Genomic DNA, 112489 nt, shown 5'->3' on the forward strand with positions numbered 1-112489 from the left:
CGTGATGCTGGCCCACATCGACACGTCGCTGGCCGCGAAGACCGAGGCCAACGAGCGGCTGCGCCGGTTCGTCGCGGACGCCTCGCACGAGCTGCGGACGCCGCTGACGTCGATCCGCGGGTACGCCGACCTCTTCCGCTACGCGGCGGCCAACGAGCCGGCGGAGCGCGAGGCGCACCTGGCGAAGATCCGCGAGGAGACCGCGCGGATGACCGTCCTCGTCGACGACCTCCTGCTGCTGGCCCGGCTCGACGCGCGGGCCGCCGAGACGCCGCTGCGGCCCGAGCGCGTCGACCTGGCCGAGCTGGCCGGGGACGCGGCCGACGCGTTCGCCGCCGGCCGGCCGGACCACCCGCTGACGTCGTCTTTTTCGGCCGCTGCGGTGGACGCCGACCCGGTGCGGCTGCGGCAGGTGCTGGACAACCTGCTGGCCAACGCGGCCGTGCACACCCCGCCCGGGACGTCGGTGCACATCTCGGTGGCGGCTTCGGGCGGTCACGCCGTGGTGCAGGTGACCGACACCGGGCCCGGGATCGCCGCGGGGGACCAGGAGCGGATCTTCGACCGGTTCTTCCGCGTCGACGACTCCCGGACCCGCGGCAACGGCGGCACCGGGCTCGGGCTGTCGGTGGTCCAGTCCCTGGTCACGGCGCACGGCGGCACGGTGTCGGTGGCTTCGGTGCCGGGCCGGACGACGTTCAGCGTGCGGTTGCCGCTCGCGCGGTGACGTGCTCCGGGGTGGTCCAGCCGGGGGAGAGGTCTTCGGACGGCTCGGGGGCGCCGAAGGTCGTGCGGACCGGCAGTACCCCGGCCCAGGCGGTGTCGGCTTCGACGTCTTCGGGCTCGTCGTCCGGGCCCTCGGCGCGCATCTTCACCGACGCCTCGGCCAGGTCGAGCGCGAGCACGGACACCGCGGCGAACTCCTTGGCGTTGACCTCGCGCGCGTGCGCCCACGAGCCGGGCGCGAGGTGGTCGGTGAGGACTTCGAGGCCGCGCATCTTCGCCTCGGCGTCGAGGACCGGCTTCGCCTGGCCGAGGATGACGGCGCTGCGGTAGTTCATCGAGTGGTTGTTGACCGAGCGCGAGTAGACGATGCCGTCGAGGAGCGTCACCGTCACGCAGACGTCGAGGCCGTGCGCGGCGGTGCGGAGGCTGGCCGCGCCGGTCGAGCCGTGCAGGTAGAGCGTGTCGCCGTCGCGGCCGTAGCCGGTGGGGAGGACCAGCGGGACGCCGTCGCGGACGATCCCGAGGTGGCAGATGAGCCCCTCGTCGAGGACGGCGTGCAGCGCGGAGCGGTCGGTCACGGCGCGGTGCTTCTTGCGGCCGAGCGTGGTGCGGGGCGTGGTCGACAACATGCGACCAGCGTCTCCCGCGTCAGTGGCCTCGGAGAACGGCCACTTCTCGTACACTTGGGAAGTCCACTTGTCGTCGGGGAGGTCCTGTGTCCGACACCGCGCTCCCGGTGAGCCTCGACCGTTCGGCGGTGACGCCGCTGGCCGTGCAATTGGCGGACGCGCTGCGCGAAGCGGCCGCTTCGGGCCACCTCCGGGGCGGCGACCGGCTGCCGTCGACCCGGGCGCTGGCCGGACGGCTCGGCGTCAGCCGCACGGTGACGTCGGCGGCGTACGAGCAGCTGCACGCGGAGGGCTGGATCGCGGGGCGGCACGGGTCCGGCACCTACGTGACGACGCCGCCTTCCTACTCGGCGGCGGAGGTCCCGGCGCCGGCCTCGCCGGCGGTCGAGGCGTCTCCGACGTCGCTGCTGGACCTCAGCCCGGGCGCGCCGTGGGCGGCGGGCCTGGACCGCGCGGCCTGGCGCCGCGCCTGGCGGGCGGCGGCCGACCCGGAGCCGCTGGTCCGGGCGCACCGGGCGGGCCTGCCGGAGTACCGCGCGGCGGTGTCGGAGCACCTGCTGCGCCACCGCGGCCTGGCGGCGGGCTCGGTCCTGGCGACCGGCGGCACGACGGCGGCGGTGGTCGAGCTGGCGGCGGCGGTGCTGGAGCGCGGCGACGTCGTCGCCGTGGAAGAGCCGGGCTACCAGCGGGCGGTGCAGGCGTTCCGCCGCGCCGGGATGCGGGTGGTCGGGGTGCCGGTGGACGACGAGGGGCTGCGGCCGTCCGCGATTCCGGCGGGCGCGCGGGCGGTGTACTGCTCACCGGCCCACCAGTACCCGATGGGCAGCAGGCTCAGCGCGGCGCGGCGCGTCTCGCTGGTGGAACGGGCGCGTTCGTCGGGCATGCTGGTGATCGAGGACGACTACGACGGGGAGCTGCGCTTCGACGTGGCACCGCTGCCGATGCTGGCTTCGCTGGCCCCGGACGTGGTGGCGCATTTGGGGACGACGTCGAAGATCCTCACGCCGACGCTGGGCGCGGGCTGGATGGTGGCGCCGGAGGCGATCACCTCGACGGTGCTGGCGTACCGCGACCTGACGGGAACGCGCCCGTCACCGGCAGGACAGCGGGTGTTGTACGAGTTCGCGCGAAACGGCGATTTGGGCCGCCACCTGCGAAAACTCCGCCGCGAGATGGCAGAGCGGCGAACATTGCTGGCGGGCGCGTTGTCGGCGGCGGGGATCCGGGTGCGGGGCGACGACGCGGGGGCCCACCTGGTGGTGCCGTGTTCGTCGGCTTCGGCGGAGGCGGCGGTGATTGCTTCGGCCGAGCGGCGGGGGATCCGGTTGGACGGGCTGGCGCGGCATTTCGCCGGGGAGCCGTCGGTGTTCGGGGTGGCGATCGGGTACGCGGGGTGTTCGCGGGAGTCACTGGTGGCGGCTTTGCCGGGGCTGGTGGGGTTGCTGCGGTGAGTGGTTGTCCACAGGGCTGGTGTGATGTGGACGGTTTGGCTTGGGTGGGCGGTTTTCGGGCTTTGGTGTGGGGTGGGGGCGATATTGTCAATTCGGTGGTGGTTCCCCCTGGGAGGGCGGGTGCTGTCCGGGGTTGGGGGCGGGGATGGGCGGTGAGCTCTGGGGGGAAGGGCGCTAGTGAGCTCGGGGTTGGTGGGCCCGGCTCGGTGGGTTCGGCTTGGTGGGCTGGGGTGGCGGGCTTGGCTCCGTGGGCTTGCCGGTGGTGTGGCGGGCCGGGCTCGGTGGGTTCGGCGGGCGTGGCTTGGTGAGGTCGGCATCGCTTGGTGAGTTCGCAGCGGTGTACGGGCTCGGTGAATCCGGTCGGGCGGGTTCGGCCCGGTGAATCCGGCCCGGTGAATCCGGCTCGGCGGATCTGGTGGCGGCTCCGACGCTCGGGTCGGTGAGTTGGCGACAGGCGGCGCCGTGGCCTCGACAGCTCAGGCAGCTCCGCGCGAATCAGCGGCTCGCGCCGAACCCAGCCCACCCCAGCCCACGCCGCCCCTCGGCACACCAGACGCCCACCCCGCTCGCCGGTTGCGTTCACCGCTCCACACCCGCCACCCAGCGCACCGGGCTCGGCTGTTCCGCGAGGTCACCGGGTACGGTGGCTCACCATGAGCGAGAAGATCCGGGTGGCGGTCGTGTTCGGTGGGCGCAGCAGTGAGCACACCATCTCGTGCCTCTCCGCCGGGAGTGTCCTGGGTCACCTCGATCCCGAGCGGTTCGAGGCCGTGCCCGTCGGGATCACCCGGGAAGGGCGGTGGGTGCTCGGGTCCGGGGACTCCGCCCAGCTCGCCATCCGCGGCCGTGAACTGCCGTCCGTCGATGACGGCAAGGGGCTCGTTCTCGCCGGTGATCCCTCCAGCCAGGGCCTCGTCGCCGTCGAGCCCGGGCGGGAAAGCGAACTGCTGTCCCAGGTGGACGTCGTCTTCCCCGTGCTGCACGGGGCCTTTGGCGAGGACGGCACCATCCAGGGCCTGCTCGAACTCGCCGGCATCCCGTACGTCGGCCCCGGGGTGCTCGCCAGCGCCGCCGCCATGGACAAGGAAACCGCCAAGAAACTCCTCGCCGCCGAGGGGCTTCCGGTCGGGACCTACCGGGCGCTGCGCCGCGATCAGTCCACTTTGGACGACCAGGCCCGGGAAACCCTCGGCCTGCCCGTGTTCGTCAAGCCGTCGCGGGCGGGCAGCTCCGTCGGGATCTCGCGCGTCGCGGACTGGGCCGAGCTCGACGCCGCCATCGCACTCGCGCGGGCCACCGATCCGAAGGTGCTCGTGGAGGCCGCCGTCGTCGGGCGGGAGGTCGAATGCGGGGTGCTGGAATTTCCCGACGGCCGCGTCGAAGCCTCGCTGCCGGCCGAGATCCGGGTGCTGTCCGAGGACGAGAACGCCTGGTACGACTTCGAAACCAAGTACCTCGGTGACGACGCCGAGCTCGACATCCCGGCCAAGCTCGACGACGCCCTCACCGAGAAGCTGCGCGCGATGGCCGTCGAAGCCTTCCGGGCGCTGGACTGCCAGGGCCTCGCGCGCGTCGACTTCTTCGTCACCGCGGACCACGAGCTGATCATCAACGAGGTCAACACCATGCCCGGCTTCACGACGAAGTCGGCCTACCCGAAGATGTGGGAGGTCACCGGCATGGACTACGCGACGCTGCTGACCACCCTCGTCGAGACGGCGATCGCCCGCGGAACCGGCCTCCGCTAGGAGAACCGCAGCGGCCGGGACGGCAGCTTCGCGGCCACCGTGTCCGAGATCTGCTGCAGCGGGCCCGTTCCGGCGCTGTCCGGCACGGTCAGCGCCGCGTAGACCTCGCGGTCCACCACGTACCACGTCGACGCGCCCTCGCCCGGCACCTGCAGCCACTGGACGCCGTTCACCTGCCGCAGGGCCGCCGTCGGGGTCAGCTCCGGGGGCCGGTCCAGGCCGCAGCGCAGCACCAGCGGGTCGGTCGTGCCCCAGGCCACCGTGGCCGGCGGCGCCGGGGCGGCCAGGGAACGCACCTTCAGAGAAGCGCCGTTGGACGTCAGCTCCGCCGGCACCGCCCCGAGCAACGTCGTGCACCCCGGTGACCCCGCGAACGGCGCGGGCACCGGGACGAGCGGCAGCGGACCGGAATCCGCCGAGTCCGCGGACGGCTGGGTCAGGGCGAACACGGCGACGGCGACCGCCAGCGCCACGGCGAGCGTCGCTGCCGTGACGAGGACCACCCTCGGCGGGGCTCCGGTGTCGGAATCGGGCACCCGACCACTACACCACTGCTCAGAGGTGGACCACCGGGCAGGTCAGCGTCCGGGTGATGCCCTCCACGTTCTGCACCTTCGCGACGACGAGCTGGCCCAGCTGGTCCACGTTGTCGGCGGCCGCGCGGACGATCACGTCGTACGGTCCGGTGACATCCTCCGAGCTGGTCACACCCGGGATGCTGGAGATCTCGGCAGCCACCGCGGCCGCCTTGCCGACCTCGGTCTGGATGAGGATGTATGCGTGGACCACGGCGCGCCCTTTCGTCGGGATCTTGTCTCTCAAGGTAGGAACGTCATCAGCAACGTATCGCCAGCTCACGGAAAAACATAGGGCATCCGACTATCGGTGATCGATCTTTGTCCCGGTAGAGAAAGCAGAGGTGACCGGTGTCACCGAACGACGGAACGGTCGCCGAGACCGGCGAGTTCGCGCTCATCCGCGCCGTCACCGAAGGACGGCGCCAGCCGCCGGGCACGCTGCTCGGCCCGGGTGACGACGCCGCCGTCGTCGCCGCCCCCGACGGGCGGGTGGTCGCCAGCACCGACGTCCTCGTCCAGGGCGTCCACTTCCGGCTCGACTGGTCGCCGCCCGAGCACGTCGGGCGCAAGGCCGTCGCGGTCAACCTGGCCGACATCGCCGCCATGGGCGCCACCCCGACCACCGTCCTGGTCGGCCTGGCCTGCCCGCCCGAGACGCCCAGCGACGTCGTGAAGTCGCTCACCGACGGTATGTGGGCCGAAGCCGAACGCGCCGGCATCGGCGTCTCGGGCGGCGACATGGTCCGCGCCGACCAGCTCGTGATCAGCGTCACGGCGCTCGGCGACCTCGGCGACCGTGAGCCGGTGACGCGCTCGGGCGCGCGGCCGGGCGACCTGGTCGCGGTCAACGGGCGGCTCGGCTGGGCCGCCGCCGGCCTGGCCGTGCTCGGGCGCGGCTTCCGGTCCCCGGTCGGCGTCGTCAACGCCCAGCGCTGCCCGGAACCGCCCTACGAAGCCGGTCCGCAGGCCGCGCTGGCCGGGGCCACGGCGATGATCGACGTCTCCGACGGCCTGCTGGCCGACCTGGGCCACATCGGCGAGGCCTCCGGTGTCGGCATCGACGTCCGCACCGCCGACCTCGACATCCCCGCGCGGCTCACCGAAGTCGGCGCCGCGCTGGGTGCCGATCCCCTGGACTGGGTGCTCACCGGCGGCGAGGACCACGCGCTGGCGGCCACCTTCCCGCCGTTCACCGAGCTCCCGGACGGCTGGCGCACGATCGGCGTCGTGACCATGGCCGGCTCCGGGATCACCGTCGACGGGAAACCGTTTTCGCGAGACGGCGGCTGGACGCACTGGCGCTGATCTAGGCTCCGGAAGCGTGAGAATCGTTCCGGTCCCCTACGACCATCCCGACGCGGCCCAGCTCATGGCCGCGGTGCAGCAGGTGTACGTCGAGCGCTACGGCGGCGAGGACATCACCTCGATGACCCCCGCCGACTTCGACCCGCCGCAGGGCGTGTTCCTCGTCGGCTACCAGGGTGACGAGCCCGTCGCCTGCGGCGCGTGGCGCGCCCACGACGGCCCCGAGCCCGACTTCCAGCACGGCGACGCCGAGTTCAAGCGGATGTACGTCGCCGATTCCGCCCGCGGGCGCGGGTTCGCGCGGATGATCCTGTCCGAGCTGGAGCGCACGGCGGCGCTGTGCGGCCGCAAGCGGGCGGTCCTGGAGACCGGGACCAAGCAGCCGGAAGCGATCGCGCTGTACACGTCGTCGGGGTACGTCGAGATCCCGAAGTTCGGCGTCTACCGGGACGAGCCGGAAAGCCGTTGCTACGGCAAGGACCTCACCTCGGTGTGAGCTTCAGCAGGGCCGCCGCGTGCGGGCGCAGCGTCGCCGACACGCCGGTTCCGGTGTCCCGGTGGGCCCACAGGTCCCGGACCGCCCAGGTGCCGGGGATGTCCGCCGACACGGTCGCGGTGGTGCTGCCGGTGTTGAGCAGCACCACCGCGAAACCGCCGTCCGACAACGGTTTCCCCCACACCTGGTAGCCCGGGCCGGTGTCGAGGCGCCGCCCCTGGCCACCCGCGAAGTCCTGGTCGACGGCGATCGCTTCGGCGTTGCCGAGCGTCGCGAGGTCGGTGTCGCCCAGCTTCGCCGGGTCGGTGCCGGCGAACAGCGGCGCGTTGAGCACCGCCCAGACGCTGAAGTGCGCGCGGGCCTCGTCGGCGGTGAGGGTGCCGTTGCCGACCTGCAGCATGTCCGGGTCGTTCCAGCCGCCGGGCGAGCCGCTGTGCACCGCGACCGCGGCCTGCCGGTCGATCGTCGCGAGCACCGATTCCCAGGTCGGGACCAGGTCGTAGGTGGTGCGCCACAGGTTCGCCACCGGCCGCGCCCAGGTCCACGGGCTGGAGACGCCGTATTCGGAGATCGCGTAGACGATCGGCCGGGGCAGCGCGGCGAGCTCGTCGCGCATCTTCTCGAACGCGGCCTTCCGGTCGAGGCCGTCGACGGTGTCGGCGTTGCACCAGTCGTACTTGAGGTAGTCGACGCCCCAGCGGTCGAACGTCTCGGCGTCCTGGCGTTCGTGGCCGAGCGAGCCGATGCCGGCCGCCGGGTAGGCGTCGTTCGCCATCGCGCAGGTCCGGCTGCCCGGCACGGCGTAGATGCCGAACAGCAGGCCGCGGGAGTGGACGTAGTCGGCGAGGTCGGCGATGCCGTGCGGGAACCGCTTCGGATCCGGCTGGAGTGAACCGTCGGCGGCGCGGGCCGGGGCCTGCCAGCAGTCGTCGACGACCACGTACTTGTAACCCGCGTCACGCAGGCCGGTGTCGGCGAGCGCGTCGGCGGCCCGGCGCACCACGTCCTCGGTGAGGTCGTAGCAGCGGACCTGGTTCCAGCTGTTCCAGCCCATCGGCGGGGTCCCGGCCAGGCCGTTCGCGAGCGCCGGCGTGGCCACGGGCAGGCTGAGCAGCCACGTCAGCACGACGAGGAGGAGTACGAGCGGGCTGGTCTTCGGCTTCGCGGTGATGCCGTGATCCAATCGCACCGGAAGTGAAACCGCAGTCACCCGGAGGCGGCATGCCGATCTACGCGCTCGGTGATCTCGAACCGACGATCCACCCCGACGCCTACGTCCACCCGGACGCGACGGTGATCGGCGACGTCCGGATCGGCGCGCACGCCTCGGTGTGGCCGCAGACGGTCCTGCGCGGCGACCACGGCTACATCGAGATCGGCGAGCGGTCGAACGTCCAGGACGGCTGCGTCCTGCACTGCACCGAGCGGCACCCGACGATCCTCGGGCCGTCGTCGGCGATCGGGCACGCGGTGCACGTCGAGGGGGCGACGATCGGCACCGGCTGCCTGATCGCGTCCGGCTCGGTGGTGCTGAACGGCTCGGTGATCGAGGACGGCGGCATGGTCGGCGCGGGCGCGGTCCTGTCGTACGGCTCCCACGTCAAGACCGGCGAGATCGCCCTCGGCGTGCCGGGGAAGGTGCGGGAGAACACGTCGTTCAGCGCGGAGAACATCGCGCTCGTCGTCGATTCCTACGTCAAGCGGGCGCAGCGGTTCCGCGCCGAGCTGAGGCGGCTCGACCCGCTCGGGTGACGCCGGCCACGCCCGGTAGGCTTGCGCGCCGTGACCGCACGACCGCTGCAGGACATCGTCGAGGCAGGCTGGGCGAAAGCCCTCGAACCGGTGGCGCCGCAGGTCGCCGCGATGGGGGAGTTCCTCCGCGCGGAGATCGCCGCGGGCCGGACCTACCTGCCGGCGGGTGAACACGTGCTCCGGGCGTTCCAGCAGCCGTTCCACGACGTGCGGGTGCTGATCGTCGGCCAGGACCCGTACCCGACGCCGGGGCACGCGGTCGGCCTGAGCTTCTCGGTGGCGCCGGACGTCCGGCCGATCCCGAAGAGCCTGATCAACATCTACAAGGAGTACACCGAGGACCTCGGCCACCCGTTGCCGGCCAACGGCGACCTGACGCCGTGGGCCGAGCAGGGCGTGCTGCTGCTCAACCGGTCGCTGACCGTGCAGCCCGGGAAGTCGAACTCGCACCAGGGCAAGGGCTGGGAGGCGGTCACCGAGCAGGCGATCAAGGCCCTCGCGGCCCGGTCGGAGCCGATGGTGGCGATCCTGTGGGGCCGCAACGCGCGCAACCTGCGCCCGATGCTGGGTGAGGTGCCGTGCATCGAGTCGGCGCACCCGAGCCCGCTCTCGGCGCACAACGGCTTCTTCGGCTCGCGGCCGTTCAGCCGGGCCAACCAGCTGCTGGAGCAGCAGGGCGCGGCGCCGGTGGACTGGAAACTTCCCTGAGGATCGGTGTCCGGATCGGCGTGACGGCTCCGACCAAGGGGTGAACGAACCCTTTTGCGGAGGAAACCATGAACGTCACTTCGGCCGACGGCACGACCATCTTCTTCGAGCAGCGCGGCGACGGCCCGCCGGTGATCCTGGTCGGCGGCGCCTTCAACGACCGCACGACCACGGTGGGCCTGGCCGAGGTCCTGGCCGGCGACTTCACGGCGGTCAACTACGACCGGCGGGGCCGCGGTGATTCCGGCGACTCGCCCGAGTACGCGGTGGAACGTGAGATCGAGGACCTCGCCGCCTTGATTGCCCAGGTGGGCGGGACGGCGTCGGTGTTCGGCCACTCGTCGGGCGCGATCCTGGCCCTGGAGGCGGCCGCGGCGGGCATCGGCATCGACCGCGTGGTGGCGTACGAGCCGCCGTACGCGACGGACGAGCACCCGCGCGGCGACGTCGTCGACGAGGTGCGGGCGCGGCTGGCCGAGGGGGACCGGGATGGCGCGGTGGCGACGTTCCTGCAGGTCGCGGGCACCCCGGCGGAGATGATCGAGGGGATGAAGCAGGCCCCGGTCTGGGGCTGGTTCACGGCGCTGGCGCACACGCTGCCGTACGACCTGACGATCTGCGGCCCGGACGCCCGCCCGCGCGCCTCGCTGGCCCGCATCGCGATCCCGGCGCTGGTGATCGGCGGCGGCGCGAGCGACGACGCACTGCAGTCAGGCGCCCGCGCGGCAGCCGAGGCAGTGCCGGGCGCGCGTCACGAGACCCTCGAAGGCCAGGACCACGGCGTGCTGCAGTACCCGGAGACGCTCAAGGACCTGCTGACCGATTTCCTGAAGTGAGTTGACCGCTCAGGTGACCCCGCCGGGGGTCCAGGGGGCTTGCCCCCTGGCGGGGGTCTGGGGGTTCGACCCCCAGAGGACACCTGAAGCGAAAAAATGGCGAGTGCTCTCCACGAGCACTCGCCACCCCAAACTTTCGCTTCAGCCGCGAACGACCTTGCCCGCCTTGATGCACGAGGTGCACACGTTCAGGCGCTTGCGCTGGGACACACCCACCTTGGCGTGAACGGTCTGGATGTTCGGGTTCCACCGGCGGTTGGTACGGCGGTGGGAGTGCGAGACCGCCTTGCCGAAGCCCGGTCCCTTGCCACAGACGTCGCACACGGCAGCCACGTCGAACTCCTTTGGATCTGGGTCATAGAAAGAGCCCAGATGCACTGGGCAACTCGACCATAGTAACTACTGCGTTCCGGCCCCCCGGCACCGGGTCGATACGCTGCCCGGGGACCGGGTAGGAGGTTACGGGGTGCGGGTGCTGGACACGGCGGCGGTGTCGGCCTGGGCTGCGGGTTGTGTGCGCAGCCTGGCGAGCCTGCGGCCGGCCATCGACGGCATCAACGTCTACCCCGTCGCCGACTCCGACACCGGCTCCAACATGCTCTTCACGATGACCGGCGCGGCCCGCGAACTCTCGGAAGCGACGCCGGAAACCGCGGCCGAAGCGCTGAAGGTTCTCGCCCGCGGGGCGGTCGCCGCCGCCAAGGGGAACTCCGGCGTCATCCTCTCCCAGGTCATCCGCGGGCTCGCCGACCGCGCCGAGGGGGACCTGGACGGTCCCTGGCTGGCGAGGGCCCTCGGCCACGCCGACGAGGTCGCCACCGGCGCCGTCAGCCGGCCGGTCGCCGGGACCATCCTCACCGTCCTGCACGCCGTCGCCCTCGCCGTCCGCGGGGCCACGAGCCCCCTGCCGGAAGTCGCGCAGAAGGCCGCGAAAGAGGCCGCGCACGCCCTGGAGAAGACGCCGGAGCAGCTGCCCGCACTGGCCAGGGCCGGAGTCGTCGACGCCGGCGCGCGCGGGCTGGTCGCCGTGCTCGACGCGCTGGTCGACGTGCTCACCGGCGCCCCCGCCGAGCACGACCACGCCCTCGAGGTCCACACGGAAAGCGCCGAGGTCTACGCCTGGGAGGTCATGTACCTGCTGGACGGCGTCGACGAGGCGAACCTGCCGACCCTGCGGAAGGAGCTGAGCGGCCTCGGCGACAGCGTCACCGTGGCCGGCGACGGCTCGGGCAGCCACGCCGTGCACGTCCACTGCGCCGACATCGGCGGCGCCATCGAGGCCGGGCTCGCACTGGGGCGTCCGCGCAGGATCCGGGTCGAGCCGCTGCTCACGCCGACGCCGATCGAGCCGGGCGGCGGGATCGACCGCACGGTCGTCGCCGTCGTCCACGGCGGCGCGCTGGCCGAGCTGCTGCGCGCCGAAAGCATCCCGGTGCTGGCCGTGCCCGAGGGCGGGACGCCGAGCGTCGAGGACATGATCAGCCTGCTCAACGAGGCCGCCGGGCGGCACGTCACCGTCCTGCCGGGCAGCGTCGCGCTCACCGCGGCGGCCGATACCGCGGCCGGGCACGCGATGGCCGCCGACCGGGACGTCGTGGTCATCCCGTGCGTCTCCCCGGTGCAGGTGCTGGCCGCCCTCGCCGTGCACGACGCCGGCCGCCGCACCAACGACGACGTCGTCGCGATGGCCGAAGCGGCCGCCGCGACCAGGCGTGGCGAACTGCGGATCGCCCAGGAAGAGTCGCTAACCTGGGTGGGCCGGGCCCAGTCCGGTGACGTGGTCGGCCTGGTCGACGACGAGGTGGTGCTGATCGAGCCCGCGCCGGCGTCCGAGACCAACCTCGTCGCGGCCGCGATGAAGGTGCTCAACCGGATGCTGGCGCTCGGCGGGGAGCTGGTGACGGTGCTGAGCGGGGCCGCCGCCCCGCCCGGGGTCGCCGAAGAGCTCGCCGAACAGCTGCGGGTGGAGCACCCGGAGGTGGAGCTCACGAGCTACGCCAGCGGCCAGGCGGACGCCGTGCTGCTGATGGGAGTCGAATAGCGAGATGGCCGGACTGCGCGACAAGCTGCCGCTGCTGCTGGGGGCCAAGACGGCGAAGGCGCTCGCCACGTCGTTGGACATCGAGACGGTCAGCGACCTGCTGCGCCACTACCCGCGCCGGTACGCCGAGCGCGGTGAGCTCACCGACATCGCCGGGCTCGAGCTCGGCGAGCACGCCACCGTGCTGGCGCGCATCGAAAAGGTGAGCAAGCGGCGGATGAAGGCCCGCAACGGCACCATCCTCGACATGGTCATCACCGACGGAAAACGCCGGCTGACCTGCGCGTTCTTCAACCAGGCGTGGCGCGAGAAGGACCTGGTCCCCGGCAAGCACGGCCTCTTCGCCGGCAAGGTGTCCGCCTTCCGCGACACCCTGCAGCTGACCAACCCCGAGTACGAGCTGTTCGAGGCCGACCGCGCCGAGGAGGCGATGGACGACTTCCTGGCCGCGATCATCCCGGTCTACCCGGCGGCGCAGGGAATGCCGACCTGGTCGATCGCCAAGTGCGTGCGGCAGGTCCTCGACGTCCTCGAAGTCGACGACGACCCGATGCCCGCCGAGCTGCGGCGGCTGCACAAGCTCGCCGACCTCGACAACGCGCTGCGCGGCATCCACCGGCCGGAGAACTGGGCACACCTGGAGGCGTCGAAGAAGCGCCTGAAGTGGGACGAGGCGATGGCCGTCCAGCTGATCTTCGCGCAGCGGCGCCACTCGGCCATCTCGCGCCCGGCGAAGGCGAACCCGCACGTCAGCGGCGGCCTGATGGACGCCTTCGACAAGCGGCTGCCCTTCGACCTGACCGCGGGCCAGCGGGGGATCGGCGACGAGATCGCCGCGGACCTCGCGTCCGAACACCCGATGAACCGGCTGCTCCAGGGCGAGGTCGGCTCGGGCAAGACCGTCGTCGCGCTGCGGGCGATGCTGCAGGTCGTCGACAACGGGCGGCAGGCCGCGATGCTGGCGCCGACCGAGGTCCTGGCCGCGCAGCACGCGCGCTCGCTGCGGGAGATGCTCGGCGACCTCGGCCAGGCCGGTGAGCTGGGCGCGGCGGAGAACGCCACCCGCGTGACGCTGCTCACCGGGTCGATGGGCGCGAAGGAACGCAAGAAGTCGCTGCTGGAGATCGTCAGCGGGGAAGCCGGGATCGTCGTCGGCACGCACGCGCTGATCCAGGACCACGTCGAGTTCGCCGACCTCGGCCTCGCCGTCGTCGACGAGCAGCACCGCTTCGGCGTCGAGCAGCGGGACGCGCTGCGCACCCGCGGTGCCGGCGACACCAGCCCGCACGTGCTCGTCATGACCGCGACCCCGATCCCGCGCACGGTCGCGATGACCGTGTACGGCGACCTGGAGGTGTCCGCGCTGCGGGAGATGCCGGTCGGGCGGTCGCCGATCGCCACCACCGTGGTGCCGGTCGCCGAGAAGCCCGCCTGGTTCGAGCGGATCTGGCAGCGCGTGCGCGAAGAGGTCGGCAAGGGCCACCAGGCGTACGTCGTGTGCCCGCGGATCGGCGACGAGCCGCCGTCGGACAAGAGCGACAAGCGGCCGCCGCTGGCCGTGCTGGAGGTCGCGCCCGAGCTGGAGCACGGGCCGCTGCAGGGCCTGAAGATCGGCGTGCTGCACGGCCGGATGCCGCCCGACGACAAGGACGCCGTGATGCGCGCGTTCTCGGCGGCCAAGCTGGACGTCCTGGTCGCCACCACGGTCATCGAGGTCGGCGTGAACGTGCCGAACGCGACCGCGATGGTGATCATGGACGCCGACCGGTTCGGCGTCAGCCAGCTGCACCAGCTGCGCGGCCGCGTCGGCCGGGGCAGCGTGCCGGGGCTGTGCCTGCTGGTCACCGAGACCCTCGACGGCACGGCGACCCGCGAACGGCTGGCGGCGGTCGAATCCACGACGGACGGCTTCGAGCTGTCGCGGCTGGACCTGGAGCTGCGCCGCGAAGGCGACATCCTCGGCGCCGCGCAGTCGGGCAAGCGGTCCACGCTCAAGCTGCTGTCGCTGCTGCGGGACGAGGACGTCATCGCCGCGTCCCGGCAGAGCGCGCAGGAGATCGTCGAAAAGGACCCCGACCTGAAGAAGTACCGGGGCCTGGCCCAGATGGTCGGCGACGTCGTCGACGTCGACCGCGCGGAGTACCTGGAGAAGAGTTGAGCACGGTCCGCGCCGCCACGGTGGCCGACGCTCCGGCGATCGGTGAGATCCACGTTCGGTCCTGGCAGGCGGCCTACGACGGCCTGATCCCGGCGGACTTCCTCGCGCGCCTCTCGGCTTCCTCGCGCGCCACGGCGTGGGCCCGGCGCATCGGCGACGGCGCCGGGCAGGTGCTGGTCGCCGAGGACGACGGCATCGTCGTGGGCTTCGCCGCCTTCGGGCCTTCCCAGCTGTACGCGCTGTACCTGCTGCCGGAGTTCTGGGGCCGGGGACTCGGCCGGGTGCTGCACGACCGCGTTGTCGAAAACATGACGGGAGACAGCGCCGTCCTGTGGGTGCTCGCGACCAACGAGCGGGCGAAGGCGTTCTACGTCCGGCAGGGCTGGGTGGACGACGACGCCCGCCAGACCGAGACGGTCGACGACGGGCGCGTCACGCTGGAGGAGATGCGCTACCGCCGCCGGCTGCCGTGAACACGCCGGCCTTCGCCGCGGCCGCGGCCGCTTTCGCGGCGACGCCGGCGTCCTCCGGCGTCACGCCTTCCCGGGAGACGAACAGGCGGTAGAAGACCGGCCCGCAGGCCACCCGGACCACCTCGACGGCGTCGGTGCCGGGCGGGACCTCGCCGCGCTCGACCGCGCGGTGCACGGCGGCGGCCGAGCGGGCGTGGCGGTCGACGTAGAACTCCTGCAGGGCGTCGGCGGCGCGCGCGGAGAGGAACGCGGCCGAGATCGACGCCGTCGGGAGCTCGCGCTCGCCCGGCGTCGTGAAGTAGCGGACCAGCTCCAGGTTGATGGCGCGCAGGTCACCTTCCAGGGACCCGGTGTCCGGGGCCGCCCACTCCTGTTCGGTGCCCATCAGCAGGGCCGCCGCGACCAGGCCCTCGGCGGACTCCCAGCGGCGGTACAGCGTCGTCTTGTGCACGCCGGAGCGTTCGGCGACCGCCTCGACGGTCAGCTCCGCGTACCCGCGCTCGCCGAGCAGCTCGAGGGTGGCTTCGAGCGCGGCGAGGCGGGTCCGCTCGGTGCGGCCGCCCGGGCGCTTCGTCCCGGAAATCTCGGTTGCCAACTGCTACTCCTGTTGCGTTAGTGTCTCCAGTATGACAGGAACCGTCGCCGTTGCCGAGATCGCCGAGCTGGTCGGCGACGCCGAAGTCGTCGCGATCGGCGAGAACAACCATCACATCCGCGAGTTCGGTGTGCTGCGTGACCGGCTCCTGCGTCACCTCGTCACCGAGTGCGGGTTCACCGTGCTCGGGTTCGAGGGCGGCTTCCCGGAGGGGCACCTGGTCGACGCGTGGCTGCAGGGCGGCCCGGGCGAGGTCGCCGACATCGCGCGGGACGGCTTCACCTTCGGCCTCGGCGACTCCGCCGAGGTGCACGAGATGCTGACCTGGCTGCGCGGCCGGGGCGTGCGGTTCTCCGGCCTCGACGTGGCGAGCTCGGCGGGTTCGCCGGTGCCGTCGCTGGAAGCGGTGCGCGAAGTACTTGCGCGGGTGGATCCCGCCAATGTGTCCCTTGTGGACACGGCGCTGGCGGCCTGCGGGGCGTACGCGTCGGTGAGCAGTGCGGCGGCGCCCGACCGGTACCGGGAGCTGGGCGTCGCGGCACGGGATGCGGCCACCGTGGCGCTGACTGTCCTCAAGGGACACGTCGAGTCGGTCGCGCCCGAAGCCGCGCACGACGCGGAGGGCGCGTTGCGCGTCGACCTGTACCTGCGGGAGCTGGACGCGCTGATGGCCGGGCAGGCGCCGGAGCCGCAGAGCTCGTCGCGGGACACGTACATGGCGGCCACCGTGCGGCTGCTGCGGCGGCGGTTCCCCGGCGAGAAGATCGTGCTGATGCTCCACAACGGACACTTGCAGCGTGTCCCGTTGTCGCCGGTGCCGGGCATGCGGTCGCCCACCGCGGGCACGCACCTGGCTGCCGAGCTGGGGGATCGGTACTTCGCGCTCGCGTTGACCGCCGTCTCGGGGACGACGACCGGCCTGGCGTCCGATCCGGCCTTCCCGCTGGGGTTCCGGATGTTCGAGCAGGCGCTCGACGAACCCGCGAAAGGCAGCGTCGAGGCGGCGCTGGCCTCGCGGGCGCCGTGCGTGGTCGCGCGTCCCGAGGCGTCGGGCATCCGGCACGCGCACATGGCTGTGCCGGTGGATGTGGCTTCGGCGTTCGACGCGGTGGTCTGCCTGGAGAAGCAGGAAACGATTTTCGGCGGCACCGCCGGGTAGGTGAGCCCGTTCGGCTGATTGCCGCACCGGGGGCGGTGGGCGTTTCCTACCGGTATGGCCGGGCGGAGGCGGGCGCTGATCGTCGCCAACGGCGAGTACGACAACGCGGGACTCCAGCGGCTGGGCTCGCCCGCGGCGGACGCCGACGCCCTGGCCGGGGTGCTCGCCGACCGGGCGATCAGCGACTTCGACGTGCGCGTGGTGCGGAACGAGACCGCGTACGCGGTGCAGGCGGAGATCGAGGACCTCTGCGTGGAGGGCAAGCCCGACGACGTCCTGCTGCTGCACTTCTCCTGCCACGGCCTGAAGGACGACTCGGGGGCGCTGTACTTCGCGGCCCGCAACACGCGTCCCGACCGGCTGCGGTCGACGGCGGTGCCGGCGCAGTTCGTGCAGCAGTGCATCCGGCAGAGCCGCTCGCGCAGCATCGTCCTGCTGCTGGACTGCTGCTACGGCGGCGCGTTCGGCCAGGGCGTGGCGGTCCGGGCGTCGGGCGACGCGAACGTGCTCGACAGCTTCCGCGGCGGCCGCGGCCGGGCGGTGATCACGGCGTCGAACTCGATCGAGTACGCCTTCGAGGGCGCACGCCTGGCCTCGGACGAGCCCGCACAGCCGTCGGTGTTCACGTCGGCGCTGGTGGAGGGCCTGCGCACCGGCGAGGCCGACCGCGACGAGGACGGCTGGATCGCGCTGGGCGAGCTGTACGACTACCTGTTCGACCGCGTCCGCGAGCGCAACCCGAAGCAGACCCCGAGCCGCGACATCGAGATGCAGGGCGAGCTGTACCTGGCGAAGAGCCGCCGTCGCCGCATCAAGCCCTCGCCGGTGCCGGCGGACCTGGCGGCGGCGATCGGGGCGGAGAACCCGTTCACGAGGCTGGGCGCGGTGGCGGAGCTGCGCCGGAGGCTGTCGAGCGACAACCTGCCGGTGGCGATGGGGGCGTTCGAGGCGCTCCGGGCCATGGCCTCGACGGACATCGAGCACATCGCGGCGGCGGCTTCGGACGCGATGGCGTTCGCGGTGGTGCGGGCGGACGCGGGTGTTCTGCGCTTCGAGGGGGACGTGGCCGGCCGGCGGATCCGGTTGCTGGGGCCGCCGGTGGCGCGGGCGTGCCGGTTCGAGGCGTCGGAGGAGTGGATCTCGGTCCGGGAGGTCGGCGGGGGAGCCGAGGTGACGGTGACGCCGGGGGCGGCGGTGCGGCGGGGGAAGGTGGTGGTGACGGGCCCGACGGGCGAGACGACGGTCGAGGTGGAAGCGGCGTCGGCGGAGGTCGAGCCGGTCGAAGCACCGGCGGCTGCGGCCGAGGTGGCGGAGCCGGAGCAGGCTGTGGTGGCTGGGCCGAAGGCGCTCACTGCCGAGTCCACGGAGGAACGACCGGTCGCCGAGGCGCCGAATCCCGTCGCGGCCGGAACCGCCGGGCCGTCGCAACCCGCCGCGCCTCGGGCCGCCGCTCGCCGTGATCCCGCCGCCGTCTTCCTCGGGCTGCTCGCCATCGGCGGTGGCGTCCTCATGGCCGTCAGCCTGGCTTTCGAATACCAGTACAACGTCGGCGACTACAGCCACACGCTCGCCGGCGCGCTTCCCGGGCTCGAGTGGTACGTCTGGCCGCTCGCCCTCGTCGCGATCGTCTCCGGCCTTCTCGAAACCGGCACCACGTCCGGCCGCAGCGCCGGAGTCGCCGTCGCCGCCCTGTGGGGGCTGGTCACGACCTACACCACCGGCCGGGCGCTCACCGCCGAGGAAGGGCACCACCTCGGGGCCGCCTTCGGGTTCCTCTTCGCCGGGCTGCTCGCCGTCTTCGCCGCCGGAGCCGGGGCCCTCTGGCTCGTCCGGCGGCAGGTCGGCTTCCGGCGCCCCGGCCCGTACGGCTGGGCCGCGGTGGCGGTCGGCCTGATCGGCGTGATCGGCCTCGCCGTCCAACGCTCCGCCGACAGCAGCGCCGGCACCTTCGCGCTCACGGCCGTCCTCACCGTCGCCGTTCCGGTGCTGGCCGGCGTCACCGGGGCCGGGCGGTTCGCCGCCGGCTGGTCCGTCGCCGCCCTCGGGATCGCGGTCGCCGTCGGGAAGTCCGAACCCGAGGGGACGAACCTCGCCGGGCTGATCGTCTTCGGGGTCTCGCTCGTGCTCGGGGTGGTCGCCGGCGTCCTGATCGCGCGGAATCAGCCGAACGGGCGACGGCTCTGAGTTGTCGTCCGGGCACCGCCGGGGTACCACGACGATCATGAGGATGCTTCTCGCGGCCGTGGCCGTGCTCGCCGGGCAGGTCTCGAGCGGCGGGGTGCAGCCCGATCCGCCCGGCTGGGGCCTCGACCGGATCGACCAGCGCACCGGCCTCGACCACACCTACCACTACGCGACCGCGGCCGAAGGCGTCACCATCTACGTCATCGACAGCGGCGTCGACGCGAGGCACCCCGACTTCCAGGGCCGTGTCGCACCGGGGCGGGACTTCCTGAACGGCGGCACCGACACCTCCGACACCAACGGCCACGGTACCCGCCTCGCCGGCATCGCCGCCGGCAAGGACTACGGCGTCGCGAAGGGCGCCCAGATCGTGCCCGTGCGCGTGCTCGACTCCGGCGGCGGCGGCGCCACCGACCAGATCATCGCCGGCATCGACTGGGTCGCGCAGAACGCCCAGCAGCCCGCGGTCGCCGTCCTCGGCATCGGCGGGGTGCCCAACGACCAGCTCGACGCCGCCGTGAAACGGCTGGCCGAGGTGGTGCCGATCGCCGTCCCGGCCGGCAGCGAGACCGCCGACGCCGACGGCTTCTCGCCGGGCCGGGTGCCCGAGGCGCTGACCGTCGCCGCCTCGGACGCCCAGGACCGGCCGGACAAGACGTCGAACTCCGGCCAGGACGTCGACCTCTACGCCCCGGGCGCCGACATCCCGTGCCCGGTCGCGGGCGGCACCGGCGCGAGCCCGGAGTCCGGCACGTCGATGGCGGCGGCGTTCGCGGCCGGCGTCGCCGCCCTCTACCGCGCTCAGCACCCCGGCGACACCCCCGCCCAGGTGGACGAAGCCCTGGTCGAAGCGGCGACGCCGGACGTCCTCAAGGGCGTCCCGGGCGGCACCGCCAACCGGCTGCTTTACGCGCCGCCGGGATCCTGAAAAGCTGCCCAGACGACCCGCCCGGCAACCCTGCGCGACGCATGATGTCCATCACCCGGGACTGAGCTCCCGCAGAGCGGGAAGAACCGGGTAACGTGCGTTGACTTACCGATCCAAGAGGGAAGGACCGGGCATGTTCCGCAAGGTTCTGGTGGCCAACCGCGGGGAGATCGCGATCCGGGCGTTCCGCGCCGGCTACGAACTCGGTGCGGGGACGGTCGCCGTGTTTCCGCACGAAGACCGCAACTCGCTGCACCGCCTGAAGGCCGACGAGGCGTACGAGATCGGCGAACCCGGTCACCCCGTGCGCGCCTACCTCTCGGTCGACGAGATCGTCGCCGCGGCGAAGAAGGCGGGGGCCGACGCCGTCTACCCCGGCTACGGCTTCCTCTCGGAGAACCCCGATCTCGCGCGCGCGTGCGAAGAAGCGGGCATCACGTTCGTCGGGCCGAGCGCCGACATCCTCGAACTCACCGGTAACAAGGCCCGCGCGGTCAAGGCCGCGCGCGAGGCCGGCGTCCCGGTGCTGGGGTCCTCCGAACCCTCCAGCGACGTCGACGCGCTGGTCGCGGCGGCCGAAGAGCTCGGCTTCCCCGTCTTCGTGAAGGCCGTCGCCGGCGGTGGTGGCCGCGGGATGCGCCGGGTCGAGGACCCCGCCCTGCTGCGCGAGTCCATCGAGGCCGCCGCGCGCGAGGCCGAGTCCGCCTTCGGCGACCCGACCGTCTTCCTGGAGAAGGCGGTCGTCGAGCCGCGGCACATCGAGGTGCAGATCCTCGCCGACGGCGCGGGCAACATCATCCACCTCTACGAGCGCGACTGCTCGGTGCAGCGGCGCCACCAGAAGGTCGTCGAGCTGGCCCCGGCCCCGAACCTCGACCCCGAGCTGCGGGACCGGATCTGCGCGGACGCGGTCAAGTTCGCGAAGCAGATCGGCTACCGCAACGCCGGCACCGTCGAGTTCCTGCTCGACAAGCAGGGCAAGCACGTCTTCATCGAGATGAACCCGCGCATCCAGGTCGAGCACACGGTCACCGAAGAGGTCACCGACGTCGACCTCGTGCAGTCGCAGCTGCGGATCGCCTCCGGCGAGACCCTCGCCGACCTCGGGCTGTCCCAGGACAAGATCTACCTGCGCGGCGCCGCGCTGCAGTGCCGCATCACCACCGAGGACCCGGCCAACGGCTTCCGCCCGGACACCGGGATGATCTCCGCCTACCGCTCGCCGGGCGGCTCGGGCATCCGCCTCGACGGCGGCACCGCCTTCTCCGGCACCGAGATCAGCGCCCACTTCGACTCGCTGCTGGTGAAGCTCACCTGCCGCGGCCGCGACTTCTCCACGGCCGTCGGCCGCGCGCGCCGCGCCGTTGCCGAGTTCCGGATCCGCGGGGTCGCGACGAACATCCCGTTCCTGCAGGCCGTCCTCGACGACCCGGACTTCCGCGCCGGGCGCGTCACGACGTCGTTCATCGAACAGCGCCCGGAGCTGCTCACCGCGCGGCAGTCCGCCGACCGCGGCACGCGGCTGCTGACCTACCTCGCCGACCAGACGGTCAACAAGCCGCACGGCGACCGGCCGAAGACGCCGGATGCCACGCTGAAGCTGCCGAAGCTCGCGAAGGACGCCGAGCCGGCTCCGGGGTCGAAGCAGAAGCTGGTCGAGCTGGGCCCGGCCGGGTTCGCGGAGTGGCTGCGGAAGTCGCCGCACATCGGCGTCACCGACACGACGTTCCGCGACGCGCACCAGTCGCTGCTCGCCACCCGCGTCCGGTCGAAGGACCTCCTCGCGGTCGCGCCGGTCGTGGCGAACACCCTGCCGCAGCTGCTGTCGCTGGAGTGCTGGGGCGGTGCGACCTACGACGTCGCGCTGCGGTTCCTCGCCGAAGACCCGTGGGAGCGGCTCGCGGCGCTGCGCGAGGCCGTGCCGAACATCTGCCTCCAGATGCTGCTGCGCGGGCGGAACACCGTCGGGTACACGCCGTACCCGACCGAGGTGACCACCGCGTTCGTCCGGGAGGCGACGAAGACCGGCATCGACATCTTCCGGATCTTCGACGCGCTCAACGACGTCGAGCAGATGCGCCCGGCCATCGAAGCCGTGCGCGAGACCGGGACCGCGGTCGCCGAGGTGGCGCTCTGCTACACCTCGGACCTGTCCGACCCGGGCGAGAAGCTCTACACGCTCGACTACTACCTCAAGCTGGCCGAGCAGATCGTCGGCGCCGGGGCGCACGTCCTGGCGATCAAGGACATGGCCGGGCTGCTGCGCGCGCCCGCGGCGACCAAGCTGGTCACCGCGCTGCGCAAGGAGTTCGACCTGCCGGTGCACATCCACACCCACGACACCGCGGGCGGCCAGCTGGCCACCTACCTCGCGGCGATCAACGCGGGGGCGGACGCCGTCGACGGCGCGGTGTCGTCGATGGCGGGCACGACGTCGCAGCCGTCGCTGTCCTCGATCGTGGCGGCCACCGACCACTCGGCCCGGACCACCGGTCTGGACCTGCGGGCGATCGGCGACCTGGAGCCGTACTGGGAGAGCGTGCGCAAGATCTACGCGCCGTTCGAGGCCGGGCTGGCGTCGCCGACCGGGCGCGTCTACGACCACGAGATCCCCGGCGGGCAGCTGTCGAACCTGCGCACGCAGGCCATCGCGCTGGGCCTGGGCGACCGGTTCGAGGACATCGAGGCGATGTACGCCGCCGCGGACAAGATCCTCGGCCACCTGGTGAAGGTGACGCCGTCGTCCAAGGTCGTCGGCGACCTCGCGCTGCACCTGGTCGGCGCCGGTGTCTCACCGGCCGACTTCGAGGCGGAGCCGAACAAGTTCGACATCCCGGACTCGGTGATCGGCTTCCTGCGCGGCGAGCTCGGCGACCCGCCGGGCGGCTGGCCGGAGCCGTTCCGCACCAAGGCCCTGGAGGGCCGGGCGGCCGCGAAGCCGGTCGTCGAACTGTCCGAAGAGGACCGTGCCGCGCTGGCCGAACACCCGCGCCGGACGCTCAACCGGCTGCTGTTCCCCGGCCCGACGAAGGAGTTCGAGGCGCACCGCGAGGCCTACGGCGACACGTCCGTGCTGCCGAGCAAGGACTTCTTCTACGGGCTGCGCCCGGGCGAGGAGTACTCGGTCGACCTCGAGCCGGGCGTGCGGCTGCTCATCGAGCTGGAGGCCATCGGCGAGGCCGACGAGCGCGGCGTGCGCACGGTGATGTCGACGCTGAACGGCCAGCTGCGGCCGATCCAGATCCGCGACAAGTCGATCGCGTCGGACATCCCGGCGACGGAGAAGGCCGAGAAGGGCAACCCGAAGCAGATCGCGGCGCCGTTCGCGGGCGTGGTGACGCTGCAGGTCGCCGAGGGCGACACGGTCGAGGCCGGGGCGACGGTCGCGACGATCGAGGCGATGAAGATGGAGGCGTCGATCACGGCGTCGGCCGGCGGCAAGGTGGCCCGGCGGGCGATCACCGCGGTCCAGCAGGTCGAAGGCGGCGACCTCCTGCTCGTCCTCGAGTGAGCGCTCGTGAGTGGTAAGGCGCGGTTGTAGCCGGCCGGCCACGCACGCGCGCGGGGGGGGCGCGCCCCTGCGCCCCGGTTGCGGGGGTGGGGTGGGGTCGGGCGTTCTCACCCGCCCAAACCCCCCCCCCCCCCCCGGGGCGGCAGCGATACGCTCGGCGGATGCTGATCAACGCGGTACCGCAGCGGCAGGGCGCGGTGGGCCCGCGCGCGGGAGAGCTGCCGGACGGCTGTCTGGCGCTGGCGGAGCTGGCCGGGCACGTGCTCGGCCGGCCCGTCCACCACGTCCCGCAGACGCGTGCGGTGTCCGAAGTGGACGCCGGGGTCGCGTCCCGGGCCGTGCTGACCGGCCCGAACCGCTCGGCCCAGTTGGCGGCCCTGGAGGCGCCGGGCGGGCCGGTCCTGACCATCGGCGGCGACTGCGGTGTCGAGCTGGTCCCGATCGGGGTCGCGCGGTTCCGGTACGGACCCGGGCTGGGTGTCGCGTGGTTCGACGCCCACCCGGACCTGAACACGGCGGAATCGTCGCCGTCGGGGGCGTTCCACGGGATGGTGCTGCGGTCGCTGTTCGGCGAGGGCGACCCGGAGTTCGCCGCGGACCCGGCGTTGACACCCGGCAACGTGGCGCTCGCCGGGACCCGTGTGTTCGACCCGGAGGAGCGGGCGGCGGTTGCGCGGGGACTCGTGGCCGAATCCCCCGGCGCCTTGGCCGGCGTGGAAAAGCTGTACGTCCACGTGGATCTCGACGTCCTCGACCCGGCGGAGTTCCCGGGCCTGAACTACCCGGAGCCGGCCGGCTGGACGATCGACCGCCTGGTGGCGGAGCTGGACGCGCTGGCGCGCTACGACGTGGTGGGCGCGGGGATCACCGAGTGCGTGGGCACCCCGCGCGAGGTCGAGGTCCTGGAGCCCGTCCTGTCCGCGGTGGGTCGCCTGCTCGTGAGTGGGAAACAGGGTTAGAACACTGTTTCCCACTCACGACCAGGCCGCGCGGACGGCGTCGAGGGCGGTGTCGAGGTCGGTGCCCAGGTCACGTGCTTGGGTCGCGAAGTCCGCGGCGGCCGTCCGGAGCAGGGCGCCGGGGTCCGGGCGGCCGGGCGGGATCGTCACCACCGTGCCGCGCGCGCGGGCCGTCGTCACCCAGCCCGCCGCCTCCAGTTCGCGGTAGGCGCGGGCCACCGTGCCCGAGGCCAGGCCCAGGTCACGGGCCAGCTGGCGGATCGGGGGCAGCCGGGTGCCCTCGGGCAGCGCGCCGGTCGTGACCGCCCGGACCACCTGGTCGTGCACCTGCCGCCAGGGGGCCAGCCCGGTCTCGGTGTCGACGACGATCTTCACGCGGCGGCCGGCTGCCGTTTCACCGGGGCCGTGACCGCCAGGAACGCCGCCAAACCGGCCACGACGACCAGGAACGACCCGAAGTCGCCGGCCGGCCAGCCGATCGCCGTGCACGCGCCGATGCCCAGCCCGATCGCCACCCGGGCGCTGCGGGTGCGCAGCGCCAGGTCGGTGCGCGGCTCGCCGACGGCCGGGCGGCGCACCGCGAGCAGCGTGATCGCCGCGCAGACCACCACCGTGCCCGCGGCCACCGCCAGCAGCTTCCCCTGGGCCGTCAGCGCCAGGTGCGCCACCGCGGCCACGGCCGCCAGCCCGCCGAGCACCAGCACCCACACCGGGACGACGTCCCGCAGCGTCCGCGGGGCCAGCACGGCCTCCCGGCGGGGCCCGCGGGCCGGGCGCTGCGCCAGCAGTTCGGCGATCAGGCCGCCCAGCAGCAGCGTCACGACGATCGTGCCCGCTCCGCCGTCGTCGAGCAGCGGCGGGATCGCGAGGAACAGCCACGGGTACCAGAGCCGGCGCCGCTTGAGGTACCGGACGGCCAGCGCGACCTCGGCGGCGCTGGGTTCGGCCACGCCCCAGCGCTCCAGCAAGCGCTTACCGTGCTTCTCGCCCGGCCAGAGCACGATCAGGATCGCCAGCCCGATCAGGCCCGTGAAGAGCCCGACGGCGAGCACGTTGTCCCACGGCATGCGGTACCTCCCGAAGCTTGTATCAACCACATGATACAAGCGGGAGGCGTAACCGCAGCGCGGGGCGCTCGTTACGGCGTTCGCCCGTTCGCACGCACGCAACAGTGCACTCGGCGGGACACTTGTCAGCCGATCGCAGCCAGGCGCCCCGAAATTTGTCACCCCGGTGACAAGAAATCGGTTTTCTTTCACGGACGTGACACGTTTGGCGTTAGTTTTTCGATGTGTCCGTTGTCATCCCCGCAACAGGCGCGGGGTGCCCGGTCGCGGGTGTTCCGCGGCCGGATTCCCGGGGCGGAGCGAAGGAGCTGCGATGACGGTGGAGCGCGGATTCGAACACGCTGCGCCGCCCGCCGCACTACCCCGCAAGCTCGCCGACATCCTGCGCCCGGAACTGGCCAGTCTCGCCGCCGAAATTGTCGAAGAGATCCGCGCGACCATCCCGGCCTACGCGCGCCCGCTCGACGGGCCGTACGGCAAGTCGATCCGGGCCGGCGTCGAATACGCGATCACGCTGTTCGTGGCGCAGATCGCCGACCCGACCGTGTCGAAGGAACAGTCCCACGAGGTGCACCACCGGCTGGGGCAGAACGAAATGCGCGAAGGCCGCAGCCTCGACACGCTGCAGTCGGCCTACCGCGTCGGCGCGCGCGTGTCGTGGCGGCGGATCATGCGCGTCGGGCGGCGGAGCGGGCTTTCCTCGGCGGTGATGTCGCAGCTGGCCGACGCGATGCTGGCGTTCATGGACGAACTGGCCTCGGTCGCGCTCGACGGCTACCTGGAGGCGAAGGCGCGCACGGCGGGAGCGCTGGACACCTGGCGCCGCAAGCTGCTGCACCTGATCCTGGAGACGCCGCCCGCGTCCCCGAAGGCGATTGCCGAGCTGGCGCAGCTGATCGGCTGGCCGGTGCCCTCGGACGCGACCCCGGTGGCGATCTGCCCGTCCGGCGGCGTCGCCCCGGCCCGCCGCCACGCCGGGCTGGACGCCGACGTCCTCGCCGAGCTCGACACCCCGGACCCGAAGCTGGTCGTCCCCGGCGAGCTGAGCGGCGCGCGGCTGGCGGCGCTGCAGGTGGCCCTGCCGGACTGCCGCCTGTCGATCGGCCCGTCCGTCCCGCTCGCCTCGGTCGCCGATTCCCTGCGCTGGGCCCGCAACGCCCTCCAGCTCGCCGAGCGCGGCGTGCTGGCGCCGCGGCCGGTGCTGCGCGCCGAGGAGCACCTGGCGACGCTGCTGGTCAACAGCGACACCGGCCTGGTCGGCACGCTCCGGCACCGGCTGTTCGCCCCGCTGGCGGACATGACGGGCAAGCAGCAGGAGCGGCTGCTGGAGACGCTGCGGGCGTGGCTCGACAGCCAGGGCAACGTGGTGGAGATCGCCGAGCGCCTCGGCGTCCACCCGCAGACGGTCCGCTACCGCATGCGCCAGCTGCAGGCGACGTTCGGCGAGAGCCTGCGCGACCCGTCGGCCCGGTTCGAGATGGAGCTGGCGCTGCGGGCCGGGTCGGCCCCGCTGCCCCTGCGGTACCCGGTCAGCGACCTGCTGCCGTCACCGCGGTCGGGCGGTTCGCGTCCACAGTGGACATCGCAGTAGCCGCGGCCCGCCACGGGTTCCTCGAAGGTCGAACCCTGCGCCCCGGCGGCGACCGCCGCGTCAGGAGATCGCGAGGTCCGGCTGGAACGCGCGGTTCTGCGCCGGGCTGGTCACCTTCACCGTGCAGGTCGAAGACAAGGCGACCCACGTCCCCGTCGGCTTCTTGTGGAACTGCAGGCTTTCGCTGACCTGTGCGCCCAGCGCGAACCCGATCGACCCCGCCGCGCCGGCCGTGAACGTCAGGTCGCCCGCTAACTCGGGGAAGGTCAGCCCGCCGGTCGCCGGGACCGCCTGCTCGGGGAAGCCGCCCGAGATCGACGCGGTGGCCGGGGTTGCGTTCGTCGCGGTGATCGAGGCGCCGAACGACCCCCGGACCGCGTCGTAGCCGGCGGCCGTGAAGAGCGAGCGGACCGCCGGGGACAGGACATGGGTCAGCTGCACGCCGGTGAGGGTGAACGTCCCGCCCGGCGGCACGTGGTCCTCGGCGGCGAACGAGCCGGTGAACGTCGTGCTCTGCGCCGGGATGCCGGGGTAGGTGCACGTGTAGGTCAAGGTGCCGGTCTGCGGTGTCACCGGGGCCGCCGACGCCGTTCCCGTCGTCACGCCGGTGACGAGCAGGGCCGCCGCGGCAGTCGTTCCGAACCTCATCGTTTCCCCTCGGGTCATCGGATCGGCAGGGCCGGGGTGAACGCGGTGTCCTGGCCGTCCTGGGGCCGGCAGATCACCGAGTAGAACGACGTCCCGCCGGTCGGCCGGTGGAGCGACATCAGCAGGATGAGCCGGCCCGCGGTGAACGTGATCGTGCCCGAGGGGCCGGCCGTGTGCGACCCCCGCCCGCCGGTGAACTCGACCGTGGCCGGGCCGGAGCCCCACGTCGTCGGCTGGATCGTCGCGGCGGGAGGGTTGGACGTCGAGCGAGGGGCGTTCACCGCCTCGGTGAAGAGCGCGACCCGCCCGCCCGCGAGGCCGTCGTTGCCCAGGCTGGTGAACCACGCCGCCGCGGCGGGGGACAGCGTGACGCTGCCGGAGACGTCCGAGAGCCCGATGCCGGCCCCGGGGGCGACGGTGTCCGGACCGGTGAACCCGGCCGCCAGGCTCACCGTCTGCGGCGAATTGTCGGGGAACTGGCAGGTGTAGCCGACCGGACCGGCCTGGAAGGCCGTCGCCGCCCGTGCCGGTTCCGTCGCCAGGCCCGTGACGAGCAAGGCCGCCGCCAGAGCTGGTGCGATCCTCATCGTTGTTCCCCCTCGGTTCGGTGCTACCTCGGTTTCGCGACCGCCTTCTTCGCCGCCGCGCCCGGGGAGCCCGGCGCCGGCGGGTTGGAGCCGGGCTCGCAGTCGGCGGGGTCGGGCGTGGTGCAGCCGACCAGGTTGTAGGTGTCGACGTAGGCCTGGTTGCCCGGGCCCGAGCTCATGCCGTCGAGCAGCGGGTTGAGGTCCTGCCCGCCGGAGCTGCAGCCCTTGAAGCCCGGCAGCGTGAACCCGCCGTTCGGTTCGGTGCTCACGTGGCCGACGCCGAACGCTTCGTACGGGCCGTCCAGCACGAGGTGCACCGGGTCCTTCGTCACGCAGTCGGGGCCGAGGTCGAGCGGGACGCCGTTGATCTCGGCGTGGCTCATCCGGGCCATCACCTTCATGTCCGCGTGCAGGGACGGCAGCTGCGTGACCGGGTCGGTGTACAGGTTGCCGGAGAACTCGATCATCCGCTGGGTCTCGTACTCGACCGGCAGGAACTCGACCGTCGCGCTCACCGGCACGAACCCGAAGCCGAGGAACGTCGCGGTGACCGGGCTGAACGCGGACGAGCCGGTGACCCACGAGTCGCCGGTGTCCAGGTTCACGTTGATGAACCCGTCGACCAGGAGCGACGGGTTGGCGACGACCGTCGCGCCGAGCTTCTTGACCGTCGACTTCGTCAGGATGCTGACCAGGCCGAGCGGCTGGGTGTACACGTTGGCGGGTGGCTCGTCCTGGGTCGTCGCCTCGCCGGCCGCGGCGGCCTGCTTCTCCTTCGTGCCCGGGGTCACCTTCGGGAGCACGAGGACCTTGCCCAGCGTCGTCTTCTGGCCGTCGTCGAGGGTGCACGCGACCTTCGGCGGCGCGGTGCCGGCCGCCGGCGCGTCGGCGGCCGGGACGGCTTCGAGCGTGAGGGCCGGCGCGGTGACGTCGAAGGTGACGGCGCCGATCGTGTTGATCGCGATCTCCGGCACGGTGCCGGTGGCGGTCAGGACGACGTCCCCGGTCTCCGGCAGCGGGGTCGGGGCCACCACCAGGGAAACCGGAACCCGGTCCGAGCGGTCGTCCTGCTGCACCGTGAGGTCCAGCTGCAGCGCGCCGCGCAGCGAACCGGTGGTGGCGCCGGCGGGCAGGAACGAGAGCGCGACGTCGCGGGGGAGGGTCAGCTTGACGGAGTAGCCGCCGATCGTCGCCGACGTCCCGGTCTTCGCCTGCGCGGGCAGCGTCGCCGTCGTCTCGACGGTGAGCGCGCGCGGGCCGAGCGGGGCGGCGAACGGGCAGTGCACCGAGACCGACGCCGTCGCCTGGGTGTCCGGCGGGACCGCGGGGCCGGGCGCGGCCGAACCGACCCCGGTCAGCGCGCCGTTCGCCGCGGACAGCAGACCGGCGGCCGCCAGGGCGGTCACCGTGACGGAGCGGGGCCGGACTCGACGTGGCATCGGTTTCCCTGGGTGTGTTCGGGGTGCGGAAGACGGAAAACCCGGTGCGGGCCCCTCTCGCGAGGAGGCCCGCACCGGGAACCGGGTCAGGAGATCGTGATGCTCGGGCTGAACGCCACGTTCTGGGCCGGGTTGGTGACCTTCAGGGTGCAGCTCATCGTCCACGGCGTCCAGGTGTTGGTCGCCTTCTTGTGGAACTGGAGGTTCGCCGTGACCGTGTTGCCCATCGACAGCGTGTCCGTGCCCGGCGTCGCCGGCGCGGTGTAGGTCGGCACCGTCGAGGTGGCGACCTGCGAGATGTTCACCGTGATCGGCCCGCCGGCCGGGTAGATCGTCTGCGGGATGTCGAGGCCGGTGGCCGCCGGCTGCGACAGGGTGCCCGACGCCGCCGTCACCGGCACCGTGGCGGTGCCCTGGATGCCGTCGTAGCCGACCGCGGTGAGCAGCGCGTGGACACCGGCGCTGATCGTCGCGGAGCCGCCCACGTTGACCGGGGTGACCGTGCCGCCGGCCGGGACCGAGTCGTCCGCGTCGAGGTGCGAGGTGACGAGGACCGGCTGCGGCGTGATGCCCGGGAACGAGCAGGTGTAGGTCAGGGGCGTGGTGCCGCCGGCCGTGTAGGTGATCGTGGCGGCGGCCGCCGTGCCCGCGGTCAGGACCGCGATGGCGCCGACGGCGGTAGCGGTGGTCGCGATTCCGGCGGACAGCCTGCTGAGTCGGGACATACCCATCTCCTTTGATTCAGTACAGTCTCGGCTTTTGGCTGATCGATTGCTCGCCGTCGTTGCTCTGCCGATCACGTCCGCCCGCCCCCATTGCCCCGAGCGGCGGGACGTGAATTCACCGACGTGCGAGGTGGAGGTCCATCTGCCGGGAATGAGGCTACTCGCGAGTTCATTACGGAACAAGAGTTTGTGGCATCGGCAGTCCGCCGGGCCGGGGCGGCCGGGGTTTCTTGTGCGGTCGCGCGCAGGCTCGCCGGGGCTTTCATCGGATTTTGACAAAGAAGCACCGGCGGCTCGAACGGTGCCGGGAACGGTCTACCATTCACGATCTTGCCGAAGCAATCGGGGATAACGAATCGGGAGAAAGGAGGCTACCGTGCCACTTGCTTCACGTTGTGAACGGGTATCGCTCCGGGGAGCCGCATTGACGGTCTCGGCGGCGATGGCCCTGTCGCTGTGCGCGTCGCCGGCGTCCGCGGCCACCGTCGGCGGGGTGATCGCCTGGGGGAAGCAGGACTACGGCATCACCGTCCCGCCGCCGAACGTGCTGTCCGGGGTCTCCGCCGTGTCGGCGGGCAGCACGACCGTGCTGGCCCTGCAGAGCGGCGCGGTCTTCGCCTGGGGTGCGAACAACTGGGGCGCCAACGTGGTCCCCGCCGACGCGCAGTCCGGCGTCGGCCAGATCTCGTCCGGCTGGGGCCACGAGCTCGCCCTCAAGAACGGCAAGGTCATCGCCTGGGGCAACAACTGGTACGGCCAGACCACGTTGCCGGCTTCGGTGAGCAGCGGCGTCATCGCGATCTCGACGACCAACATGCACAGCCTGGCCCTGAAACAGGGCGGGCAGGTGGTGAGCTGGGGAACGCGGACCGACGTGCCGGCGTTCGCGCAGACCGGCGTCACCGCGATTTCCGCCGGCGGCGACCACAACCTCGTCCTGAAGAACGGCGGGGTGCTGGCCTGGGGCAACAACACCTACGGACAGGCGACCGTCCCGGCCGGACTGTCCTCGGGGGTCACCGCGATCTCCGCCGGGTTCAGCCACAGCCTGGCGCTCAAGGACGGACGCGTCTACGCGTGGGGCCGGGACAACTACAAGCAGATCGACGTCCCGGACGCGGCGCTGTCCGACGTCGTCGGCATCGACGCCGGGTTCAACCACAACCTGGCCTTCAAGGCCAACGGCGACATCGTCAACTGGGGCTCGGACTTCGTCACGGAGTCGGAGCCGGTGACGTGCGGGCCGGTGTTCGCCGTCTCCGCCGGGGACAACGACAGCTTCGTGCTGAAGGAAAACGTCACCGCGCCCTGCTGATCTTCCCGGGCGGACGGGTGGCGGGCGGGGTCGCCCGCCACCCGGTCGGTCAGCTCTGCGGAGCGGTCAGGTCGAGCGAAATCGTGTTGCCCGGCCCGGAAACCAGGGCGCCGAGCGCCAGGTCGGCGATGAAGCAGTTGTTGAACTCGGGAATCGTGTACGTGGCGCCGATGGTGATGGTCGGCGACGTGATGTCGATGTTCGGCGCGACCAGGTTCAGGTCGACCGGGGTCTTCGTCCGGCAGGCACCGGGCACGGTCGGCAGCGGGATCACCGGTGCCAGCAGCCCGACCCAGATGTCGGAGATCTCCATGTTCGCCTTGGCGTGCGTGGTCAGCGTGCCGTCGGCGATGGTGCCGGTGGCCGGCCCGAGCGGGATCACCTTGACCTTGGCCTTGATCCGGAACAGGCCGGAAACCAGCGAGATGTCGGCCTGCGACGTCGGCAGCGACAGGTTCGCGCTGAGCCCGACCGAGCCGGTCTGGTCGTCGATGATCAGGTTGCCCTGGAGGGTGCCGGGGCCGAGCTTCATGGTGCTGCCGGTCTTCTTCACCGTGGTGGTGCCGTTCACGCTGTACGACACCGGGATTTCGATGACGTCGGCCGAGGCCGGCGTGACGGCGACCCCGGTCAGCACGACGGCCGCCGCCGACGTGAGCACGGCCAGTCTCCTCAGCTGCGTTGCCACGGACATGGTTGTCCTCCTTTTGCGTTTCCCGATCGCTTCCGGGTGCTCCCGGAAACGGTGAAGTGTGCGTTCTTTCAGCGGGGTTCGAGCTCGGTGACGACCCAGCCGCCACCGGTGTGCTCCGCGGTCACGGAAAGCTGCGCTGCGGCGCTGTCAGTCGCATTGTTGTCGGCCCGTACGGCCGATTGGTCGAGAAAGACGAGTAACCGCGCGTGACCATTCTTGAGTTCCTGCACCGCGATGGCCGAAACGCGCGACGTGAGCACGAGTTTCTGTTCCGGGGCCTTCCGCCTGACTTCGGCGAAGAGCTTGTCGTAGGAATCCTTCGCCGACCCGCGCAGGACGGCGGCGGCGGCCTTTTCGGTGACGTCGGTCCGGTCGTAGGAATAGGAGAAGATCCGGTTCATCGCGAGGGTGACGGCGGAGGTGACGTCGGCGGTGGCACCGACATCGGTGAGCGCGAGGTTGGTGGCGGCGGGCGTGGTGGCGGCGGACCGGGCTTCGAGGGTGAACCAGACACCGGCACCGGTGAGGACCAGAGCGGCGGCGAGGAGGAGAACGGGGAGGCGGCGCCAGACGGGACGGGGTTCGGCGGGGGTGGCCTCGGCTTCGCCTTCGGCCGGGTCGGCTTCGGCGGTTGGCTCGCTCGTCACCTCGGCCTCGGCGGTTGGCTCGCTCGTCACCTCGGCCTCGGCGGTGTTCGCGTTAACGACATCGGCCGCCGCCGGGTTCGGCGGCACCTCGGCCGCCTCGGCCGCCTGGGCCGCCTGGGCCTCGGCTGTCTTCGTGCGGCTCATCGGGCACCCACCGGCAGCTGGTCCAGGGCGCTGAGCTTCCACCCGTCCGGCGTCCGGCTCAGTGCCGCCGCGAAGCGGTTCCTCTTCACCGCCGGGGCCGCCCCTTCCTTCGCCATCGTGATCTCCACCGAGGCCAGCAGCTTCGCCGTGCCCGCGTGCTCGTCGAGCTCGCTCAGCGCCGCGTCCACCACGCGGCCCGTGGCCACCGTGGCGTTCGCCGCCAGGGTCTGCTTCGTCGTCTCGTCCGTGCGGGCCAGCTGGTCGTGCAGCGGCCCCGTCGAGGCCGACAGCCAGCGGCCCAGCCCGCCGTTCACGTCGTGGTAGTCCAGGGTGTTCAGCTCCGCCACCAGGGTCCGGCCGGTCGTGAGCGCCTCGTCGCGGGCCACTCCGTACGTCACCGCGGGCGCATGGGCCGCCGCATACCACGAATACCCCGACCAGCCCGCGAACACGGCCGCCGACGCGGCCAGCACCACCGGAACGACCTTCATCGCAGCCACAGCATCTCCTCGAGGCTCGTCGCCGTCGCCTGGGTGCCGAGGCCGAGGGGGCCCGTCAGGCCGCCCGGCGGGAGCGCCGGGGCCGGGACCGGGGCGTGCGGGGCGTTCTGCGCACCGCGCACCGAGGACCGGTCGCCGTACGGCAGGGTGCACGCCGCGCCGGTGTTCAGCGGCAACGGCGAAAGGTCCGTGCTGGGCCGGTGCGGGGTGTCCCCGTAGCCCTGCAGGCACGGGGGCGGGTCGTTGAAATTGAGCACCAGGCCCATCTTCAGCGCGTCGCCGGCGTCGTTCAGGGCCGAGCCCACCGCCGCCACCGCCTTCGGGGTTTCGGCCAGCAGCTGCTCCTCCGCCGCCGTGCGGGTGCCGAACACCCGGGCCGTCGTGAGCAGGTTGGCCAGCAGGATCGGCAGGCCCGGGTCGTTCTCCTTCAACAGCCCGCTCAGCTCGGACGCCGCGGGCGGCGCGCTCGCGATCAGCCGCCGCAGGTCGCCGTCCGAGTTCGCCAGCTGCTGGGCGAACACGCGGGCGTTGCTGCTGAACGAGCGCCACTCCGCCGAGGACCCGACCTGGGTGCGCAGCACCGTCGCGCCGTCGCCGATCAGCTTCGACGTCTGCGGCAGGTGGTCACTCGCCTCCTGCGTGAACGTCGTCGCCGAGTCCATCAGCGTCTGCAGGTCCGGGCCCGCGCCGCGCAGGGCGTCGTCGAGCTCGTCCACCACCGTGCGCAGGTCCTGGGTCGGCACCGACGCGGTGAACGAGTCCAGGTCCGTCAGCAGGCTGTTCACCGGCAGCGGCAGCGTCGTCGACTCGCGCCGGATCACCGAGCTGCCGTCGAGGTAGGGCGCGTCGGACGTGCGCGGCTGCAGGTCGACGTACTGCTCGCCGACCGCCGAGCGGTTCGCCACCACCGCGGCCGAGTCGGCCGGGATCGGCGGGGCACCGTCGTCGATCAGCAGGTCGGCCTCCATGCCGGTGACGGTGAGCCGCAGCTCGCCGACCCGGCCGACGGCGACCCCGCGGTAGGTCACCTCGCCGTTGGTGAACAGCCCGCCCCCCTCGGCGAGCTCCAGCTTCACCGTGTAGCTGCCGGAGCCGAACAGCCGGCCCAGCCCGGCGTAGTTCGCGCCCACGAACGCCGTCGTGGCCAGCGCGATCACGACGAACAGGACGACCTGGACGCGTACTCTGCGGCTCAGCATCAGCTGCCTCCGGAGGAGACCCGGGTCCCGCTGCTCGGCAGCGGGAGCGTCGGCAGGCCGGGCGGGACACCCTGGCCGGGCGGGGGCAGGGGCACCCCGGGCGCCGGGATCATCGAGGCGTAGGCGTTGATGTAGTCGCCCTTCACCGCGCTGAGCACCGAATCCGGGAACGGGAACGTCGGCAGCATCTGCAGCGACTGCGGCAGGTTCTGCCCGGCCGCGGCGAGCTGCTCCAGGATCGGGGCGAGCGCGCGCAGGTCGGCGACCATGTCGTCGCGGCTGCGGTCGACGACGTCGGTCGCCACCGTCGAGAGCCGGTCCAGCGACTGCAGCATCGAGACCAGCTGCGTGCGCTGGTCGCTCAGCGCCTGCAGCCCCGGCGTCAGGTCGGTCAGCGCGCCGGACACCTGCTCGTGGCGGTGCTCGAGCGTCGCCGAAAGCCGGTTGAGGCCGTCGAGCGCTTCGGTGATGTCGGAGCGGTGGGCGTCCAGGTCGGTCATCAGGGTGTCCACCCCGGACAGGAACGACCGGATCTGCCCCTCGTTGCCGTTCATCACCTTCGACAGCTCGCGGTTGATCGTCTGCAGCTGCCCGATGCCGCCGCCGTTGAGCAGCAGCGAAAGGGCGCCGAAGATCTCCTCGAACTCGGGGTTGCGGTTGGTCCGGTCCAGCGTGATCGTGGCGCCGTTCGCCAGCCGCCCGGTCCCCGCGGGTTTGGTGTCGCCGTCCGGCGGGGCCAGCTCGACGAACTTCTCGCCCAGCAGGCTGGACTGCCGCAGCCGCGCGACGGCGTTGGCGGGCAACACGACGTCGCCGTTGACCTCCAGGACCGTTTCGGCCGTCCAGCCGTCGCCGCCCAGCCGGACCTCGCGGACCCGGCCCACCGGCACGTCGCCGACCTTCACCGCGGCCTGCGGCACCAGGTCGAGCACGTCGGCGAACTGCACGGTCACCGAGTACGGGTGGTCGCCGAGATCGGCGCCGCCGGGCAGCGGCAGGTCGTAGACGCCCTTGAACTCACCCGACGAGCAGCCCGCGAGGGTCAGGCACCCGACGGCCACGACGGCGAGGACGCGCTTCATCGCTGCCCTCCGTTCGTGTAGACGTCACCGGTCACCGGCAACGGCAGCGGCTGGAGGTAGTAGTCGAAGTTGCCGCGGCCCCGCAGCAGCCCGGTGGCCGGGTCGACCGCGTTGAGCACGTTCGACACGGCGAGCGGGACGGCGTCCAGCGTGCCCGCCAGCTGCGCGCGCTGCTCGACGAGGGTCCGCGTGGTCGTCACCAGGTTGTCCACATTGGCCTTGAGGGCGCCGCGGTTGTCGCGGATGAACCCCTGGACGTCGGCGAGCGCGCGGCCGAGGCCGTCGAGGGCCCGGGCCAGGTCGCCGCTGTTGGCCGCGAGGGTCCCGGATATCTGCGACAGCTGCTGGTTGACGGCGCTCACCTGGCTGTCGTTGGTGGCCAGCATGGTGGTGAACTGCTGCAGCTGGTCGACGGTCCCGAACAGGTCGTTCGAGTTGCCGGCCAGCGTGCGCGCCAGCTGGGCGAAGTTGCGGACGCTTTCGTTGAACGCGCGGCCGTTGCCCTGCAGGTTCTGCGCGCCCGTCTTGAGCAGGTCGGACAGCGCGCCCTGGGCGTTGGCGCCGTTCGGGCCGAGTGCCTTCGAAATCGTGTCCAGGCTGGCGTAGAGCTGGTCGAGCTCGACCGGGGTGGCCGTGCGCTGGACCGGGATCTGCGCGCCGTCCGGCAGCCGCGGCCCGCCGCGGGCCGGCTTGGCGAACTGCAGGTAGCGGTCGGCGACGACGCTGGGCGCGATCACCAGGACCGTGGTGTCCTCGGCGATCCCGACCGAGCCGTCGACGCTCAGATCGACCTGCACCTGCTCGCCGCGCGGGGTGACCTTGTCCACCTGGCCGATCCGGACGCCGAGCACGCGCACGTCCGAGCCGGGGTAGACGCCGACCGCGCGGGTGAAGTACGCCGTGACGTGGTGCTGGCCGGAGCCGGAGAACACCCACCACAGCGCCGCGCACACGACGAGGGCGAGCAGCAGGGCGGCGGCGACGAACCGGCTCGTCAGGACGCCGGCGCGGGTCGTGGTCAGCGCGCTCACTTCGCCCCTCCGGGGTTCTTCGGCGGGGTGCAGGGGTCGTGGTTCTCGGGCAGCAGCCCGCAGAGGTAGGCGTCGATCCAGCGGCCGTTGCCGGTCGTGTTGGTGAGCACCCGGAAGTACGGCCCGGCCAGCTGCAGGCCCTTGGTGAGGTTGTCGTTCTGCCGCTTGAGCAGGTCGGTCACCTGGTTCAGCGCCTCCAGCGCCGGCTTGAGCTCGGCGCCGTTGTCCTTGACCAGCCCGCTGAGCTGGTCGGCCAGCCGCGCGGAGCCGGTGAGCAGGTCGTGGATCGCGTCCCGGCGCCGGTTGAGCTCGGTGAGCAGCAGGTTGCCGTCGCCGATGAGCTTCTCGAAGTCGTCGTTCGAGTTCGCCAGCGTCGTGGTCAGCTTCCGCGCGTTGGCCAGCAGTTCGGCGATCTGGCTGTCGCGGCTCGACACCGTCTTCGACAGCTGCGACAGCCCGTCGAGCGCGCTGCGGACGTGCTCGGGGGAGTTGCGGAAGGTGTCCGACAGCGTGGTGAAACTGTCCGCGAGCTGCTTGGTGTCGATCGCCCCGACGGTGCCGGCGAGGCCGTTGAAGGCGTCGGTGACGTCGTAGGGCGTGACGGTCCGGGTCCGCGGGATCGCCTGGTCCGGGTTCTGGACACCGTCGCCGGTCGGGTTCAGCGCGAGGAACTTGCGGCCCAGCAACGTCTTGATCTTGATCTCGGCGGACGTGCGGTCGCCGATCCAGGCGTTCTTGACCCGGAACGAGACGAGCACGTGGTCGTCGGCCAGCTGCACCTGCCTGACTTCGCCGACCTTGATGCCGGCGATCCGCACCTCGTCGTCCGGCTGCAGGCCGGCGGCCTCGGAGAACTCGGCCTCGTACGTGGTGCCGCCGCCGACGATCGGCAGGTTGTCGTAGTTGAGCGTGACGGTCAGCACCGCGGCCAGCGCCAGGCTGCCGACCACGCCGAGGACGAGAGGGTTGCGTTCCTTGAAGGACTTCACGATTCGCACCTCTGCGTCGGGACGTACACCCCGCGCGGGGGCGTGGTTTCGAGCGTGGCGCGGCAGAGGAAGAAGTTCATCCAGGAGCCGTAGGAGGCGGTCCGGGCGATCTCGTTGAACTTCACCGGCAGGTTTGTCAGGAAACCGTCCACATCGGACTGGTTCTGGGCCAGCGTCCCCGCGACCTCCTTCAGGCCGGAGATGCTGTCCTTCAGCGGTGGCCGGGCCTGCTCGAACAGCCCGGCGGTGGACTCGGTCAGCGCGCCGATGCCGCTGATGGCGTCGCCGATCGCGGCGCGGTCGCCGGCCAGGCCGGACACCAGCTGCCGCAACGTCGAGACGAGGTTGGCCAGCGCGTCACCCTTGCCGTTGACCGTCTTGAGGACCTCGTTGAGGTTCCCGATCACCTCGCCGATCACCTTGTCGCGCCCGGCGAGGGTGGTGGTCAGCGAACCGGTGTGGGCGAGCAGGCTCTCGACGGTGCCGCCTTCGCCCTGCAGCACCTGGACGATCTCGCCGGAGAGCTCGTTGACGTCGTTCGGCGACAGCGCCTGGAACAGCGGCTTGAAGCCGTTGAAGAGGTCGGTGAGGTCGAGGGCGGGGGTCGTGCGGTCCAGCGGGATCTCGGCGCCCTCGGGCAGCTGCTCCCGGGTGGCGGTGTTCCCGCGCTCCAGGGCGACGTACCGCTGGCCGACCATGTTGCGGTACTTGATGACCGCCCGGACGTCGGCCGGCAGCCGGCGGCCCTGGTCGAGGGAGAACCCGACCACCGCCCGGTTGCGGTCGCCGATGTCGAGGGACTCGACCTGGCCGACCCGGACGCCGGAGATGCGCACGTCGTCGCCGACGTTGAGCGCGGTGGCGTCGAGGAACTTCGCGGAGTAGCGCTGGGCCGCGCCGACGCCGGAGTTCGTGATGGAGATGGCCAGCAACGCCGTGGCGAGCGCGGTGACGGCGATGAAGATCAGGCTCTTGATCAGCGGGGAGGCGATGTTCCTCACTTGAGCGTCACCTCCGTGCCGCGGTAGAGCGCCCCGACGAGCACGCTGCTCCAACCCGGGACCTCGGCCGTCGGCACGCCGATCGACGGGGCGACCAGCGTGGCCAGCAACTGCTGCTCCTGCGGCGAGTTCGCGAGCCCGAGGTCGCCCTGGCCGCCGGTGAGCAGCGGGTGCCCGGTGGTTCCCGGGGCGGCCGCGGCGGTGCCGATCGTCGGGGAGACGCCGGAGGGGTAGCACCGCGGCTCGCCGCCGCCGGTGAAGCGCGGGTCGTCCCGGCCGGGCAGGTACTTGCCGCTGTCGGGGAGGACCGCGACTTCGGCGTGGAAGCCGGGTTCGTCCGTGCCCGCGCCGAGCACCTTGTCCATGGATTTCCTCAGTGCGTTGAGCGAGCCGATCGTGCAGGCGAAGCTGGGGGAGTACTTCGCCGCGATCTCCAGCGGCGCGCGGCTGTCGGCGGCCAGGGAGATGAGGTTGTCGCGGTTGTTGGCCAGGAAGGCGGCGACCTCCTGGGACGACGAGGTGACCTGCTGGTACACCCCGGCCAGGTCGGCCTGCTTCTCCTTGACCGTGTTGAGCGTGACGGCGGAGGCGGTGAGCGCGTCCAGGAGGTCGGGCGCGATGTCGCCGTAGAGGTTCGAGACCGTCGCGAGGTCGTGCAGGTCCGCAGTCAGCTGCGGGAGGTCGGGGTTGAAGTTCTTCAGGTAGTCCGCGGCCGTGCTGATCGTCTTCCCGAGCTGCTCGCCGCGTCCTTCCAGCGCCGTCGAAACCGCGGTCAGCGTCGTCGCCAGTTTCTGCGGCTGAACGGCCTGCAGCACCGGCAGCAGGTTGTCGAAGACCCGTTCCAGCTCGACCGCGTTGGCCGAATGGTCCTGCTCGATGACGTCGCCGGCGGCCAGGTGCGGGGCGCGCACGCCGTCCGGGATGGACAGCTGGACGTACCGCTCGCCGAACAGCGTCTTCGGGACGAGCAACGCGGAGACGTTGCGCGGCAGCATGCCGACCTTGCCCGGTTCCAGAGCAAGCGCTATCTCGGCGCCCTGGGGCGTCGCCCGGACCTCGCGGATTTCGCCGACGAGCACGCCGCGGGCCTTGACCTGGCCGCCCGGGGACAGCTGGTTGCCGATGCGGCTCGCCTTGAGCGTCACCGGGACCGTGGTGACGAAGTCCTTGTCGTACACCTTGATCGAGAGCGTCACCAGCACGCCCATCACCACCAGGAACAGCACCCCCGCGGTGCGGACCCCGGCCTTCCGGCGGGTATCGCGTCTCATCCGGCCACCTGCACGGTCGTCGTCGCGCCCCAGATCGCGAGGGAGAGGAAGAAGTCGAGCACGCTGATCGCGACGATCGCGGTGCGCACCGCGCGGCCCACCGCGACGCCGACGCCGGCCGGGCCGCCGCTCGCGCGGAAGCCGTAGTAGCAGTGGGCCAGCACCACCACGACGCTGAACACCAGGACCTTCCCGAACGACCACAGCACGTCGCCGGGCGGCAGGAACAGCAGGAAGTAGTGGTCGTAGGTGCCGGCGGACTGGCCGAAGAACAACACGGTGACCTCGCGCGAGGCGAGGTAGCTCGAGAGCAGCCCGATCGCGTAGAGCGGGATGACGGCGAGGAAACCGGCGATCACCCGGGTCGTCACCAGGTACGGGACGCTGGGGATGCCCATGACTTCGAGGGCGTCGATCTCCTCGGAGATCCGCATCGCGCCGAGCTGCGCGGTGAAGCCGCAGCCGACGGTGGCGGACAGGGCGAGGCCGCTCACCAGCGGCGCGATCTCGCGCGTGTTGAAGTAGGCGGAGACGAACCCGGCGAACGCCGACGTCCCGACCTGGTTCAGCGCGGAGTAGCCCTGCAGGCCGACGACCGTGCCGGTGGCGACGGTCATCCCGATCATCACGCCGATCGTGCCGCCGATGACCGCCAGCGCGCCGCTGCCGAAGCTGACTTCGGCCAGCAGGCGGACGACCTCGCGCAGGTAGCGGTGCAGGGCGCGCGGGGTCCAGGCGATCGCGCGGAGGAAGAAGAGGATCTGGTCGCCGAGGGTGTCGAGGAAGCCGAACCGGCGGTCGACGGCCTCGCGTACCCGAGCCGTCCTCGGGAGGTCCGTGGTCGTCACTTCAGCTCCCCTTGGGCGGCACGAGTTGCAGGTAGACGGTGGTGAGCACGAGGTTCAGCACGAACAGCAGCAGGAACGTGATGACCACGGACTGGTTGACCGCGTCGCCGACGCCCTTGGGACCGCCCTTGGGGTTCAGGCCGCGGTAGGAGGCGACGACCCCGGCGACGAAGCCGAAGATGACGGCCTTGATCTCGCTGATCCACAGGTCGGGCAGCTGGGCCAGGGCGGAGAAGCTCGCCAGGTAGGCACCCGGCGTGCCGTGCTGCATGATCACGTTGAAGAAGTAGCCGCCGAGCACGCCGACGACGCTGACCATGCCGTTGAGGAAGACGGAGACGCCCATCGCGGCGAGCACCCGCGGCACGATCAGCCGCTGGATCGGCGAGACGCCGAGCACCTCCATCGCGTCGATCTCTTCGCGGATGGTGCGCGAGCCGAGGTCGGCGCACATGGCGCTGCCGCCGGCGCCGGCGATGAGCAGCGCCGTGACGATCGGGCTGGCCTGCTGGATGATCGCGAGCACGCTCGCCGCGCCGGTGAAGGACTGCGCGCCGATCTGCGTGGTCAGCGACCCGATGTGCAGCGCGATCACCGCGCCGAACGGGATGGAGACCAGCGCCGTCGGCAGGATCGACACGCTCGCGATGAACCAGAACTGCTGGATCAGCTCGCGCACCTGGAACGGGCGGCGGAAGGTCAGCCGGACGACGTCGAAGCCGAGCCCGTAGAGCCGTCCGGTCTGCCGCAAAGCGGCCGCCCCCGGGAACGACGCCGTCGTCGTCCGTTCGGCCATTCGTGTGCCTCCAGCGGTTTCGGCGGCACGCCGAATACACCCGAGATGACCAAGGGGAAATGGACCGAACGGGCTAACAATTGTCGGCCATTCACGGTCTCGGGGGCACCGTGCCGTTTCCTACTGGTCGGTACGCTAACGACGGCCTTGCCGGGAGACAAGAACTTGAGCAGGATCACGGGGTCACGGGCTGGTAACCGAGCATTTCTTGTCGAGTACTGACAAACGCACCCGATCTTGTTGTCAGCGGAGGAAAAGAACCTCCGCTCCCGGCCGCGCCTGCCCTTGACGATCCCCGCCCGTTTGTCAATTCCCGCGCACCGGAACGGTCGGTTCGCGTACCCCGGGGGTCGGCTCGCGTACCCGGAGGGTCGGCTCACGAACCGACCGTCCAGGTACGCGAACCGACCGTGCGGGTACGCGAACCGGCCGTGCGGGTACGCGAACCGGCCGGCTGGGTGCGGGTCAGGACTTGAGGCCGGCGAGGAGTTCGTAGGAGCGGATGCGGTCGGCGTGGCCGTGGACCATCGTGGTGACCATCAGCTCGTCCGCGCCGGTGTCGGCCAGGAGCTGTTCCAGTCCCTTTTGGACGGTTTCCGGCGAGCCGACGATGCTGGAGCCGAAGCGCTCGGCCAGGAACGCGCGGTCCATTTCGGTGTACGGGTACTCCGCGGCCTCTTCGGGCGTCGGCAGGGCGATCGGGCGGCCGCGGCGGAGGCTGAGGAACGTCAGCCCGGAAGGCCCGGCCAGGAACCGGGCGCGCTCGTCGGTCTCGGCGGCGACCACGGACACACCCAGCATGACGTGCGGTTCGTCGAGCACGCCGGGCCGGAAGTTCTCGCGGTACAGCTGCACGGCCGGGATGGTGTTCTCGGCGGCGAAGTGGTGCGCGAAGGAGAACGGCAACCCGAGGCGTCCGGCCAGCTGGGCGCTGAAGCCGCTCGAACCGAGCAGCCACACCGGCGGCTGGTTGCCCTCGGCGACCACGGCGTTGACACCGCGGGCCTCCGAATGGGTGAAGTAGCCGATCAGCTCCTGCAGGTGCTCCGGGAAGTTCTCCGCCGACAGCCCGCCCGGGCCGCGCAGGGCGAGCGCCGTCCGCTGGTCGGTGCCGGGCGCGCGGCCGATGCCGAGGTCGATCCGGCCCGGGTGGAACGCCTCCAGGGTGCCGAACTGCTCGGCGACGACCAGCGGCGCGTGGTTGGGCAGCATGATCCCGCCCGAGCCGACGCGGATCCGCTCGGTGGCGTCGGCGACGTGCCCGATCAGCACGACCGTGGCCGAGCTGGCGATGCCGGGCATGTTGTGGTGCTCGGCCAGCCAGTAGCGGTGGTAGCCCAGCCGTTCCGCGGCGCGGGCGAGGTCCAGGGTGTTGCGCAGCGTCTCGCCGACGGTGTTCCCCTCCGAAACGGGGGACAGGTCGAGCACGGACAGCGGCACGTCAGGCAGTGAGCTCACAACCGGGGTCAACGCCCCGGTGCCCCGGTTGCTTCCCGTCCGGCGGTGACGATCTTCACGCCGCTCTCGCCGAACCGCCACGAAACGGCCGGTGACCGGGCTACGGTGGGCGAACCGGAATACGGAGAAAACAGGAGGACGGGTGCCGCGTCCGGAACGACCGCTGGACCCCGGGGACGATCTGCTGACCGAATTCGCCGCCGATCTCCGGCGGTTGCGCGAGAACGCCGGGAATCCGACCTACCGCGAACTCGGGCGGCGCGCGCACTACTCGGCCGGGACGCTGTCGGAAGCCGCCGGCGGGCGGAAACTCCCCAGCCTGGCGGTCACCCTGGCCTACGTCCGGGCCTGCGGCGGGGTGCCGGCGGAATGGGCGGAACGCTGGCACGCCGTCGCCGACGAGTCCCGCCGGGACGGTACCGCTTCACCACCCGAGCCGGAATCCGGGGAAAATCCGCCATACGTCGGGCTGGCCGCTTTCACGCCGGCCGATGCCGGCCGATTCTTCGGGCGGGAGCGGCTGGTCGAAAAGCTCGTCGAACGGCTCGCGAGACAACGTTTTCTCGCGGTTCTGGGCGCGTCCGGCTCGGGGAAGTCGTCCCTGCTGCGGGCCGGGCTGCTGCCCTCGGTGAAGGGGCCCGCCGTACTGCTCACCCCGGGCGCCCGGCCGCTGCAGGAGTGCGCGGTCAAGTTCGCCGCCGCGCTCGGCGTCCCGCCGGGCGCCCTGTCCGACGACTTCGCCGCGCACCCGCGCAACCTCGGGCTCGCCGCCCGCCAGCTGGCCGACGGCGGCGACCCCGACGTCGTCCTAGTCGTCGACCAGTTCGAGGAGGTCTTCACGCTCTGCCAGGACGACCGCGAGCGGGCGCGGTTCCTCGACGCGCTGCTCACTGCGACCACCGAGCCCGGCAGCCGCACCCACGTCGTCCTCGGTATCCGCACCGACTTCTATTCCCACTGCGCGCGGCACGAGCAGCTCGCCGGGGCCATGCAGGACGCCCAGGTCCTGGTCGGCCCGATGACGACCGAGGAGCTCCGGCAGGCCATCTCGCGGCCCGCCGTCGACGCCGGCTACCGCGTCGAAACCGCCCTGGTCTCACGGCTCGTCGCGGACGCCACCGGCCAGCCCGGCGTGCTGCCGCTGCTTTCGCACGCCCTGCTGGAGACGTGGCGCCGCCGCCGCGGAACGACGTTGACGCTGAGCGCGTACGAGTCGGCCGGCGGGGTGGAGCGGGCCATCGCGCAGACGTCCGAAGCCACCTTCGCGAAGCTTTCCCCACGTCAGCAGCAGCTGGCGCGCCAGATCTTCCTCCGCATGACCGCCCTCGGCGAAGGCACCGAGGACACCAAGCGCCGCATCGGCCGCGCCGAGCTGGACACCGACGACGAGGACACCGCTGTCGTCCTCGGCGAGCTGGCCGCGGCGCGGCTGGTCACCCTCGACGACACCGGCATCGAGATCGCCCACGAAGCCCTGATCCGCGGCTGGCCGCGGCTGCGCGAGTGGCTCACCGAGGACCGCGACGGCCTGCGCGTGCACCGGCAGCTCACCGAGGCGACCGACGCCTGGGAGGCCGTCGGCGAGGACCCCGGCTGGCTCCACCGCGGCACCCGGCTGGCCATCGCCCGGGAGTGGGCCGCGCGCCAGGACGCGGCGCTGTCCCGGCGGGAACGGCGGTTCCTCGACGCGAGCCTCGCCGTCGAGCACGCCGAGCAGGAACGCGACCGGCGCCGCACGCGGCGGCTGCGCCAGCTGGTCGCGCTGCTGGCCGTGCTGCTGGTCTTCGCCGTGGCCGCCGGCGTCTACGCCGTGCGCGCCGAGACCACGGCCACCCAGCAGCGCAACGACGCCCTCGCCCAGAAGGTCGCCGGCCAGGCGCTGGCCATGCGCGCCACCAACCCGGCGCTGGCCGCGCAGCTCGCGCTCGCCGCGTACCGCCTGGATCCCGGCGCCGACGAGCGCAGCGGCCTGCTCGGGATGTTCGGGTCGCCGTACTCGACGCGCCTGACCGGGCACACCGGACGCGTCAACACCGCGGCCCTCCGCCCGGACGGGCGGATCCTCGCCACGGCCAGCTGGGACGGCACCGCGCGGCTCTGGGATGTCCACGACCCGCACCACCCGGTGGCGCTCGGCGTGCTCACCGGGCACAGCGGCAACGTCAACAACGTCGCCTTCGCCGCCGACGGCCGGACGGTCGCGACGGCGGGCTTCGACGGCACGGTCCGCGTCTGGGACGTCTCCGACCCGGCCCGGCCGGGCCCCGGCGCGATCGTCGAAAAGCACGAGGGCAAGGCGTACGCGGTCGCGTACAGCCCGGCCGGGCCGCTGCTGGCGACCGCCGACGTCGCGGGCACGATCCGGCTGTACGACACCACCGACCCGGCGCACCCCCGGCCGGCGGGGGAGCTGACCGGGCACATCTCCTACGTCAACAACCTGGCCTTCAGCCAGGACGGCCGGCTGCTCGCCTCCGCTTCGGCCGACAAGACGGCCCGCGTCTGGGACGTCGCTTCACGGCGTCAGCTCGGCGTCGCGGCCGGGCACACCGACGTCGTGCACTCGGTCGCGTTCGCCCCCGGCGGGCACACGCTCGCCACGGCGAGCCAGGACCAGACCGCGCGGCTGTGGGACGTCACCGACCCGGCCCGCCCGGCGCAGCTGGCGTCGCTGACCACGCACAAGGCGATCGTGCGCTCGGTCGCCTTCACCGCCGACGGGCGCACGCTGGCCACCACCGGCTTCGACCGCACGGCCCGGCTGTGGGACGTCGCCGATCCGCGGCAGCCGCGCGAGCTGCCGTCCCTGCCCGGGCACATCGGCGCGGTCGTCTCGGCCGTGTTCTCCCGCGACGGCCGCACGCTGGTCACGGCCAGCGACGACCAGACCGCCCGGCTGTGGGACCTGCCCGGCCCCGGCATCCCGGCGCACACGGCCCAGACGTGCCACGTCGCCTTCGGCCCCGGTGGCCGGCTGATGGCGACCGGCGGCTACGACGAAACCGTGCGGCTGCACGACCTCGCCGACCCGCGCGCACCCCGGACGCTGGCGACGATCGACGGCTTCGGCAACGCGGTCTGCGGGGTCGCCTTCAGCCCGGACGGCCGCACCCTGGCCACCGGCAGCTGGGACCACACGATGGCGCTGCGGGACATCACCGACCCGGCCCGCCCCGGGCCGCCGGTGGTGTTCACCCGGCTCCACGACGACATCGACGCGGTCGCCTTCAGCCCCGACGGCCGGATCCTCGCCACGGCGGGCGACGGCCACACGGCCCGCCTCTGGGACCTCGCCGACCGCGCGCACCCGGTGGAGATCGCGAAGCTCGAAGGCCACGACGACGACGTCCACACGCTCGCCTTCAGCCCCGACGGCCGGACGCTCGCCACCGCGGGCTGGGACCACACCGCCCGGCTCTGGGACGTCTCGGCGCCGCGGGCCCCGCGGTTGCTCGCGAAGCTGACCGGTCACACCGACACGGTGTTCTCGGTCGCCTACAGCCCGGACGGCCGGCACCTCGCCACCGCGAGCGCGGACCGCACGGTGCGGCTCTGGGACGTCACCGACCCGGCCCGCGTGCCGCCCCCGGCGGTGCTGACCGGCCACACGGACATCGTCATGTCGGTGTCGTTCAGCGGCGACGGCCGGACGCTGGCGTCCGGCAGCTACGACCGGACCGTCCGGCTGTGGGACGTGGCGGGCGCGGCGCCGTACGCGGTCCTGCCCGAGCAACGCGACCGCGTCTACGCCGTGCAGTACGCGCCCGACGGCCACACACTGGCCGGAGCGGTCGCGGACGGCACGGTCCGGCTGTGGGAGGCCGACCCCGGCCTGGCGGCCGAACGGATCTGCCGCGCGGTGTCGCCGCGGATCACCGAAGCGGAGTGGACGGCGAGCCTGCCGGGCCTGGACTACGCGCCACCCTGCCCCTGACCGGCGAACCGGGTTGTTCGGCGTTGTTGTTCGGTGCCCGGGCGCGGACACCGAACAACCCGGATCGGCTAGACATGCCCTCGGACGCCGGACGTCCCCACCACGTTCATCCACCGGGGGTCTGAAGGGCTCCTTCGAGGGCACGGGAACCCGCCACCCGCCCCGCGAAGGGGCCCTTCAGCGTTTCCGCGTCAGGCCGCCGGGATCCAGTCGGGGTTCGAGGCCAGCACGATCAGCTGCTGCGTCGCCCGGGTCAGCGCCACGTACAGCACCCGCCGGCCGGTCGTCGACTCCGTGATCAGCTCCACCGGCTCGACGAGCACCACCGCGTCGTACTCCAGGCCCTTGGAATCCAGGCTGCCCACGACCTTCAGCCGCTCGTCCGCCTGCCCGGCCAGCCAGCCCCCGACCTCCGGCACCCGGTCCATCGCCGTGATGACGCCGACCGTGCCCTCGACCGCTTCCAGCAGCTCCTTCACCGCTGCCTGCGTCGCCGACACCAGGCTCGCCGCCTCCACCGGGCGGACCTCCGGCTCGACCCCGGTGCGGCGGACGGCCACCGGCAGCTCGCCGGACTCCGCGTGCCCCGCCACGACCTTCGCCGCCAGGTCGAAGATCTCCGCCGAGTTGCGGTAGTTCGTGCGCAGCGTGAACCGGCGCCGGGCCGTCTTGACACCGAACGCCTGGTCGCGCGCCGAAGCCGCCTCCGCCGGGTCCGGCCAGGAGCTCTGCACCGGGTCGCCGACCACCGTCCAGCTCGCGTACTTGCCGCGCCGGCCCACCATCCGCCACTGCATCGGCGAGAGGTCCTGCGACTCGTCGACGACCACGTGCGAGTACTCGTCGTAGTGCTCCGGCCGGGTCGGTGCGCCGCCCGAACGCTGCGGCTCGACCTCGATCACCTGGCGCCGCTTGCGCTTCGGCTCCGGCCCGACCAGGACGCGCAGCTCGTCCAGCAGCGCCACGTCCGCGATCGACCAGCCCCGCGACCGGTCCGCGAAGTCCGCGGCCAGCATCGAGATCTCCTGGCGGTTCAGGACGCCCTTCGCCGACGCCGCCAGCCGCTTCTCCTCGCCCAGCCACTTGAGGATCTGCGCCGGGTACAGCACCGGCCACCACACGACGAGGAAGCGGTGGAAGTCGATCCGCTCGCCGAGGTCGGTGATCAGCTCGGCCCGGTCGAACGGCCTGCCGTCGTCCTTCGCGTGCTCCTCGGCCTTCGCGGCGAGGGCGTCCAGCAGCAGCTCCGCCGCCCGGATCCGCGACCGGTTGGGCGGCGCGCCCTGGGTGTGGGCCTTGCGGCGGATCTTCTCCAGCTCCCGCGCGCCCAGCTTCAGGACTTCGCCGCGGTAGACGATCCGCATCTCCTCCGGCGCCTCCGGCGGCGTGTCGCGCAGGGCCCGCAGCAGCACCTTCCGCATCCGCAGCGACCCCTTGACCGCGGCGAGCGGCGCCGCGTCCTGCCGCGTCGCCTCCAGTCCGTCGAGGACTTCGCCGAGCGCGCGCAGTTCGACGTTCGTCTCACCCATGGAGGGGAGGACACGCGAGATGTAGCTGGTGAACACGCCCGAGGGCCCGATGACCAGCACGCCGGCCCCGCCGAGCTGGCGCCGGTAGCGGTAGAGCAGATAGGCGGCGCGGTGCAGCGCGACCGCGGTCTTGCCGGTGCCCGGGCCGCCGGTGATCTCGGTGACGCCGCGCCACGGCGCCCGGATGACCTCGTCCTGTTCCTTCTGGATGGTCGCGACGATGTCGCGCATCTTCTCGCCGCGCGAGCGGCCCAGCGCCGCCATCAGCGCGCCTTCGCCGACGATCTGCATGTCCTCGGGCACGGCGTCGGCGATCAGGACGTCGTCGTCGACGTCGAGGACGTTCTGGCCCGAGCAGCGGATCACGCGCCGCCGCACGACGTCCATCGGCTCCTCGGCGGTGGCCTGGTAGAACGCCGCCGCGGCCGGCGCGCGCCAGTCCGTCACGAGGTTGTCGAACTCGGCGTCGCGGATGCCGAGCCGGCCGACGTAGGTGCGCTCGCCCTCGCGGTCGTCGAGCCGGCCGAAGACGAGGCCCTCGTACTCGGCGTCGAGCGTCTGCAGCGTCTGGTTGGCGTGGTAGACCATCATGTCGCGCTCGAACAGCATCGACGCCTGCTCGAAGATCGCCTCGCGCTGTGCCCCCTGGCCGATCTCGTAGCCCTTCGTGCGCATGGCCTCGGCCTGGGCCCGCAGTTCGTCCAGACGGGTGTACACGCGATCGACGTGGGCTTGCTCGATGGCGATCTCGGCCCGTCTGACCCGAGGTTCGGACACGCATGGCTCCTTGACAGCTTTGGGAACGCCTCCGAGGGCGAAGAAGGACTCTACGCGGTGGCCCGGGCGGGGACACCCGTGTCCCGGTCATCCGCGTGGCACGGTGTCCCCCCACAATCGGGGGGTGACCAGGATCGTGGCCGGGACGGCGGGCGGACGGCGGCTGAAGGTGCCGCCGAAGGGCACCCGGCCGACGTCGGAACGCGTGCGGGAAGCCCTGTTCAACGCCCTGGAGACGGCGGGCGAGCTGGACGGCGCCCGCGTCCTCGACCTCTACGCGGGGTCCGGCGCGCTCGGCCTCGAAGCCCTCTCCCGCGGCGCCGCGGACGCGCTGTTCGTGGAGGCCGACCGGCGGGCGGTGGACGTCCTGCGCGGCAACGTCACGGCGCTGGGCCTGGGCGGGACGGTCCGGGCCGGGCCGGTCGAAGCGGTCGTCGCGGCGCCCGCGCCCGCCGCGTTCGACCTCGTGCTCGCCGACCCGCCGTACGCCGTGGACGCGGCCGCGCTCGGGTCCGTCCTGGCGGCGCTGGCGGCCGGCGGCTGGCTGGGGTCCTCGGCCCTGGTCGTGCTCGAACGCGCCGCCCGCGACGGCGAGCCGGACTGGCCACCGGGCTTCGAGCCGACCCGCGCGAAGAAGTACGGCGACACGGCCGTCTTCTGGGCGGAGTACACACCTGTGGCGTGAGCCACGCGGCGGGAACCGGGTCCGGCACGGTAGCGTCCGCGCCATGCGGCGTGCGGTCTGTCCCGGTTCCTACGATCCGGCCACCAACGGGCACCTCGACATCATCGAGCGGGCCAGCCGGCTGTTCGACGAGGTCGTCGTCGCGGTGGGGGTGAACCGGTCGAAGAAGGGGCTCTTCGAGGTCTCCGAACGGCTCGACATCCTCGGCGAGATCACCGCGAAGCTGCCGAACGTGCTGATCGACTCGTGGGAGGGCCTGCTGGTCGACTACTGCCGCGACAACGACATCGTGGCGGTCGTCAAGGGCCTGCGCTCGGTCAGCGACTTCGACTACGAGCTGCAGATGGCGCAGATGAACCGCGAGCTCACCGGCGTCGAGACGCTGCTGATGGCGAACAACCCGGCGTACGGGTTCGTGTCCAGCTCGCTGGTCAAGGAGATCTCGGCGCTCGGCGGCGACATCGAGCGCTTCGTGCCGCCGGTGGTCTTCGAGCGGCTTTCGGAGAAGTTCCCGGAGCTCGGGGGCTGACCCTCCACACCGGACCGCCGTGTCCGGTTCCCGTCGTTCGGCCCCCGCCGTTCGTCGGGACTTCGGCCCGGTGGTGGCGGAGTTCACGTCGACGTCTCCTGACGATCATCCGATCGGGTTACGGTCCGAAAATGACCAACTACCGATCGCGCGTGGCTGCCGTCCTGTTCGCGCTCCTGGCGACGTTGTTCGCCGGGGTCGCCGCGCCTTCCCCCGCTGTCGCGGCGCAGAACGCCTGCGGCAACCTGTCCGGCTACTCGCACACGACGCTCTCGGCGCTCCCGCCCGAGGCGACGACGACGTACAACCTGATCCAGACGAACGGGCCGTTCCCGTACCCGAAGAACGACGGCGTCGTCTTCGACAACCGCGAAGGCGTCCTCCCGGCCTGCGCGTCGGGCTACTACCACGAGTACACCGTGCCGACGCCGGGTTCGAGCACCCGCGGCACGCGCCGCATCGTGACCGGCAGCGCGGGCGAGTACTTCTACACCGGCGACCACTACGCGACGTTCAAGGTCATCGACATCACCGGCGGCGGCACGACCCACGCGTGCGGCGACCTCTCGGGCCTGGCGAAGATCGGCTACTCGCAGCTGTCGTCGGCGGCGAAGACGGTGGTGAACAACGTCCGCGGCGGCACGGCCACCGGGACGACGTACGAGAACCGCGAAGGCGTGCTGCCGGCCTGCGCGTCGGGCTACTACAAGCTGTTCACGGTCGGCACCGACGACCGCGTCATCTCCGGCAAGGCGGGCGAGCTGGCCTACACGCCCGACCACTACGCGACCTTCAAGCGGATCGACCTGAACTCCTGATCTTCGCGCCGGTCACCGGGCGTGGCCGCAGGGGGACACGCCCGGCGCCGGTGGCGTTCACCGCTTCGGCGTCCGATGCGGGCAGACTGGGCACAGCGACAGGGGATTGGAGTTGCCGTGTACCGGGTTTTCGAGGCGCTCGACGAGCTCGTGACGATCGTCGAGGAGGCGCGCGGCGTCCCGATGACATCCAGTTGCGTGGTGCCCCGGGGGGACGTGCTCGAGCTCCTCGACGACGTCCGCGACGCACTGCCGGCGGAGGTCGACGACGCCCAGGACGTCCTCGACAAGCGCGACGACCTGATCCACGCGGCCCGCAAGGAGGCCGGCGAGACGGTGGCGGGCGCGAACGCGGAGGCCGAGCGCACGATCGCCGACGCGACCGACGAGGCGGAGCGCATCCTCGCCGACGCCCGCGTCCGGGCGGAGCAGATGCTCGCCGACGCGCACGACCAGGCCGACCGCACGGTGGCGGCGGGCCAGGCGGAGTACCAGAACCTGACCGACCGGTCCCGCGCGGAGTCCGAGCGCATGATCCAGGCAGGCCGCGACGCGTACGACCGCGCGATCGAGGACGGCCGCGCGGAGCAGGCCCGGCTGGTGGCCCAGACCGAGGTGGTCCAGGCGGCCCACGCGGAGTCGGCACGGATCGTGGACGAGGCCCACGCAGAGGCCGACCGCCAGCGAGCGGACTGCGACGCGTACGTGGACGGCAAGCTGGCGGAGTTCTCGGAGCTGCTGGCGACGACGCTGCGGACGGTGGATTCGGGGCGGAACCACTTGAGGTCCCCGGCGAACCTGCCGAGCTCGGGCGGGCGGCCGACGCTGTACGACTACCAGGTGTGACGAGTTTCTCAGTGTGCTGCGCCTGACTGCCGGCGGTTGTCCACAGGCCGGGTGAGTTGTGGACGGCCGGGGCGTCAACAGCGGCTTCGGGGCCCCTTTCGTCAGCCGTGCTCGATAGGCTGAACCGGGGGCTTGCCCCCAGGGAGGGCGGGCGCGCGCGACCGCCGGGTGCCTGCTCAACGACGCCCAGCTCCGCTCCGCGGCTCCAGCCCGGCTCCGCCCCGTTCCGCGGCCCGGCCCGCCCCACGGGCCCGCCGGCCCCGCTTCGCCGCTCCGCGGACGCCCCGCCCACTGCCCGCCCCGCCCACGGCCGGGCCGCCGCTCTCGCTCCGCGGCCCAGCCTGCCCCGCTCACGGCCTGGCCCACCCCGCCTCGCTCCGCGGGCGGGCCGCCCCGCCTCGCTCCGCGGCCGGGTCCGCCCCCGCTCCGCGGCCCGGGCCTTCCCGCCCCGCCCCGCCCCGCCCCGCTCCGCGCCCCGGCTCCCCTCCGCGGCCTCACCCCACCCCCACCCGCCGTCCCTGCTCAAAAGGGGTGGCGGGCACTGCGTACCCTGGACGGGATGTCCGAGAACAAGACCCCCCAGCTCGACGACCGCAGCCCGTGGGTGATCGACACCCGTGAGCTCGGCCGTCACGCCGGTCTCAGCCGCGCCCTCAAGCGCAGCGTGCCGGTGGAGACGCCGCTCGGCGTCCCCGATGTCATCACCATCGAGGCCGGCTCCGAGCTGGAACTCGACCTGCTGCTCGAGTCCGTCGTCGAAGGCGTCCTCGTCAGCGGGACCGCCACGGCGACCGCGAAGGGCACCTGCGCGCGCTGCCTCGACCCCCTCGCCGAGGAGGTCGAGGTCGAGGTGCAGGAGCTGTTCGCCTACCCCGGTTCGGCCACCGAGGAGACCACCGACGAGGACGAGATCCCCCGGCTGGTCGACGACCGGATCGACCTCGAACCCATCGTCCGGGACGCCGTCGTGCTGGCGCTTCCGCTCGCTCCTCTGTGCACCGAGGACTGCGCCGGCCTCTGCACGGACTGCGGCGTCAAGTGGGCCGATCTCGAGCCCGGACACGGGCATGAGAAGATAGACCCTCGGTGGGCCGCCCTCGTCGAGCGCTTCGACGAGAACGCGGGCGAAAAGCCCGGGCCCAGCTGAGCAAGCCTGACGAGCGCCCCAGCTCGTTCCGGAGGAAAGTTCGCTCGCACGACCGCGAGCAGACCGTCATAAGGAGATCTACTCGTGGCCGTCCCGAAGCGGAAGATGTCGCGATCCAACACGCGCTCCCGCCGCAGCCAGTGGAAGGCGGCTCCGGTGCAGCTGGTGCCCTGCTCCAACCGCGCCTGCAAGCAGCCGAAGCTCCAGCACATCGCTTGCCCGTCGTGCGGCCAGCACAACGGCCGCCAGGTCGTCGAGCCCGCCTGATCGGGTAGCCGACATGGGGGGCAAGACGCCCGGGGGACCGGTAGCCGATCGGGCACTGCTGCTCGAAGCGCTCGGGGTCACCTTGGACCCCGAGCTGCTCCGGCTTTCGCTGACCCACCGTTCGTACGCGTACGAAAACGGAGGTCTGCCGCCGAACGAGCGGCTGGAGTTCCTCGGTGACGCCGTGCTCAGCCTGGTCGTCACCGATCACCTCTACACCACACACCCCGACCTGCCCGAAGGTCAGCTCGCGAAGCTCCGCGCCAGCGTGGTCAACATGCACGCACTGGCGCGGGTGGCCCGCGGGCTCGGCGAGGGCGGGCTCGGGGCGCACCTGCTGCTCGGCAAGGGCGAAGAGCTCACCGGCGGCCGGGACAAGGCGAGCATCCTCGCCGACGGGCTGGAAGCCGTCATCGGCGCCGCCTACCTCGAGCACGGCATCGAGATCGCCCGCAAGCTCGTGCACCACCTCTTCGACCCCTTGCTCGCCGAAGCGCCGCTGCGCGGGGCCGGGCTCGACTGGAAGACGAGCCTGCAGGAGCTGACCGCGTCGGCCGGGCTCGGCGTGCCCGAGTACAAGGTCGAGGACACCGGGCCGGACCACCGCAAGGAGTTCACGGCCACCGTGCTGATCGCCGGCCGTCCCCTCGGGCACGGCACCGGGTCGACGAAGAAGGAAGCCGAGCAGAAGGCCGCCGAGACGGCCTGGCGTTCGCTGTCCGCCGAACTCGAGGCGCAGAAGCAGGCCGAACCGGAGTCCTGATCAGCGGGAACCTCCGTTGACGATTTCCCGAACCGCTCAGTAGCGTGTGGCGATCCGCCGCGCTCGTACCCGACTGAGAGGTTGGCGGAATGCGCCTGTTCTTCGTTCCCTTGATCACCGCGGCGCTCGTCGTCGTGCCCGGCCCGGCCGCGTCGGCCGCGCAGACCCGCGTCACGTCGCTGTCGTCGCTGCAGTCCGCCATGGACAAGGCGAACCCCGGTGACACGATCGTGCTCGCCGACGGAAGCTACTCCGCGGGCTCGACGCTGTCGATCAAGCGGTCCGGCTCGAGCTCGGCGCCGGTGACGATCGCCGCCGAGCACACCGGCAAGGCGACGATCACCGGCTCGAAGACGTTCTCCTTCGCCGGCGGCGTCCACAACGTCGTGCTGCAGGGTTTCCGGTTCCGGGGAAGCGCTTCCCTGAGCGTCCCGGCCGGGGCGTCGCACAACCGCCTGTCCCGCAACGACTTCCAGCTGACCGGTGACGGCAACTGGGTCTCGGTCAACGGCGACGACACCGAGGTCGACCACAACGTCTTCCAGAACCGCACCAGCCAGGGCGTGTTCCTGCAGATCCTCGGGCCGTCGGACGCCATGGCGCAGAACGTCCACGTGCACCACAACTACTTCTACAACCACCAGTTCTCCGGCGCGAACGGCGGCGAGTCGATCCGGCTCGGGCTGAGCAACCACCAGTCCTACTCCGCGCACGCGGTCGTCGAGAACAACCTCTTCGAGAAAGCCGACGGCGACATCGAGGCGATCTCGGTGAAGTCGTCGGACAACGTCATCCGCTACAACACCATCCGCGACAGCAAGGGCTACATCGTGCTGCGCCACGGCAACCGCAGCACCGTCGAGGGGAACCTGCTCTTCGACTCGGGCATCCGGTTCCACGGGAACGACCACAAGATCGTCGCCAACTACGTCGCCAACTCCGGCGGCCGGGCGATCGTGTTCGGCTCCGGCGACGAAGCCGACAGCGGGCCGACGAGCAAGCTGCACGACCGTCCGGACCGCGACACCGTCGCCTACAACACGGTGATCGGGTCGAGCAGCGTCATCGACGGCGACGGCGGCACCTTCAAACCGAAGGACTGCGTGGTCGCGGACAACATCGTCAAGGGAACCTCGGGCACGCTCGTGACGCTGCCGAGCGGGTCGACCGTCAAGTACGAGGGCAACATCACCTTCGGCGCCACCGCGGGGGTGCCGTCGCGGAACGTCGACCCGAAGCTGGTCAAGGACGCCGCCGGGCTCTACCGGCTGGCTTCCGGCAGCCCGGCGATCGACGCCGGGGTGGGTTCGTACCCGTACGCGGCGAAGGACTTCGACCTGCAGGCCCGCACGGGCACCTTCGACGTCGGCGCCGACGAGTACTTCGCCTCCGGCACGACCCGGGTTCCGCTGACGAAGGCCGACGTCGGACCGGCCGCTTCCTGAAACTGTCGTACCCGCCGGGCACAATGGCCGTATGCCCGAACTACCCGAGGTCGAAGTCGTCCGCGTGGGCCTGCAGGCGCACGTCGCGGGGCGGACCATCCGCGAGGCGGAGGTCTTGCACCCGCGCGCCATCCGCCGGCACGCCCTGGGCGCGGAGGACTTCGCGCAGCGGATCGCCGGCACCCGGGTCGAGGCGGCGCGGCGCCGGGGCAAGTACCTGTGGCTGGAGCTGTCCGATAAGGAGGCGCTGCTGGCCCACCTCGGCATGAGCGGGCAGATGCTGGTCCAGCCGGAGGGCGCGCCGGACGAGAAGCATCTGCGGGTTCGGCTGCGCTTCGACGACGACGGGCCGGAGCTGCGCTTCGTCGACCAGCGGACGTTCGGCGGCCTGGCGCTCGACGACCTCGGCGACGTCGGGGACGACGTGCTGCTGCCGGACACGATCGCGCACATCGCGCGTGACCCGATGGACCCGCGGTTCGACCTCGACGGTGCGGTCCGCGCGCTGCGGTCGCGGCGCACGGAGGTCAAACGGGCGCTGCTGGACCAGACGCTGGTGTCGGGCATCGGCAACATCTACGCGGACGAAGCCCTGTGGCGCGCCCGCCTGCACTGGTCGCGGCCGACCGCGAAGCTGACCATGGCGAAGGGGCGCGAGCTGCTTTCGGCGGCGTCGGACGTGATGAACGCGGCGCTGGGCGCGGGCGGCACGTCGTTCGACGCGCTGTACGTGAACGTCAACGGCCAGTCGGGGTACTTCGACCGGTCGCTGGACGCGTACGGCCAGGAGGGCCTGCCGTGCCACCGGTGCGGCACGGCGATCCGGCGGGAGCCGTTCATGAACCGTTCGTCGTTCTCCTGCCCGCGCTGCCAGCCGCGGCCGAGGGCGAACTCGGGTTGATAAAAGGGGGTTGCCTTTCAGCTAGGATGAATGTGCCTGGTAGCTGAGGGAGTGCATCGTGGTCAAGGAGCCCGGAAAGTCGACGCTGGCCGACAAGATCGACCGGCTGTTCCACGTGGTGCGCCGGCCCGACCGGGAGCCGTACAGCAACGAAGAGGTCGCCAAGGCCTGTCGCGAGGCCACCGGCGAAAGCTTTTCGACGACGTACTTGTGGCAGCTGCGCACGGGCCGCCGCGACAACCCGACCAAACGCCACCTCGAGGCACTGGCGCAGTTCTTCGGCGTGCCCCCGGCCTACTTCTTCGACGACGAGCAGAGCACGAAGATCGCGGAGGAGCTGGCGCTGCTGGGTGCGCTGCGCGACGCGGGGGTCCGTGACCTGGCCCTGCGCGCGGTGACGTTGTCCTCGGACGGCCTGGACACGATCAGCGACATGATCGACGCGATCGCCCGCCGGGAGGCGGGCCGCGGCGCTCCGAAAAAGGAGAGCTGACGCCGGCGCGGACCTCGAGCCGCCCGTGCGGAACCATGGGCGGCGTCCGTGCGTCGGATTTTCCCCGGCCGCGCAACCACGGGACCCCTGCCGCGTTGATCCGGCTGGAACCGTTCGGCCGGGTGTGGTGAGGGAGGCCTGAGGAGTGGCGCGACCACCGTGGCGGCGGCGACCCGCCCGCTCGCTCTGGCGGCGGGCACGCGAAGTCGCCGATGCCGTCAGCCTGCCCGAACCGTTCGACGCCGGGGCCTTCGTCGCGGCGCTGGCCGCCGAGCGCGGCCGCCCGATCGAGCTGATGCCCGTCAGCGCTCCCGAAGGCGCGCCGTGCGGGTTGCTGATGAGCACCGAGCGCGCCGACTACATCCTCTACCCGACCAACACGACCGCGCTGCACCGGCGGCACATCCTGCTGCACGAGGTCGGGCACCTGCTGTGCGGCCACGTCGGCTCCGACGGCGGGGCCGACGGCGTGGCCATCGACGCCGCGGCGGGGCGGCAGCTGATGCCGAACCTCTCGCCCGAGCTCGTCCGGCGGGTGCTCGGGCGCACCACCTACACCGAGGTCCAGGAGCGCGAAGCCGAACTCGTCGCGAGCCTGCTCGCGCAGCGCGTCGTCCGGCCCGCCGAGCCGCGCGAACCGGCGCCCGGCGTCCCGGAGGGCGTGCGGCGCTTCGATTCCGTGTTCGGCCGCCGCGCGCCGTGACCGAGTCGCTCGCCTACTACCTCTGCCTCGCGGGCTTCGCCGGGTTCGGGTACAAGCTGATCGAGGCGCGCGGCAGCCAGCCGCCGCGCACGATGTGGTTCCTCGCCGGCTTCGGCATCTGCATCGCCACCGGCATCGTCGTGCTGACGCCGGCGATGTCGGCGCTGGCCGGCCCGGGCCCGGTGGCCGAGTGGGTGCTGAGCCTGGCCGGCGACGAGCTGAAGCTCGGCGCGATCGGGTTCGCGGTCGCGTTCACGCAGTCGGTGTGGCGCGGCGAAGGTGCCCGGCTCACGCCGCACGCGTTGTTCACCGCCGCGACGATGGTGCTGCTGGCGGTGTGTTTCGCCCTTTCCGAACCGCGGCGTGTGGGCGACGACACGGTGTTCTCCGGCGCCGGGCTGCCGTTCGCCCTGGCCGACAAGGCGTTGTTCCTGCTCTACAGCCTGATCAGCCTGGGGCTGCTGTTCGCGGTGTTCGCCCGCAGCGCGTGGCACGCGGAACCGGGGCCGCTGCGCGCCGGGCTGTGGCTGCTGGTGGTCGGCGTGGGCTCGGCTTTCGCGTGGACGTTCTGGGACGTCGACGACGTCCGCCACCTCGCGCAGGCGGCGCGGATCGGCGCCCGCGAAGACGTGCTGTCGTCGATCCTGGCGGCGGTGACGGTCGTCTCCGTGGCGGCCGGGGCGACGCTCAGCGCGTGGTCGCCGGCGGTGTCGTCGGTGCTCGGCCGGGTCCACGCGTACCGCGCCTACCGCCGCATCGAGCCGCTGTGGACGGCGTTGCGCACGGCGGTCCCGGGCATCGCCCTGGACCCGGGCCGCGAACTGGCGGGCGGCGCGGAGTTCGCGCTGTACCGCCGGGTCATCGAAATCCGCGACGGCCACCTGGCGCTGCGAGCCCACTTCGACCCGGACCTCCCGGCCCGGGCGGAGGCGGCGGCCCGCCGGGCGGGCGTCCGCGAGGCGGAAGTGGCGGCCACGGTGGAAGCGGTGACGCTGGCGGCGGCGATCGAGGCGGGCCGGGCGGGGCGCCGCTACGACCGCGAACCGGACCACGAGCCGGAACCGGACGCCGCCGCGGACGTCGCGGCCGAGGCGGCGTGGCTGGTCCGGGTGAGCCGGGCCTGGCAACGCCGCGACGCCCTGGCCGAGCGGGTCGAGACCGGCTAACGCGGGTACCGGGCCCCGTTCACCGTCACCCGCAGCGTGTACAACGAGCTCGAAGCGGTGATGAACAGCTCGTTCCCCCTCGCCCCGCCGAACGTGAAGTTCGAGCAGACCTCGGGCACCCGCAGCTTGCCGATCCGGGTCCCGTCCGCCGCGAAGCAGTGCAGACCGTCGTGGGCCGCCGCCCACACCTGGCCTTCGCCGTCCACGCGCACCCCGTCGAAGCCGCCGCCGTCGCTCGTCGCGAACACCTCGCCGCCGGTCAGCTTCCCGTTCTCGCCGACGTCGAACACCCGGAGGTGGCTCGGGTCCTGACGGGTGTCGGCGATGTACAGGCGCGATTCGTCCGCCGAGAACGCCAGGCCGTTCGGCCGCGAGAAGTCGTCGGCGACGATGGTCACCGTTCCGTCCGGCGCCGCCCGGTACACGTGGCAGGCGCCGATCTCGCTTTCCGCGCGGTAGCCCTCGTAGTCGCTGTCGATGCCGTAACTCGGGTCGGTGAACCAGATCGACCCGTCCGAGTGCTCGACGACGTCGTTCGGGCTGTTCAGCCGCTTCCCGTCGTACTTCGACGCGAGGACCGTGATCGAGCCGTCGTGCTCGGTGCGCGTCACCCGGCGCGTGCCCTGCTCGCAGCTGACCAGGCGACCGCGGCGGTCGACCGTGTGGCCGTTCGCGTAGTTCGACGGCTGCCGGAACACGCCGACCCGGCCCGTCGTCTCGTCCCAGCGCAGGGTGCGGTCGTTCGGGATGTCGCTGAACACCAGGTACCGGCCGGCCGGGAAGTACGCCGGGCCCTCGGTCCAGCGGCAGCCGGTGTGCAGGCGCTGCATCCACTCGTCGCCGTTGACCCGCTTGAACCGCTCGTCGAGGACCTCGAACTCGGTCTTGATCAGATCCATCCGCTCACCCCTAAATGAGATTCTGTCGAAAGCATGGTGCACCGAACTTGATATGGTCAAGGTATGGATGACGTGGATCGTATGCTGCTCGCGGAACTGCAGCGGGACGCGACGCAGGCGTACGCCGCGCTCGGCAAGGCCGTCGGGCTCTCCGCGGGGGCCGCCCACGAGCGGGTGCGCAAGCTCCGGGAGCAGGAGGTGATCCGCCGGACCACCGTGGAGGTCGACCCGTCCGCGGTCGGCCGCGGGGTCGCGGCGTTCGTCCTCGTCGAGGCGAACGCCTGGATGGGCGACTCGCCGGTGCGCGACGCCCTCGAGGCGCTGCCCGAAGTGGTCGAGGCGCACATCATCGCCGGTCCGGCCTCGCTACTGGTCAAGGTGCGCACGGCGACGACCGAAGATCTCCAGGCGTCCCTGCGCCGCCTGTTCGCGATCGACGGCGTCACCGGCACGCAGACCATCGTGGTCCTCGAATCCTTCTTCGAACGCCCGGTGGACACCGGGGCCTGAGCCGCGCCGGCGCGCGGGTGCCCTCCGCCGTGCACACTACTGTGCAATGCGTGGTACCTTCCCATGCGTAAGACTGGAGGGTGCAGTGGAGATCAGTCAGCTGCTCAAAGGGGTGCTCGATCTCGCCGTTCTCGCGGTGCTCCGCGAGGAGGACGGCTACGGGTACGACGTCCTGCGAAGACTCCGGGCCGCCGGCCTGGACGAGGTGGGGGACGCGTCGGTGTACGGGACGTTGCGCAGGCTCTACAAGGCCGGCCTGCTGACCTCGTACGTGGTGCCCAGCGAAGAGGGGCCCCACCGCAAGTACTACAGCCTGAACGAGCCGGGCCGGGCCCGGCTGGCGGAGTCGGGCAAGACCTGGCAGAGCTTCGCTTCGACGATGAACGTGCTTTTGGGAGAGGCAGCATGAGCGACAAGCCGACCGCCGTGCGGGTGTATCTGGCGCGGGTCCGGACCGCGCTCGCCGACCTGCCCGCGGGCGAGATCGAAGAGATCCTCGAAGACGTCCGCCCGCACCTGGCGGAACTCGAGGCCGAGCTGGGGGAGGGCGCCCGCGTCGAGGCGCTGATCGAACGGCTCGGCACGCCGGAGAGCTACGCCGCCGAGCTGCGCGCGTCCGGCGGCTACCCGGCGCCGGGCGAGGGCGCCACGCAGGTGCTCGCGACGGCCGCGCCCAGCCTGGTGAAACCGCGGATCGCGCTGTGGGGCCTGGTGTTCTGCGCGCTGGGGCTCGCCCTGCTCGCCTTCGGCGCCACCGTCTCCCTCAGCCCCGACGCGTTCGTCGGCATCCTGCTGTTCGCGCCGGTGTTCCTCGTCAGCCTGGTGCTGCTGCTGCGCGGCGGGGTCGAGCCGGTGCTGGCCCTGCCGGAGGTCGCCTGGCTGCGCGCCACCATGGCCAAGGGACGCGAACAGGAGGACGCCGGCAAGTTCCTGCGCTACGCCGGTTCGCTCAAGCCGGCGTGGTGGGTCCTGTGCGCCGTCGCGCTGATCTGCTTCGGCCTGCTGTTCGTGCTGCGGCACCGCAGTGCCGTGCTGCTGCTGCCGTTCCTGGTCCTCGCGGCCGTCGCCGCGCTGTGGGCGGGCCCGCGGGTGCGCACCGACCGGCGGCTGCTGTGGGTGGCCGTGCCGATCTCGGCGTTCGTCATCGGAGGCGCGCTGGGCGGCTTCGGCGCCGCGATCGACCTCTTCGGCCGCGGCAGTTCGTACTCCCCGCCGCAGTACTACTCGTCTTCGGCCGACAGCTACGGCAACGACCAGCTGACCTACGGCGGCCGCGAGGTCGACAACGTCTACGCCTTCGACGCCGAGGGCAAGCCGCTGACCGAGGTCTACCTCTACGACGAAGAGGGCAGGCCGCTCACGGTGACCCGCTACGGCTGCGAGCGTTCGAGCGGCAGCAGACAGAAGATCGGCCAGGACAACCGCTTCCCGCGGCCGAAGATCGAGCAGGGCGTCACCGACGACCAGGGCAACTACAACGGCTACAACGGCTACCGCGGCGCCTGCCGCGAGAACGCGCAGGTGCCGTTCAGCGCGGCGATCCCGAAGGTGACGGTGCCGCCCGCGACCACCACGCCGCCAGCGTCACCGACGCCGACGTCACCGACTCCGACGAGGTAGGGGGGCGGGGCCGCTCCCGGCGTTCACCCGACCGTCGAGCCGGACACGCGGTCGGCCTTCCTGCGGACCCTGCGTTCGGTCGTGGATCCGGAGCGGTTCCCGGAGGTCCTGCGAGTTCCGGCGGAGACGCCGCCGTCGGAGTACGACCGGGCGCGATGGGGGGACTGCGGCGCGGAGGAACAGGCCGCGGTCGCCGATGTGCCGGTGGTGTCCTCGGGTACCTGAGCAGCCCCCGTTTTCCACGCTACCGGCGGGCACCGACGGTTCCGGGCCACCTGCGGGGCCGGTGTGGATGATCGGGGTGTGAGCGGGGATTGTGGACAAGTCGGGTCCGACCGGCCGCGGAACCCCGGAACTGTCGGACCTCCCCGGTAGCGTGGAAAACGGGGGCTGCTCGGACACGGCGAAGGCCGCCTCCCTCGGGAGGCGGCCTTCGATTCGTTCCGGTGGGTCAGTGGCCGAAGGCGCTGCGTGCCGCGAGGTCGGCCAGCAGGGCGCGGCCCTTCTCGGCGTTGCGTGGCTGCGACAGGACGTCGTAGCGGCGGGCCACCAGCTGGCTCTGCGAGACGAACCCGCGCTTGTTCCGGTTCACCGCGTAGCCCAGCGCGCCGAAGAGCAGGTTGAACCCGAGCCCGGCGACCAGGCCGATGACGATCGGGACGAGGCCGGCGCCCGGGTTGAGCAGGCTGAGCATCAGGCCGAGGAAGACACCGAACAGCGCACCGGACGTCGCCGCGCTGCCGAGGACCTTGCCCCACGACATCCGGCCCGCGATCCGCTCGACGAGCATCGGCTCCACGCCGACGATCGTGACGTCGGTGACGGGGAAGTCCGTGCCCGCGAGGTGGTCGACCGCGCGCTGTGCCTGCTCGTAGGACTCGTACGAACCGATCGGCCAGCCGGTGGGCAGGGTCGGCAGCTGGGGCCGGGCCTGCTGCTGTCCGATCGTGCTCTGCTGCGTGAATGCTGTGGTCATCGATCTCACCTCTCTTGCCCTGTCCAACGTCCGGGGGCCCGGGTTTCCTCCCGGCCGGGTGAATTCACAGACTCTTCTCAGCCGGGCAACCCGGACAATCCGGCCGCCGCCTCAATGGTTCAAAAAGATACCTTTTTTCGGGTTGACCGGGCTGGTGTCACCGGGTAGGAAGGACCGGCAAAGGATTCATACCAAACCTTTGGGGCGACGATGGCACGCAGGCGAGGCATGCTCACGCTCGACGAACTCCGGGCGCGCGTGGACGCGGGCACGATCGACACGGTGCTCGTCGCGCTCACCGACATGCAGGGCAGGCTGCAGGGCAAGCGCTGCTCGGCCGAGTACTTCCTCGACGAGGTCGTCGGCCACGCCACCGAGGCGTGCAACTACCTGCTCGCCGTCGACGTCGACATGAACACCGTCGACGGCTACGCGCTTTCCTCCTGGGACAGCGGCTACGGCGACTTCGTGCTGCGCCCCGACCTGGAGACGCTGCGGGAGATCCCGTGGCACGAAGGCACCGCGCTGGTCCTCGCCGACATCGAGCGCGTCGAAGGCGGCCCCGTCCCGATGTCGCCGCGCCAGATCCTGCGCCGCCAGCTCGACCGGCTCGCCGAACGCGGGCTCGCCGCCTACGTCGGCACCGAGCTCGAGTTCATCGTCTTCGACGACACCTACGAGGCCGCCTGGGACAAGCGCTACCACGGCCTCAAGCCCGCCAACCAGTACAACGTCGACTACTCGATGCTCGGCACCGCGCGGCTGGAGCCGCTGCTGCGCCGCATCCGCAACGACATGGCCGGCGCCGGGCTCTACCCGGAGTCCGCCAAGGGCGAGTGCAACCCCGGCCAGCAGGAGATCGCCTTCCGCTACACCGACGCCCTGAGCACGTGCGACAACCACAGCGTCTACAAGAACGGCGCCAAGGAGATCGCCGCGCAGGAGGGCAGGAGCCTCACCTTCATGGCGAAGTACAACGAGCGCGAGGGCAACTCCTGCCACATCCACATCAGCCTGCGCTCCACCGAAGGCCGGGCCGTCCTGGCCGGTGACGGCGAACACGGCTTCTCGAAGCTGATGGAGCACTTCCTCGCCGGTCAGCTCGCCGGGCTGCACGAGCTGACGTACTTCTTCGCGCCGAACGTCAACTCCTACAAGCGGTTCGTGCCCGGCAGCTTCGCGCCGACCGCGATCGCGTGGGGCACCGACAACCGCACGTGCGCGCTGCGGGTCGTCGGGCACGGCGAATCCCTGCGCGTGGAAAACCGCGTGCCGGGCGGGGACGTCAACCCGTACCTGGCCGTCGCCGCGCTCGTCGCCGCCGGCCTGCACGGCATCGAGAACGAGCTGGAGCTCGAAGCGCCCTTCACCGGCAACGCCTACCACTCCGATCGTGCCACCGTGCCGACGACGCTGCCCGAGGCCGCCGCGGCCCTCACGGGGAGCGGCCTGGCGCGGGAGGCCTTCGGCGACGACGTCGTCGACCACTACCTGAACGCGGCGAAGATCGAGATCGACGCCTACAACGCCGCCGTCACCGACTGGGAGCTGATCCGTGGCTTCGAGCGACTTTGAGCCGGTCATCGGCCTCACCAGCTACCTCGAACCCGCGAAGTTCGGCGTCTGGGAGACCGAAGCCGCGCTGCTGCACCGCGTCTACGTCGACTGCGTCGTCGCGGCGGGCGGCATCCCGGTGCTGCTGCCCCCGGTGCCGGCCGGGTACGAGCGCCTGATGTCCACTGTGGACGCCCTGGTGCTCACCGGCGGCGCCGACGTCGAGCCCGCCCGCTACGGCCACGAGCCGCACCCGGCCACCTACGTCCGGCCGCAGCGGGACGCCTTCGAGTTCGGCCTGTTCGACGCCGCGCGCAAGGCAGGCAAGCCCGTGCTCGGCGTGTGCCGCGGCCTGCAGGTGATCAGCGTCGCCCTCGGCGGCACCCTGACCCAGCACCTGCCCGAGACCGCGGGGACCACCGAGCACCAGCCCGCCCCGGCGACGTTCGGCCGGGGGACCGTCACGCTGGCCGAAGGCAGCCGGGCGGCGGCGATCCTCGGACCCGAAACCAAGACCTTGTGCTACCACCACCAGGCGATCGACCGGCTCGGCACCGGCCTGGTGGCCGTCGGCTGGGCCGCCGACGGCACGATCGAGGCCGCCGAACTACCCGGTGAGTTCACCCTCGGCGTCCAGTGGCACCCCGAGCAGGACACCGACGACGTCCGGCTGTTCCAGGCTCTCGTCGAAGCGAGCAAGGAGAACCGATGACCACGAGTTTCGACGTCCTGAACCCCGCCACCGAGGAGGTGGTGCGGAGCGTCCCGCTGACGAGCGCGGAGGAGACCGACGCGGCGATCGCCCGCGCGCACGCGGCCTTCCCGGCGTGGCGCGACGTCACCCCCGGCGACCGCGCACGGCTGCTGCGCCGCTTCGCCGACGCCGTCGAGGCCGACATCGAGCACCTCGCGCGGCTGGAGGTCGAGAACTCCGGGCACACCATCGGCAACGCCCGCTGGGAGGCGGGCAACGTCCGGGACGTGCTCAACTACTACTCCGCGGCGCCGGAACGCCTGATCGGCAGGCAGATCCCGGTCCCGGGCGGGATCAACGTCACCTTCCAGGAACCCCTGGGCGTGGTCGGCGTGATCGTCCCGTGGAACTTCCCGATGCCGATCGCCGGCTGGGGGTTCGCGCCCGCGCTCGCCGCCGGGAACACCGTCGTCCTCAAACCGGCCGAGCTGACGCCGCTGACCGCCATCCGGCTGGCCGAGCTGGCGCGCGAGGCGGGCATCCCGGAGGACGTCTTCCAGGTGCTGCCCGGCAAGGGATCCGTGGTCGGGCAGCGGTTCGTGGACCACCCGGGCGTGCGCAAGGTCGTCTTCACCGGCTCGACCGAGGTCGGCAAGCAGATCATGGCCGGCTGCGCGGCCCAGGTGAAGCGCGTGACGCTGGAGCTGGGCGGCAAGAACGCGAACATCGTCTTCGCCGACTCCGACCTGGAGAAGGCCGCGGCGACCGCGCCCTACGGCGTCTTCGACAACGCGGGCCAGGACTGCTGCGCGCGGTCGCTGATCCTCGTGCAGGCGAGCGCGTACGACCGGTTCATGGAGCTGCTCGAGCCCGCGGTGCACGGCGTCGTCGTCGGCGACCCCGGCGACGAGAAGACCGAGATGGGCCCGCTGATCTCGGCCGCGCACCGGGAGAAGGTCGCCTCCTACGTCCCGGCCGACGCGCCCGTGGCGTTCCGCGGCTCCGCTCCCGAAGGCCGCGGCTTCTGGTTCCCGCCGACCGTCGTCACCCCGCCCGACCTGCGCCACCCGCTCGCCGCGGAGGAGGTCTTCGGCCCGGTCGTCGCCGTCGTGCCGTTCGCGGACGAGGCCGAGGCGGTCCGGATGGCCAACGCGACCGAATACGGCCTGTCCGGGTCGATCTGGACCCGCGACGCCGGCCGCGCGTTCCGGGTTGCGCGCGGCGTCGAATCCGGCAACCTCTCGGTGAACTCGCACTCGTCGGTGCGCTACTGGACGCCGTTCGGCGGCTTCAAGCAGTCCGGCCTCGGCCGCGAGCTCGGCCCGGACGCCGCCGCGGCGTTCACCGAAACCAAGAACGTCTTTCTGAGCACGGAGGAGTAATGGTCCAGCGTTTCGAAGGCCGCGTCGCGGTCATCACCGGCGGCGCGAGCGGCATCGGGCTCGCCTCGGCCCGCCGTCTGGCGAGCGAGGGTGCGAAGGTCGTCATCGCGGACCTCTCGCCGGTCGAGGGCAAGGCGGCCGCCGACGACATCGGCGGCGCGTTCATCCAGACCGACGTCACCGACGCCGAGCAGGTCGAGAACCTGTTCCACAGCACGGTCGAGCAGTTCGGCTCGGTCGACGTCGCCTTCAACAACGCGGGGATTTCGCCGCCCGAGGACGACTCGATCCTGACCACCGGCATCGAGGCGTGGGACCGGGTCCAGCGCGTCAACCTGACCTCGGTGTACCACTGCTGCAAGGCGGTCCTGCCGCACATGCAGCGCCAGGGCCGCGGTTCGATCATCAACACGGCGTCGTTCGTGGCCGTGATGGGCGCGGCGACGTCGCAGATTTCGTACACGGCGTCCAAGGGCGGGGTGCTCGCGATGAGCCGCGAGCTCGGGGTGCAGTTCGCGCGGGAGAACATCCGCGTCAACGCGCTGTGCCCGGGCCCGGTGAACACGCCGCTGCTGAAGGAGCTGTTCGCCAAGGACCCGGAACGCGCGGCCCGCCGCCTGATCCACGTCCCGGTCGGCCGGTTCGCGGAGCCGGAGGAGATCGCGGGCGCGGTGGCCTTCCTGGCCAGCGACGACGCGAGTTTCATCACGGCGTCCCAGTTCCTGGTCGACGGCGGCATCTCGGGCGCGTACGTCACCCCGCTCTAACGGCGGGTCTTGACGCCGTAGACCTCCTTAAGGAACTTCCAGGCGGCGTTGAGGCGCTTGCGTTCTTCGGAGATGGCTTTCTCCCGGCGCCGCAGGATCCGGGTGGCGACCTCGGAGGCGAGGAACGCGCCGGCGGCGAAGGTCAGGACGCCGACGATCAGGGTGAGGGCGATGACGGTGGTGGTCATGGTGACCAGCGTCGGCCGCGCCCGGGCGATTCGTCCCTGCGCAAAGCTAGCGGGTTTCGTTAGCTTTGTGAGGTGACGCACTGGCGCGCCGACGAGTGGGCGGAAGCGGTCCGGGCCGGCCTGCGCTCCCGCGGGCTCTCCCTCGACGAGGCCGCGCGGCGCGTCGGCGTTCCCACCTCCACCCTGCGCAGCTGGATCGAGCACCGGCACGCGCCGAAGGTCACCGTCTTCGACCACTGGGCCCAGCTCGCCGACGTCACCGGCCTCAGCGAGGCCGAGCTCCTGCGCGTCGCCGGTGTGCTGCCCGACTCCCTCGCCGGCCCCGTGCACGTCGCCCAGGCGGCGAAGGCGCTCAGGGAGGGCATCGACCGGGCCGGGCAGTTCCTCCGGCAGGCCACCGCGCTCGTCTACTCCTCGCCCGGCACGCAGGTGGCCAACGCCATCGCCGCGTCGCCCGTCGACTGGGAGATGCGGATCCGGTCGGCCACCCGCGGCGACGAGGTCCGCGTCACCTACCACCACTACGTCGGGATCGTGCCGCCGCGGGACTTCCCGCACGACGACGCCGAGGTGCGCCGGATCATCGAGCACGACGTCCTCGGCGAGCTGTGGCGGCCGCTCGGGCTGTACTGGCGGGTCGCGGAGGTGCACGACTGGCACGAACCGCCGCGGCTGGTGATCCAGGTGCCCGAGCAGGAGGCGACGCGGCCGCCCGCGCCGTCGCCCGTGGTCGCCGCGCCGCCGGTCGTCGTGCTGTCGCCGATCTGGGGGTACGGCGAGCTGCTCGCCTCGCTGGTCGCCGACGGGCTCGGCTTCGGCAACGTCGACTTCCGCTACTTCGGCCTGCCCGAAACGATGGCCGACCGGGTCCGGATCACCGCCCGTGAGCTGGCCGAACCCGCGCCGCGGCTGGTGCACTCGGTGCCGCCGATCATGCTGCTGCACGGCCTCGCCGTGCCGGACCTGACCGGCCGCCTCCCGATCGTCGTCCGGTACGGGCCGCGGATGCGCGCCCGCGCGGCCCGCATCTACCGCGAGCCGCTGCTGGAGGCCGGGTTCACCGACCCCGAGGAGGGCGCGAAAGCGATCGAAGACGCCGTCACGGTCCCGCCCGGCTGCCCGCACTTCGAGGTGACGCTGGCCGACGAGGACGTCTTCGACGGCGACCGGCCGTCCCTGGACCGGCTCAACGACTCGGTGGCCTGGTTCGCCGAGCAGATCGTCGAGCAGGTGCTGCTGGGCGCCGGCCGGCCGCCGGTGCCGGTCGGCGGGCCGTTGAAACGCCTGGTCCTGCCGTCGGGGCGGGTCCGGCGGCCGCCGGTGCTGGCCGGGCGGGTCGTGCGTCGAGCCGCGGTCGAAGACTGATGTGGTGTTGCCCGGGTGAAGTAGACGGACCTCGAACCCGCCGGGTACCGTAGCCGCCACAACTGCAGATCGGGCCGTAGAGCCGAGGCGGGAGAGCCCTCACGAAGTCGGTGGGGCACCGAAGGAGCAAACTCCCCGGAATCTCTCAGGTACCTGCTACCGCTTCGCGCGAGGCCACTCTGGAAAGCAGGCGCACCCGCGCCTCACCCAAGGTGAAAGCCGTGTCGCTCACGGTGAAACTCTCAGGTGCCATGACAGAGGGGGAGTTCCCAGCGCACCGCTGTGTGCCCGGCCTTAGGAGCTCCCGATCACTTCCACGCAGTTCGACGCCCGCCACATCGGCCCGTCCGAGGCCGAACGCGCGAAGATGCTCGCCGAGTGCGGCTACGGCAGCCTGGACGCCCTCGTCGGCGCCGCCGTCCCGAGCGCCATCCGCGCCACCCGTGACCTGCGGCTCCCGCCCGCCGCGTCCGAAGAGGACGCCACCGCGGAACTGCGCGCCCTCGCCGCGCGCAACCGGCCGATGACGCAGATGATCGGCCTGGGCTACTCCGACACCGTCACGCCGGGCGTCATCCGCCGGAACGTGCTCGAGAACCCGGCCTGGTACACCGCGTACACGCCCTACCAGCCGGAAATCTCCCAGGGCCGCCTCGAAGCCCTCCTCAACTTCCAGACCATGGTCGCCGACCTGACCGGCCTGGCCACCGCGAACGCCTCGCTGCTGGACGAGTCGACCGCCGTCGCCGAGGCCGTCACGCTGATGCGCCGCGCGTCCAAGTCCAAGTCGAACAAGGTCGTCCTGGACGCCGAGTGCCTGCCGCAGACCATCGCCGTCGTGCGCACCCGCGTCGAGGCCCTCGGCATCGAGGTCGAGGTGCGCGACCTGCTGACCGGCCTGCCGGACGACTTCTTCGGCGTCGTCGTCCAGTACCCGGGCGCGTCCGGTGTGCTGCGCGGCCGCGGTTTCTACCACGCGGTTTCCGAGTCGGCAAAGGCCGCGGGCGCCCTGTTCACCGTCGCCGCCGACCTCCTCGCGCTCACCCTGATCACCTCGCCCGGCGAGTTCGGTGCCGACGTCGCCGCCGGTTCGACGCAGCGCTTCGGCGTCCCGCTCGGCTACGGCGGCCCGCACGCCGGGTACATGTCCGTCCGCGCCGGCCTCGAGCGCTCGCTGCCCGGGCGGCTGGTCGGCGTCTCGGTCGACGCCGACGGCAACTCCGCCTACCGCCTCGCGCTGCAGACGCGGGAGCAGCACATCCGCCGCGAGAAGGCGACGTCGAACATCTGCACCGCGCAGGTCCTGCCGGCCGTGCTCGCCGCGATGTACGCGGTCTACCACGGCCCGGACGGCCTGAAGAAGATCGCCCGGCGCGTCCACGGCCTGGCCGCGGGCTTCGCCGAGGCACTGCGCAAGACCGGTGTCGAGGTCGTGCACGAGTCGTTCTTCGACACCGTCCTCGCGCGGGTCCCGGGCGGGGCCGCCGAGGTCCACGCGGCCGCCCGCGCGGCCGGCGTCAACCTCGGCCACGTCGACGCCGACCACGTCCGCGTCGCCTTCGACGAGGTCAGCACCCCGGCGATCACCGCGAAGGTGCTGCGCGCGTTCGGCGTCGAAGAAGACGTCGAGGACGGCGTCGCATTGCCGAACGGCTTGGCCCGCGAGAGCGGCTTCATGGGGCACGAGGTCTTCGGCACCCACCGCTCCGAGACGGCGATGCTGCGCTACCTGCGCAGGCTGTCCGACCAGGACTACGCCCTCGACCGCGGCATGATCCCGCTCGGTTCCTGCACGATGAAGCTCAACGCCACCACGGAGATGGAGCCGATCAGCTGGCGCGAGTTCGCGGGCATCCACCCGTTCGCCCCGGCCGAAGACGCCGAGGGCTACCACACGCTCGTGGCACAGCTGGCGGACTGGCTGGCCGAGGTCACCGGCTACGACCAGGTGTCGCTGCAGCCGAACGCGGGCAGCCAGGGCGAGCTCGCCGGGCTGCTGGCGATCCGCGCGTACCACCGCGCGAACGGCGACGAGGCCCGGGACGTCTGCCTGATCCCGTCGTCCGCGCACGGCACCAACGCCGCCTCCGCGGTGCTCGCCGGGATGCGCGTGGTCGTCGTCAAGTGCACCGACGAGGGCAACGTCGACCTGGCCGACCTGCGCGCCAAGGTGGCCGCCCACCAGGACACCCTCGCCGCGATCATGGTCACCTACCCGTCCACGCACGGCGTGTACGAGCACGACATCGACGAGCTGGCCAAGATCGTCCACGACGGCGGCGGCCAGGTGTACGTCGACGGCGCGAACCTCAACGCCCTGCTCGGCCTGGCCAAGCCGGGCGAGTTCGGCGGCGACGTCTCGCACCTGAACCTGCACAAGACCTTCTGCATCCCGCACGGCGGTGGCGGTCCGGGCGTCGGCCCGGTCGCGGTGCGCGCACACCTGGCGCCCTACCTGCCGAACCACCCGCTGCTCGACGCCGCCGGTCCGGAAACCGGCGTCGGCCCGATCAGCGGCGCGCCCTACGGCTCGGCGTCGATCCTGCCGATCTCGTGGGCCTACGTGCGGATGATGGGTGCACCCGGCCTGACCGCCGCGACGAAGGTCGCCGTGCTCGCCGCGAACTACGTCGCCTCGCGCCTGGCGCCGCACTACCCGGTGCTCTACACGGGCCAGGACGGTCTGGTCGCGCACGAGTGCATCCTCGACCTGCGCCAGATCACCAAGGAGACCGGCGTGACGGTCGACGACGTCGCCAAGCGGCTCATCGACTACGGCTTCCACGCGCCGACCATGTCGTTCCCGGTCGCGGGCACGCTGATGGTCGAGCCGACCGAGTCCGAGGACCTCGGCGAGATCGACCGGTTCTGCGACGCGATGATCGCCATCCGCGCCGAGATCGACGAGGTGGCCAACGGCAAGTGGACCGCGGAGGAGTCGCCGCTGCGGGGCGCCCCGCACACCGCGGAGACGCTGGTCGGGGAGTGGGACAAGCCCTACAGCCGCGAGCTGGCCGTGTTCCCGGCGGGTGTTTCGCGCAAGAACAAGTACTGGCCCCCGGTGCGTCGCATCGACGGCGCCCGCGGCGACCGTAACCTCGTGTGCTCCTGCCCGCCCCTCAGCGAGTACGGCTCGTGAGTGGTTAGGCGGGTTCTAACCCTCCTTACCACTCACGACCACCTACGGAAGGCGACCATTTCCCCCATGTCTCGCGAAACCTCCCTGCACGGAGTCCACAAGGGACTCGGTGCGCTGTTCACCGACTTCGCCGGCTGGTCCATGCCGGTCCGCTACGCCAGCGAGCTGGCCGAGCACAAGGCCGTCCGCGAGGCGGCCGGGCTGTTCGACCTCTCGCACATGGCCGAAATCCACGTCACCGGCAAGCAGGCGGCCGACGTCCTGGACTTCGCGCTGGTCGGCAACCTCACCGGGGTCAAGCCGGGCCGGGCGCGGTACACGATGATCTGCAACCCCGAGGGCGGGGTGCTCGACGACCTGGTCGTCTACCGCCTGGCCGACGAGCACTACCTGGTCGTCGCGAACGCGGGCAACGCGAAGGTCGTCGCCGACGCCCTCGCCGAGCGGGTCGCGGGCTTCGACGCCGTGGTCGACGACCGGTCCGAGACGACCGCGCTGATCGCCGTCCAGGGCCCGAAGGCCGTCGAGATCCTCGGCGCAGTCACCGACGCCGACCTGGACGCGCTCAAGTACTACGCCAGCGTCCCGGCGTCGGTGAAGGGCCACGACGTCCTGCTCGCCCGCACCGGCTACACCGGCGAGGACGGCTTCGAGCTGTTCGTCGACGCCGACGAGGCCCCGGCGTTGTGGCGGCTGCTCCTGGAGACCGGCGAGCCGCACGGCCTGGTCCCGGCCGGTCTCGCCTGCCGCGACACGCTGCGGCTGGAAGCCGGGATGCCGTTGTACGGCAACGAACTCACCGTGGACCAGAGCCCGTTCGAGGCCGGGCTCGGCCGCGTGGTCAAGTTCGAGAAGCCGGGCGACTTCGTCGGCCGCGCGGCGCTGGAAGAGCGGTCCAAGCAGGACGTTCCGCGCGTGCGGGTCGGCCTGAAGGGCGCCGGTCGCCGGGCCCCGCGGCACGGTTACCAGCTGCTCGCCGACGGCGTGGACAGCGCGGTGATCGGCGAGGTCACCAGCGGCGCGCTGTCGCCCACGCTGGGTTACCCGATCGCCATGGCGTACGTCGATCGGGCGTACGCCGAGCCCGGCACCAAGCTCTCCGTCGACATCCGGGGCAGGATCGAGCCCGTCGAGGTCGTCGCCCTGCCCTTCTACTCCCGCGCGTAAGGACTGTTGAACCGTGAGCATCCCCGAGAACCTGCAGTACACCAAGGAACACGAGTGGCTGAAGGTCGAGGACGGCGTCGCCACCGTCGGCATCACCGCCTTCGCCGCCGAATCGCTCGGTGACATCGTGTTCGTCCAGCTCCCCGACGCGGGCTCGGCCATCACCGCCGGCGAGGTGTTCGGCGAGGTCGAGTCGACCAAGTCGGTCAGCGAGCTGTACGCGCCGGTCTCCGGCGAGGTCGTCGAGGTGAACGGCACCACATCGGACACCCCCGAGGTCATCAACTCCGACCCGTACACCGAAGGATGGCTCCTGAAGGTGCGCCTGACCGGGGACGTGCCGGAACTGCTCGACGCCGCCGCCTACGCCGCGCTCACCCAGGAGAACTGATGACGACTTTCGACGCTCACCTCGCCGACGTCGACCCCGAGGTCGCGGCGGCCGTCGCCGACGAGCTGACCCGTCAGCAGTCCACCCTGGAAATGATCGCCTCCGAGAACTTCGCCCCGGTGGGCGTGCTCGAGGCGCAGGGTTCGGTGCTGACCAACAAGTACGCCGAGGGCTACCCCGGACGTCGTTATTACGGCGGCTGCGAGCACGTCGACGTCGTCGAGCAGCTCGCCATCGACCGCGCGAAGGCCCTCTTCGGCGCCGAGCACGCCAACGTCCAGCCGCACTCCGGCGCGCAGGCCAACGCGGCCGCGATGTTCGCCGTGCTCAAGCCGGGCGACACGATCCTCGGGCTCGACCTGGCGCACGGCGGTCACCTGACGCACGGGATGAAGATCAACTTCTCGGGCAAGCTCTACAACGTCGTCGCCTACCACGTCGACAAGGAGACCGGGATCGTCGACCTGGCCGAGATCGAGCGCCTGGCCGTCGAGCACAAGCCGAAGCTGATCATCGCCGGCTGGTCGGCCTACCCGCGTCAGCTGGACTTCGCCGAGTTCCGCCGCATCGCGGACCTCGTCGACGCACGCCTGATGGTGGACATGGCGCACTTCGCCGGGCTGGTCGCGGCCGGGCTGCACCCGTCGCCGGTGCCGCACGCCGACATCGTCACCACGACCACGCACAAGACTCTCGGCGGCCCGCGCGGCGGCCTCATCCTGTGCCGCGAGGAACTGGCGAAGAAGATCAACTCGTCGGTGTTCCCGGGGCAGCAGGGCGGGCCGCTGGAGCACGTCATCGCGGCCAAGGCCGTCGCGCTGAAGATCGCCGCGAGCGACGAGTTCCGCGAGCGTCAGGAGCGGACCCTCGAAGGCTCGCGGATCCTGGCCGCGCGGCTGTCGCGGGAAGACTGCGCGTCGGCAGGCGTGCGGGTGCTGACCGGCGGCACCGACGTCCACCTGGTGCTCGTCGACCTGGTCCAGTCCACTCTGGACGGTCAGCAGGCCGAGGACCGGCTGCACGAGGTCGGCATCACGGTCAACCGCAACGCCGTCCCGTTCGACCCGCGGCCGCCGATGATCACGTCGGGCCTGCGGATCGGCACGCCGGCGCTGGCCACCCGCGGCTTCCAGGCGGCCGACTTCACCGAGGTCGCCGACATCATCGCCGAGGCGCTCAAACCGGACTTCGACGACGCCGTGCGGTCGAAGCTGCGCGACCGCGTCGAGACGCTGGCCAAGAAGCACCCGCTGTACGCGGACCTTTCGCGATGAGCGCCCAGCCCGAGGGCCGGAAGCTGCTGCGTCTGGAAGTTCGCAACAGTGAGACGCCGATCGAGAAGAAGCCGTCGTGGATCAAGACGCGGGTGCGGATGGGGCCGGAGTTCACCGAGCTCAAGGGTCTGGTGCGCCGCGAGGGTCTCCACACCGTCTGCGAAGAGGCTGGTTGTCCCAACATCTACGAGTGCTGGGAGGACCGGGAGGCGACGTTCCTGATCGGTGGGGATCAGTGCACGCGTCGGTGTGACTTCTGTCAGATCGACACGGGTAAGCCCGCTGAGCTGGACCGGACTGAGCCGCGGAAGGTCGCGGAGTCGGTGCAGGCGATGGGGTTGCGGTATTCGACGGTCACCGGCGTGGCCCGTGATGACCTTGAGGATGGCGGCGCTTGGCTCTACGCCGAGACCGTTCGGCAGATTCACGCTCTGAACCCCGGCACGGGTGTGGAGTTGTTGATCCCGGACTTCAATGCGGATCCGGCGCAGCTGGCCGAGGTGTTCGGGTCGCGTCCGGAGGTTTTGGCGCACAATGTGGAGACGGTGCCGCGGATTTTCAAGCGGATCCGTCCCGGTTTCCGGTACGCGCGGTCGCTGGAGGTCATCACGGCGGCGCGTGAGGCTGGTTTGGTGACGAAGTCGAACCTGATCCTGGGGATGGGCGAGACCCCCGACGAGGTGGCTCCGGCGATGCAGGATCTGGTGGATGCCGGGTGCGAGATTTTGACGATCACGCAGTATCTGCGTCCCTCCCCGCGGCATCACCCGGTGGACCGGTGGGTCAAGCCGGAGGAGTTCGTCGAGCACTCGAAGGCGGCCGAAGCGATGGGCTTCGCGGGCGTGATGGCCGGGCCGCTCGTGCGGTCGTCGTACCGCGCGGGACGGCTCTACGCCCAGACCAAGCGTTACCGTGGAGAAGAGCTGCCGGAGAACCTGGCCCACCTCGCCGACCAGGGCCCGGCTTCGCAAGAGGCCAGCTCGCTGCTGGCCCGATAGGAAGGGGCGGATCAATGGCGATCAGCGTCTTCGACCTGTTTTCCATCGGCATCGGCCCGTCGAGCTCCCACACCGTCGGGCCGATGCGGGCGGCACTGACCTTTGTGGACGGACTCGGCGCGGACCTGCCGTCGGTGTCCCGCGTCCAGGCCGAGCTGTTCGGCTCGCTCGGCGCCACCGGTTTCGGCCACGGCAGCGACAAAGCCGTCCTGCTCGGGCTGTCCGGTGATCGCCCGGAAGAGATCGACACGGACACCGTGCCGGGCCGCATTTCGGCGATCCGCGAATCCGGCCGGCTGGTGCTGGCCGGCACGCACGAGATCGCGTTCGACGAGGACAACGACCTCACCATGCACCGGCGCAGGTCGCTGCCGGCGCACCCGAACGGCATGGTGTTCCGCGCGTTCGACGCCTCGGGCGCGCTGCTGCGGGAACGCACGTACTACTCGGTCGGCGGCGGCTTCGTCCGCGACGAGTCGTACGAGACGGACACGGTGTTCGTCGAGGACTCGACCCCGGTGCCGTACCCGTTCCGCACCGGCGCGGACCTCCTCGGACACTGCGCGTCGACGGGTAAGCCGATCAGCGAGATCATGCTGGCGAACGAGCTGTCCTGGCGTTCGGCCGACGAGGTGCGTTCCGGGCTGCTGGACATCTGGGCGGTCATGGCGGAGTGCGTCCGCAACGGCTGCACGCACGAGGGTGTCCTGCCGGGCGGCCTGAAGGTCCCGCGGCGCGCGCGGGCGTTGCACGAAAAGCTCCTCGCCGAGGACGGCGCGGACGACCCGCTGTACGCGATGGACTGGGTGAGCCTGTACGCCCTGGCGGTCAACGAGGAGAACGCGGCGGGCGGCCGCGTGGTCACCGCGCCCACCAACGGCGCGGCCGGGATCATCCCCGCGGTGTTGCACTACTACCAGCGCTTCATCCGGCACTCGTCGGACGACGGGATCGTGACGTTCCTGCTCACGGCGGGCGCGATCGGCTCGATCCTGAAGCAGACCGGCTCGATCTCGGGCGCCGAGGTGGGCTGCCAGGGCGAGGTCGGCTCGGCCTCGGCGATGGCGGCGGCGGGCCTGACCGAGGTGCTGGGCGGAAGCCCGGCCCAGGTCGAGAACGCGGCGGAGATCGGGGTGGAGCACCACCTGGGCCTGACGTGCGACCCGGTGGGCGGCCTGGTCCAGATCCCGTGCATCGAGCGCAACGCGGTGGGCGCGTCCAAGGCGATCCACGCGGCCCGGATGGCCATGCGCGGCGACGGAAGCCACGTGGTGACGCTGGACAAGGCGATCAAGACCATGCGCGAGACGGGCGCGGACATGAGCGTGAAGTACAAGGAAACGGCCCGCGGTGGCCTGGCGGTGAACGTCATCGAGTGCTGAAGCCGGTCACCTGACGCGGAGCTTCCGGAGGGAGTGCCGCGTCAGTTCCGGTTCTCCTCCGGTTCGACGGCCAGCTTCAGGCCGACTTCGACCAGGCGCCAGCCCAGTTGCTGCTTCCGCGTTCCCGGGTGGCGCTTGGGCGTCGCCCGGCCCGGTGGGCGGTTGCGCACGCCGTGGCGCAGCTCGTTCTCCCGCTCGTGGACCAGGTCCTCGGCCATCAAGAAGTGCACCGGATCGCCCCCTGCGTCGATGTTCGGTGTCGGTCACTCCATCGTTGCCGACCGTGGCCGTCGGGTTCCACCGATTTTTCCGTGAGCGCAAAACACAGTGTCACCGGCAGCGGCCGGGGCCGGCCACTCCGAGGATGCGGAAAGTACCCTGGTGACCACTGACCGTCGCGGTGTCCGGGCGCGGAGTGGACCCGGATCGCGGCCTAGACTCGCGGGATGGAGTCGACCTCGGTGGTGAATGCCGGCGAAGCGCTGTTCCGGCCGGTTCGCGCCGGCAACGCCTTCGAGGAGACCGTCGAACGGCTGCTGCAGGCCATCCGGCTGGGTGTCGTCGGCGCCGGGGACCGGCTGCCGTCCGAACGTGAACTCGCCGAACGGCTGGGCGTCAGCCGCGTCACGCTGCGCGAGGCCATCCGGGCGCTCTCCGATGCCGGTTACGTCGAGTCACGCCGGGGCCGGTACGGCGGCACGTTCGTGAACGAGAGCCTGCCCGGGCCCCCCGAACCCGACGGCAAGGTCGACGCCGTCGCCCTGGAGGACGCGCTGAGCCTGCGGTACGTCCTCGAAACCGGCGCCGCGGAGATGGCCGCCGCCCGGTCGCTGAGCCCCGCCGACCGGCAGCACCTCACCGGCACGCTCGCCGAGGCCGCAGCCGCCGAGCTCGACGACTACCGCCGCAAGGATTCGCGGCTGCACCTGGCCATCGCCGAGGTGACCGCGTCCGGCTCGCTGACCACGGCGATGGCCGACGCCCGCACCCGCGTCAACCAGCTGCTCGACCGGATCCCGCTGCTGCCGCCCAACCTCGAGCATTCGAACGCTCAGCACGAAGCCATCGTCGACGCGATACTGGCGGGTGACGCGGCCGCCGCGCGGCAGGCGATGGCCGAGCACATCGAGGGTACGGCGTCGCTGCTGCGCGCCTTCCTGTCCTGAAAATTTCGACGGAATCGATCCTGCCGACAACCCTGACCGGATCCTGACAACTTCCGTTGCTTCCTCACCGAACCTCGTCACCCGTCCGGTCGTCATCCATTCGTGACCTTGGCGACGGACGAACCAGACGCGAAACCCCGGAAGTGGCGCCGCGCCCGGCGGATCACCGCCTGGACGCTCGGCGTGGTCGTCGGCGGCCCGCTGATCGCGTTCTGGATCTCCTACCTCGTGCTCGACGTCCGCAGCCCCCAGGAGGTCCTGGCCGGGCTGGACAAGACCGTCGTCCTGCAGTACTCCGACGGGTCCGAGCTGCTCAAGGTGGTCCCGGCCGGCGGCGACCGGACGTTCGTGCCCTACGACCGGGTGCCCGCGAAGCTGCGGGACGCGATCATCGCCACCGAAGACCCCACCTTCTGGGACAACCAGGGCTTCGACCCGACCGGCATCGGCCGCGCGTTCCTCACCGGGGTCGGCGGCGGCTCCGGGATCACCCAGCAGTACATCAAGAAGTCCACCGGCGACGAAGACGCCACCCTCGGGCGCAAGTTCGCCGAGCTCGTGCTGGCCACGAAGATCACCCAGGAGCAGAGCAAGGAACAGATCTTCGAAAGCTACGTCAACATCATCTCCTTCGGCCGCGGCACGTTCGGGCCCGCCGCGGCGATGAACGCCTACTTCGGCAAGAAGCTCGACGACTCGATCACCTGGAGCGAGGCCGCCTTCCTCGCCGGGATGATCCAGTCGCCGTCGGTGCACGACCCCGCCGCCTCCGGCGACATCCACGCCTCGCGGCGCTGGGCGTACGTGCGCGACAAGCTCGTGAGCCGCGGGTACGTCAAGGACGGCGAACCGATGGCCTACCCCGGCGCCGAGATCCAGCCGCCGTCCGAAACCCGCGCGGGCCGCCTCACCTACGACGAGTTCCACGTCAAGCAGCAGGTCCTCGCCGAACTGGAACAGGACGGCTTCCCGCTCAGCCGGCTCCAGCAGGGCAACCTGACGGTCGAGACGACGCTCGACCGCGGCCTGCAGGACGCCGCGAAGAAGGCGTTGCGGGACAGGCTGGCCGACGAGCCGAAGGAGTTCCGGGGCGCGCTCGTCGCCCTCGACCCGAAGACCGGGGCCGTCCGCGCCTACCAGGGCGGTGACCAGGGCGTCCGCGACTACGCGAGCACCCCGCACGCGCTCGGCTCGGCGTTCCAGCCGTTCACCTTCACCGCGGCCCTGCGCCGCGGTTACGGCCCGGACCAGCCCGTTCCCGCGCCGACGAAGCTCGACTTCCTCGGCGAGACCTTCCAGTACCCGGACGTCTGCGGCCCGAGGTGCACCCTCCGGACGGCGTTGACGAAGCACGCCGAAGGCGCCTTCGCCGGGCTGGCGAAGAAGCTCGGCCCGGACGCGCTGAGCGACGCCGCACGGCAGGCCGGCATTCCGGACACCGTCGACGGCGCCCCGACCCTGCGCGAGAAGGACGGCTACCTCATCGGCGCGGGCATCGCGATCGGCCGGTACCCGCTGCGCCCGCTCGACGTCGCGGGCGCGTACGGGACCTTCGCCGCCGAAGGCCGGCGGGCCACCCCGCACCTGGTGGCGAAGGTGCGCGACGAAAGCGGCGCGGTCGTCTGGGCGCACCCGGACGCCTCGAGCCCGGCGTTCGGCGACGACGAGGTGAGCCGCCACATCGCCGGCGAGGTCACCGCGACCCTGCGCGCCGAAAGCGGCCCCGCGGCCCTGCACACCGGCGAGGCCGAGCACGGGAACAGCCCCGACTACCAGGACGCCTGGGCCGTCGGCTACACCCCGCAGCTGGCGACGGCGGTCTGGATCGGCTCCGACGACGACCGGCGGCTCAAGGACGCGGCCGGCCGGAAGCTGACCGGTGACGTCGTGCCGGCCGACGTCTGGCACGCGTTCGCGGCGGCCGCGCGGCCGCCGCGCTGACTCACCGGACCAGGGCCAGCACGAACCCGTCGTGCCCCTTGCCGCCGACGGTCTGCACCGCCGTGGCGTCGATGCGGTCCTCGGTGGCCAGCAGGTCGAACAGCTCCCGCGCGCCCCGGACGTTCGGGTCGTCGTCGCCCGGGTCCGCCACCCGGCCCTGCCGGACGACGTTGTCGACGACGATCGTGGTGCCCGGCCGCGAGAGCTCCAGCGTGGCGCGCAGGTAGTTCGCGAGGTTGACCTTGTCGGCGTCGACGAAGACGAAGTCGAACGGCCCGGCCAGCGTCGGCAGCGTGTCGAGCGCGGCGCCGACCCGGATGTCGACCACGTCTTCGCCGAACCCGGCGCGCGCCAGGTTGGCCTTCGCGACTTCGGCGTGCTTCGGCTCGTACTCGCAGGTCACGAGCTTGCCGCCGGCCGGCAGAGCGCGGGCGAGCCAGATCGTGCTGTACCCGCCGAGCGTGCCGATCTCCAGGATCGTGCGCGCGCCGGACATGCGGGCCAGCAGGTGCAGCAGCTTGCCCTGGTTGGGCGCGACGGCGATGTGCGGCAGCCCGGCGGAGCTCGCGTCGGCGAGGGCGGCGTCGAGCACGGGGTCGGGGGCGAGCAACGCGCCGGCGAGGTAGTCGTCGACTTCGGTCCAGAGTTGGTCGGTCATGGCACCTCCGGAGTCAATCTAGCCCGGATGGGATCATGCTCGCCGAGAGCGTTCCCGGCGGAAGTGAAGGCAGACATGGACGACTACCGCGTCGTCGCGGACGCCATCGCCGCCGACATCGAAGCCGGCCGGCTGCGGCCCGGCGACCGGCTGCCGCCCCAGCGCCGGTTCGCGCGGCAGCGCGGGATCGCCGGCTCGACCGCCGCGCGCGTCTACGGCGAGCTCGTCCGGCGCGGCCTGGCCGTCGGCGAGGTCGGCCGCGGCACGTTCGTCCGCGCGGCGAAGCCGCCGCCCGAACCCGCGCTCGCCGAGCCCGGCGGCGCCCGCGTCGACCTCGAGCTCAACTTCGCCGTCCTGCCGGGGGAATCCGCGCGGCTGGCGAAGGCGCTGGAACCGTTGCTGCGCGAGGACGTCCTGACCGCGGCCCTGCACCCGATCGGCGCCGCGGGCACCCAACCGGCCCGGGAGGCGGCCGCCGCCCTGCTGGCCCGCGGCGACTGGCGGCCGGACCCGGCGACCGTGCTGTGCACCGGCAACGGCAGGCAGGCCCTCGCGGCGGCGATCGCCGCGTTCGTGCCGGTGGGGGAGCGGCTCGCGGTGGAGTCCCTGACCTACCCGGTGGTCAAGGCCCTCGCCGCCCGGCTCGGCGTGGAGCTCGTGCCGATCGACACCGACGACGACGGCCTCGTCCCGGCGGCGCTGGCCGCGGCCGGGCCGGTGCGCGCGCTCTACGTCCAGCCGACCCTGCACAACCCGCTCGGCACGACGATGTCCGTGCGGCGCCGGGAGGAGCTGGCCGCGGTCGTGGCCCGGCTCGACCTGCCGGTGATCGAAGACGGCATCTACACGTTCCTGCGCGACGACGTCCGGCCGTTCGCCGCCTTCGCCCCGGACCGGACGGTGTTCGTCGACAGCCTGTCCAAGCGGGTCGCCCCCGGGCTGACCGCGGGTTTCCTGGTGACGCCGCCGCCGTGGACCGCGCGGCTGGCGTCGTCGGTGCGCTCGGGCGGCTGGGCGGCGTCCCGCTTCGCCGTCGAGGCGGCGACGCGGTGGATCGTGACGGGCACCCTCGCCGAGGTCGAGGCGGCCAAACGCCGGGACGCCGCCGCGCGGGCGGTGGTGGTGGCGGAGAAACTGCCGGGCCTGCGCGGCGACCCGGCGTCCTACCACCGCTGGTGGGAGCTGCCGGAGCGGTGGCGCGCGGAGCTGTTCGTCGCGGCCGCGGCGCGCCGCGGGATCGCGCTGTCCCCGGCGGCGGCGTTCGCGGTGCTGCCGGGGCACGCGCCGAACGCGGTGCGCCTCGCGGTCTCGGCCCCGCCGCTGGAGACCCTGGCTTCGGCCCTCGACGTCCTGGCCGGGCTGGCGAGCGGAAGCCCGGACGACCTGCTGGCCGACTGACAGGGCCTGCCAGGGGCGTGCCAGCCGGGTGTGCGGTCCGCACCAGTGATCGTCGCCAGGCTTCGGGTGTCGCACCGATCCCCGAAGGAGCACTCATGCACGTCACGATCATCGGCGCCGGCCTCGGCGGCCTGACCCTGGCCCGCGTCCTGCACGTCCACGGCATCGCGGCCGACGTCTACGAAGCGGAAGCCTCGCCGATGGCGCGGATGCAGGGCGGGATGCTCGACATCCACGACTACAACGGCCAGCTCGCCGTCGAGGCGGCCGGGCTGGTGGACGAGTTCCGCGGCCTGGTCCTGGAAGGCCGCCAGGCCATGCGGATCCTCGACCGCAACGGCACCCTGCTGTTCGAGAAGACCGACGACGGCACCGGCGGCCGCCCGGAGGTCCTGCGGGCCGACCTGCGGCGGATCCTGCTCGACGGGCTGCCGGCCGGCACCGTCCACTGGGGACACAAGGCCACCGGAGCCCGGACCCTCGCCGACGGCCGCCACGAAGTCACCTTCGCCGAGGGCCGCACCGTCGTCACGGACCTGCTGGTCGGCGCCGACGGTGCCTGGTCGAAGGTCCGGCCGCTGCTCACCGACGCCGTGCCCGAGTACGTCGGTGACGCGTTCGTCGAGACCTACCTCCACGACGCCGACACCCGGCACCCGGCCACCGCGGCCGCGGTCGGCGGCGGCTCCATGGCCGCCAACGGCGGAACGCCGGACGAGTCGATCAGCGCACACCGGGAAAGCGGCGACACCCTGCACGCCTACGTGGCGCTCACCCGCCCGCTCGACTGGTTCGCCGCCATCGACTGGACCGACCCCGCCGCGGCCGCCGCGCGGATCGCGGCGGAGTTCGACGGCTGGGCCCCGGAGCTCACCGCACTGATCACCGACGCCGACACCGCACCGGTCCTGCGGCCGCACCACACGCTCCCGGTCGGCCTGCGCTGGGACCGCGTGCCGGGCGCGACCCTCGTCGGCGACGCCGCCCACCTCACCGCGCCGAACGGCGAAGGCGCGAACCTGGCCATGCTCGACGGCGCCGAGCTCGGCCAGGCACTCGCCGCGCACCCCGGCGACGTCGAAGCCGCGCTCGCCGGGTACGAGGCGGCCATGTTCACCCGCAGCGCGAACCCGGTCGACGAGGCCGTCCTCCTGGAGAGCCTGTTCGGCGACGGCGAGGTCCCGCGGGAGCTGTTCGACCTGGTGCAGGGCCGCGAGCAGGCGTCCTGAGGTCAGGGCGCGTACTTGCCCACGAAGCTGCCGCAGGTCACGACGCGGCCGGTCAGCCGGGCCTGCAGCGCCGTCTCCAGGCCGAGGTAGGTGAACACCGGCGTGTCGGCCGGCACCTGGTCCGGCACCGGGCCGCCCGTGGCCAGCAGGCGGCTCGGCACCGTCTGGAACAGCACGAGGTAGCCGCCTTCGCGGTTGAGCGCGTCCGTCGTCGCCAGCATCCGCTGGGGCGCGTCGCCGACGATCTCCAGCGGTAGCGGCCACTCCAGCGGGAACGGGTTGCGCAGGCCGAAGGCCGGGTAGGCGAACGCGTTGTCCGGCAGGATCGCCGTGCGCGGGGCCGGGAAGCGGTCGAGGCAGTCGCGGATCTGGCTGACGTACCGGAACGTCGAGGGGTTCGTGCGGATGCCGGCCATCGCCGGGCTGACGGCGCCGAGGTCCTCGGTCAGCCGGTCGTGCCCGAGGTCGAGGTAGGCGGCCTGGTCGTGCCGCGCGACGACGACCCAGCCGCAGACCGCCACCGCGGTCAGCCCGGCCGTCGCGGTCACCCAGCGCCGGGCGAGCCGGGGCCGCGGCGGGACGAGGTGGCTCAGCAGCAGCAACGACGTCAGGGCCAGGGTGCCGGTGAGCAGGGTCGGGGTGTCGTTGCCCCAGGACAGGCTGGTCATGAACCCGGTGGCGAGCACGAGCAGCCCGGCCCACGGCACCCTCCGCCGGACGGCCGCGTTCACCGGCACGCTGACCGCGACGATCCACCACAGGACGTCGGCCCAGCGCGAGGAGCCGGTGAACCGGCCGTCGACGACGGTCCAGACCACCGCGGCGGCGCCGGCGAGCACGAGCACCCAGGACGCCACCCGCCCGGCCACCCCGAGCCGGTCGCCGGGCAGCCGGACGGCCAGCAGCACGACGGCGATCGCGGCGAAGAAGCTCAGCTCCCGCACCGGGGCCTTGGTCAGCATCTCCGGGTCGTCGAGCCACAGCCCGAGCAGCCGCTCGCCGTACGCGGGCACGCCGCCGGTGAGCTGCTCGACCATCTCGGTGAACCCGCCGCCGAGGCTCACCCAGGCCACGTACGCCAGCCCGGGCGCACCGAGCGCGAGGAGGTCGAGGACGAGCCGGAGCGCGCGGCGCGCGCCGGTCCGGGTGGCCGGGTGCAGCACCAGCCACAGCACGCCGATCACCGCGGCCAGCGCGAAGCTCTGCTTGACGAACACCGCGCAGCCGAGCAGCACCAGCCCGCCGCGGCGGGCGAGCGCGCGGCCGCTGCGCAGGCCCGCGTCCAGGGCCCACGCGCCGCACGCGGTCAGCGCGATGCCGTCCACGGTGTGCCAGGCCATCAGCGGGAAGGCGTTGAGGTTGATCAGCGACGCGGCCGCCACCATCGCCGTCATCCCCGGGCCCCAGTCGAGCACCCGGCGCCGCGTGACCAGGGTGGCGAAGGCGATCGTCGCCACGATGATCTCGATCATGGACAGGAAGCTGGAGCCGAAGAACAGCGGCATCGGCAGGGCGTAGTCGGCGACGTGCAGCACCGCGGACCCGAGCGGGCGGGCGGAGATGATGTCGGCGTGCGGGACTTCGCCGTGCAGCACGCGCCACGCCTGGGCGAGGATGAAACCCTGGTCGGAGGGGTGGAAACCGAAGCGGCCGACGCGGAGTTCGGTGGCCAGCGCGAGCAGCAGCACCCAGCCGGCGTGGATGCTCCAGCGCAGCTTCGGGCGCGTGGTCTTCGGGGGTTCCGGCGTCGTGGCGGCGCGTACCGGACTCGCCACGTCCACGCCTCACCCACCTTCCGCTCCCGACCGCACCCGGGAAGCGATGGTAGCGGCCGGGGTGACCCCCGCCTCGGACCGCACCACCGGGGTGCGGCGGGAGCCGCCCGGGAGGCCGGAGCCGGGCACACCGCCCGGCTCCGGCGGACGTCACCCGAGCGTGCGCCGGGCCGTGCCGATCGCGGCCGTCTGGTCGCTCACGGCGGGTCGTTCCCCAGTGCTGATTACCGGCATTCCGTACTCCCCAGTCGAAGCCCGCCCGGATCGGCGGGACTCGCGCGAGGGTAGAAGTACCGTCCCGCGCGTGCCACCGTTTCGGCGGAATTCGCGGAAATCAGGCACGACGGCGCCAGATCAGGCGGGTCACCGCCCCGGCGACCGACGCCGGCGCGGACCGGCGGGGCAGGCCGCGCGCTTCGGGCGCGGACTCCGGCATCGCCCGGTAGGCCAGGTGCGCGGCGAACCGGGCCAGCCGCGGCGCGGCGAGCGTCGCCAGCTCGGCCGCGCGGCCCTCGGGCAGGCTGAGGATCTCCGGCCGTTCTTCCAGGGCTTTCACCACCAGCGCCGCCGCGCGTTCCGGGCTGCTGGACGGGATGCCGCGGTAGCCGGTCGGCGCGATCATCGGCGTCCGCACCAGCGGCATCCGCACCGACGTGAACGTGACGCCGTCGGAGAGCGTCTCGCGCCCGGCCGTCAGCCCGAACTCCTCCAGGGCCGCCTTCGACGCCAGGTACGCCGAGAAGCGCGGGGTGTCGGTCTGCAGGCCCTGGGTGGTGACGTTGACGACGTGCCCGAACCGGCGCTCGGCCATCGACGGCAGGAAGCCGAGGATCAGCCGCACCGGGCCGAAGTAGTTGATGGCCATCGTGCGCTCGAAGTCGTGGAACCGCTGCGTGGACAGCGAAACCGAGCGCCGGATCGACCGGCCGGCGTTGTTCACCAGCATGTCGACCGCGCCGTGGTCGCCGAGCACCTCCTTGACCAGCGCGTCGACGGCGTCGCCGTCGGTGAGGTCGCACGGGTGCGCCGCCGCGGTGCCGCCGGCGGCGAGGATCTCCTCGCGCACCTCTTCCAGCTCGGACGCGCGGCGGGCCACGAGGATCACCTTCGCGCCCTTGGCCGCCACGGCCAGCGCCGACGCCCGGCCGATCCCGGACGAGGCGCCGGTGATCAGCACCGTCCGCCCGGCCAGCCCGTGCCCGCGGCGCGCGCGGTCGGGGTCGAGGTGGGCCTGCCAGTAGCGGTACAGCGGGGCCGCGTAGTCGCGCAGCTCGGGCAGTTCGACGCCGCTGCCGAACAACGCCGTCGTGGTGCGCGCGGTGTCGAAGACGACGTCCATGGTCAGGTGCGGCAACACGGCCAGCGGCACGCCCAGCTCTTCGAGGACGGCCGCGCGGGCGCCCCGGCCGCCGGGCAGGCGGTCGACCCCGGCCGCCGCCGCGTGCGCCAGGCGGCGGCCCACCCGCCGGACGGCGCCGGACGGCGTTTCCGGCAGCACGGCCCGGATCACCGGCCCGCCCGCGGCGCGCGCGAAGGCGTTGTAGACGGAGTTGAGCGGCTGCGGGCGCGCGGCGGCGAGGTGGTAGGTCGTCCCGGCCGGCGCGTCCCGGTGCATCAGGTGGTCCATCGCGTCGACGACGTAGTCGACCGGCACCAGGTTCGTCGCGCCCAGGCCGGGTGCGGCCAGCGGGAGGGGCCGGGGCAGCGCCGCCAGCCGGGAGATGGCCGGGAGGAAGTAGTAGGGCCCGTCGACCTTGTCCATCTCGCCGGTGCGCGAGTCGCCGACCACCGCGGAGGGCCGGTAGACGCGGTAGGGCAGGTGCTGCTCGCGGACGAGCTTTTCGGCCTGGAACTTCGTCGCGTGGTACGGCGAGGCGAAGCGCTGGCCGAGGTCGAAGTCGGCTTCGGTGAACCGCCCGGCGTGGTCGCCGGCGACGGCGATCGACGACACGTGGTGCACCAGCCCCGCCCGGGCCTCGGCGGCGAAGGCGAGCAGGTGCCGGGTGCCCTCGACGTTGGCGCGCCGGTTGGCCTCCTCGTCGGCGGTCAGGTCGTAGATCGCGCCGAGGTGGACGACGTGGTCGAGGTGGGGGAGACCGGCGGGGTCGGTGCCGAGCCGGGGTTCGGCGAGGTCGCCGGCCACCGGGTGCAGCCTGTCCGCGTTCGGCCACTCGCGCGCGAGGGTGGCCAGGCGCTCGCGGGAGGTTTCCCGCACCAGCGCGTACACCGCGGACGTCTCCTGCCGCTTCAGCAGCCGCGCGACCAGGCGCTTCCCGATGAAACCCGTCGCGCCCGTCACGAAGTAGGTCGTCATGGCCGGTCCCTTCTCGTCGGGCCCGACTCTAACCTACTGGAAAGTAGGAACGGTAGTTGTCAGCTTCCTTCTTCGTCCGCCGTCGCGACGACGGCGTCCCGGAGGGCGGCGCGCAGCCGTCCGACGTCGAGCGGCCCGAGCACCGCCGCCTCACCCGGCGGCGCGACCAGCACCACCTTGTCGTTGCTGACGAACACCGTCACGTCCCTGCGCCTGCCGGCCAGATCGCGGCAGCCGATCGACCACTCGCCCCGACTCATGGTCGCCACCCTCCGATTCCCTCGTCGTGGTCGTCCCTGTCCTGTCGTGCGAGGGTGGGAGCGGGGCCCGGCGGCGCTATGACGCGGGTTCACCCGATTTGCCTACTCGCGGGTTTTGTCTTGCGCTTCGCGGGTTTTCGGCGTAGTCCCCGGTCGTGGGACGGCCTCTTCGGGAGTAGCGTCGGCGGCGGAGTAGCCGTCTCTGGGAGGTATGGATGTCGGAACCGCGGAAGATCGTCATCGTCGGTGCGGGGCTCGGCGGGGCGTCCGCCGCGGCCGCGCTGCGCGAGCGCGGCTACCCCGGGGAAGTCCTGCTGGTGGGCGCGGATCCGCACCGCCCGTACGAGCTGCCGCCGCTGTCGAAGGGCGTGCTGCTCGGCAACGCCGACGAACCCGACTGGGTGCACGAAGAGAAGTTCTACGCCGAGAAGGACATCCGGTTCGGCGCCGGCGTCACGGCGACCCGGATCGAGCTGGGCGCCCGGCTGGTCCTGGACGACGCGGGCGGTGAGCACCGCTACGACCGCCTGGTGCTGGCGACCGGATCGCGGCCGCGGCAGCTGCCGGTCCCGGGCGGGGACCTGCCGGGCCTGTACACGCTGCGCACCCTCGACGACGCCCTCAAGCTGCGGTCGGCCTTCGCGGCGGCCGAGCGCGTGGTGATCGTCGGCGCGGGCTGGATCGGCTCGGAGGCGGCCGCGGCGGCCCGCACGCACAACGCGGACGTGACGGTGGTGGACCCGGTGCCGGTGCCCCTGGCGAACGTGGTCGGCGAGACGGTCGGCGGGGTGTTCCGCGACCTCCACGAAGCGAACGGCGTGCACTACCGCCTGGGCGAGCAGGTCGCGGAGATCACGGGCGGCCCGGACGGCGTCCGCGGCGTCCGGCTCGGCGGCGGCGAGGAGATCACGGCGGACGTGGTCCTGATCGCGGTGGGCGCGGCCCCGCGGGTCGAGCTGGCCCACGCGGCGGGCCTGGAACTGGCGGACGACGGCGGCGTGAGCGTGGACGCGGGCCTGCGCACGGCGGCCCCGGACGTGTACGCGGTGGGCGACATCGCGTCCCACTTCCACCCGCGCTTCGGCCGCCGGGTCCGTGTGGAGCACTGGGCGAACGCGAAGGACCAGGGCGCGCACGTGGCGCAGAACCTGCTGGGGGAGAACGAGCCGTTCCTGGCCTCGCCGTACTTCTTCACCGACCAGTACGACCTGGGGTGCGAGTACCGGGGCCTGGCGGACCCGGCGTCGGACGAGCTGGTGGTCCGCGGCGACCTGGCCGCGCGCGAGTTCACCGCGTTCTGGCTCCGCGACGGCGAAGTGGCGGCGGCGATGAACGTGAACATGTGGGACGACGGGGACGCGCTGGGAGCGCTGGTCGACGGCCGCGCGAAGGTGACGGCGGACCAGCTCAAGACGGCGGACCTGGCTTCGCTGGCGTAAGGGTTTCGCGGATCAACGCGTCGAGCCGCCGCCACGCGGGGGACGACGCGTTGACCGCGCCCTGCACCAACGCCGGGATCGCCGAACCTTGTTCGTACGCGGGCAAATCCGGGCCGTAGCGCGCTCGGGTGGCCGAAACGAGCGCGGATGCCAAGGCGTCGACGCGCGGGTCGTGCGGGTCGAGGTCGTGCACGCCGTCGTACTCGAGGACCAGGGCGAGCAACGCCGGATCGGCCAGCATCGCCGACTGGTCGCGGAAGTTCGCGCGGGCCGTCTCGGGGTGGGTGGCGAACACCAGCAGCCACAGGTCGTTCTGCAGCGCCACCCACCGCTCGCTGAACCCCATGCCGGGCAGCCGGCCGAGGTAGGACACCACCTCGTCCGGCAGGGGCGAGAGGTCGCCCGCGGCCAGCCGGCGGAGGCGGGAGCGGGTCGCCTCCAGGCCGGCGATCCGGGAGGTGAGGTCGTCGTCGATCCGCTGGAGGGCCGACCGGAGGCCGTCGCCCGCGCGGAGCTCGCGGATGCGGGCCAGCGGGACGCCGGCCTCGGCGAGCGTGCGGATCCTGATCAGCTCGACCGCGTCGGCCGCGCGGTAGCGGCGGTACCCGGACGCGTCGCGGTCCGGCTCGGGGAGCAGGCCCTTCGCGTGGTAGACGCGGATCGTCCGGGTCGTCACCCCGACGTACCCGGCGAGCTGTCCGATGGTGAGCACCCGGCCATCCTCGCACTTGACCTTGACCCTGGGGCAACGGTGCATGCTGGACCCATGACCGACCACGAGACCCTGCGCGCCCTCGCCGACGAGGGCAACGAAACGGCCCTGGACCGCCTGGCCGACCTCGCCGACACCCGCGGCGACGTCGAAGAGCTCAGCGAGCTGCTGGACGAAGGCAGCGACCACGCCGGCGAGCTGCTCACCCGCCGCGCGGTCGCCGCGAAGGACCTCCTGGAGCTGCAGCGGATCGCCGACGCCGGCCACGAACCGGCCGCCGACGAGCTCGAACGCCTCCTCGCACCACCCTCGTGAGTGAGAAACCGTGTTCTAACCCTGTTTCTCACTCACGACCGGGCGGGCCAGCGCAAGGAAGGCGACCAGCGCCAGCACCGCGAAGCCCGCCATGGTCGCCGCCATCGGTACCGCCGTCCCCGGGCCGCCGAGGCCGACCAGGGGCGTCGCCACCGCGCCCACCACGAACTGCAGCACCCCCAGCAACGCCGAAGCCGCCCCGGCCGAGCGGGCGTGTGAGGCCAGGGCCAGCGAACTCGCGTTCGGCATCACCAGGCCGATGCTCGACACCAGCAGGAACAGCGACACCAGCAGCACCGGCAGCGGCAGCCGCGCCCAAGCCGAAAGCAGCACCAGGGCCCCGCCCGTCACGCCGAGCAGCAGCCCGGACCGCAGCAACGCCCGCTCCCGGACCCGGCCGACCAGCCGGCCGTTGAGCTGGCCCGCCAGCACGATGCCGACGCCGTTCAGGCCGAACACCACGCTGTACGCCTGCGGGCTGAGCCCGTACACACCCTGCAGCGCGAACGACGAGCCCGAGATGTAGGCGAACATCGACGCGAACAGCAGGCCCGACGCCAGCGCGTACCCCGCGAACGACCGGTCCAGCGCCAGCCGCCCGTAGGTCCGCATCACCTGGCCGAGCCGCAGCGGTGACCGCGAAGGCGACGGCTCCGGCAGGAAGAACACGACCACCGCCAGCAGCAGCACGCCGAACGCCGTCAGGACCACGAACACCCCGCGCCACGACGTCCAGGTGAGCAGCTGGCCGCCGACGAGCGGGGCCAGGATCGGGGCCAGGCCGCTGACCAGCATCAACGTCGAGAAGAACTTCGTCATCGCGGTGCCCGAGAACAGGTCGCGGACGGTCGCCCGCGCGATCACGATCCCCGCCGCGGCGCCGAGCGACTGCACGAACCGCGCGGCGACCAGCAGCCACGCGTCCGGGCTCACCGCGCACAGCACCGAGCCCACGACGTACAGCGCGAGCCCGGCCAGCAGCGGCCGGCGGCGGCCGAGCGCGTCCGACAGCGGCCCGAGCACCAGCTGGCCCAGGGCCAGCCCCACGATGAACGCGCTCAGCGTCAGCTGGACCGTGCTGTCCGCCGCGTGCAGGTCGGCCGCCATCCGCGGCAGCGCGGGCAGGTACATGTCGATCGACAGGGGCCCGAACGCCGTCAGGCCGCCGAGGACGAGGACGAACTTCAGCTGCGCCCGCCGGCTCGGCGCGGTACGTTCCGCCGTGGTGGTCATGCCCGTCCTTTCGCTCCTTGATGGACCAGCGGCCGGGACGCCGGTGCTATTCCGGCTGTGATCGGTGACACCGCGTGGTCGCGCGGAGAGTGAACCGATACTGATCCGATCAATTTTGCGACCGATTCGGCGATGGCTCTGGATCGACGGTCACGACTGCGATATACATCGGATGTCTGGTCAGTGGGTGAAGGGAATATCCGTGCAGCTTGTGCGCCTCGGGGAGCCGGGAAGTGAACGTCCGTTCGTGCGTGCCGACGACGGCGCGACCTACGAGCTGGGCGGGCTGACCGCCGACGTCGACGGCGGCTTCCTCGCCGCGGACGGCATCGCGCGGGCGGCCGCCGCGCTCGCCGCCGGGCAGCTGCCGCCGGCCGACGCCGGGAACCTGCGCGTCGGCTCGCCGATCGCCCGGCCCGGCAAGGTCGTCTGCATCGGCATGAACTACCGCCGCCACGCCGAGGAGACCGGCGCGACCCCGCCCACCGAGCCGGTCGTGTTCCTGAAGGCGCCGGACGTCGTGGTCGGCCCGGCCGACGACGTCCTCATCCCGCGCGGGTCGGCCGCCACCGACTGGGAGGTCGAGCTCGGCGTCGTCATCGGCAAGACCGCCCGCTACCTCGAGAGCGTCGAGGAGGCCCTGGCGCACGTCGCCGGCTACGTCGTCTCGAACGACGTCTCCGAGCGCGACCTGCAGTTCCGCACCGGCCAGTGGGACAAGGGCAAGTCCTGCGAGAACTTCAACCCGCTCGGCCCGGGGCTGGTCCCGGCGAGCGAGGTGCCCGACCCGCAGGACCTGGGCCTGCGGCTGTGGGTCAACGGCGAGAAGAAGCAGGACTCGTCGACCAAGGACATGATCTTCGGTGTCGCCGAAATCGTCCACCACCTCAGCCAGGTGATGGTCCTGCGGCCGGGCGACCTGATCAACACCGGCACCCCGGAGGGGGTCGCGCTCGGGCAGCCCGACCCCAAGCCCTACCTGCGCGACGGCGACGTCATCGAGCTCGAGATCGACGGGCTCGGCCGGCAGCGCCAGACCGCGAGGCAGGCCTGACCATGGCGAAGATCATCGGCATGGAGGTCCTCGACGTCCGGTTCCCGACGTCGAAGGAGCTCGACGGCTCGGACGCGATGAACCCCGACCCGGACTACTCCGCCGCCTACGTCGTGCTGCACGCCGACGAGGGCCCGGACGGCTACGGGCTCGCGTTCACCATCGGCCGCGGCAACGACGTCCAGGCCGCCGCGATCCGCGCGCTGGCCCCGCACGTCGTCGGCCGGGAGGTCCCGGCGGACGCGGTCGCGCTCGGCGACCTGTCCCGCACGCTCGTCGGCGACTCGCAGTTCCGCTGGCTCGGCCCGGAAAAGGGCGTCGCGCACATGGCCGTCGGCGCGGTGGTCAACGCCGCGTGGGACCTCGCCGCGCGCCGCGCCGGCCTGCCGGTCTGGCAGTTCGCGGCCCGGATGACCCCCGAGGAGCTCGTGTCGCTCGTCGACTTCCGCTACCTCACCGACGCGCTGACCGAGGCCGAGGCCCTGGAGATCCTGCGGCGCGCGGAACCCGGCCGGGCCGGACGGGAGGAGCAGCTGAAGGCGAACGGCTACCGCGCCTACAGCACGTCCCCCGGCTGGCTCGGGTACGCGGACGCGAAGCTCGTGCGGCTGGCCGAACAGGCCGTGGCGGACGGCTTCGGGATGATCAAGCTCAAGGTCGGCGGCAACCTCGAGGACGACGTCCGGCGCATGAAACTGGCGCGCGAAACCGTCGGCCCGGACGTCCGGATCGCCGTGGACGCCAACCAGCGCTGGGACGTCCGGGCCGCCGTCGACTGGATGACCGAACTCGCGCCGTACGACCCGTACTGGATCGAGGAGCCGACGTCCCCGGACGACGTCCTCGGGCACGCGGCCATCGCGAAAGCGCTTGCGCCGATCCGGGTCGCGACCGGCGAGCACGTCCAGAACCGCGTGGTCTTCAAGCAGCTGCTGCAGGCGGACGCGATTTCGGTGCTGCAGCTGGACGCCGCCCGCGTCGGCGGGTTCAACGAGAACCTGGCCATCCTGCTGCTGGCGGCCAAGTTCGGCGTCCCGGTGTGCCCGCACGCCGGCGGGGTCGGGCTCTGCGAGCTCGTCCGGCACCTGTCGATGTTCGACTTCGTGGCGGTGTCCGGCACCGACGCGGACCGCTCGATCGAGTGGGTCGACCACCTGCACGAGCACTTCACCGACCCGGCCGTCGTCGAGCGCGGCCGCTACCTGGCCCCGACCGCCCCCGGGTTCTCCGCGCGCATGCACGACGCCACGCTGCGCCGGTTCCGGTTCCCGGACGGTCCCGAGTGGACGGAGACCGCAAGTGAGTGAATTCGAGGGCCTGGTGGCCGCCGTCACCGGAGGCGCCTCGGGCATCGGCAAGGCGGTGGCGGACCTGCTGACCGAGCGCGGCGCGCAGGTGGCGGTGCTGGACCTGAAACCGGACGAAGGCGGCTTCCGCTGCGACGTCTCCTCCGACCGGGAAGTCCGCGAGGCGATCGACGCCGTCGTGGACCGCTTCGGGCGGCTCGACATCCTGGTCAACAACGCCGGGATCGGCGCGCAGGGCGACGTCACGGCCAACGACGACGACGAGTGGCACCGCGTGTTCGACGTCAACGTCGTCGGCATGGTCCGGCTCGCGCGCACCGCGCTGCCGCACCTGAAGAACTCGCCGTCCGCGGCGATCGTCAACACCTGCTCCATCGCGGCCTGGGCCGGCCTGCCCAGCCGCGCGCTCTACTCGGCCAGCAAGGGCGCGGTGCTCTCGCTGACCCTGGCCATGGCGACCGACCACCTGCCCGACGGGATCCGCGTCAACTGCGTGTGCCCGGGCACCGCGGACACCCCGTGGGTGGGCCGGCTGCTCGACGCCGCCGACGACCCGGCGGCCGAACGCGCGGCGCTGGCCGCCCGCCAGCCGATGGGCCGGCTGGTCACCGCGGACGAGGTCGCGAACGCCGTCGTCTACCTCGCTTCGCCGCTTTCCGCGTCCACCACCGGCACCGCGCTCGCGGTCGACGGCGGCATGTACGGCCTGCGTCCTCGCGGCCCCGTTCACCACGACTAGAAGACTTGATTCCCCGCCGTCATCAAGGAGGATGCTGTGCGCACGAAGGTGATCAAGGTGGCCGCCGTCGCCGCCTGCGGCCTGGTACTGGCCGCCTGTGGGTCCACCAAGGACAATGCTTCGGCACCCGCGGCGGGTGGCGGCGCGGGCGGCAAGGTCGGCGCGACGCTGCCCCTGCTGACCTCGCCGTTCTGGCAGGCCTACAACAACTACGTGCCGAAGATGGCCAAGGAAGAGGGCGTCGACGTCCTCCCGACGGTCAACGCCGACAGCGACCCCGCGAAGCTGATCACCGACATCGGCACCTTCCTCAACCAGGGCGTCAAGGGCCTGGTCGTGACGCCGCTGGACTCCGCGGCCATCGTCGCCGGGCTCAAGCAGGCCGAGAACAAGGGCGTCCCGGTCGTCGCGGTCGACGTCGCCCCCGAGAGCGGCAAGGTCGCCATGGTGGTGCGGGCCGACAACAAGGCCTACGGCACCAAGGCGTGCGACGCGATCGGGGAGAAGGTCAAGTCCGGCAAGGTCGTGCAGATCATGGGCGACCTCGCCTCGGTCAACGGCCGCGACCGCTCGGAGGCCTTCCGCGACTGCATGAAGCAGAAGTACCCGGGCATCCAGGTGCTGGAGATCCCGGCCGAGTGGAAGGCCGACAAGGCGTCCTCCGGCCTGGACAGCATGCTGACCGCGAACCCGGACATCAAGGGCGTCTACATGCAGGCCGGCGGCGTCTACCTGGCCCCGACCGAGCAGGCCCTCAAGCGCAAGAACCTGTTCTTCCCGGTCGGCGACCCGAAGCACATCGTGCTCGTGTCCAACGACGGCATCCCGCAGGAGCTGGCCGCGATCCGCGCCGGCGAGCTGGACGCGACCGTGTCCCAGCCGGCCGACGCGTACGCGAAGTACGGCCTGTACTGGCTGAAGAAGGCTATGGCGGGCGAGACGTTCAAGGCCGGGCCGACCGACCACGGCAGCACGATCGTGGAGATCAGCCCCGGCATCCTCGAAGACCAGCTGCCCGCGCCCGTCATCACCAAGGACAACGTGGACGACAAGGCCCTGTGGGGGAACAACCTGTGACCGCGCTGCCCGCCGGCGAATCCGCCGTCCCGGTGGTCAGCGCCGTAGGAGTCGGAAAGCGTTACGGCCCGACCGTGGCGCTCCACGACGTCAGCCTCACCGTGCACCCCGGCGAGTCGCACGCGCTCGTCGGGCGCAACGGGGCCGGCAAGTCGACGCTCGTCTCCATCCTCACCGGCCTGTCCGCCACGGACACCGGGCACGTCGAGTTCGGCGGCGAGCCGGCCCCGCCACTGTCCAAACAGGACGACTGGAAGGCGCGCGTCGCCTGCGTGTACCAGCATGCGATGGTCGTCCCGCAGCTCACCGTGGCCGAGAACCTGTTCCTCAACCGGCAGGCCGGCGGCGGGTTCTCGATCGGCTGGAAGTCGTTGCGGCGCAAGGCCCGCGAGCTGCTCGACTCGTGGGACGTGCACGTCGACGTCGACACCCCGGCCGGGGAGCTCTCGGTCGAGGACCGGCAGTTCGTGGAGATCGCCCGGGCGCTGTCCTACGGCGCCCGGTTCATCGTCCTCGACGAACCGACCGCGCAGCTGGACAGCCAGGCCATCGAGCGGCTCTTCGAGCGGATGCGCCAGATGCAGGCGGGCGGGGTGACGTTCCTGTTCATCTCGCACCACCTGCACGAGGTGTACGAGGTCTGCCAGGCCGTCACGGTGCTGCGCGACGCGAAGCACGTGCTCACCGCGCCGGTGGCCGAGGTCGGCAAGGCACAGCTGGTCGACGCGATGACCGGCGAACCCGGTGGTCTGTCCGTTCGTGACGCGGCCTCCCGGGAGTCGCTGGAAGCCGACGCCGCGGAGATCCTTTCGGTGGACGGGCTGTCCGGCGACGGCTTCCGGGACGTCTCGTTCCGGCTGCGCCGGGGTGAGGTCGTCGGGCTCGCTGGCAGCAACGCCAGCGGGAAGCACCAGGTCGCGGAGACGGTCTACGGCCTGCGGACGCCGTCGGCGGGCACGATCCGCGTCGACGGTTCGCCGCTGCGCCCGGGCGACATCCCGGCGGCGCTGCGCGCGGGCATCGGCTGCGTGCCCCGGGACCGGCACCACGAGGGCCTGGTGCTGGAGCACTCGATCGCCGACAACGCGACGATGTCCGTTTTGGACCGGATGGGCCGCGGCGGGATCGCCTCGCCCACCGCCCGGCGCGCGAAGGCGTCGCAGGCCTTGAAGGACTACGACATCGTGGCCGCGAGCGCCGACCAGCCGGTGTCGGACCTGTCCGGGGGCAACCAGCAGAAAGTCGTGCTGGCGCGGGCCCTGATCGGCGATCCGCGGGTGGTCGTGCTGATCAACCCGACCGCGGGCGTGGACGTGAAGTCGAAGGAGGCGCTGCTCGCGGTCGTCGACCGGGTGCGCGCCGAGGGCAAGGCGGTGCTGATCGTCAGCGACGAGCTCGACGACCTGCGCCTGAGCGACCGGGTCCTGGTGCTGCGCGCCGGGGCCGTGGTCGCCGAACACCAGGCCGGGTGGTCCGACGGCGACCTCGTGGCCGACATCGAAGGAGTCGAGCTTTCGTGACCGACGTGATGACCTCCCCGCAGACGCAGCTGCCCGCGCCCCCACGGCGTCGCAAAGCCGGCTGGCTGCGTGAACTCGCGCTCCTGCCCGCCCTGGTCGTGGTGTTCGTCATCGGCGGCCTGGTCGACGACACGTTCGTCGGCTGGAGCAACATCGTCAGCATCCTGACCGCGTCGGCGGCGCTGTCGCTGGTCGTGCTGGGCGAGTCGCTGGTGCTGATCACCGGGAAGTTCGACCTGTCGCTGGAATCCACGATGGGCCTGGCGCCGGCGCTGGGCGCGATGGTCGTGATCCCGGCGGCTTCGGCGGGCTTCGGCGTCGAGCTGCCCGCCGCGATCGGGCTGCTGGTGATCCCGCTGTGCGGGGCACTGGTCGGGTTCGTCAACGGCTTCCTGATCGTGAAGCTGAAGCTGAACGCCTTCATCGTGACGCTGGCGATGCTCACCGTGCTGCGCGGGGTGCAGGTCGGCTCGACCAAGGGCAAGACGCTGTTCAACCTGCCCGACTCGTTCACCAACCTCGCGACGACGACGTTCGCCGGGCTGCCGATGTCGGTGTGGCTGGCGGCGTTGCTGTTCGCCGTCGCCGGCTGGGTGCTGCGCTACCACCGCGTCGGCCGCGCGCTGTACGCCATCGGCGGCAACCGCGAAGCCGCGCGGGCCGCGGGTGTGCGCGTCGACCGGATCGCGTGGGCGGTGTTCGTCGTCGCCGGGATCCTGGCGGCCATCGGTGGTTTGGCCTACACCGGATACGTCGGGGCCTTGGGCGCGAACCAGGGATCCGGCATGATCCTCCAGGTGTTCGCGGCGGCGGTGATCGGCGGCGTCTCGCTCGACGGCGGCAAGGGCACGCTGGTCGGCGCGCTGACCGGCGTCCTGCTGCTGTCGTCGGTTTCGAGCCTGCTCAACTACGCGCACGTCACGGCGGAGTGGCAGGGCGCGATCTACGGCGCCATCATCCTGGTCGCCCTGATCATCGCCCGGTACGCGGGTGGAAAGCCCCAGACCTGACCCCCGCCCCGTGAAGATCCGACGTTCCGAGTCTGCCGCGGCTCGTCGTGAGTGGTAAGGCGGGTTAGAACCCGCCTTACCACTTACGACCGCGGGAAGGGGGAGTGTGGTGCTACGAGGCTTCGGCGGCGGGTTCGTCAGGGGCCGTCGGGTCGTCCGCGGTGCCCAGTGCGTTGCGCAGCCACTGCTCCACGCCCGCGACGTGCACGGTCGCCCACGAGCGGGCCAGTTCCGGCTCGCGCGCGGCGATGGCCTCGTAGATCGCCGTGTGCTGTTCGCGGGTCTTCGCGACCGCGCCCTCCTGCGTGAGGCCGCGCCAGATCCGGGCGCGGGCGGTCGGCCCGGAGAGGCTGTCGAGCAGCGAGCAGAGCACGGGGTTGCCGGAGCCGTCGGCGATCTTGCGGTGGAACTGCAGGTCGTTGGCGACCAGTGCCTCGACGGTCGGGGAGTCCTCCAGCTCGCTGAGCAGCGTGCCCAGCTCGGCGATGTCGGCGTCGCTCATGTGCAGCGCGGCCAGCGCGGTCGCGGCGGGCTCCAGGATCCGGCGCACGGCCAGGAAGTCCAGCACGGTGTCGTCGCGGTGGAAGTCGACCACGAACGTCATGGCGTCGAGCAGCAGGTTGGGCTCGAGGCTGGTGACGTAGGTGCCGTCGCCCTGCCGGACGTCCAGCACCCGGATCAGGCACAACGCCTTCACGGCCTCCCGCAGGGAACTGCGCGAAAGCCCGAGCCGCTGGGCCAGCTCGGCCTCCTTGGGCAGCCGGTCGCCCGGGGCGAGCTCCCCGGAGATGATCATGTCCTTGATCTTGTCGATCGCGACATCGGTGACGGGCACGGTGTCCGCCCTTCCCTGCAACAGACCTCGGATGTTTCCCTGTTCCTCCCCAGCGTGCCATGACCCGGCCAAGGAGTGGTGATGACCCACCAACGCGAACCGCACAGTGTCTCCAAAAGAGTGGCTCTGCACACCCGGCTCAAACCCGGCAAGGAGGCCGAGTACGAGTCCGTCCACGCGGTCATCCCGCCCGAGCTCGACACCGCGTTGCGCGAAGCCGGCGTCCGCACCTGGCGGATCTGGCGTAACGGTCTCGACCTCTTCCACGTCGTCGAAGTCGACGACTACGCGGCGATGCGGGCGGCGCTGCGGGACCACCCCGCGAACGTCCCGTGGCAGGCCAGGATGGCCGAGCTGCTGGCCGTCGAGGACGACTACTCCGGCAACGACAGCGGCATCGGGCTGGTCTGGGAACTGCCGGAAAAGGAGTGACGGCGTTGGAACTCTCCCTGTCCCCGCTCGGTCTCGGCTGCGCGCAGCTGGGCAACCTCTACCACGCGATCAGCGACGAGACGGCGCACGCGACCGTGCGGCGCGCGTGGGACGAGGGCATCCGCTACTTCGACACCGCGCCGCACTACGGCCTCGGCCTGTCCGAGATCCGGCTCGGTGCGGCGCTGCGCTCGTTCCCGCGCGAGGAGTACGTGCTGTCGACGAAGGTCGGGCGCGTGCTCGAGCCGAACCCGGACGGCGCCGTCGAGCAGGACGACGAGGGTTTCGCCGTCCCGGCCGCCTACAGGCGCCGGTGGGACTTCAGCCGCGACGGCGTCCTGCGGTCGCTGGAGGAGAGCCTGACCCGCCTGGGTCTGGACCGCGTCGACGTCGTGTACGTCCACGACCCCGACGACCACTTCGACGAAGCACTGCGCGGCGCCTTCCCGGCGCTGCGGGACCTGCGGGACCAGGGCGTGATCGGCGCGTTCGGCGCCGGGATGAACCAGACGCGGCTGCCCGCCGAGTTCGTCCGCCGCACCGACCTCGACATCCTGCTCGTGGCCGGCCGGTACACGCTGCTCGACCAGCCGGCCCTGGACGAGCTGTTCCCGCTGTGCACCGACCGCGGCGTCACGGTGGTCGTCGGCGGCGCGTTCAACGGCGGCATCCTGGCGACCGCCGAACCGGGGCGCGTCTACGACTACGCCGAGGCGCCGGCGGAGCTGGTCGAGCGGGCGCGGCGGATCGCGGAGATCTGCGCGCGGCACGGCGTCGAGCTGCCGGAAGCCGCGCTGGCGTTGCCGATGGCGCATCCCGCGGTGGCGTCGGTGGTCGTCGGCGCGCACGATCCGGACCAGGTCGGCGTCAACGCGCGGCGGGCGCGGGCCGTCGTGCCGCCGCAGCTGTGGGCCGAGCTGGTCGGCGCCGGGCTGCTGCGCGCCGACGCCGTCATCGCCGAGGGAGTTTCATGATCGACGCGCACCACCACCTGTGGGACCCGGCGCGGCGCGCGTACCCCTGGATGGCGGGGGACGCGCTCGACCCGATCCGCCGCCCGTACACCGTCGAAGACCTGCGTGCGGTGACGGAAGCGGCCGGGGTGCACGCGACGGTCCTGGTCCAGACGGTGTCGTCGGCCGAGGAGACCGAGGAGTTCCTCGGCCTCGCGGCGGCGGAGCCGGTGATCGCGGGCGTGGTCGGCTGGGTGGACCTGGCGGCCCCGGACGTCGCCGACCGGCTGGCCGCCCTCGACGGGCCGCTGGCCGGCATCCGGCACCAGGTGGAGACCGAGCCGGACGACGGCTGGCTGCTGCGTCCGCCGGTGCTGACCGGACTGCGGGCGGTGGCGGACGCGGGCCTGGCGTACGACCTGCTCGTGCGCGTCGGCCAGCTGCCCGCGGCGGCTTCCCTGGCGGAGCGGCTGCCGGAGCTGCGGCTGGTGCTGGACCACGCGGCGAAGCCCCCGATCGCGGCGGGGGAGTGGGAGCCGTGGGCGTCCGGGGTGGCCGCGCTGGCGGCGCACGAGAACGTCGTGTGCAAGCTGTCCGGGCTGGTCACCGAGGCGGACTGGACGGGCTGGGAGGTCGGGCACCTGCGCCGGTACGTCGACCACGTGCTGGACGTGTTCGGCCCGGGCCGGCTGCTGTTCGGCTCGGACTGGCCGGTCTGCGAACTGGCGGCGTCCTACGAGGTGGTCGTGGACGCGGCGATCGCGCTGACCGGCTCGCTGTCGGACGCGGAGCGGCTGGCCGTGTTCGAGCACAACGCCCGTGCGGTGTACGGACTGGATGCGAGCGGGGACACCCCCTCCAGGGGGTAAAAGGGTGTCCCCGCCCGCCGCTCGGGTGGTCTGATCAGAACTCTTCGTCGCGGATCATGCCGCGCAGCCGGGTCAGGGCCCGGTGCTGCGTCACGCGGACGTTGCCCGGGGAGATCCCGAGCGCTTCGGCAGTCTCGGTCGCCGAGAAGCCGACGGCGATGCGCAGGGTCAGGATCTCCTGCTGCACCCGCGGCAGGGACGCGAGCAACTTGCCGAGCCGGGCACCGAGGTCCAGGTGCAGGGCGTGGCTTTCGGGCTCGTTACCGGTCAGGAGCGGGCGCTCCGGGAGCTCGGGGACGGGCTCGGAGCGGTCGCGGGCGACGGCGCGGTAGGCGTCGGCGACCTTGTTGGCGGCGATCGCGTGGACGAGGTAGAGGAAGGAGCCGCCGCGGTCCTGGTAGTCGGGCAGCGCCTTGAGGACGGCGAGGCAGACTTCCTGGGCGACGTCGTCGGCCGACAGGTAGGAGAGGTCGCGGCCGCCCATGCGGGCCCGGCAGTAGCGGACCACCACCGGCTCGATCATCTGGAGCAGCGAGTGGATGGCGGCCGGGTTCCCGCTGCCGGCGTCCTTCACGAGCGGGTCGAGGTCCTCCTTGGTGAGCCGCCCGCCCGGACGCGGCAGATGCTCGGGAGTCCGATAATCGCGAAGCTCGGAAGCGGGTTCTTCGGTGGTCCTCGGCGGTGCTGTCATGGTCGTCTCCCCGGCCGACCCTCGACCGTCGCTGCCGGGGGTTCAACACTCCGTAACTGTTCCATCGCAGATACTCCGGGAGATCCGGGCCGATCTGCGCTCCGTGCGACGCAGGGTAATCGTAAGCACCTCCACCCGGGTCAGTCCAGATTTCAACGACCAATACCCCGTTAGCAGGAGCGACCGTGATGTTCCCGCGACCAGGCGCCGCACATTGCGATTAATCTGTTTCAGGATGTGCCGACTTCACCCGTCAGTGGAGGATGACCACGGAGGCAGCAGTCGCGGTCACGGCCAGCGACGCGATCGCGGGCAGTGCCGGGCTCTGCGGACCGGGCTCGGGGTGGCGCAGGGCGCGTTCCCGTCCCGCGCCGATGGCCGCTAGCAGGGCAGATGTAACGGCGGCGAGCAGAACGGGGATCAAAGAGAGGCCCCAGTGGTGCTGCGCGGCCGCGTGCAGGAGCAGCACGGTGCAGGCGGCGGAGGCCAGTGCGGTCCGCCGCCAGGCGAGCCCGGTGCGTTCGGCCTGGGCGCCGGCGGGGGCGGTCAAGGTCGGATCCCCAGGTTCGTGACGGCACTTATGACGTCGCGATAATCGCGAACGAGCGGTATTCGCGGCTGACGTTCCGGCGCGGCGGTGGCCGCGGGACCGTCTTGCCGGGTGTCCCGGGCGGCGGCGCCCGGGTCCGAGGTCGTCACCGTCCGCTGCGGTCGGTTGTCCCTCACGAGACCACCAGCAACACGGCCGCGGCGACGATGAGGGTGAGCAGGCCCCCGGTCAGCACCAGGATCATCCGGCTCGGCGGCAGTGGTTCCCCGGCCCGCATGGCGACCTGCACCCGCCGCCACCGCGGATAGGCGGTCGCGGCGAGAACGGCGGCGAGCGCGACGCAAAGCCCCGCGAGCACGGCCCCGGCGGCCGAGGTGACGAGCTGGTGCACGGCGACGCCGCCGGCGAGCAGCCCGAGCGCGGTGCGGAGCCAGGCGAGGAAGGTGCGTTCGTTGGCCAGGGTGAACCGGTAGTCCGGTTCGGCGCCGCCCCCGTGGGGCTTGATGTCATCGGCCACGGCTGCAGACGCTAGCCGGTGGCGGCGGCCGTGGCCGGGTTCGGTGGCCGAGGCGCGGTGTCAGCCGGTGTGCGCGGCCGCGGCCGGTTCCGTCTGGTGCGCGAAGACCCACCAGCGCAGCACCGCGAACCGCACGAACCCGCCGACCAGGCTGGCCAGCAGCAGCGTGCCGGTCTCCTCCCACGACGTCGGCCGGTCCACGACGGCGTCGAGGATGGCCAGCACCGCCGAGCCGTAGCCCGCGTAGAAGGCGAACGTCAGCAGGTCCTGCAGGTGCCGCTTGCCCGCGTTGCTGCGCCGTCCGGCGAAGGTGACGCGGCGGTGGAACTCGGTGTTGCCGACCGTCGTGAGCGCGATCGCGACCAGGTTCGCGATCTGGGAGCCGAGCTCGTCGCGCAGCAGGAGGAACAGTGCGGCCTGGAGGCCGGTGGTGACCACGCCGGCCACCACGTACCACGCGGCGTGCGTGCCGAGCTCGTGGTGGCGGTCCGGGTCGGTGGCGAGCAGCCGGCGATCCGGTGCGCACCTGGTGGTGGCCATGATCCCAACCTACCCTGCATTCACAAACTTGTGAATGTGTTAAACCCGTTGAAGAAATGTGATCCCCGCGACACGGCAGGGTTTCGCCGCCCCGACCAGCGGGGTAGGTCACCGGAGACGACATTTCCGACGCCAGGAGACACCTGTGAGTGACCGTGACTCGGCCGAACCGCAAGGCCTGAGCCCCAGCGAGGCGCTGGACGAGGACGAGCTGCGCGTGGACCCGCTCGAAGAAGGCGTCGAGCCGCCCGAGCACTGGAGCGCCGCGAACCGCTTCGGCACCACGCCCCGGGAGATCCGCGAAGGCGAGCCCATGGCGCAACGGCTGTCCGAAGAGGTCCCGGACACCGAGCCGGAGCCGGTCCCGGAGCGTCCGCTGGCGGCGACCCCGGCGGCGGAGCTCGACGAGACGATCGAGGACGCCCCGGCCGACTTCGAGCCGGTTGTGCCGGAGGACACGGTGCCGCAGCGGCACACCGGCCCGGACCGGGGCGAACAGGCGATCTACGCGGGCGAGTCGGTGGCCGACGCCATCCGCGCGTCCCGGCAGGGCTGATCCGCTCAGCCTGCACACCCGTTCGGACGCCCCTAGCGTGGGGCTGCATCGGACCGCGACGAAGGGAAGGCCGAAGATGCTGACCGTCACCGAAGCCGCCGCCGAGGCGATCACCGCACTGACGAGCCAGGGAGAGGGCGACGCCGGGCTGCGCCTGGCGGTCCAGAACGCCGACGGGGAGAGCGCCCAGCTGGCCCTGTCGGTCGCCCCCGAACCGGCCGAAGGCGACAGCGTGCTGGGAGCGGAGGAGGGCCCGAAGGTCTTCCTCGAACCCCAGGCGGCGGCCCTGCTCGACGACAAGGTGCTGGACGTCCAGGAGGACGAAGCGGGCGGAGTGGCCTTCGCCGTGCTGCCCCAGCACACGAGCTGACCGCGGCGGACGGGCCTTTCGCTCCTCGGGTGCGCAAGGCCCGTCCGCTCGCGCGCCACGGCGAACCGGCGCATCCGTGAGTGCTCGTCCCACGGGGGCGGCCCCCTGGCCTCAGAGCGAATCCTGTGCCGCCGTCACCCCTCTCGCCACGCGCGCACCAGCTCCGCCGCGCGGGCCCGCAGCAGTTCCCCCGCGTGCGCCCGCGCGTAGTCCAGCGAAGGCGCGTGGTCGATCAACGCGCTGCTCCCCACCACCCCCAGCCGCGCCAACCCGGCGGCGTCGAGCTCGATCCGCCCCGCCAGCACCATCAGCGGGATCCCCCGGGCCCGCTCGGCGATCCCCGCCGGCGCCTTGCCGTTGAGGCTCTGCTCGTCCAGCGAACCCTCGCCGGTGATCACGAGGTCCGCACCCGCCAGGGCCCGGTCGACCCCCGTCAACCCCGCGATGAGGTCGAACCCGGAGTCCACCCGGGCCCCGAGCGCGATCGCCCCGGCCGCGACCCCGCCGCCCGCTCCGGCTCCCGGCACCCGCGCCACGTCCGGTGCTCCGCCCACCTGCAACGCGTGCGCCCAGCGTCCCAAGGCTTCGTCGAGCGTCGCCACCTCCGCCGGGCCCGCGCCCTTCTGCGGTCCGAACACCGCCGCCGCGCCTTCCGGGCCCAGGAGCGGGTTCGTCACGTCGGTCGCCACCGCCACGCGCACACCGTCCAGCCGCTCCCGCACCGGTGTGAGCTCGGCCGACGCCACTCGCCCCAGCGTCCCGCCGCCCAGGCCGACCGGTGCGCCGAACGCGTCCAGCACCCCCGCGCCCAGCGCGCCGAGCATCCCGGCCCCGCCGTCCGTGCTGGCCGTGCCGCCCACCGTGAGCACCAGCGCCTTCGCGCCATGGATCAGCGCGTCCGCCAGGAGCTCGCCCACGCCCCAGGTGTGCGCGGCCAGCGCCGTCGCCGGCGAAGGGTCGACGAATTCGATGCCGCACGCCCGCGCCGATTCGACGTAGGCCGTGCCGTCGAGCACGGCGTAGCGCGCGTGGACCGGTTCTTCGAGCGGCCCCCGGACCGTCAGCCGCACGATCCGCGCGCCCGCGGCTTCCAGGACGTCCAGGGTGCCTTCGCCCCCGTCGGCGACCGGGCAGGTGACGATGTCCGCGTCCGGCAGGGCGTCCCGCACCCCGAGCGCGATCGCCGCCGCGGCCTCGACCGCGGTGAGGCTGCCCTTGAACTTGTCCGGCGCGATGACGACCCGGGTCACGGCTTCACCTCCGTCAGCGGCGGACGCCCGGCGAGCACCGCCACGACGTTGCGCGCGGCCAGCACGGCCATTTCCGTCCGGGTCTCGACCGTCGCCGATCCCAGGTGCGGGCTCAGCACGACGTCGTCCCGGTCGAGCAGCCGCGGCTCGACCTCCGGCTCCTTCTCGAACACGTCGAGCGCCGCGCCGGCGATCTCCCCGGCCTCCAGCGCATCGGCCAGCGCGGCTTCGTCGACCACCGGGCCGCGGGTCGTGTTCACCAGGTACGCGCCCGGTTTCATGGCGCGCAACGCGGCGGCGTCGACGAGGTGCCGCGTCTCGGGCGTCAGCGGGCAGTGCAGCGAGACGACGTCCGAGCGCGCCAAGAGTTCCCCGAACGACACGTGTTCGGCCTCGGTGTCCTGTTTGGACCGTCCGGAGTAGACGACGGACATCCCGAACGCCGCTGCCCGGCGCGCCATCGCCCGCCCGATCTGCCCGAAGCCGACGATGCCCAGCGTCTTGCCCTGCAGCCCGGAGCCGAGCAGGAAGCCGAGGTGGAACGACCACGGCGTGCGCGAGCGCAGCAGCCGTTCGCCCTCGCCGATCCGCCGTGTGAGGGCGAGCAGCAGCCCGAAGGCGAGGTCCGCGGTGGCGTCGGTGAGCACGCCCGGGGTGTTCGTGACGACGATCCCGCGCGAAGCCAGCGCCGGGACATCGACGTTGTCGTACCCCACGGCGACGTTCGCGACCACCTTCAACCCCGGTCCGGCGGCGTCGGCCAGCGCGCCGTCGAGCCGGTCGTGCAGCATGCCGACGACCGCCGACGCCCCGGCGACGAACTCGTGCAGTTCGGCAGGCGTCAGCGGACGATCGGCGGGGGAGACCTCCACTTCGCCTGCTTCGGCGAGGAGCTTCACCGCGTCGTCGGGAATCCATCGGGTCACCGCGATCTTGGCCACTTCGACAGCCTAAGGCACCCCACCGACAATTCAGCCCACGCGCGTCAGCCGCACCACCGCGCTCGCGTACCCGCTGCCCGGAAGATCGACATCCAACCCGTGGCTCAGCAACACCGCCCCGTGGTGCACGACGCCGTCCTGATCGCGGTACCGCCCGGCCGGCTCCAGCCCGGCGAGCCGCGGCGGGGTGAACGGCCGCGCGAACTCCGTGGGCCGCCGCCAGAAGAACACGACCACGGAATCGCCGAGCACGTACTGCACCGCCGTCAGCGCCGAGACCGCCGGATCCGCCAGCCGATAGAGCACACCGTGCTGCACCACGGGCCGGATCTCCTTGTACAGCGCCACGAGCGAAGCCGCTTCGGCCAGTTCCGCCGGGCTCCACCGCGGCAGGTCGCCGCCCAGGCCGAGCACACCCGCCATCGCGACGTGGAACCGGAAGCTCAGCGGGGCCTCCCGGTGCGTGGCCGGGTTCGGGCTGTCGGTGACCCAGGCCGACATCGTGCCGGCCGGGTAGATCTGGCCGTAGCCGTGCTGGATGGTGATCCGGTCGGCGGCGTCGGTGTTGTCCGACGCCCAGATCTCGTCGGTGCGCGCGAGGATGCCCAGGTCGGTGCGGCCGCCGCCGCCCGCGCAGCCCTGGATCCGCAGGTTCGGGTGGTCCGCGCGCAGGCGGTCCAGGATCGCGTACACCGCCCGCACGTGGCCGACCCAGAGGCGCGCCGCGTCGGGCCCCGCGTCCGGCCAGCCGGCCTCGGTGAACGCGCGGTTCATGTCCCACTTGAGGTAGTCGATGCCGTGCTCGCCGACCAGCCGGTCGAGCCACTTGTGCGCCCAGTCCGCGACGTCCGGCCGCGCGAAGTTCAGCACGAGCTGGTTGCGCAACGTCGTGCGCGAGCGGTTCGCCATGTGCAGCACCCAGTCCGGGTGCGTGCGGTAGAGGTCGCTGTCCGGGTTGACCATCTCCGGCTCGACCCACAGCCCGAACTGCATGCCGTGCGCGTGCACGGCGTCGGCCAGCGGCTGCAACCCGGCCGGGAAGCGCTGTTCGTTGGCGATCCAGTCGCCGAGCCCGGCGGTGTCGCCACTGCGGGCACCGAACCAGCCGTCGTCCATGACGAACAGCTCGGCGCCCACCTCGGCCGCCGCGGCCGCCAGTTCGGTCTCCGTCTTCTCGTCGACGTCCCAGCCGGTCGCCTCCCAGGAGTTGTAGACGATCGGCCGCAGCTCGCCCGGGTGCGGCTGGACGAACTCGCGGACGTACGCGTGCCACCGCCGGCTGGTCCCGCCGAAGCCGTCGGCCGCGTAGAGCCCGGCGAACACCGGCGTCTCCCACGTTTCGCCCGGCTGCAGCCGCCAGGTGACGTGCTCGTGCCCGAACCCGCCGGTCCACGTGACGCGGCCGGTGTGCGTGCGCTCGACGGTGATCCGCCAGCTCCCGCTCCACGCCAGCGCGCTGCTCCACACTTCGCCCGCCGTCTCCGTCGCGTCGCCCGCGTCGAGCATCACCCACGGGTCGACCTGGTGGCTGGAGGCACCGCGACGGCTGGTGAGCGTGGTTTCGCCGACCGGCAGCGGTTCGCGCAGCACGCCGTACTCGGCGCTCCATGCACCCGACGTCCGGGTCAGCCGGGGAGCGTCCCGCCGGGGGAGCGTCCAGGACGCGGAATCCGTGCGCAGCAACGCGATCGGCTCGCCGGAACCGGTGTGCCGCAGCGACGTCCGGCGCTCGACGACGTCGCCGCGGACGCGGTAGTGCAGGGACAGCTCGAGGGGGTAGTGCCGGTCGGCGAGCCGTACGACGAGCGTGTCGTCTTCGAGCGCGAAGCCTTCGTAACGCCATTCGAGCGCCGACGTCCCGTCCGCGTACCGCACGGCCAGCGCCGAGACGCCGAAGAAGGCACCGCCCTCGGCCGGGAGTTCCTGCCGCTCGTCGCCGGGCTCGTCGAAGCTGCTGTCGGCCGGGTTGCGGCGCGCGGCGACCTGCGTGGCCTGCTCCAGGGTCAGCGGCGGGCCCCAGTGGACGTGCCGCGGGCGGTCGTCGGCGTCGAGCCGGAAGGCGTACGAGCTCTCGGGGGAGCGCAGCAGCCAGAGCCGGTGCGCGGGGTCGTGTTCGACGAGCGGCATGCCCGACAGCGTAGAGCCGACCAGCGGAAAAATAAATTCTTGACGAAGTTAATTAAATCTCCCTACTCTTCCGGCCATGCCTCGCAGTGCACCGGCAAGGGCGCCGATCACCAGTCCCGCGGCCGCGACCGTGTTCACCACGGTCCTGACCGAAGGGCCGGTTTCCCGTGTCGACGTCGCCCGCCGCACCGGGCTCTCCTCCGCCGCGGTCACCAAGGCCGCGCGGCCGTTCATCGAAGCCGGCTACCTCGAAGAACTCGCCTCGGAAGGCCGCACCGCCCCGGGCGCCGGCCGCCCGGCGAACCCCCTGGCCATCCGCCCGGACCGCGAGTACTTCGTCGGCGTCAAGATCACCGGCGACGACCTGATCGGCGTGGTCACCGACCTGCGCGCCGACGTCCGGGCCAGCGCCCACCACGCCCTGACGAGCCACGACGTCGAGCACGTCGTCCGCGCGCTGGCCGACCTCGTCGGGGAGCTGCTGTCCGGCGACCTCCGCGAGCGGGCCTACTGCCTGGGTGTCGCGGTGTCCGGCGACGTCGACCGGGCGTCCGGCGTCGTCCGTTACTCGCCGTTCCTCGGCTGGCGGGACGTGCCCCTGGCTTCCCTTCTCGAAGACGCGACGGGCTTGACCGTGACCCTCGAAAACGACGTCAAGGCCCTCGCCGTCGCCGAGCAGTGGTTCGGCGAAGGGGTCGGGGCGTCGTCGTTCGCGCTGGTCACGGTGGGCACGGGGATCGGCAGCGCGCTGGTCGTCGGCGGTGACCTGGTCCGTGGCGCGCACGGCGTCGCCGGGGAGATCGGGCACGTCCCGGTCGCCGACGGCGGGCCGCCGTGCCACTGCGGCGGCCGGGGCTGCGTCGAGGCGATCGCGTCCACCGAGGCGATCCTGACCCACGCTCGCGCCGTCTCCGGGGAACCCGCCCTGACCATGGAAGACGCCGTGGCGCGCGCTCGCGGCGGTGACGAACCGCTGCGCGGGGTGTTCGCCGGCGCCGGGCACGCGATCGGGCTCGGGCTGGCCGCGCTGGTCAACCTGTTCGGCCCGGAACGCGTGGTCGTCTCGGGCGAGGGCGTCGCCGCCTACGACCTGTTCGAGGAGCAGATCCGCCGGACCTTCGCGGTCCAGGCGTTCGGCAGCGCCGCCCGGTGCGGCCTGGTGATCCGGCCGCTGCCGTTCGAGGAGTGGGCGCGGGGCGCGGCCGCCGTCGCCATCCAAAGCCTTTTCGTCGCCGAGAGCGTCTAAGGAGTCCCTGTGAGCCCCATGAATCGCCGAAGCTTCCTGGTTGGTTCCGTCCTCTTCGCCGGGGGAGCGGCCCTCGCCGGCTGCACTTCGGACCCGTTGAACAAGAACGCCTCCGCTTCGGGCGCGAAGGTCACGCTGCAGCAGTGGTACCACGCGTACGGCGAATCCGGGACGCAGCAGGCGGTCCAGCGGTACGCGCAGGAGTTCACCAAGGCCAACCCGGACATCGCGATCAACGTCAGCTGGATCGCCGGCGACTACGAGACCAAGCTGAACTCGGCGATGCTCACCGCGCAGGCGCCGGACCTGTTCGAGCTCGGCGACTTCCGCTACCAGAACGTCAAGAACGGCCTGCTCGCGCCGCTTGACGACGTTGTCGGCCCGGTCAAGGGCGACTTCAGCCCGGCCGCGCTGGACACGGTGACCGTCGACGGCAAGGTCTACGGCGTCAAGATGATCGACGACGTCATGATGCTGTACTACCGCAAGAGCGCGCTGCAGGCCGCGGGTGTCCAGCCGCCGCGGACGTTCGCCGACCTCCTGGAAGCGACGCGGAGGCTGACCAGCGGCAAGCAGAAGGGCCTGTACGTCGGCACCGACGGCGTCGGCGAAGCGGCGACGCTGCTGCTCTGGTCCTCCGGCGGGGACTTCTTCGACGCGAGCGGTAGGAAGGTCGCCTTCGCCTCGCCCGAGGCGATCGCCGCGATCGGCGGGCTCAAGCAGCTGCACGACACCGGCGGCCTGCTCCAGGGCTATCCGACGGACTGGTCCGACCCCGGCGCCATCGCCAACGGCGCCACCGCCATGCAGTGGGGCGGCCTGTGGTCCCTGCCGGACGTCAAGAAGGCCCTCGGGGACGACTTCGGCGTCGTCGCGTGGCCGAAGTTCGGGGACGGCGGCAAGCAGGTCGCCCGCGTCGGCGGCTGGTACCAGCTGGCCAACGCGAAATCGCGGAACCTCGACGCCGTCAAGAAGTTCATCGACTGGCTGTGGATCAAGAACGCCGGCCTGCAGAAGGACTGGTGCGTCAAGTACGGCTTCCACATCCCGGCCCGCAAGGAGGTCGCCGCGCAGACCACCGAGTTCGCGAGCGGGCCCGCCAAGGACGCCGTGACGATCTCGCAGCAGTTCGGCAAGTCCTACTCGGGCCTCTGGAACAAGGCATCGGCGACGCTGTTCCTGCAGGCCGCGACGAAGATCGCGAACGGGCAGGCCGACCCGGCCGCCGAGCTCGCCGACGCGGCGAAGAAGGCGCAGGCCGAAGTCGACAAGCAGCTGGCATGAAGCGTCGCGACTGGCGGGCGATCGGCGCGTTCGCCGTCCTCACCGGCCCGGTCGTCATCGGGCTCGGGCTGTTCAAGTACGTCGCCATCGCGTGGAGCTTCCTGCTCAGCTTCAACGACGCCCGCGGCACCATCACGCTCGGGAACTGGATCGGCCTCGACAACTACGCGTTCCTGCTGGGTGACGACGCCTTCCTGACGTCGCTGACGACGATCGCGGTCTTCACGGTCTTCATCGTGCCGATCACCTTCGTCGCTTCGCTCGGGCTCGCGGTGCTGATCAACAGCATCAAGCGCGGCAAGGCGTTCTTCCGGACGGTGTTCCTCGTCCCGGCCGCGGTGTCGTACGTCGTCGCCGCGCTCGTGTGGAAGATGGCCCTGTTCGACGGGCTGCCGTCGGGGGTCGCGAACGTCGTCGGCGGGCTGTTCGGCGCCGACCCCGTGCCGTGGCTGTCGACGACGAGCCCGCCGGTGTACTGGGTCGCCGTGGTGACGCTGCGGCTGTGGCTGCAGGTCGGGCTGTACATGATCCTGTTCCTGGCCGGGCTGCAGGCGATCCCGCCTTCCCTGTATGAGGCGGGCGAGCTGGACGGCACGACCAAGT

108 protein-coding genes and 1 riboswitch (2 of these 109 cut by a window edge) are annotated in these 112489 nt (G+C 72.0%); of the genes, 65 read left to right on the forward strand and 43 right to left on the reverse strand.

What is annotated here, in order from left to right:
* On the forward strand, positions 1-727 hold the 3' portion of the coding sequence (locus tag ABZW17_RS01035; RefSeq protein ID WP_354808308.1) for a HAMP domain-containing sensor histidine kinase. It extends 683 nt beyond the left edge of the window; 727 of the gene's 1410 nt are visible here — the last part of the coding sequence; its start codon lies off the left edge, out of view; the stop codon is at positions 725-727.
* On the opposite strand, the gene ABZW17_RS01040 is transcribed toward ABZW17_RS01035, so the two are convergent.
* Positions 699-1355, reverse strand: a complete 657-nt coding sequence (locus tag ABZW17_RS01040; RefSeq protein WP_354808310.1) for a pyridoxamine 5'-phosphate oxidase family protein — start codon at positions 1353-1355, stop codon at positions 699-701. The genes ABZW17_RS01035 and ABZW17_RS01040 overlap by 29 nt on opposite strands.
* 86 nt (positions 1356-1441) lie before the next feature.
* Here ABZW17_RS01040 and ABZW17_RS01045 point away from each other — a divergent pair, with 86 nt between their 5' ends.
* The gene (locus ABZW17_RS01045) at positions 1442-2806 is read left to right on the forward strand and encodes a PLP-dependent aminotransferase family protein (RefSeq protein ID WP_354808312.1); all 1365 of its coding nucleotides are present in this window, start codon (positions 1442-1444) and stop codon (positions 2804-2806) included.
* A 653-nt stretch (positions 2807-3459) separates the two neighbouring features.
* On the forward strand, positions 3460-4554 hold the full coding sequence (locus tag ABZW17_RS01050; RefSeq protein WP_354808314.1) for a D-alanine--D-alanine ligase family protein: 1095 nt from the start codon (positions 3460-3462) through the stop codon (positions 4552-4554).
* Here the strand turns inward: ABZW17_RS01050 and ABZW17_RS01055 are convergent.
* Together ABZW17_RS01055 and ABZW17_RS01060 are read right to left on the reverse strand one after the other, a co-directional pair.
* The gene (locus tag ABZW17_RS01055; protein ID WP_354808316.1) at positions 4551-5090 is read right to left on the reverse strand and encodes a DUF3515 domain-containing protein; all 540 of its coding nucleotides are present in this window, start codon (positions 5088-5090) and stop codon (positions 4551-4553) included. The two genes, ABZW17_RS01050 and ABZW17_RS01055, sit on opposite strands and share 4 nt — an antisense overlap.
* Before the next feature lie 19 nt (positions 5091-5109).
* On the reverse strand, positions 5110-5343 hold the full coding sequence (locus ABZW17_RS01060) for an Lrp/AsnC ligand binding domain-containing protein (protein WP_003091994.1): 234 nt from the start codon (positions 5341-5343) through the stop codon (positions 5110-5112).
* 137 nt (positions 5344-5480) lie between these two features.
* Between ABZW17_RS01060 and ABZW17_RS01065 the strand changes: the two genes are divergently transcribed.
* Entirely contained in the window at positions 5481-6437 is a 957-nt protein-coding gene (locus tag ABZW17_RS01065; protein WP_354808318.1) for a thiamine-phosphate kinase, read from the forward strand.
* Positions 6438-6453: 16 nt separating this feature from the next.
* Positions 6454-6933, forward strand: coding sequence for a GNAT family N-acetyltransferase (locus ABZW17_RS01070; protein WP_354808320.1), 480 nt, complete (start codon positions 6454-6456; stop codon positions 6931-6933).
* Here ABZW17_RS01070 and ABZW17_RS01075 read toward each other — a convergent pair.
* A complete protein-coding gene (locus ABZW17_RS01075; protein WP_354808322.1) occupies positions 6920-8122 on the reverse strand; it encodes a glycoside hydrolase family 27 protein in 1203 nt (400 codons plus the stop codon). The genes ABZW17_RS01070 and ABZW17_RS01075 overlap by 14 nt on opposite strands.
* A gap of 32 nt (positions 8123-8154) precedes the next feature.
* Here ABZW17_RS01075 and ABZW17_RS01080 point away from each other — a divergent pair, with 32 nt between their 5' ends.
* From ABZW17_RS01080 to ABZW17_RS01090, 3 genes are all read left to right on the forward strand, one after another.
* Positions 8155-8685: a gamma carbonic anhydrase family protein gene (locus tag ABZW17_RS01080; RefSeq protein WP_354808324.1), complete on the forward strand. Its 531-nt coding sequence runs from the start codon at positions 8155-8157 to the stop codon at positions 8683-8685.
* 30 nt (positions 8686-8715) lie between these two features.
* A complete protein-coding gene (locus ABZW17_RS01085; protein ID WP_354808326.1) occupies positions 8716-9393 on the forward strand; it encodes a uracil-DNA glycosylase in 678 nt (225 codons plus the stop codon).
* A gap of 68 nt (positions 9394-9461) precedes the next feature.
* On the forward strand, positions 9462-10229 hold the full coding sequence (locus ABZW17_RS01090; protein WP_354808328.1) for an alpha/beta hydrolase: 768 nt from the start codon (positions 9462-9464) through the stop codon (positions 10227-10229).
* 141 nt (positions 10230-10370) lie between these two features.
* Here ABZW17_RS01090 and rpmB read toward each other — a convergent pair whose 3' ends face one another.
* Positions 10371-10562 carry a 50S ribosomal protein L28 gene (gene rpmB / locus ABZW17_RS01095; RefSeq protein WP_176172341.1) on the reverse strand — a complete coding sequence of 64 codons (192 nt, stop codon included), beginning with the start codon at positions 10560-10562 and terminating at the stop codon, positions 10371-10373.
* A gap of 133 nt (positions 10563-10695) precedes the next feature.
* Here rpmB and ABZW17_RS01100 point away from each other — a divergent pair, with 133 nt between their 5' ends.
* From ABZW17_RS01100 to ABZW17_RS01110, 3 genes are read left to right on the forward strand one after another with little or no spacing between them, the layout of a single operon-like run.
* The gene (locus ABZW17_RS01100; RefSeq protein ID WP_354808331.1) at positions 10696-12270 is read left to right on the forward strand and encodes a DAK2 domain-containing protein; all 1575 of its coding nucleotides are present in this window, start codon (positions 10696-10698) and stop codon (positions 12268-12270) included.
* Between the two features lie 4 nt (positions 12271-12274).
* Complete coding sequence (recG, locus tag ABZW17_RS01105) at positions 12275-14428, forward strand: ATP-dependent DNA helicase RecG (protein WP_354808333.1); 2154 nt, start codon at positions 12275-12277, stop codon at positions 14426-14428.
* Positions 14425-14901, forward strand: coding sequence for a GNAT family N-acetyltransferase (locus ABZW17_RS01110; RefSeq protein WP_354808335.1), 477 nt, complete (start codon positions 14425-14427; stop codon positions 14899-14901). The genes recG and ABZW17_RS01110 overlap by 4 nt, the downstream gene beginning before the upstream one ends.
* Here the strand turns inward: ABZW17_RS01110 and ABZW17_RS01115 are convergent.
* The gene (locus tag ABZW17_RS01115; protein WP_354808337.1) at positions 14861-15496 is read right to left on the reverse strand and encodes a TetR/AcrR family transcriptional regulator; all 636 of its coding nucleotides are present in this window, start codon (positions 15494-15496) and stop codon (positions 14861-14863) included. The two genes, ABZW17_RS01110 and ABZW17_RS01115, sit on opposite strands and share 41 nt — an antisense overlap.
* A 31-nt stretch (positions 15497-15527) precedes the next feature.
* On the opposite strand from ABZW17_RS01115, the gene ABZW17_RS01120 reads away from it, so the two are divergent.
* The 5 genes from ABZW17_RS01120 (at position 15528) to ABZW17_RS01140 (ending at position 24237) form a co-directional block, all read left to right on the forward strand.
* Complete coding sequence (locus tag ABZW17_RS01120; RefSeq protein ID WP_354808339.1) at positions 15528-16655, forward strand: erythromycin esterase family protein; 1128 nt, start codon at positions 15528-15530, stop codon at positions 16653-16655.
* Positions 16656-16709: 54 nt separating this feature from the next.
* Complete coding sequence (locus ABZW17_RS01125) at positions 16710-18839, forward strand: caspase family protein (protein ID WP_354808341.1); 2130 nt, start codon at positions 16710-16712, stop codon at positions 18837-18839.
* A gap of 43 nt (positions 18840-18882) precedes the next feature.
* Complete coding sequence (locus ABZW17_RS01130) at positions 18883-19767, forward strand: S8 family peptidase (protein ID WP_354808611.1); 885 nt, start codon at positions 18883-18885, stop codon at positions 19765-19767.
* A 133-nt stretch (positions 19768-19900) separates the two neighbouring features.
* Positions 19901-23278, forward strand: coding sequence for a pyruvate carboxylase (locus tag ABZW17_RS01135; protein WP_354808343.1), 3378 nt, complete (start codon positions 19901-19903; stop codon positions 23276-23278).
* 161 nt (positions 23279-23439) lie between these two features.
* The gene (locus tag ABZW17_RS01140; protein WP_354808345.1) at positions 23440-24237 is read left to right on the forward strand and encodes an arginase family protein; all 798 of its coding nucleotides are present in this window, start codon (positions 23440-23442) and stop codon (positions 24235-24237) included.
* A gap of 15 nt (positions 24238-24252) precedes the next feature.
* Here ABZW17_RS01140 and ABZW17_RS01145 read toward each other — a convergent pair whose 3' ends face one another.
* Both ABZW17_RS01145 and ABZW17_RS01150 read right to left on the reverse strand, forming a co-directional pair.
* Positions 24253-24612 carry a GntR family transcriptional regulator gene (locus ABZW17_RS01145; protein WP_354808347.1) on the reverse strand — a complete coding sequence of 120 codons (360 nt, stop codon included), beginning with the start codon at positions 24610-24612 and terminating at the stop codon, positions 24253-24255.
* Positions 24609-25304: a hypothetical protein gene (locus ABZW17_RS01150; protein WP_354808349.1), complete on the reverse strand. Its 696-nt coding sequence runs from the start codon at positions 25302-25304 to the stop codon at positions 24609-24611. The genes ABZW17_RS01145 and ABZW17_RS01150 overlap by 4 nt, the downstream gene beginning before the upstream one ends.
* A gap of 313 nt (positions 25305-25617) precedes the next feature.
* Between ABZW17_RS01150 and ABZW17_RS01155 the strand changes: the two genes are divergently transcribed.
* A complete protein-coding gene (locus ABZW17_RS01155) occupies positions 25618-26895 on the forward strand; it encodes a helix-turn-helix domain-containing protein (RefSeq protein ID WP_354808351.1) in 1278 nt (425 codons plus the stop codon).
* Positions 26896-26955: 60 nt separating this feature from the next.
* On the opposite strand, the gene ABZW17_RS01160 is transcribed toward ABZW17_RS01155, so the two are convergent.
* The 4 genes from ABZW17_RS01160 to ABZW17_RS01175 all read right to left on the reverse strand — a co-directional run bounded on the left by ABZW17_RS01160 (position 26956) and on the right by ABZW17_RS01175 (position 30294).
* Positions 26956-27543, reverse strand: a complete 588-nt coding sequence (locus ABZW17_RS01160) for a DUF6801 domain-containing protein (RefSeq protein ID WP_354808353.1) — start codon at positions 27541-27543, stop codon at positions 26956-26958.
* A 14-nt stretch (positions 27544-27557) separates the two neighbouring features.
* Positions 27558-28130: a DUF6801 domain-containing protein gene (locus ABZW17_RS01165; protein WP_354808355.1), complete on the reverse strand. Its 573-nt coding sequence runs from the start codon at positions 28128-28130 to the stop codon at positions 27558-27560.
* A 23-nt stretch (positions 28131-28153) separates the two neighbouring features.
* The gene (locus ABZW17_RS01170) at positions 28154-29569 is read right to left on the reverse strand and encodes a DUF6801 domain-containing protein (protein ID WP_354808357.1); all 1416 of its coding nucleotides are present in this window, start codon (positions 29567-29569) and stop codon (positions 28154-28156) included.
* An 86-nt stretch (positions 29570-29655) separates the two neighbouring features.
* Positions 29656-30294 carry a DUF6801 domain-containing protein gene (locus ABZW17_RS01175; RefSeq protein WP_354808359.1) on the reverse strand — a complete coding sequence of 213 codons (639 nt, stop codon included), beginning with the start codon at positions 30292-30294 and terminating at the stop codon, positions 29656-29658.
* Positions 30295-30718: 424 nt separating this feature from the next.
* On the opposite strand from ABZW17_RS01175, the gene ABZW17_RS01180 reads away from it, so the two are divergent.
* Positions 30719-31609, forward strand: coding sequence for a hypothetical protein (locus ABZW17_RS01180; protein ID WP_354808361.1), 891 nt, complete (start codon positions 30719-30721; stop codon positions 31607-31609).
* Positions 31610-31658: 49 nt separating this feature from the next.
* Here the strand turns inward: ABZW17_RS01180 and ABZW17_RS01185 are convergent, their stop codons facing one another.
* From ABZW17_RS01185 to ABZW17_RS01240, 12 genes are all read right to left on the reverse strand, one after another.
* Positions 31659-32303: a hypothetical protein gene (locus ABZW17_RS01185; RefSeq protein WP_354808363.1), complete on the reverse strand. Its 645-nt coding sequence runs from the start codon at positions 32301-32303 to the stop codon at positions 31659-31661.
* Positions 32304-32371: 68 nt separating this feature from the next.
* Entirely contained in the window at positions 32372-33094 is a 723-nt protein-coding gene (locus ABZW17_RS01190; RefSeq protein WP_354808365.1) for a hypothetical protein, read from the reverse strand.
* Positions 33091-33594, reverse strand: coding sequence for a hypothetical protein (locus ABZW17_RS01195; RefSeq protein ID WP_354808367.1), 504 nt, complete (start codon positions 33592-33594; stop codon positions 33091-33093). The genes ABZW17_RS01190 and ABZW17_RS01195 overlap by 4 nt, the downstream gene beginning before the upstream one ends.
* Complete coding sequence (locus ABZW17_RS01200) at positions 33582-34793, reverse strand: MlaD family protein (protein ID WP_354808369.1); 1212 nt, start codon at positions 34791-34793, stop codon at positions 33582-33584. Before ABZW17_RS01200 ends, ABZW17_RS01195 begins: the two co-directional genes overlap by 13 nt.
* On the reverse strand, positions 34793-35875 hold the full coding sequence (locus ABZW17_RS01205) for an MCE family protein (protein WP_354808371.1): 1083 nt from the start codon (positions 35873-35875) through the stop codon (positions 34793-34795). The genes ABZW17_RS01200 and ABZW17_RS01205 overlap by 1 nt, the downstream gene beginning before the upstream one ends.
* Complete coding sequence (locus ABZW17_RS01210) at positions 35872-36906, reverse strand: MCE family protein (protein WP_354808373.1); 1035 nt, start codon at positions 36904-36906, stop codon at positions 35872-35874. The genes ABZW17_RS01205 and ABZW17_RS01210 overlap by 4 nt, the downstream gene beginning before the upstream one ends.
* A complete protein-coding gene (locus ABZW17_RS01215) occupies positions 36903-37895 on the reverse strand; it encodes an MCE family protein (protein ID WP_354808375.1) in 993 nt (330 codons plus the stop codon). The genes ABZW17_RS01210 and ABZW17_RS01215 overlap by 4 nt, the downstream gene beginning before the upstream one ends.
* Complete coding sequence (locus tag ABZW17_RS01220; RefSeq protein WP_354808377.1) at positions 37892-38896, reverse strand: MCE family protein; 1005 nt, start codon at positions 38894-38896, stop codon at positions 37892-37894. The genes ABZW17_RS01215 and ABZW17_RS01220 overlap by 4 nt, the downstream gene beginning before the upstream one ends.
* Complete coding sequence (locus tag ABZW17_RS01225) at positions 38893-40167, reverse strand: MCE family protein (RefSeq protein ID WP_354808379.1); 1275 nt, start codon at positions 40165-40167, stop codon at positions 38893-38895. Before ABZW17_RS01225 ends, ABZW17_RS01220 begins: the two co-directional genes overlap by 4 nt.
* Positions 40164-41015, reverse strand: a complete 852-nt coding sequence (locus ABZW17_RS01230) for an ABC transporter permease (protein WP_354808381.1) — start codon at positions 41013-41015, stop codon at positions 40164-40166. Before ABZW17_RS01230 ends, ABZW17_RS01225 begins: the two co-directional genes overlap by 4 nt.
* A gap of 1 nt (position 41016) precedes the next feature.
* Entirely contained in the window at positions 41017-41811 is a 795-nt protein-coding gene (locus tag ABZW17_RS01235; RefSeq protein WP_354808383.1) for an ABC transporter permease, read from the reverse strand.
* Between the two features lie 465 nt (positions 41812-42276).
* Positions 42277-43269 (reverse strand): LLM class flavin-dependent oxidoreductase, encoded by a 993-nt coding sequence (locus ABZW17_RS01240; protein WP_354808385.1) that lies wholly within the window; start codon positions 43267-43269, stop codon positions 42277-42279.
* Between the two features lie 163 nt (positions 43270-43432).
* On the opposite strand from ABZW17_RS01240, the gene ABZW17_RS01245 reads away from it, so the two are divergent.
* Entirely contained in the window at positions 43433-47203 is a 3771-nt protein-coding gene (locus tag ABZW17_RS01245; RefSeq protein ID WP_354808613.1) for a hypothetical protein, read from the forward strand.
* Positions 47204-47394: 191 nt separating this feature from the next.
* Here the strand turns inward: ABZW17_RS01245 and ABZW17_RS01250 are convergent, their stop codons facing one another.
* Positions 47395-49509: an ATP-binding domain-containing protein gene (locus ABZW17_RS01250; protein WP_354808387.1), complete on the reverse strand. Its 2115-nt coding sequence runs from the start codon at positions 49507-49509 to the stop codon at positions 47395-47397.
* 124 nt (positions 49510-49633) lie between these two features.
* On the opposite strand from ABZW17_RS01250, the gene rsmD reads away from it, so the two are divergent.
* The 12 genes from rsmD (at position 49634) to ABZW17_RS01310 (ending at position 59272) form a co-directional block, all read left to right on the forward strand.
* A complete protein-coding gene (gene rsmD, locus ABZW17_RS01255; protein WP_354808389.1) occupies positions 49634-50194 on the forward strand; it encodes a 16S rRNA (guanine(966)-N(2))-methyltransferase RsmD in 561 nt (186 codons plus the stop codon).
* A 43-nt stretch (positions 50195-50237) separates the two neighbouring features.
* Positions 50238-50723 (forward strand): pantetheine-phosphate adenylyltransferase, encoded by a 486-nt coding sequence (gene coaD, locus ABZW17_RS01260; RefSeq protein WP_354808391.1) that lies wholly within the window; start codon positions 50238-50240, stop codon positions 50721-50723.
* 131 nt (positions 50724-50854) lie between these two features.
* A complete protein-coding gene (locus tag ABZW17_RS01265; protein ID WP_354808393.1) occupies positions 50855-51541 on the forward strand; it encodes a ribonuclease domain-containing protein in 687 nt (228 codons plus the stop codon).
* A 117-nt stretch (positions 51542-51658) separates the two neighbouring features.
* A complete protein-coding gene (locus tag ABZW17_RS01270; protein ID WP_354808395.1) occupies positions 51659-52387 on the forward strand; it encodes a DivIVA domain-containing protein in 729 nt (242 codons plus the stop codon).
* A 559-nt stretch (positions 52388-52946) separates the two neighbouring features.
* Positions 52947-53534 carry a YceD family protein gene (locus ABZW17_RS01275; protein WP_354808397.1) on the forward strand — a complete coding sequence of 196 codons (588 nt, stop codon included), beginning with the start codon at positions 52947-52949 and terminating at the stop codon, positions 53532-53534.
* 84 nt (positions 53535-53618) lie between these two features.
* Positions 53619-53801, forward strand: coding sequence for a 50S ribosomal protein L32 (gene rpmF, locus ABZW17_RS01280; RefSeq protein WP_013223689.1), 183 nt, complete (start codon positions 53619-53621; stop codon positions 53799-53801).
* 13 nt (positions 53802-53814) lie between these two features.
* Positions 53815-54564 (forward strand): ribonuclease III, encoded by a 750-nt coding sequence (gene rnc / locus ABZW17_RS01285; RefSeq protein ID WP_354808399.1) that lies wholly within the window; start codon positions 53815-53817, stop codon positions 54562-54564.
* 89 nt (positions 54565-54653) lie between these two features.
* A complete protein-coding gene (locus ABZW17_RS01290) occupies positions 54654-56009 on the forward strand; it encodes a polysaccharide lyase 6 family protein (RefSeq protein ID WP_354808401.1) in 1356 nt (451 codons plus the stop codon).
* A 31-nt stretch (positions 56010-56040) separates the two neighbouring features.
* Positions 56041-56910, forward strand: coding sequence for a bifunctional DNA-formamidopyrimidine glycosylase/DNA-(apurinic or apyrimidinic site) lyase (gene mutM, locus ABZW17_RS01295; protein ID WP_354808403.1), 870 nt, complete (start codon positions 56041-56043; stop codon positions 56908-56910).
* 58 nt (positions 56911-56968) lie between these two features.
* Positions 56969-57403, forward strand: coding sequence for an XRE family transcriptional regulator (locus ABZW17_RS01300; protein ID WP_354808405.1), 435 nt, complete (start codon positions 56969-56971; stop codon positions 57401-57403).
* Between the two features lie 145 nt (positions 57404-57548).
* Positions 57549-58106 (forward strand): hypothetical protein, encoded by a 558-nt coding sequence (locus tag ABZW17_RS01305; RefSeq protein ID WP_354808407.1) that lies wholly within the window; start codon positions 57549-57551, stop codon positions 58104-58106.
* The gene (locus ABZW17_RS01310; RefSeq protein WP_354808409.1) at positions 58103-59272 is read left to right on the forward strand and encodes an MAB_1171c family putative transporter; all 1170 of its coding nucleotides are present in this window, start codon (positions 58103-58105) and stop codon (positions 59270-59272) included. The genes ABZW17_RS01305 and ABZW17_RS01310 overlap by 4 nt, the downstream gene beginning before the upstream one ends.
* On the opposite strand, the gene ABZW17_RS01315 is transcribed toward ABZW17_RS01310, so the two are convergent.
* A complete protein-coding gene (locus ABZW17_RS01315) occupies positions 59269-60171 on the reverse strand; it encodes an SMP-30/gluconolactonase/LRE family protein (protein WP_354808411.1) in 903 nt (300 codons plus the stop codon). The genes ABZW17_RS01310 and ABZW17_RS01315 overlap by 4 nt on opposite strands.
* Before the next feature lie 63 nt (positions 60172-60234).
* On the opposite strand from ABZW17_RS01315, the gene ABZW17_RS01320 reads away from it, so the two are divergent.
* The 3 genes from ABZW17_RS01320 to ABZW17_RS01330 all read left to right on the forward strand — a co-directional run bounded on the left by ABZW17_RS01320 (position 60235) and on the right by ABZW17_RS01330 (position 62301).
* Entirely contained in the window at positions 60235-60681 is a 447-nt protein-coding gene (locus ABZW17_RS01320) for an Lrp/AsnC family transcriptional regulator (RefSeq protein ID WP_354808413.1), read from the forward strand.
* A gap of 85 nt (positions 60682-60766) precedes the next feature.
* Positions 60767-61090: a PadR family transcriptional regulator gene (locus tag ABZW17_RS01325; protein WP_086843254.1), complete on the forward strand. Its 324-nt coding sequence runs from the start codon at positions 60767-60769 to the stop codon at positions 61088-61090.
* On the forward strand, positions 61087-62301 hold the full coding sequence (locus ABZW17_RS01330) for a hypothetical protein (RefSeq protein WP_354808415.1): 1215 nt from the start codon (positions 61087-61089) through the stop codon (positions 62299-62301). The genes ABZW17_RS01325 and ABZW17_RS01330 overlap by 4 nt, the downstream gene beginning before the upstream one ends.
* A 451-nt stretch (positions 62302-62752) precedes the next feature.
* On the opposite strand, the gene ABZW17_RS01335 is transcribed toward ABZW17_RS01330, so the two are convergent.
* Positions 62753-63277, reverse strand: coding sequence for a general stress protein (locus tag ABZW17_RS01335; RefSeq protein WP_354808417.1), 525 nt, complete (start codon positions 63275-63277; stop codon positions 62753-62755).
* A gap of 228 nt (positions 63278-63505) precedes the next feature.
* Between ABZW17_RS01335 and ABZW17_RS01340 the strand changes: the two genes are divergently transcribed.
* The 4 genes from ABZW17_RS01340 to ABZW17_RS01355 are packed head-to-tail and all read left to right on the forward strand — an operon-like array spanning position 63506 to position 67674.
* On the forward strand, positions 63506-64852 hold the full coding sequence (locus ABZW17_RS01340; RefSeq protein WP_354808615.1) for a glutamine synthetase family protein: 1347 nt from the start codon (positions 63506-63508) through the stop codon (positions 64850-64852).
* The gene (locus ABZW17_RS01345; RefSeq protein ID WP_354808419.1) at positions 64833-65543 is read left to right on the forward strand and encodes a gamma-glutamyl-gamma-aminobutyrate hydrolase family protein; all 711 of its coding nucleotides are present in this window, start codon (positions 64833-64835) and stop codon (positions 65541-65543) included. Before ABZW17_RS01340 ends, ABZW17_RS01345 begins: the two co-directional genes overlap by 20 nt.
* Positions 65540-66907 (forward strand): aldehyde dehydrogenase family protein, encoded by a 1368-nt coding sequence (locus ABZW17_RS01350; protein ID WP_354808421.1) that lies wholly within the window; start codon positions 65540-65542, stop codon positions 66905-66907. The genes ABZW17_RS01345 and ABZW17_RS01350 overlap by 4 nt, the downstream gene beginning before the upstream one ends.
* The gene (locus tag ABZW17_RS01355; RefSeq protein WP_354808423.1) at positions 66907-67674 is read left to right on the forward strand and encodes a 3-oxoacyl-ACP reductase; all 768 of its coding nucleotides are present in this window, start codon (positions 66907-66909) and stop codon (positions 67672-67674) included. Before ABZW17_RS01350 ends, ABZW17_RS01355 begins: the two co-directional genes overlap by 1 nt.
* On the opposite strand, the gene ABZW17_RS01360 is transcribed toward ABZW17_RS01355, so the two are convergent.
* Complete coding sequence (locus tag ABZW17_RS01360; RefSeq protein ID WP_354808425.1) at positions 67671-67862, reverse strand: hypothetical protein; 192 nt, start codon at positions 67860-67862, stop codon at positions 67671-67673. The genes ABZW17_RS01355 and ABZW17_RS01360 overlap by 4 nt on opposite strands.
* 72 nt (positions 67863-67934) lie before the next feature.
* On the opposite strand from ABZW17_RS01360, the gene ABZW17_RS01365 reads away from it, so the two are divergent.
* The 7 genes from ABZW17_RS01365 (at position 67935) to ABZW17_RS01395 (ending at position 77578) form a co-directional block, all read left to right on the forward strand.
* Entirely contained in the window at positions 67935-69227 is a 1293-nt protein-coding gene (locus tag ABZW17_RS01365; RefSeq protein WP_354808427.1) for a helix-turn-helix transcriptional regulator, read from the forward strand.
* Positions 69228-69396: 169 nt separating this feature from the next.
* A riboswitch (glycine riboswitch) is annotated at positions 69397-69495 on the forward strand.
* A 39-nt stretch (positions 69496-69534) separates the two neighbouring features.
* Positions 69535-72366 carry an aminomethyl-transferring glycine dehydrogenase gene (gene gcvP / locus ABZW17_RS01370; protein ID WP_354808617.1) on the forward strand — a complete coding sequence of 944 codons (2832 nt, stop codon included), beginning with the start codon at positions 69535-69537 and terminating at the stop codon, positions 72364-72366.
* Positions 72367-72432: 66 nt separating this feature from the next.
* A complete protein-coding gene (gene gcvT / locus ABZW17_RS01375) occupies positions 72433-73533 on the forward strand; it encodes a glycine cleavage system aminomethyltransferase GcvT (protein ID WP_354808429.1) in 1101 nt (366 codons plus the stop codon).
* Positions 73534-73546: 13 nt separating this feature from the next.
* Positions 73547-73924 carry a glycine cleavage system protein GcvH gene (gene gcvH, locus ABZW17_RS01380; protein WP_354808431.1) on the forward strand — a complete coding sequence of 126 codons (378 nt, stop codon included), beginning with the start codon at positions 73547-73549 and terminating at the stop codon, positions 73922-73924.
* Positions 73924-75198, forward strand: a complete 1275-nt coding sequence (gene glyA, locus ABZW17_RS01385) for a serine hydroxymethyltransferase (protein ID WP_354808433.1) — start codon at positions 73924-73926, stop codon at positions 75196-75198. Before gcvH ends, glyA begins: the two co-directional genes overlap by 1 nt.
* Complete coding sequence (lipA, locus tag ABZW17_RS01390; RefSeq protein ID WP_354808435.1) at positions 75195-76196, forward strand: lipoyl synthase; 1002 nt, start codon at positions 75195-75197, stop codon at positions 76194-76196. The genes glyA and lipA overlap by 4 nt, the downstream gene beginning before the upstream one ends.
* A 14-nt stretch (positions 76197-76210) precedes the next feature.
* A complete protein-coding gene (locus ABZW17_RS01395; protein ID WP_354808437.1) occupies positions 76211-77578 on the forward strand; it encodes an L-serine ammonia-lyase in 1368 nt (455 codons plus the stop codon).
* Between the two features lie 41 nt (positions 77579-77619).
* Here the strand turns inward: ABZW17_RS01395 and ABZW17_RS01400 are convergent, their stop codons facing one another.
* A complete protein-coding gene (locus ABZW17_RS01400) occupies positions 77620-77808 on the reverse strand; it encodes a hypothetical protein (protein ID WP_354808439.1) in 189 nt (62 codons plus the stop codon).
* Between the two features lie 216 nt (positions 77809-78024).
* Here ABZW17_RS01400 and ABZW17_RS01405 point away from each other — a divergent pair, with 216 nt between their 5' ends.
* Both ABZW17_RS01405 and ABZW17_RS01410 read left to right on the forward strand, forming a co-directional pair.
* The gene (locus ABZW17_RS01405; RefSeq protein ID WP_354808441.1) at positions 78025-78744 is read left to right on the forward strand and encodes a GntR family transcriptional regulator; all 720 of its coding nucleotides are present in this window, start codon (positions 78025-78027) and stop codon (positions 78742-78744) included.
* A 102-nt stretch (positions 78745-78846) separates the two neighbouring features.
* Complete coding sequence (locus ABZW17_RS01410; protein ID WP_354808443.1) at positions 78847-80685, forward strand: transglycosylase domain-containing protein; 1839 nt, start codon at positions 78847-78849, stop codon at positions 80683-80685.
* A 1-nt stretch (position 80686) separates the two neighbouring features.
* On the opposite strand, the gene ABZW17_RS01415 is transcribed toward ABZW17_RS01410, so the two are convergent.
* A complete protein-coding gene (locus tag ABZW17_RS01415; protein ID WP_354808445.1) occupies positions 80687-81343 on the reverse strand; it encodes an O-methyltransferase in 657 nt (218 codons plus the stop codon).
* 75 nt (positions 81344-81418) lie between these two features.
* Here ABZW17_RS01415 and ABZW17_RS01420 point away from each other — a divergent pair, with 75 nt between their 5' ends.
* Both ABZW17_RS01420 and ABZW17_RS01425 read left to right on the forward strand, forming a co-directional pair.
* Positions 81419-82741 carry a PLP-dependent aminotransferase family protein gene (locus tag ABZW17_RS01420; RefSeq protein WP_354808447.1) on the forward strand — a complete coding sequence of 441 codons (1323 nt, stop codon included), beginning with the start codon at positions 81419-81421 and terminating at the stop codon, positions 82739-82741.
* A gap of 95 nt (positions 82742-82836) precedes the next feature.
* Complete coding sequence (locus ABZW17_RS01425) at positions 82837-83970, forward strand: NAD(P)/FAD-dependent oxidoreductase (RefSeq protein ID WP_354808449.1); 1134 nt, start codon at positions 82837-82839, stop codon at positions 83968-83970.
* A gap of 2 nt (positions 83971-83972) precedes the next feature.
* Here ABZW17_RS01425 and ABZW17_RS01430 read toward each other — a convergent pair whose 3' ends face one another.
* From ABZW17_RS01430 to ABZW17_RS01440, 3 genes are all read right to left on the reverse strand, one after another.
* A complete protein-coding gene (locus ABZW17_RS01430; protein WP_354808450.1) occupies positions 83973-85751 on the reverse strand; it encodes a hypothetical protein in 1779 nt (592 codons plus the stop codon).
* A gap of 328 nt (positions 85752-86079) precedes the next feature.
* Positions 86080-88059 carry an SDR family oxidoreductase gene (locus tag ABZW17_RS01435; protein ID WP_354808452.1) on the reverse strand — a complete coding sequence of 660 codons (1980 nt, stop codon included), beginning with the start codon at positions 88057-88059 and terminating at the stop codon, positions 86080-86082.
* Between the two features lie 59 nt (positions 88060-88118).
* Positions 88119-88319 carry a hypothetical protein gene (locus ABZW17_RS01440; RefSeq protein ID WP_354808454.1) on the reverse strand — a complete coding sequence of 67 codons (201 nt, stop codon included), beginning with the start codon at positions 88317-88319 and terminating at the stop codon, positions 88119-88121.
* A 215-nt stretch (positions 88320-88534) separates the two neighbouring features.
* Here ABZW17_RS01440 and ABZW17_RS01445 point away from each other — a divergent pair, with 215 nt between their 5' ends.
* Positions 88535-89758, forward strand: coding sequence for an FAD-dependent oxidoreductase (locus tag ABZW17_RS01445; RefSeq protein ID WP_354808456.1), 1224 nt, complete (start codon positions 88535-88537; stop codon positions 89756-89758).
* Here ABZW17_RS01445 and ABZW17_RS01450 read toward each other — a convergent pair.
* Positions 89727-90470, reverse strand: coding sequence for a MerR family transcriptional regulator (locus ABZW17_RS01450; protein ID WP_354808458.1), 744 nt, complete (start codon positions 90468-90470; stop codon positions 89727-89729). The two genes, ABZW17_RS01445 and ABZW17_RS01450, sit on opposite strands and share 32 nt — an antisense overlap.
* Before the next feature lie 54 nt (positions 90471-90524).
* Here ABZW17_RS01450 and ABZW17_RS01455 point away from each other — a divergent pair, with 54 nt between their 5' ends.
* The gene (locus ABZW17_RS01455) at positions 90525-90785 is read left to right on the forward strand and encodes a hypothetical protein (protein WP_354808460.1); all 261 of its coding nucleotides are present in this window, start codon (positions 90525-90527) and stop codon (positions 90783-90785) included.
* A gap of 15 nt (positions 90786-90800) precedes the next feature.
* Here ABZW17_RS01455 and ABZW17_RS01460 read toward each other — a convergent pair whose 3' ends face one another.
* Entirely contained in the window at positions 90801-92018 is a 1218-nt protein-coding gene (locus ABZW17_RS01460; RefSeq protein ID WP_354808462.1) for a multidrug effflux MFS transporter, read from the reverse strand.
* Positions 92019-92220: 202 nt separating this feature from the next.
* On the opposite strand from ABZW17_RS01460, the gene ABZW17_RS01465 reads away from it, so the two are divergent.
* From ABZW17_RS01465 to ABZW17_RS01490, 6 genes are read left to right on the forward strand one after another with little or no spacing between them, the layout of a single operon-like run.
* Positions 92221-93072 carry a fumarylacetoacetate hydrolase family protein gene (locus ABZW17_RS01465; RefSeq protein ID WP_354808464.1) on the forward strand — a complete coding sequence of 284 codons (852 nt, stop codon included), beginning with the start codon at positions 92221-92223 and terminating at the stop codon, positions 93070-93072.
* 2 nt (positions 93073-93074) lie between these two features.
* Complete coding sequence (locus ABZW17_RS01470; RefSeq protein WP_354808466.1) at positions 93075-94379, forward strand: enolase C-terminal domain-like protein; 1305 nt, start codon at positions 93075-93077, stop codon at positions 94377-94379.
* Entirely contained in the window at positions 94372-95118 is a 747-nt protein-coding gene (locus ABZW17_RS01475; RefSeq protein ID WP_354808468.1) for an SDR family oxidoreductase, read from the forward strand. Before ABZW17_RS01470 ends, ABZW17_RS01475 begins: the two co-directional genes overlap by 8 nt.
* A 36-nt stretch (positions 95119-95154) precedes the next feature.
* Positions 95155-96195, forward strand: coding sequence for a sugar ABC transporter substrate-binding protein (locus tag ABZW17_RS01480; protein ID WP_354808470.1), 1041 nt, complete (start codon positions 95155-95157; stop codon positions 96193-96195).
* Positions 96192-97715, forward strand: coding sequence for a sugar ABC transporter ATP-binding protein (locus ABZW17_RS01485; RefSeq protein WP_354808472.1), 1524 nt, complete (start codon positions 96192-96194; stop codon positions 97713-97715). The genes ABZW17_RS01480 and ABZW17_RS01485 overlap by 4 nt, the downstream gene beginning before the upstream one ends.
* Positions 97712-98725, forward strand: a complete 1014-nt coding sequence (locus tag ABZW17_RS01490; RefSeq protein WP_103350214.1) for an ABC transporter permease — start codon at positions 97712-97714, stop codon at positions 98723-98725. Before ABZW17_RS01485 ends, ABZW17_RS01490 begins: the two co-directional genes overlap by 4 nt.
* A gap of 112 nt (positions 98726-98837) precedes the next feature.
* On the opposite strand, the gene ABZW17_RS01495 is transcribed toward ABZW17_RS01490, so the two are convergent.
* A complete protein-coding gene (locus tag ABZW17_RS01495) occupies positions 98838-99560 on the reverse strand; it encodes a FadR/GntR family transcriptional regulator (RefSeq protein ID WP_354808474.1) in 723 nt (240 codons plus the stop codon).
* Between the two features lie 81 nt (positions 99561-99641).
* On the opposite strand from ABZW17_RS01495, the gene ABZW17_RS01500 reads away from it, so the two are divergent.
* From ABZW17_RS01500 to ABZW17_RS01510, 3 genes are read left to right on the forward strand one after another with little or no spacing between them, the layout of a single operon-like run.
* Positions 99642-99992: an L-rhamnose mutarotase gene (locus ABZW17_RS01500; protein ID WP_354808476.1), complete on the forward strand. Its 351-nt coding sequence runs from the start codon at positions 99642-99644 to the stop codon at positions 99990-99992.
* A gap of 5 nt (positions 99993-99997) precedes the next feature.
* Complete coding sequence (locus ABZW17_RS01505) at positions 99998-100966, forward strand: aldo/keto reductase (protein ID WP_354808478.1); 969 nt, start codon at positions 99998-100000, stop codon at positions 100964-100966.
* A complete protein-coding gene (locus ABZW17_RS01510; protein WP_354808480.1) occupies positions 100963-101814 on the forward strand; it encodes an amidohydrolase family protein in 852 nt (283 codons plus the stop codon). The genes ABZW17_RS01505 and ABZW17_RS01510 overlap by 4 nt, the downstream gene beginning before the upstream one ends.
* Before the next feature lie 34 nt (positions 101815-101848).
* On the opposite strand, the gene shbA is transcribed toward ABZW17_RS01510, so the two are convergent.
* The 4 genes from shbA to ABZW17_RS01530 form a co-directional block, all read right to left on the reverse strand.
* Positions 101849-102505: an RNA polymerase sigma factor ShbA gene (gene shbA, locus ABZW17_RS01515; RefSeq protein ID WP_354808482.1), complete on the reverse strand. Its 657-nt coding sequence runs from the start codon at positions 102503-102505 to the stop codon at positions 101849-101851.
* Between the two features lie 253 nt (positions 102506-102758).
* The gene (locus ABZW17_RS01520) at positions 102759-103055 is read right to left on the reverse strand and encodes a DUF202 domain-containing protein (RefSeq protein ID WP_354808484.1); all 297 of its coding nucleotides are present in this window, start codon (positions 103053-103055) and stop codon (positions 102759-102761) included.
* 172 nt (positions 103056-103227) lie between these two features.
* Entirely contained in the window at positions 103228-103572 is a 345-nt protein-coding gene (locus ABZW17_RS01525; protein ID WP_354808486.1) for a DUF202 domain-containing protein, read from the reverse strand.
* A 60-nt stretch (positions 103573-103632) separates the two neighbouring features.
* Positions 103633-104112 carry a GtrA family protein gene (locus tag ABZW17_RS01530; protein ID WP_354808488.1) on the reverse strand — a complete coding sequence of 160 codons (480 nt, stop codon included), beginning with the start codon at positions 104110-104112 and terminating at the stop codon, positions 103633-103635.
* A 145-nt stretch (positions 104113-104257) separates the two neighbouring features.
* On the opposite strand from ABZW17_RS01530, the gene ABZW17_RS01535 reads away from it, so the two are divergent.
* Together ABZW17_RS01535 and ABZW17_RS01540 are read left to right on the forward strand one after the other, a co-directional pair.
* Positions 104258-104668, forward strand: coding sequence for a hypothetical protein (locus tag ABZW17_RS01535; protein WP_354808490.1), 411 nt, complete (start codon positions 104258-104260; stop codon positions 104666-104668).
* Between the two features lie 76 nt (positions 104669-104744).
* Positions 104745-105038 carry an iron-sulfur cluster biosynthesis family protein gene (locus tag ABZW17_RS01540; protein ID WP_020644357.1) on the forward strand — a complete coding sequence of 98 codons (294 nt, stop codon included), beginning with the start codon at positions 104745-104747 and terminating at the stop codon, positions 105036-105038.
* 134 nt (positions 105039-105172) lie between these two features.
* Here ABZW17_RS01540 and ABZW17_RS01545 read toward each other — a convergent pair whose 3' ends face one another.
* The 3 genes from ABZW17_RS01545 to ABZW17_RS01555 are packed head-to-tail and all read right to left on the reverse strand — an operon-like array spanning position 105173 to position 109356.
* Positions 105173-106288, reverse strand: coding sequence for a glycerate kinase (locus ABZW17_RS01545; RefSeq protein ID WP_354808492.1), 1116 nt, complete (start codon positions 106286-106288; stop codon positions 105173-105175).
* Positions 106285-107229 carry a D-glycerate dehydrogenase gene (locus ABZW17_RS01550; protein WP_354808494.1) on the reverse strand — a complete coding sequence of 315 codons (945 nt, stop codon included), beginning with the start codon at positions 107227-107229 and terminating at the stop codon, positions 106285-106287. Before ABZW17_RS01550 ends, ABZW17_RS01545 begins: the two co-directional genes overlap by 4 nt.
* Before the next feature lie 30 nt (positions 107230-107259).
* Positions 107260-109356 (reverse strand): alpha-galactosidase, encoded by a 2097-nt coding sequence (locus tag ABZW17_RS01555; protein ID WP_354808496.1) that lies wholly within the window; start codon positions 109354-109356, stop codon positions 107260-107262.
* Between the two features lie 76 nt (positions 109357-109432).
* Between ABZW17_RS01555 and ABZW17_RS01560 the strand changes: the two genes are divergently transcribed.
* The 3 genes in view from ABZW17_RS01560 to ABZW17_RS01570 are tightly spaced (at most 18 nt apart) and all read left to right on the forward strand, a layout consistent with a single transcriptional unit that may run on beyond the window.
* Entirely contained in the window at positions 109433-110602 is a 1170-nt protein-coding gene (locus tag ABZW17_RS01560) for an ROK family transcriptional regulator (RefSeq protein WP_354808498.1), read from the forward strand.
* 18 nt (positions 110603-110620) lie between these two features.
* A complete protein-coding gene (locus ABZW17_RS01565) occupies positions 110621-111886 on the forward strand; it encodes an extracellular solute-binding protein (RefSeq protein WP_354808500.1) in 1266 nt (421 codons plus the stop codon).
* A protein-coding gene (locus ABZW17_RS01570) for a sugar ABC transporter permease (RefSeq protein WP_354808502.1) crosses the window boundary here: on the forward strand, positions 111883-112489 show its 5' portion. The gene runs 296 nt beyond the window's last position; 607 of the gene's 903 nt are visible here — the first part of the coding sequence; the start codon lies at positions 111883-111885; the stop codon falls past the right edge of the window. The genes ABZW17_RS01565 and ABZW17_RS01570 overlap by 4 nt, the downstream gene beginning before the upstream one ends.

The sequence above is a fragment of the Amycolatopsis sp. NPDC004625 genome, from assembly GCF_040609695.1.
In the GTDB taxonomy this organism is placed as follows: domain Bacteria; phylum Actinomycetota; class Actinomycetes; order Mycobacteriales; family Pseudonocardiaceae; genus Amycolatopsis.

Excerpts from the sequence above, each read along its gene's own strand:
- ABZW17_RS01040 (WP_354808310.1), bottom strand. The coding sequence starts at position 1,355 with ATGTTGTCGACCACGCCCCGCACCACGCTCGGCCGCAAGAAGCACCGC.
- ABZW17_RS01050 (WP_354808314.1), top strand. The coding sequence starts at position 3,460 with ATGAGCGAGAAGATCCGGGTGGCGGTCGTGTTCGGTGGGCGCAGCAGT.
- ABZW17_RS01080 (WP_354808324.1), top strand. The coding sequence starts at position 8,155 with ATGCCGATCTACGCGCTCGGTGATCTCGAACCGACGATCCACCCCGAC.
- ABZW17_RS01090 (WP_354808328.1), top strand. The coding sequence starts at position 9,462 with ATGAACGTCACTTCGGCCGACGGCACGACCATCTTCTTCGAGCAGCGC.
- recG (WP_354808333.1), top strand. The coding sequence starts at position 12,275 with ATGGCCGGACTGCGCGACAAGCTGCCGCTGCTGCTGGGGGCCAAGACG.
- ABZW17_RS01120 (WP_354808339.1), top strand. The coding sequence starts at position 15,528 with ATGACAGGAACCGTCGCCGTTGCCGAGATCGCCGAGCTGGTCGGCGAC.
- ABZW17_RS01125 (WP_354808341.1), top strand. The coding sequence starts at position 16,710 with ATGGCCGGGCGGAGGCGGGCGCTGATCGTCGCCAACGGCGAGTACGAC.
- ABZW17_RS01130 (WP_354808611.1), top strand. The coding sequence starts at position 18,883 with ATGCTTCTCGCGGCCGTGGCCGTGCTCGCCGGGCAGGTCTCGAGCGGC.
- ABZW17_RS01135 (WP_354808343.1), top strand. The coding sequence starts at position 19,901 with ATGTTCCGCAAGGTTCTGGTGGCCAACCGCGGGGAGATCGCGATCCGG.
- ABZW17_RS01140 (WP_354808345.1), top strand. The coding sequence starts at position 23,440 with ATGCTGATCAACGCGGTACCGCAGCGGCAGGGCGCGGTGGGCCCGCGC.
- ABZW17_RS01150 (WP_354808349.1), bottom strand. The coding sequence starts at position 25,304 with ATGCCGTGGGACAACGTGCTCGCCGTCGGGCTCTTCACGGGCCTGATC.
- ABZW17_RS01155 (WP_354808351.1), top strand. The coding sequence starts at position 25,618 with ATGACGGTGGAGCGCGGATTCGAACACGCTGCGCCGCCCGCCGCACTA.
- ABZW17_RS01160 (WP_354808353.1), bottom strand. The coding sequence starts at position 27,543 with ATGAGGTTCGGAACGACTGCCGCGGCGGCCCTGCTCGTCACCGGCGTG.
- ABZW17_RS01165 (WP_354808355.1), bottom strand. The coding sequence starts at position 28,130 with ATGAGGATCGCACCAGCTCTGGCGGCGGCCTTGCTCGTCACGGGCCTG.
- ABZW17_RS01170 (WP_354808357.1), bottom strand. The coding sequence starts at position 29,569 with ATGCCACGTCGAGTCCGGCCCCGCTCCGTCACGGTGACCGCCCTGGCG.
- ABZW17_RS01175 (WP_354808359.1), bottom strand. The coding sequence starts at position 30,294 with ATGTCCCGACTCAGCAGGCTGTCCGCCGGAATCGCGACCACCGCTACC.
- ABZW17_RS01185 (WP_354808363.1), bottom strand. The coding sequence starts at position 32,303 with ATGTCCGTGGCAACGCAGCTGAGGAGACTGGCCGTGCTCACGTCGGCG.
- ABZW17_RS01190 (WP_354808365.1), bottom strand. The coding sequence starts at position 33,094 with ATGAGCCGCACGAAGACAGCCGAGGCCCAGGCGGCCCAGGCGGCCGAG.
- ABZW17_RS01200 (WP_354808369.1), bottom strand. The coding sequence starts at position 34,793 with ATGCTGAGCCGCAGAGTACGCGTCCAGGTCGTCCTGTTCGTCGTGATC.
- ABZW17_RS01205 (WP_354808371.1), bottom strand. The coding sequence starts at position 35,875 with ATGAAGCGCGTCCTCGCCGTCGTGGCCGTCGGGTGCCTGACCCTCGCG.
- ABZW17_RS01225 (WP_354808379.1), bottom strand. The coding sequence starts at position 40,167 with ATGAGACGCGATACCCGCCGGAAGGCCGGGGTCCGCACCGCGGGGGTG.
- ABZW17_RS01235 (WP_354808383.1), bottom strand. The coding sequence starts at position 41,811 with ATGGCCGAACGGACGACGACGGCGTCGTTCCCGGGGGCGGCCGCTTTG.
- coaD (WP_354808391.1), top strand. The coding sequence starts at position 50,238 with ATGCGGCGTGCGGTCTGTCCCGGTTCCTACGATCCGGCCACCAACGGG.
- ABZW17_RS01265 (WP_354808393.1), top strand. The coding sequence starts at position 50,855 with ATGACCAACTACCGATCGCGCGTGGCTGCCGTCCTGTTCGCGCTCCTG.
- ABZW17_RS01275 (WP_354808397.1), top strand. The coding sequence starts at position 52,947 with ATGTCCGAGAACAAGACCCCCCAGCTCGACGACCGCAGCCCGTGGGTG.
- rnc (WP_354808399.1), top strand. The coding sequence starts at position 53,815 with ATGGGGGGCAAGACGCCCGGGGGACCGGTAGCCGATCGGGCACTGCTG.
- ABZW17_RS01290 (WP_354808401.1), top strand. The coding sequence starts at position 54,654 with ATGCGCCTGTTCTTCGTTCCCTTGATCACCGCGGCGCTCGTCGTCGTG.
- mutM (WP_354808403.1), top strand. The coding sequence starts at position 56,041 with ATGCCCGAACTACCCGAGGTCGAAGTCGTCCGCGTGGGCCTGCAGGCG.
- ABZW17_RS01315 (WP_354808411.1), bottom strand. The coding sequence starts at position 60,171 with ATGGATCTGATCAAGACCGAGTTCGAGGTCCTCGACGAGCGGTTCAAG.
- ABZW17_RS01320 (WP_354808413.1), top strand. The coding sequence starts at position 60,235 with ATGGATGACGTGGATCGTATGCTGCTCGCGGAACTGCAGCGGGACGCG.
- ABZW17_RS01330 (WP_354808415.1), top strand. The coding sequence starts at position 61,087 with ATGAGCGACAAGCCGACCGCCGTGCGGGTGTATCTGGCGCGGGTCCGG.
- ABZW17_RS01335 (WP_354808417.1), bottom strand. The coding sequence starts at position 63,277 with ATGACCACAGCATTCACGCAGCAGAGCACGATCGGACAGCAGCAGGCC.
- ABZW17_RS01340 (WP_354808615.1), top strand. The coding sequence starts at position 63,506 with ATGCTCACGCTCGACGAACTCCGGGCGCGCGTGGACGCGGGCACGATC.
- ABZW17_RS01350 (WP_354808421.1), top strand. The coding sequence starts at position 65,540 with ATGACCACGAGTTTCGACGTCCTGAACCCCGCCACCGAGGAGGTGGTG.
- ABZW17_RS01355 (WP_354808423.1), top strand. The coding sequence starts at position 66,907 with ATGGTCCAGCGTTTCGAAGGCCGCGTCGCGGTCATCACCGGCGGCGCG.
- ABZW17_RS01360 (WP_354808425.1), bottom strand. The coding sequence starts at position 67,862 with ATGACCACCACCGTCATCGCCCTCACCCTGATCGTCGGCGTCCTGACC.
- gcvT (WP_354808429.1), top strand. The coding sequence starts at position 72,433 with ATGTCTCGCGAAACCTCCCTGCACGGAGTCCACAAGGGACTCGGTGCG.
- glyA (WP_354808433.1), top strand. The coding sequence starts at position 73,924 with ATGACGACTTTCGACGCTCACCTCGCCGACGTCGACCCCGAGGTCGCG.
- lipA (WP_354808435.1), top strand. The coding sequence starts at position 75,195 with ATGAGCGCCCAGCCCGAGGGCCGGAAGCTGCTGCGTCTGGAAGTTCGC.
- ABZW17_RS01395 (WP_354808437.1), top strand. The coding sequence starts at position 76,211 with ATGGCGATCAGCGTCTTCGACCTGTTTTCCATCGGCATCGGCCCGTCG.
- ABZW17_RS01405 (WP_354808441.1), top strand. The coding sequence starts at position 78,025 with ATGGAGTCGACCTCGGTGGTGAATGCCGGCGAAGCGCTGTTCCGGCCG.
- ABZW17_RS01415 (WP_354808445.1), bottom strand. The coding sequence starts at position 81,343 with ATGACCGACCAACTCTGGACCGAAGTCGACGACTACCTCGCCGGCGCG.
- ABZW17_RS01420 (WP_354808447.1), top strand. The coding sequence starts at position 81,419 with ATGGACGACTACCGCGTCGTCGCGGACGCCATCGCCGCCGACATCGAA.
- ABZW17_RS01425 (WP_354808449.1), top strand. The coding sequence starts at position 82,837 with ATGCACGTCACGATCATCGGCGCCGGCCTCGGCGGCCTGACCCTGGCC.
- ABZW17_RS01435 (WP_354808452.1), bottom strand. The coding sequence starts at position 88,059 with ATGACGACCTACTTCGTGACGGGCGCGACGGGTTTCATCGGGAAGCGC.
- ABZW17_RS01440 (WP_354808454.1), bottom strand. The coding sequence starts at position 88,319 with ATGAGTCGGGGCGAGTGGTCGATCGGCTGCCGCGATCTGGCCGGCAGG.
- ABZW17_RS01445 (WP_354808456.1), top strand. The coding sequence starts at position 88,535 with ATGTCGGAACCGCGGAAGATCGTCATCGTCGGTGCGGGGCTCGGCGGG.
- ABZW17_RS01455 (WP_354808460.1), top strand. The coding sequence starts at position 90,525 with ATGACCGACCACGAGACCCTGCGCGCCCTCGCCGACGAGGGCAACGAA.
- ABZW17_RS01460 (WP_354808462.1), bottom strand. The coding sequence starts at position 92,018 with ATGACCACCACGGCGGAACGTACCGCGCCGAGCCGGCGGGCGCAGCTG.
- ABZW17_RS01470 (WP_354808466.1), top strand. The coding sequence starts at position 93,075 with ATGGCGAAGATCATCGGCATGGAGGTCCTCGACGTCCGGTTCCCGACG.
- ABZW17_RS01500 (WP_354808476.1), top strand. The coding sequence starts at position 99,642 with ATGACCCACCAACGCGAACCGCACAGTGTCTCCAAAAGAGTGGCTCTG.
- ABZW17_RS01510 (WP_354808480.1), top strand. The coding sequence starts at position 100,963 with ATGATCGACGCGCACCACCACCTGTGGGACCCGGCGCGGCGCGCGTAC.
- shbA (WP_354808482.1), bottom strand. The coding sequence starts at position 102,505 with ATGACAGCACCGCCGAGGACCACCGAAGAACCCGCTTCCGAGCTTCGC.
- ABZW17_RS01530 (WP_354808488.1), bottom strand. The coding sequence starts at position 104,112 with ATGGCCACCACCAGGTGCGCACCGGATCGCCGGCTGCTCGCCACCGAC.
- ABZW17_RS01540 (WP_020644357.1), top strand. The coding sequence starts at position 104,745 with ATGCTGACCGTCACCGAAGCCGCCGCCGAGGCGATCACCGCACTGACG.
- ABZW17_RS01555 (WP_354808496.1), bottom strand. The coding sequence starts at position 109,356 with ATGCCGCTCGTCGAACACGACCCCGCGCACCGGCTCTGGCTGCTGCGC.
- ABZW17_RS01560 (WP_354808498.1), top strand. The coding sequence starts at position 109,433 with ATGCCTCGCAGTGCACCGGCAAGGGCGCCGATCACCAGTCCCGCGGCC.
- ABZW17_RS01565 (WP_354808500.1), top strand. The coding sequence starts at position 110,621 with ATGAATCGCCGAAGCTTCCTGGTTGGTTCCGTCCTCTTCGCCGGGGGA.